Origin of the sequence: Pseudomonas sp. 58(2021), assembly GCF_017491585.1 — a bacterium.
In the GTDB taxonomy this organism is placed as follows: Bacteria; Pseudomonadota; Gammaproteobacteria; order Pseudomonadales; family Pseudomonadaceae; genus Aquipseudomonas; species Aquipseudomonas fluorescens_BT.
The window spans coordinates 277,895-383,938 of the sequence record NZ_JAFGYZ010000002.1 but is presented as its reverse complement, the minus strand read 5'-3'; the positions used below and the strand labels follow the sequence as shown (position 1 = coordinate 383,938).

The following is a 106,044-nucleotide window of genomic DNA, read 5'->3' as shown; positions in this document are numbered from 1 at the left end:
CGCAGAAACTCCACCAACCCTCGCTGCAACCCGCTCAACACCCCCTCGCGGCTGACCAGCGCCAGCTCTGTCGGTGGAAGCGGCGGCAAGTCTGTGCACACCCGATGCTCCGGCAATACCGCTGATGCCGGCAGCACCGAAACCCCAAGCCCTGAGGCGACCGCCGCTTGAATGCCGGTCAGACTGTGGCTGCCGAAGGCTACACGCCATGGGCGTTGCGCCACGTCGAGCAGGCGAATCGCTCGTTGTCGGTACAGGCAGCCTTGGGGAAACAGCGCCAGCGGCAATACACCATTGGAAGAATCGAACTCAGCACCCTTGACCCACACCAGTCGCTCCGGCCAGGTCGCCCAGGCGGGGCCGCTGTCGGGTTCGCGTTTGATCAGGGCGATGTCGATTTCGCCGCTGTCGAGGCGTTGCCTCAGATCGAGGCTCATGCCGCTGACGGTTTCCAGCCGCGCTTGCGGGTGGCTGCGGGTGAAGCCGGCGAGGATCAGCGCCATGCGTCGGGCGTCGAAGTCTTCCGGCATGCCGATGCGCAGGATTTCCAGATCCAGATCGCTGGCAAGGGCTTCGCTGGCCTCGGCGGACAAGGCCAGCAGGCGGCGGGCGTAGTGGATCAGCAGTTCGCCGTGCTCGGTGACGCTGACGTTCAGCCCGGTGCGGTCGCGCAACAGCAAGGCGTGGCCGACCAGGTCCTCAAGTTTGCGCACCTGTTGGCTGACCGTGGATTGGGTGCGGTGGACGCGTTCGGCGGCGCGGGTGAAGCTGCCTTCATCGACCACGCAGACGAAGGTTTTCAGCAGTTCCAGATCCAGCATGGCAGCGGTCTCGATATTTGTTTGGCAACTTAGGGTTGGCTATTTATTTAATTTCACACTATCACCCCGAGTTCATAAGCTGAAGCCCTCACTTGCAGAGGAATGCCCCCATGACGTTGATCAATACACCACGCCCGCAATGGCTGACCTTCGATTGCTACGGCACCTTGATTCAATGGGACGAAGGCCTGCGCGCCGTGGCCGAGCAGATCCTGAGCGAGAAGGGCGAACACCGGGTCGATGCCGGGCGCCTGATCGAGGTCTATGACCGCCACGAACATCGCCTGGAACAGACGCCGCCGCACCGCTCGTTTCGCGAGCTGAGCACCCTCGGCCTGCAACTGGCCCTGGAGGAACTGGGGCTGGCGAGTGCCAGCCAAGACAGCAAGCGCCTGGCCGCCGCGATCCCGCAGATGCCGCCGTTTGCCGAAGTCGTCGAGACCCTCGGGCAGCTCAAGGCCAAGGGCTTCAAGCTGTGCATCGTCTCCAACACCGATGACGACATCATCGCCGGCAACGTCGCTCAACTCGGTGGCCATATCGACCGGGTGATCACCGCGCAACAGGCCGGCGCCTACAAACCGGCGCCGAGGCTGTTCGACTACGCTCATGAGCAATTGGGCGTCAGCCGTGATCAGGTGGTGCACATCTGCGCCAGCCCGATGCTCGACCACACGGCGGCCCGCGACCTGCATTTTCGCTGCGTATGGATCGACCGCAGGACCGGTCGTCAGTTACTGCCGGACTATCGGCCCGACGCGATCCTCAACACGTTGGACGAAGTGCTGCCGCTGTTCGCGTCCCTTGGCTGGGAATAAAGGAGTTTCGCCATGGCCCACACCCTGACTGGCTGCGCCCGACCTGCGCGTTCCGGCTCGTTGAACCTCGACAGCGAAGCGATTACCACCGCCCGCCACGAACTGGCAGCGTGCTTTCAACTGGCGGCGCTGCACGGGCTGGAGGAGGGGATCTGCAATCATTTTTCGGCGATGTTGCCGGGGCACGATGACCTGTTTCTGGTCAATCCCTACGGTTATGCGTTTTCCGAAGTGACGGCGCACAACCTGCTGGTCTGCGACTTCGAAGGGAACGTGGTGGACGGCGAGGGCCAGCCAGAGGCAACGGCGTTCTATATCCATGCACGCCTGCACCAGCGACTGCCAAGGGTGAAGGTTGCGTTCCACACTCACATGCCGAACGCGACGGCGTTGTGCCTGTTGGAGGGGCCGCCGCTGTTGTGGCTGAGTCAGACCGCGCTGAAGTTCTACGGGCGCACGGCGGTGGACGAGCACTACAACGGGTTGGCGCTGGACGAGCGCGAAGGCGACCGGATTGCCGGGGTGATGGGTGATGCCGACATTCTGTTCCTGAAAAATCACGGGGTGATTGTCGCGGCGCCGACCATCGCCGAAGCCTGGGACGATCTGTATTACCTGGAGCGCGCCGCGCAGGTGCAACTATTGGCGATGGCCACGCAACGGGTGCTGGAACCGGTGCCGCACGCGGTTGCGCAACGGGCGTACGCGCAGATGCGCGAAGGCGATCCGCAAAGTGCGCGGGCGCATCTGCGCAGTGCGATGCGGCGTTTGGCCCGTCAGGGCTGATGCGGGCAAAAACGGACAGGCAAAAATAATTTGCGTCGCAGGTCATCCAATTGCCCTGCGCGCCGATAGTAACTGGGTCGGGATCGTCGCGAGGGCACTTGGTTGCCCCGTACAACCCGGTGGGCTACGCTCACAAAAACAAGGGTTTCGGGCTTCTGCCCCTGTCGTACCTGCCCAGGACACGCTTTTGCCTATCCCCATTCACGATCCGAACCAAGCCCCCGGCGGCACCCTCAAGCGTTTGCCCCTGCGCAAGGCGGCGGTATTGTTCATCGTTGCCGTGTGTCTGTGCCTGTCCGGCTTGCTGTATCTGCAGATCGAGCAGTCGCGGCGCCAGGATCTGGCGAATGCTCAAGTGGCATCGGCCAACCTGACCCGGGCGATGGCGCAGCAGGCCGAGGACACCTTTCTGGCGGCGGATCTGGTGATGACCAGTCTGGTCGACTGGATTCAGGAAGACGGCTATGGCGCAGCGCAGAGACCGCGCCTGCAGAGGACTTTCGCGCGCCGGGTGCAGCAGCTGGAACAGTTGGACGGCATGTTTCTGTTCGATCGCGAAGGGCAGTGGGTGATTACTTCGTTCCCGGATCTGCCGCGCGGCAATGGCGTGGCCGATCGCGAGTACTTCAGGTTTCACCAGCAGAACGTCTCGATCGTGGCACACATCGGGCCGGCGATCCGCAGCCGCGAGAACGGCGAGTGGATTATCCCGATCTCGAAACGGGTGAACGACCACGCCGGCCATTTCCAGGGCGTATTGCTGGCCGGGATCAAGATGTCGTACTTCGACAAGTTCTTCAAAAGCTTCAGCCTGGATGACAACGGCACGATGTTCCTCGGCCTGACTGACGGCACGTTGCTCGCCCGTCGGCCATTCGATGAGGCCTTGATCGGCACCTCGATGGCCAAGGGCGAGATCTATCAGAAGCTGTTGCCCAATGCCCCCGCCGGCACCGCGATGATCGATTCGGTGGTTGACGGTGTGACGCGGCTTTACGGTTACCGGCAGCTGGAAAGTTATCCGCTGGTGGTGTCCTCCTCTTCGTCCCGGGACACGATTTTGCAGGGCTGGCATGACCGGGCGTTCCAGTCCAGCGTCATCGTGGCGCTGGTGGTGCTGGGCGTGGGGTTGTTTGGTTGGGTGTTCATCCGTCAGGTGCGCGACGGCGAACGGATCGAGAAAAACCTGCGCAAGGCCCAGCAGGCGCTGGAGGAGATCGCTACCCACGACAGCCTGACCGGGCTGGCCAACCGGCGTCTGTTCGAGCGCTCGCTGGAGGTGGAATTTGCCCGGGGGGCGCGGCAGTCGAGCCCGGTCAGCCTGATCATGCTCGATATCGATTTCTTCAAACGCTACAACGATGCCTACGGCCATGTGGCTGGCGACCATTGCCTGACGCAGGTCGCGCAGGTGGTGAAGAACTGCTGCCAGCGCCAGTCCGATCTGGCGGTGCGCTATGGCGGTGAAGAGTTCGCGGTGTTGCTGCCGGACACTGACATCAACGGCGCGCTGACAATTGCCGGGCAGATCCGCCGCAGCGTCATGGACAAACACATCACCCACAGCGGCTCGCCCACCGGGTATCTCACGGTGAGCCTGGGCTGCTATGCGTTTATTCCGACTGGCAACGACAGCCCGGAACTGTTCATTCAACGGGCGGATGCGGCGCTGTATCAGGCCAAGAACTCCGGTCGCAACCGCGCGGCGGTGTTGTCCATGGACGTTGGCGTTGGCGAATTGATGCGTTCGGATCGCTGATTAAACCGAATCGGTTCAGACACAGGCCATGGCCTTCACCATGACCTGCTCTTGTCCGTTCAGCCGCCCGCACCACTGCCGGGTCCGATGACGAGCGGTCAGAAGTCCACGGTGGCCGACACCTTCAGGGTGCGCGGCGTGCCCTGGGTCAGGTAGCCGCCGTTGGCCGAGGCCCAATAGGCTTCGTTGGCGACGTTCTCCAGGTTGGCCCGCAGGGTGATCTGCTTCTCATCCAGCTTGAAGGCATAGCGGGTGCCCAGGTCGAAACGGTTCCACGCCGGAATGCTTTGAGTATTCGCCGCGTTCAGGTACTGGCCGCCGGTGCGCAACATTCGCGCGCTGAGAGCGGCGCCTTCGAGGCCCGGAATGTCCCAGTCGGCGCCGAGGTTGAACTGGAAGCGCGGCACCCCGACGGCGCGGTGGCCGTCATTCACGCCGTTGCTGCTGCCTTCCAGTTCAGTCTTCATCAGCGTCGCGCCGCTGAGCAGGCGCAGGCCGTCGAGCGGTTCGCCGTACACGTTGAGTTCCACGCCTTTGTTGGTCTGCTGGCCGTCAACCCGGAACATCCCGTCCTGGGTGTAACTCGACGGTTGCTCGATGCGATAGACGCCGAGGCTGGCGCCGTAGCTGCCCATGTCCAGGCGCACACCGGCTTCGACCTGCTTGCTGCGCACCGGGGCGAAGGTTTCGTCGCGGTTGATCGCCGTGGTCGGCGGCGTCGGGCCCTTGGCCAGGCCTTCGATACGGTTGGCGTAGAACGACACGTGTTCCCAGGGCTTGATCACCAGGCCGTAGACCGGGGTGGTGATCGACTCTTCGTAACTCGAGGTGCGAGCGCCGGTGGCCGTGGCCCAACCATCGACTTTCATCTGCTGGCGCCGCACGCCGAGGGTCAGCAGGATGCGGTCATCGACGAAGCCGAGGGTGTCGGAAATCGCCTCGCTGCGCAGGATGTTCTTGCCGGTGATGCGCGGGTCGTTGATGTCGCTGGCGAACGAGGTGGGTGCCGGGCGCGGCTTGTCGGTGACGTTGTACAGGTTGGTGCTGTAGCGCCCGGCCGCGCCGACGGTTTCGAACGCCGAGCGCTGCTCGCCCCAGATGCCCGCCCAGCCGAGGTTCAACTGGTGTGTGACGGGGCCGGTGTCGAAGCGGCCGTTGAGCCCGGCCATGGCGCTCTGGTTGTCTTCGTCGTGGGGCGAATAGAGCATGCCGCCACGGGCGTTGCCGTTGAGGTCGGTGACGGTCAGCGACGAGTACACGCCGTTTTCCCGGGTGTGCTTGGCGCCGCCGGACACATAGGCGGTCCAGTTGTCGTTGAGGTCGTACTCGGCGCGTGCCATGCCGAAGGTGTCTTCGAGCTGCGAGTAGCTCCAGCTCTGGGCATAGCTGGCGTTGGCGTGCGGCACCTTGGGGGCTTTGGTCAGGCTTGAGTCGACATAGACCACCGAGCGGCCCTGGTTGATGACCTGCTTCTGATAGCCGAAATCGGTCGAGACCCGCAGGCGATCGCCGCGATAGTCCAGGCCGAGGCTGAACAGCGACGAGCGCTGGTCTTCTTCATCGACGGCGGTGTCGCCTTCGCGCTGCATCAGGTTGACCCGGGCGCCGAAGCGGTTGTCTTCGCCAAAACGCTGGCCGAGGTCCAGATGCGTGCCGACCCGGCCGTCGGCGCTGTAGTCGAGAGTGACGCTGCGCGTTGGCGTGTCCATGGCGCGTTTGGGTTGCAGGTTGATGCCGCCACCGATGCCGCTGCCGCTTGGGGTCACGCCGTTGACAAAGGCGTTCGGGCCTTTGAACAGTTCCACCCGGTCCAGCGCTTCGACGGCGATGATCTGCCGCGGCAGCACGCCATAGAGGCCGTTATAGGAAATGTCATCGGAGGCCAGCGGCAGGCCGCGGATCATGAACATTTGCGAGAAGTTGCCGAAGCCGTTGGACTGGCGCACCGAGGCATCGTTGAGCAACACATCGCCAATGGTTTGCGCCTGCTGATCGGCCATGGTCCTGGCGGTGTAGCTGGTGACGCTGAAGGGCAGGTCGTTGACCGCTTGATTACCGAGCATGCCGACCTGTGCGCGACGGGCGACCTGTTCGCCACCGTAGGTGTCATCGCTGCTGTCGTGAAGTGCGCTGACGGTGGTGGCGCCGAGTTCCAGCGCACCGTCCGCCGCGACTTTCGGCGCCACGGTGTAACCATTGTGGCCGGTGCTGATCAGTTCGAAGCTGCTGCCTTCCAGCAATCGGGCGAAACCGCTTTGCGCGGTGTAATTGCCTTGCAGGCCCGGGCTCTGGCGATTGCCCAGTTGTGCCGGGTCGAACGACAACGGCACGCCGACGCTGACCGCAAATTGCGCCAGTACATGGCTGAGCAGGCCGGGGCCGATGCTGACACTTTGGCTGGCGCTTTCGCGGGTGCTGTCGGCGGCCTGGCCGAGGGTCGGCAGCAGCGCGCCGAAGGCCAAGGCAAGACTCAGGTTTAGGGCCTTGAGCGGAAAAGTGGCAGGGCGGGGCGTGGGCAATGCGGTCATTCGGCGATCCTGTCGGGCGCGTGGAATTGAAAGGTCTATCCACTCACCGAACGAGGCGCGAAAAGGTATCAGTGAACATTGAAAATATTTTCCGAAGGCTCAGACGCGGGGCTCCACCGACAGCCAATAGCGGGTCAGGCTGTTGATGTTCAGCGGCAGGGTGTCGCTGAGCAGGCGCAGGCTGGCGTCGGTGTCGCACAGGGAAAACGCCCCGGACACACGCATCGCTGCGACGTCCGGATGACAGCGCAAGACGCCGCGACGATAACGGCTGAGTTCGCCGAGCAATTCGTCCAGACGCATGTTGCTGGCCAGCAGCATGCCCTTGTCCCAGGCCAGGCTGGCGGTGTCGAAGGTTTCAGCGCTGTCGAAGCCGTTCAACTTGAAGCGCTGGCGTTCGCCGGCCTTGATGATCGTATTTTGCTTGAGCAATTGCGGGGTGATTTGGACTTGCCCCTCCAGCACCGACACCAGGCTGCGCGAACCTTCGGTGCGCACGCAGAACCGCGTGCCGAGTGCACGAGCGAGGCCTTGTGGGGTTTGGACAATGAACGGGCGGGCGGCGGCATCGCTGGCAGTGGTGATCAGCACCTCGCCGTTGAGCAGCAGCACCCGGCGCTCGACCGGGCTGTAAGCGATGTTCACGGCGCTGTCGGTGTTGAGCAGCAATTGGGTGCCGTCCGGCAGTTGCAGCGTTTTTTGCTCGCCGACGGCGGTGCGCTGGTCAGCGGTCCATTGCTGCCACGGAACATGTTGCGAGGCGATGCCCACCGGCCCGGCCATCAATAGCAGGCCGAGACGGGTAAGGGTCTGGCGACGGCTGAGGCCTTCTTTGCGCGAAGCCCGTTGCAGGGTCTGGATGGCGACGTTGGCCGGCACGCTGCGCAAGTCCCCCAGCAGCGCTTCGGCCCGTTGCCACGCGATGGCGTGTTCGGCGCTGCGGTTGCGCCACTGCGCGATGGCCTGATGATCGGACGGCGAGGCGGTACCCGAATGCAATTGCACCAGCCAGTCGGCGGCTTCACCGAGAATCTGCGGGTTGATCATCGACGAACTCATCAGGCGACACTCAGGCAAGCAAGAAACGCGGCGCGCATGTGGCGTTTCACGGTTATCAGCGAAACCTTCAGCCGCGTGGCGATCTGCGCATAGGTCAGGCCTTCGATCTGCGACAGCAGGAAGGTGTCGCGGGTCTGCGCAGGCAGCTCGCGCAGCAACGCTTCTATGCGCCACAGGGTTTCAAGAATCAGATATCGGGTCTCCGGCGACGGCACTTCGGCAGGCGGCAGATGGGCGATGGTTTCCAGGTAGGCGCGCTCCAGGTCCTGGCGCCGCCAGCGGTCGATCACCAGACCTTTGGCGATGTGCGTCAGCAGTGCCCGGGGTTCGCTGCCCAGAGGCTTGAGCACCTGACGGCTGAGCAGGCGCAAAAACGTATCGTGAGCCAGGTCGGCCGCATCGCAGCGATTACCCAGCTTGCGTTGCAGCCAGCCTTGCAGCCACCCGTGGTGTTCGCTGTAGAGCGTCTGGACTTGCTGATTCAATGGCGGATCGAGAGACGACATGAGCGGCAGATACTCGTTGCGGGCATCCGATGCCTGGCTGCAATTAGAGTGCAATTAAGAATTGATCGCATTCTAGTGGCACCGAACGAGCGCTGGCAATTGCCCCTTTGCACTTTCTTTTCTGGCGCCAGAAAGGAGTGGCCTACACGTCTTCCGGGAGATTGGCTATTTGTTTGGCCCGGCCCCGGGACTAACGTAGCCACACATTCACTTGCCCCGGAGAACCACCATGAAACCTCGTGCCGATTTCTATACCGCTTCCCCAGATGCCCTGAAAGCGATGATCGCCCTGGAAACCGCCGTCTCGAAACTGCCGCTGGAAAAGACCCTGATCGAACTGGTCAAACTGCGCGCTTCGCAAATCAACGGCTGTGCGTTCTGCATCGACATGCACACCGCTGACGCGATCAAGGGCGGCGAAACCCCACGCCGGTTGTTCGCCGTGACCGCCTGGCGTGAAGCGCCGTTCTTCACCGACCGCGAACGCGCTGCGCTGCTGTGGACCGAGTCCTTGACCCAACTGAGCCTGACCCATGCCCCGGACGAAGATTACGAAGCGGTCGCTGCCCAGTTCTCGCCAAAAGAAATGGTCGACCTGACCGTGGCGATCAGCACCATCAACAGCTGGAACCGTCTGGCCGTGGGCTTTCGCAAAATCCCGCAAGCCTGATCGCTCAATGTGCATCGGCACTCGGCGCGGCCGGTGGTTGCACCTTGCGCATCAAGGGCACCATCGCCGTGGCAATGCCGAAGCACACCATGATCATCAGGAACGTGTCGCCGTAGGTCTGTGTCTGTGCCTCGCGGTAGGTCAGCAGCCATAGCTGACGCAGGCTGGCGGTAAGGCCTGCATCGCCGCTCTGACCCAGTGCGGCGAAGTTGCCGCCGACCTGGGCCAGCCACTGATTCACTGCTTCGTTGCTACTGTTCAGATGCTCGGCCAACCGCGTGAAGTGCAGGTTGGTGCGGTCGTTGAGAATGGTCGCGCACGCCGCAATCCCGATTGCACCGCCCAGATTACGCATCAGGTTGAACAGGCCCGAGGCGTGCTTAAGCCGCGCTGGCGCCAGACCACCCAACGTCAATGTCACCGCCGGCGGCACCGCCAGTTGCTGGGCAATCCCGCGCAGGGCTTGCGGCAACATCAATTGCCCGGCACCCCAGTCGTGGGTGATCGGACTGAATTCCCACATCGACAAAGCGAACAACGCCAGGCCCGCCATCATGATCCAGCGCAGATCGAGGCGATTGGCCAGAAAGGCGTACAGCGGAATCGCCATGATCTGGAATACCCCGGTAGAGAAAACCGCCAGACCAATGTCCAGCGCGCCGTAACCACGCACCCGGCCGAGAAACAGTGGCGTCAGGTAAATCGTCGCGAACAGGCCGATGCCGGTGACGAAGGAAAAGAAGCAGCCCAGAGCGAAATTGCGATCCTTGAGGGCGCGCAGGTCGACGATCGGATTGGCCACGTGCAGCGTGCGGCCGACAAACGCCACGCCGGCCAGGGCGCTGATCCACGCGGTGGTCAGGATGGTCTGATCGCTGAACCAGTTCCAGCGCGGGCCTTCTTCGAGGGTGTATTCCAGGCAGCCGAGAAACAGCGCCAGCAACACCATGCTCAGATAATCCGCGCCCTTGAGCAGCGACAGTTCCGGCTGATCAATCTTGACCAGCATCGGCACCGCCACGGCAACGAAAATCCCCGGCACCAGGTTGATGTAGAACAGCCAGTGCCAGGACGAAATGTCGGTGATCCAGCCGCCGATCACCGGACCCAATGTCGGTGCCAGCGAAGCCACGGCGCCGATGGTCGCAGCGGCAATCACCCGTTGCTTGCCGGTAAAGAAAAAGAATGCGGTGGTGAACACCAGCGGAATCATCGAGCCGCCGAGAAAGCCTTGCAGTGCGCGAAAGGCGATCATGCTCTGGATGTTCCAGGCCACGCCGCACAACAGGCTGGCGAGGGTGAAACCGACTGCCGAAGCGCAGAACAGCCAGCGCGTGGAAAACACTCTCGACAGCCAGCCCGACAGCGGAATCACGATGATCTCGGCGATCAGGTAACTGGTCTGCACCCACGCCGTTTCATCGGTGCCGGCGGACAACCCGCCGCCAATATCGCGCAGCGAGGCCGAGACGATCTGGATGTCCAGCAGCGCGATGAACATGCCGATGCACATCGTGGCGAAGGCGAACACTTTGGTCGCCGTCGCCATCTCGGCGGCATTGAATGGCTGCGCGGAGGCGGTGAGGGCGGTGCTCATGGCGCGCTGGCCACGGCGGTGGTTTCAGGTTGGGCGCGGGTGTCGACTTCGGCCGTCACCGACAGGCCCGGACGCAGGTGACCGAGTACGCCGTCGGCGGGGTCGAGCAGGATTCGCACCGGCACACGCTGGACGATCTTGGTGAAGTTGCCGGTGGCGTTTTCCGGCGGCAGCACGCTGAACTGCGAACCGGTGGCTGGGGCAAGGCTGTCGAGGCGGCCGTGGAATTCCTGGCCGGACAACACGTCGGCGCGGATGCTCACGCGCTGGCCGGGTTTCATCCGCGCCAGTTGGTCTTCCTTGAAATTGGCATCCACCCACAGACCGCTGGCCGGCACCACCGACAACTGTTGCGAGCCGGCCTGGGCATAAGCGCCGACCCGCGCGCGGCGGTTGCCGATCACGCCGTCGACCGGGGCGCGCAGTTCGGTGTAGCCGAGGTTGAGTTGCGCCAGATCACGCTCGGCCCGGGCTTGCTGGAGGGCGGCGCGGGCCTGCTGTTTCTGGGTTTCGATCACGTTGAGCTGGCGTTGCGCGGCCAGCAGTTCGGCCTGGGCCTTGGCGCTCAAGGCTTGCGCAGTCTTGAAGGTGGCGTCGGCCCGTTGCGCGGCTTCCACCGAAACCGCATTGGTCGTTACCAGACGTTTGTAGCGTGCGTTGTCGTCCCGGGAACGGGCGGTTTCGGCGCTGGCGGCATCGATGCCGGCGCGGGCCTGACCGATTACCGCCTGTTGCAGTTGTTCGGTGGCATCGAGGTTGGCCAGCAGCGCTTCCTCGGCGGCAACGGCGCCTTCAGCCTTGGCCAGATTGGCGCGGTAGTCGCGGGCGTCGAGGCGAATCAGCACGTCGCCGGCCTTCACCTTCTGGTTGTCGCTGACCAGCACTTCCTCGATGTAACCGGCGACCTTCGGCCCGATCACCGTGACGTCGCCGCCAATGTAGGCATCGTCGGTCTCCTCAAGAAACCGCCCGGTGCCCCACCAATGCACGGCGTACAACCCGGCGAACACCAGCGCGGCCAGGCCCGCAGTGGGCAACAGCAGGCGTTTGAACAGGGGAGGTCTGGGGGCGCTGACCGGAACGGCGAGATCGGGTTCTACGGTGGGCATGCTGGTCATGGCGTAATACCTGAGGAAGCGGAATGGCTATTACGACCGTAATATGACGCGAGTAATATTTTGTGGCAATTGATTTTTATCGCCAGTCGTCAGATGGGGGGTGTTGAAAGAAAAGCTGATCATTTGTTTAAGAAATGTAAGCGCTGTAGGAAGCGTCTTGCAATTGCGTAGGAAGGCTCTGAGTATCACTGCTATTGATGGGGTGGCATTAAGCCAGTTGATTGCAAGGATGTTGAGTGCCGTATTCGCTTTGCGCTGTTTCTCGTAGTCGTTTCCTGCCTCGCCCGCTGTTGTCGGCCTTGTTGTTGAGTGTGTGTGCGCCCAGCGTTTTGGCCGCCGAATCGTCGAACCCGGGCCAGGAAGTGCTGCGCCAGCAGCAACAGCAGCAGCGCGATCTGCAACAACTGCAAATCGAACAGCGCAAGCGGCAACTGGAGCGTGGCGCGTTCGGCGCGCCGCCTGCCACTCCGGCCATCCCCGAATCGATCAAACCCGACGAACGCTGCTGGCCCCTGAGCGGCACGCGCATCGGCGGCGTCACGCTGATCGATAAGGACAAACTGAACGCCCGGATCAAGCCGCTGTTGGCGCCGTGCATGGGCGTCGGTCAGATCAACCATCTGCTGGCGACCATCACCGCGCTTTATGTGGAGAAGGGCTACATCGCCAGTCGCCCGTACCTGAGCAGTGCGCTGGCGGCGGGACAGTCGCTGGATATCCTGGTCGACGAAGGCTATATCGAGTCCATCGAACTGGCCGACCAGAGCCTGCCGGTGTCGCTCGGCGGCGCGTTCCCGGGCATGCTCGGCAAGCCCTTGAACCTGCGGGATCTGGAGCAGGGGCTGGATCAGTTGAACCGCCTGCGCTCGCTCGATCTGACCGCCGACATCGCTCCCGGCAGCCAGCCCGGCGCGTCGAAAATCATCTTGCGTTCGCGGACCTCGGGGCAGTCGCGCTGGGCCCTCGGTGCCGGTTTCGACAACCTCGGCAGTGCCAGCACCGGTCGTGACCGTGACACGCTGAGCCTGACCCTCGACAGCCCGCTGGGACTCAACGACCTGTTGAGCGTGAGTGCCAGCGACACCCTCAATCAGGGCGACCGCTATAACCGCAACGCCAGCCTCTATTACGCAATTCCCTATGGCTACTGGACGTTCAGCACCTTCGCCAGCCACGCCGAATATCGTGCGCCGTTCAAACTCAGCGCGGCGACCCTGCACAGCACCGGCATCACCGATCAACTCAGCCTGCGCGCCGACCGGGTGTTGTGGCGCGACCAGAGTCATCAGCTCAGCGCCAACCTGCAGCTGGCGCACAAGGACGTCGACAGCTATCTGCAAAACGTCCGCCTCGGCATTCAGAGCCCGACCCTGACCGTGGCCGAGGCCGGGCTCAATCTGTTCTGGCTCGATCGCGCGGTGTGGAACCTGGATTTCAACTACGCCCAAGGCCTGCGCTGGCTCGGCGCCGACGACGATGCCGATCATCAGGTCAGGAACCTGCCCAAAGCGCAGTTTCGCAAGTACCGCGCCGGCCTCAGCCAATGGCGCAATGGCCAGCTCGGCACGCAAGCCTGGCAATGGCAGAGCCAACTCAATCTGCAATACAGCCCTGACCCGCTGCCGGCGATCGAACAACTGCTCGGCACCGACGATTCCGCCGTGCGCGGTTACCGGGTCAGCAGTGCGTCCGGGGCCAGCGGTGCGATCTGGCGCAACACCTTGCGCCTGCCGCTACGCACCGATTTGCCGGTGCAGCTCACCCCGCGTGTCGGACTCGACCACGGCTGGATCAAGGCCGACCACGGCGCCTCGGTTCAACGCCTGAGCGGCGCCAGCATCGGCCTCAACCTGGGCTGGAAAAACCTGCAAGTGGATGTCGATTACCAACGCAGCCTGAACACTCCGACCGGCCTGCACCGCGAGCCTGAAACCTGGCTGATGCGCGTCGGACTGCAGATATGAACGTCAGTGAACAACAGCCATCGGACCTGAGCGCGACAGCCGTGGCCTTTAACTCAACGCGCAACGTGATGCCGCACTACATGGAGAGTTTTTTATGCCAATGAACACCTTTGCGTTTCACCTTTCCCCACGGGGCAAACTGCGCTGGGCCATCGCCAGCCTGTTCCTGGTCGCTCACCTGCCGGGCGCCATGGCCGGCGGTGTGGTGGTCGCGCCCGGCCCCGGCGGCACCGCGCAATTGCAGACCCAGGGCGGAGTCCCGATCGTCAACATCGTCGCGCCCAACGGCTCGGGCCTGTCGCACAACCAGTTCCTCGACTACAACGTCGACCGTCAGGGCCTGGTGTTGAACAACGCCTTGCAGGCCGGGCAATCGCAGCTCGCCGGGCAACTGGCGGCCAACCCGCAATTGCAGGGCCAGGCCGCGAGCGTGATCCTCAACGAAGTGATCAGCCGCAACCCGTCGGCCATCAACGGCGCCCAGGAAATCTTCGGTCGCGCCGCCGACTACGTACTCGCCAACCCGAACGGCATTTCGGTGAACGGCGGCAGTTTCATCAACACGCCGAACGCCAACCTGGTGGTCGGCCGTCCCGAGCTGAATGACGGCAAGCTGCAAGCCCTGAGCACCCGCGATGCCACCGGTCAGTTGCAGATTCAGAGCGGTGGCCTGCGCAATGGCGAAGGCTCGATCAACCTGATCGCACCGCGCATCGACAGCCAGGGCGCAATCACTGCGCGTGACCAACTGAACCTCACCGTCGGACGCAATCAGGTCGATTACGCCAGCGGCCAGGTGAAAGCCGTGGACCCGGCGGGCGGCACCACCGATCAGCGGATCGACGCCAGCCTTTTCGGCGCGATGCAGGCCGGACGCATCAACATCGTCAGCACCGCTGAAGGCGCGGGCGTGAAGGTCGGCGCGGTGCAAGTCGCCGGGCGCGACGGCGTGCAGATTGGTTCGGCGGGCGACTTAAGCGTCAGCGGTCAGGCGATTCCGGACAGTCTCGATGTGACCCGTGCCGGCATTCGCAGCAGCCAGGGCGACGTCGCCCTGCACAGCGGCAAGGACCTGACGCTGGCCGCCACCGACGTCAGCGGTCGTGATGTGAAGGTCGATGCCAAGCGCAATCTGACCCTGACCACCGTCGAGAGCCGCAAGCTCCAGGAACAACGCGAGAACTGGAACAACAGCACCATCGGCATCACCTGGGAAACCTACGAACGCACCAAGACCGACAGCGATTCGCGCCAGCACGGCAGCCAGATCGTCGCCAGCCGCGACGCGCAACTGTCGTCCGGCAAAGACACCGAACTGAAAGCCGCCAAGGTCGACGCGAAGAACAATCTCAGCGTGCAAAGCGGCGGCGACCTGCGCCTGACCGCCGCCACTGAAAGCCACACCCAGACCGATCAGGGCAAGCATCGCAAGCACCTGTGGAAAGCCGATTGGGACAGCAGCAGCGAAGAGCAGCGCAGCGTCACCAGCCAGTTGAAGGCCGGCAACATTGCCCTGCAAACCGCTGCGCTGCTGCGCTCCGAAGGTGCCGAACTGAACAGCACCGGCGATCTGCGACTGGCCGGCAAACAAGTGGAAGTCACCACCGCGACCCGCACCAACCGCAGCAGCGACAACCGCTATTCCGGTGATCTGGTCGGTGGCGGTTTCTTCGGCAAGACCGGCGACGCCGACAAGGGCCAGACCCAGCATCAGGGCAGCAAGATCAACGCGGCCGGCAAACTGCTGGTCAAGGCGGACGATGTGCGCATCAGCGGCAGCCAGGTGCGTGGCGGCAAGGATGCCAGCGTGATCAGCGACAACGGTTCACTGACCATCGATGGCGTGCAGGACACCTCGCACAGCAACAACCACGACAAGGACAGCAAGTTCTTCGGCATCACCAAGGACGAGTCCCGGCAGAACAGCAAGGACAGCATCACGGTGCGCAGCGAGCTGGCTTCCGACAGCAACCTCAAGCTGAAAAGCGCCAAGGACATCGAAGTCGCCGGCTCCACGGTCAAGGCCGGCGGTTCGCTGACGGCGGATGCGGCCGGTGATGTGAATGTGCATTCGACGCAGAACACCCACGACAGCAGCGACAGCATGCAGACTCGTGGCTTCGACGCCTACGCCAAGGAACAGACGGCGGAGCAATATCGCGCCGGCGTGCATTACGAAGACAAGGCGCAAACCGTCACCGCCAACGACGTCACGCAGCAGGGTTCCAGCCTCAGCGGCGGCACTGTGCAAGTGAAGGCGGGCGGCGATGTGACGCTCAAGGGCGCCGAGGTGAAATCCACCGCCGGCGACACCACCCTGAGCGGCAAGAACGTTTCGTTGCTGGCCGAGCAGGACAGCCACAGCACCTCGACCGAGACCCGTAGCACTGGCGGTGGTTTCTACTACACCGGCGGCCTCGACCGCGCGGGCAGCGGCGTGGACTTCTCGCACAGCACTTCGCAAGACACCACCGGCAAAACCACTGCGCAAACTACCGGTATGCAGAGCAGTGCCAGCCTGAACATCAACGCTGACAAACTCGTCACCGAGGGTGCGCAACTCAAGTCCGGCAACGGCCTGAACGTCGCCGCCAACGAAGTGGACAACCGTGTCGCCAACCACACCGAAAGCAGCACTCACAGCGAGAGCAACTGGTCGGCGGACATCGGTGCCAACGTCGAGTACAAAGACATCGCCCGACCGATTGCCGGTGTGGTGAAAGACGTGCTCGACGGCAAAGTGCCGGACAAGGACGCACTGGCCAATCTCGGCCAGCCGAACGTCGGTATCGACGTGGCGGTCGGTCATGTCAGCGCGGATAAAACCGAGCAGAGCAGCAACGCCGTGGTCAGTCGGTTCGACGGCCAGACCGTGGACGTGAAGGTCGGCGGCACGCTGCACGACCAGGGCACCCAGTACAACGCCAGCGCCGGCAAAGTGAACATCAGCGCTGACAAACTGGTGGCCGATGCGGCGAACAACACCCACAGCAGCACCGAAAAATCAGTGGATGCCAAGGTCGATGTACGCGTCTACACCAAAACCGGTGAAGACGTGAACGTGGCCGGCAGCGGCGCGGGTGGCAGCAGCCAGTCGAGCAAGAACAGCGCCACGGCGGTGGTCGGCGGTTACGCCGGTAGCCAGGGCGTGAATATCAATGTCGGCGGCGACGCACAGTTCGAAGGCAGCCGTTTCGACGGCGGGCAGGGCGGTGTCAGCGTCAAGACCGGCGGTGACCTGGCCCTGAATCAGGCCAACGACCGCCAGAGCAGCGACAGCTCCAGCCTGCGCGGCAACGGCTCGCTGACTGTCGGCACCTTGCCGGGTACCGATGGCACCAACGTCGATCTCGGCGCTGGCTTCCAGCTCGATCACAAAGGCAACCAGACCACCGACAGCCAGGCGCACGTTGCCAGCCTCAGCGGCAATGGCCCGGTGCAACTGAGCAGCGGTGGCAATCAGGTTCAGCAGGGCACGAAGATCGACAGCGCTGGCGCTATCGACCTGAAGGCTGGCGGCAAGCTCGACCTGCAGGCAGCTACCGATTCGCACGTCGCCACCGGCAGCAATCTCGGCGGCGGCCTGAAGGCCGGCGGCAGCAAGACCAGCAGCGAGAAGAGCCGCGATCAGGGCGGTAACCTCAGCGGCAACTTCAACATCGGTCGGGTCAACGAGAACACTCAGACCCTCACCGGTGGCCAGCTCAACAGCCAGAACGGCCTCGCGTTGAGCGGCGATTCGGTGCACCAGCAAGGCACTCAGGTCACTGCGCCAAACGTCACCATCGACGCGCAGAAGGGCGGCTTCGTTCAGGAGTCCGCGCAGTCCACCGACAACCGCAACAACTGGAATGTGGCGTTGAGCGCCGGTGGCAATCTGAGCAAAAGCACACCGACCGCCGCCGATGAAAAAGTCAGCAGCGATCACGGCTTCAATGCCGGGGCCAAAGTCGGCGTGGATTACCTGCAAGGCACCACCCAGCAGAACAGCCAGATCAACGCTGACACGGTGGTGTTGAACAGCGGCGGTGATGCGAGCCTGAACGGTGCGCGGATTGATGCGCGCAATGTCAGCGGCAAAGTGTCGGGTGATCTCTCGGTTGAAAGCCGTCAGGACTCCAGCACTCACGCCAAGGTTGACGTGGATCTGGGCCTGACCGCCAAGAAGACCCCAGCCGACGACAAAGGCAAACTCGCGGGCACCGACTACAAGCCAACGCTGAAAGCCGACGGCGAATACGCGCACAAGGACAACGTGAAACAGGCCTCCGGCATCAGCGGTAGCCAGGGTGTGAATCTCACGGTCGGCGGCGCTACCCAACTGACCGGCGCGCGGATTTCCACGACTGAAGGCAAGGTCGATCTGGGCGGTTCGAAGGTCAGCAGCAGCGACCTGAGCAACCTCGACTACGGCGTAAAAGCCGGTCTGGACCTGCCACACAAAAGCGAAGAAAACGCACCGAAGGTGTCCCTTGAAAACGGCAACCTGAAAGTCGGCCCGGTGACCCTGAGCGGTCATCTGGACAGTCAGCCCCTGCAAGCGGGGATCGACGAAAAAGGTTGATTCACCGTTAGTGAAACCGGCGGGGGCGAGCGTGCTCGCTCCCGTTTCTAAGAGGTACCCCGCTCAAAACGGCAGCCACTGTCGTTTCCCGTCAAGTCGAAAAAAGCATGGTGACGGATTCGATGGCATGGGACTGGGTGAAGAGGCGGAGCGCGTGAGCAGGCTGCTCGGTGACAAGCCGATCCTGCTGATGGGCAATCAGGGCTTGCTGGTCGCGGCACCGAACGTGAATTGCGCGTGGCCCGTGATGAAATGGCGCGCAAGACCTGTCGGCAATGGCTGGATTATCCGGGGTTTGCGGAAAAGCATTTCAACTCGTTGATGGGCATCCTCGACGAAGAGGAACCCGTCTACCGCCAGCAAAATGAGTGCTGCGTTTTCGGATGGTCGATCCAGAACCGCGCGGGTTTGTGCCCAGTGAAATCGAGTTTGGCTGGAAAGAGCAAATTGTTATAGCGAATGGTTCTTGCTGGACTGTCAGTTCTGACAGTGTGCAAACAGCTGCCAAGGGGAGACGATTGGCCTGCGGTGTGTGGTTCCGATTGAACCTGCGCTGACATCAAACCGATCAATTCAGGGAGCTGAAAATGAGCGACATTACTTTTCCAGGCGCAATTAACGGTGTGATCACTTGCCTTTCTGACCCAATGAACGGCATCAGGGTAAAAATTGGACCACTTACCGGTGCGCAAATCGGTGGTGTTTTGAAAATCACATGGCAGGGATACAGTGATCCAAGTGGCACGGTGCCCATCCCCGGCACTCAGACCTCGCGGAATCATTTTATTACCCAGAATGACGTCGACAACGGGTTGGAAAAAACCATCGGTGACTGGCACGCACATATCAAACCCATTCAAACCGGCTCGGCTCGCGTTGGCTACACGATCAATGGCGGTGGTGAGAAAAATGCGTTGGCAGCGGTCCGGTTATTGAACCCAATTGGCCAATCGTGCGACGAGGTCTGAGCGCACAACTGAACGTTCGAGTTTCAACAGTGCCTGCCTGTTGCGGGCATTTTTTTGCCGAAAGCCGGCCCCGGGGAACAGATCCCGCAGCGACAGTGCATTCGGGTCGAGGTTGAAGTAGATGAAGCCGCCGAGTTCTTCGGTGTGTACTTGGGAAATGTTGAACTGTGCCAGCTCGAAACTCTTTATCCACTTGCAACGCGGCGTACCGTGCGGAACGGGTGTGGGGTTGATGTATTGCGACCAGTCGATGGGCGGAATGATCAATCGCCTGCTTCACGCGAGAGCCTTGACAGCCCTGCGATAATGAAACTTCACCGCGATCTGCGCGGTGCACTCGATCATGATGCAGAGGAAGGTTTTCCATGGACAATCAAGCACTCAAGGCCCTGTTCGACCAGCAGTCCGCCGTCTATGACAAACAGTGGAGCGGAATGGCGCCCCTGCGTGATGCCCTGTATTTGCTGCTGAATTCAGTATTCGCGGGCCTGCCGGAGAATGCCCGGATACTCTGCGTCGGCGTGGGCACGGGTGTGGAAATGGCCCATCTGGCGCAGCAGTTTCCCGGCTGGCAATTCACCGCAGTCGACCCTTCGGGCGCCATGCTCGACGTGTGCCGTCAGCGAGCGACAGAGGGCGGTTTTCTCTCCCGCTGCCGTTTTCACGAAGGCTACCTCGATACGCTGACGGATGAATCCGGTTACGACGGTGCGACCTGTTTTCTGGTGTCGCAGTTTTTGCTCGACCCCCAGACCCGTATCGATTTTTTCCATGAGATTGCCCGTCGTCTGGTACCGGGCGGGATTCTGGCGAATGCTGATCTGGCCTCTGACACCGAATCTCCGGCCTACGAAGCATTGCTGCGTCACTGGATGACGCTGATGGCGTCGGCCCAGGTGCCGGCGCAGATGCTTGAGCGAGCGCGTTTGGCCTATGCCCGGGATGTGGCGATTCTGCCAGCGCCGCAGGTCGCCGGTCTGATCGAGTCGGCCGGGTTCGAGGCGCCGGTGCAGTTCTTTCAGGCGGGTTTGATGCACGGGTGGTTCTGTCCGCGCAAGGCAGAGATTGCCGCGGGTTAGAGTGCTGGGTTGATAGGGGGAAACAGCTTCGTCGGCATTCCCGAGGAATCCATTGCCTCGGCTTAATGGGAAGTATTACCATTCGCTCCCCTTTCCTCAGCACACCGCAATGATCCCCATGCTGCCCCGCAGACCCGGCTTTCTCGAGCATTACGAAGAGTTGATCGGCACCTGGACCCGCCGCCTGCGCAATCGCTCGCAGGCCGAGGATCTGGCGCACGACACCTTTGTGCGGGTGCTCGAATCCGATTCGTCGGCGGTGCAGCAGCCCCGGGCGTATTTGCACCAGACGGCGCGCAATATTGCGGTGGACGGCTATCGGCGTGAGGACCGGCGGGGTGCCATGGAGTCGGAGGCGATCGATCTCAGTGAGTCGCCGACCGCCGATCCGGAGCATTACATGCATGCGATCCAGCTGGCCGATTCCATCGAACGGGCGCTCTGCGAATTGCCGGTCAATTGCCGGCGAATCTTCGTCTGGCAGAAGATCGAAGGCCTGACCCAGGCCGAAATCGCCGAGCGCCTGGGCCTGTCCAGGAACATGGTGGAAAAGTATATGATCCGCACCCTGCGGCATCTGCGTGATCGCCTGGACGGGGCGCAATCATGAGCCGCGGCGTCTTTTCATCCCCAGCCAGACAGGACATTCCATGATGGATACTCGTGATTGCGCGTGCGGGCAAACAACGGTGCGTGATGAGGCGGCACGCTGGTTTGTGCGTTTGCAGGAGCCTGCTGTCGACGCTGAACAATATCGCAGCTTCGAAGCCTGGCTGAACGAACATCCCCAGCACCATGACGAATTCCAGTTGCTGCAAGGCCTGTGGACGGCGGCGGATCTGCTGCCGGCGCCGCGGCTCAAGGCCCTGTGCGAAACTCCGCCAGCGCGGCGCGAACGCCGTCCGTTGTTGCGTTATGCCGTAGCGGCCAGCGTGGTCGCGGTGGCGCTCGGGCTCGGTCTGTTCAGTGGCTTGAATCACCCGGCAGGGTACAGCGCCGAATTCGCCACAGCGCCGGGCGAGCGCAAGCATGTGGCATTGCCGGACGGCTCGATGATCGACCTCAACAGCCGCAGCCGCTTGCAGGTGCGTTTCGAGAAGGATCGGCGACTCATCGAGCTGACCGAAGGCGAGGCGATGTTCAGCGTCGAGCACGACACTTCCCGCCCGTTCGTGGTCGAGGCCGGCAGCGGCAAGGTCACGGTCACCGGCACCCGCTTCGATGTGCGCCGCGACGTGACTCAGACCCGGGTCGCGGTGGAGCAGGGGACGGTCAAGGTGCAGGGTCGCCATGCGCCCGATGCCGATTTCATCAGCCTCACTGCCGGCCTCGGCACGCGGATCGATGCCCAGGGCAAAGTGGCACCGGCCTACGCAGTCAATCCGGCAGAGCTGACGGCCTGGCGCAGCGGCAAACTGGTGTTCAACAACGCCAGCCTCAGCGAAGTCGTCGAAGAGGTTTCCCGTTATCGCAACAAGCCGTTGACCGTCGCCAACCCGACGGTGGCCAACCTGCGCCTGACCAGCGTGTTCAAATCCGACAACACCGATGCCTTGCTCAAGGCCTTGCCGAACATCCTTCCGGTGGCCGTGCGAACACTCGCCGACGGCAGTCAGGAAATAATTTCAAAATAAAATTCAGGTTTTTTTCGAGTTCGTCGTCTTCCTGTTCAACTGCAACTGGTTTGCATTAACAGCCGCACACTCTTGCGATCCACAGGACTCCGTTCGACGTGAAAAACTCCACCGCCAAAAACAATAAATCCCCTTGGTTACCGCTGGCGCTCGCGCTGGCGGTCAACGCTGCGATGCCGCTGGCCTTCGCCGCCGACCCCATTCATATCCGCGCGCAGCCACTGGGCCAGGCGCTGAGCGAACTGGGACAGCAAACCTCGCTGCAGGTGTTTTTCAGCCCTGATCTGGTGGCCGGCAAGCAGGCCCCGACGGTCGATGGCAACCTCTCTCCCGAGGACGCGTTGCGCCGGTTGCTGCAAGGCAGCGGTCTGGACTATCAGATCAATGAAGGTTCGGTGACTCTGTCGCCAGCGCCGAGCGTAGCCGCCAACGGCCCGCTGGAACTGGGCGTGACCGACATCAAGATGGTCGGTGACTGGCTCGGCGACGCCGATGCCGCGGTGGTGCAGAACCACCCCGGCGCACGCACGGTGATCCGCCGCGAAGCCATGGTCGAACAGGGCGCGATGAATGTCAGTGACGTCCTCAAGCGTGTGCCGGGTGTGCAGGTGCAGGATTCCAACGGCACCGGCGGCAGTGATATTTCGCTGAACGTCGGCGTGCGTGGCCTGACTTCTCGTCTGTCGCCGCGCTCCACCGTGCTGATCGACGGCGTGCCGGCGGCGTTCGCGCCGTATGGTCAGCCGCAACTGTCGATGGCACCGATTTCCTCCGGCAACCTCGACAGCATCGACGTGGTGCGCGGCGCAGGTTCCGTGCGTTACGGGCCACAGAACGTGGGTGGCGTGATCAACTTTGTGACCCGTGCCATCCCGGAAAACCCCACCGGTGAAATCGGCACCACCCTGGAAACCACGCGCTATGGCGGCTGGAAACATATCGACACCGCGTTCCTCGGTGGCACCGCCGACAACGGGATGGGCGTGGCGCTCTTGTATTCCGGGGTTAACGGAAACGGTTACCGCGAGCGCAACAACGGCAACGACATCGACGACGTGCTGCTCAAGACCCACTGGGCGCCGACCGATCAGGACGACTTCAGCCTCAACTTCCACTACTACGATGCCAGCGCCGACATGCCGGGCGGGCTGACGCAGAAACAGTACGACGACAAACCGTACGACTCGGTGCGCGACTACGACAACTTCAGTGGCCGTCGCAAGGACGTGTCGTTCAAGTGGATCCGCCAGATCGACGAACGCACCCAGGCCGAAGTGCTGACCTATTACACCGACAGCTTCCGTGGCAGCACCATCGCCGCCCGCGACCAGAAAACCCTGAGCTCGTACCCGCGTTCCTACTACACCCTGGGCATCGAACCACGTGTGTCCCGGGTGTTTGATGTGGGCTCGACCACTCAGGAGGTCAGCGTCGGTTATCGCTACCTGAAAGAAGCGATGCACGAGCAGTCGAGCCGCCTGGCGCTGATCAACAATGAGCCGGTGGTCACCAAGACTTCAGACGGCCATGTGTTCCAGGACCGTACCGGCGGCACTGAAGCCAACTCGGTCTACGTCGACAACAAGATTGACGTCGGCAAATGGACCATCACCCCGGGCATTCGCTTCGAGCACATCAACACCGACTGGCACGATCGCGCCGTGCTCGACACCGCCGGCAAACGCGTGCCGGAAAAAAACCGCAGCATCGAGAGCAACGAACCGCTGCCGGCGCTGAGCGTGATGTATCACCTGTCGGATGCGTGGAAGCTGTTCGCCAACTACGAAACCTCCTTCGGCAGCCTGCAGTATTTCCAGCTCGGTCAGGGTGGCTCGGGTGACCAGACGGCCAACGGTCTGGAGCCAGAGAAAGCCAAGACCTACGAAATCGGCACGCGTTACAACGATGACGTGTGGGGCGGTGAAGTGACGCTGTTCTACATCGACTTCGATGACGAGCTGCAATACATCAGCAATGACGTGGGCTGGACCAACCTCGGTGCGACCAAGCACCAGGGCATCGAGGCTTCGGTGCACTACGACATGGCGGCGCTCGATCCGCGCCTCGATGGCCTGACCGCCAACGCCGGTTTCACTTACACCCGCGCTACATACGAAGGCGAGATCCCGGGCTTCAAGGGCCGCGACCTGCCGTTCTACTCGCGTCAGGTGGCAACCGTCGGCCTGCGTTACGACATCAACCGCTGGACCTACAACATCGACGGTTTCGCCCAGTCCAAACAGCGCTCGCCGGGCACCGGCGTGAATGCCGATGGCAGCTTCAACGGCAATTACATCACCGAAGGCACGGCGGACGGTCAGTACGGCGACATCCCGGGCTACATGACCTGGAACGTGCGCGGCGGATATGACTTCGGTGCGCAGCTGTCGAATCTGAAGCTAGGCGCCGGGGTGAAAAACATCTTCGACAAGCAGTACTTCACCCGCTCCAGCGACAACAACTCGGGGATGTATGTCGGCGCGCCGCGGACGTTCTTCGTGCAGGCCAGCGTAGGCTTCTGATCGGCTGAGCAGGCGGCCGGCAACAGCCGCCTGTTCTTCATTCGGTTTGAACGGGCCAGTTGCCGAGCATCACTGATCGGGCAATGCAAAATCAGTAATTGGTGAGGGATTGCCTGCCATGTCTGTGGTCTTGAGGCAGACTTTCTTCGGGCCGTCCTCCACCGAAACCTGAAAGTCCAGAAGCGGTGGCCTGACTAACGTGTAACCGTCACTGTCCTGGCAGTCGACCGCTCCTGGTTCACCACTTTTGTATTGGTAGTGACTGACGTCCAGATCCGGCGTTATCCCGATCGGTTTTACGGTGAACTCATCCTTTGTACTTTCAAGTACACGATAGGTAGGCGGCGTCTTGACGGGTTCTGCCAGAGCCCAGCGGTAATAGATCCTTGCATTGCGGCCGTCCCACCTCTGCGCAGGGCCTGCACTGTGTGGCTGCCCCACCACGCACATGAAATACAGGCCCGGCCCTTCACGTAATTCCTGACTTGAACTGTCTGATCCGTCTCCATGGCTTGGCTGAACCGGACCATAACCGACGTCGAGCGCACAGTCAGCCAGTGTTCGTACGAGTTTCACGCGATAGAACGGTTGATCGCTGGTAAACGATTGCGTCCATTGCACCGGAATGAGCTCGCCATTTGCGTCACGGATCAACCTTGTGTAGACGTCACCAAATGCATGCTCGAAATTGGTCGCGCGACCCAGCTGGCACGCAGAATTTTTCGGGGCGAAACGGGTAGCTGCAAAGCACTGCTCCAATTGCACTGCGCTTGTCGCGTAGTTGGTCTCAGGTAGTTTTATCGAGTCACCGTTTCTGACTTCGCAGGGGGCGTTGCGAGTGCAACGTGAGAGCCCGCTGCCTTGCGTCGTGGTACCGACGATCGCCACGATTTCATTGCTGTACCGATTCAAGACCGGTGAACCTGAGATGCCGGGGCGTACATCCCGACAACGATTGCTGAGCTGCCCGAGCCATGCCCAGCCCGCTTCGAAAACATCCGCACTATGTTCCTGGAGGCAGGCGGCGCGTTGCACATGGCCATCCATGGGCGCGCCCACCACCAGCACATCGCTGTCGACGGCAAGGGGCTGAGTTGCAAGCTTGAGCGGTGTGATGCCATCGCTCATCAATTGGCCCAGGGAGCGGTCGAGTTTGAGAATCGCAATGTCGATGCCGCGCATGGTGCTCCACGCGATTTCTGTAATCGGGTAGGGCTTCTGCCGGTGCTGAGTGTCCTGGAAATAATTGAAAGTCACGACGCCGGAAGCCGGGGCGTTTTCGATGTACCGGTCAGCGTCACCTTTGGCGCAATGTCCCGAAGTCAGGACATAGGCCGGGCCGCTGCGGTCATCGTTTGCGCTTCGGGTGTCAATCAGGCTGCCCGAGCAGTCAGCCCCGTCTTTAACCTGAACACGAGCGATGGCTTGCCAGTGATCGTAACGCCCGGCTGCATTGTTCAGAGGTTGCGCTGGAGAGAGGTTTGCTGCGCCTTCTCCCCAATCCTGAGCGGCCGTTCGGTCAGGCGTAACGCAACCGCTCGTACTGATGAGAAGCGTCAAGGCGATGGACTTTTGCAGGCTGGAACACTTCATGGCTTCAGCACCCGAGAAGATTTCTCTGATGCTGGAGCCTCAGACGGTTGGCGTCTACTGTCAGATCTGACAGTCAACTGCGCCGCTGGTCGTTCTTTGATTCACACCTTCAGCGCTTTGCCGCCAATCGCCACCGCCACCAGCAGCGTCGCCATCAATCCGAAGGCGAAACTCAGGCTGCTGGCATGGGCGACAAACCCGATCACCGCCGGCCCCGCGAGAATCCCCGCATAACCCAGCGTGGTGATCGCCGGCACCGCGATACTTTCCGGCATCACCGTCTGCTTGCCCACTGCGGTGTACAGCACCGGCACGATGTTCGAGCAGCCGGCCCCGACCAGCGCATAGCCGACCAGCGCGGCTTCCCAGCCCGGCGCGAACGTTGCCAGAAACAGTCCTGCCGCTGCCAGCAGGCCGCCAAACAGAATGATCCGGGTCGCGCCCAAGGCGCGGACGATCCGGTCACCGGTCAAGCGACCCGCCGTCATCGTCAGTGCGAATGCTGCGTAGCCCAGGCCTGCATACGCCGTATCGATCCCGCGTTCCTGAGCAAGAAATACCGCACTCCAGTCCAGCGCCGCGCCTTCGGTGAGGAACACGATAAAGCACATCCCGCCGATGAACAGCACGACGCCGTGAGGCACGGCAAACGCCGGCCCCGAGCTTTCACTGCCGTAAGGCAGCATGTGCGGCACAGCTTTGAACAGCGCCGCGATCAGCACCACGACCACCACCAGCATCGCCGCCAATGGCGACAAGCCGAGACCGAGCAGAGCGCTCACGCCCGCTGCGCCGACGATCCCGCCGAGGCTGAACAGACCGTGAAACCCCGACATCATGTTCTTGCCGCTGGCCCGCTCGACGATCACCGCTTGCAGATTCACTGTCGAATCCACCGTGCCCAGTCCGGCACCGAACATGAACAGTGTGGCGATCAACGCGGGTATCGACGACACCGTCGCCAACAACGGCAATGCCGCACAAATCAGCAGCGTCCCGCCGGTGGCCACGCGCCGGCAGCCAAATCGCGTGGCCAGAATCCCCGCCAGCGGCATCGCCAGAATCGAGCCGACGCCCAGGCACAGCAGCAACAACCCCAGCGTGCCTTCATCGAGCCCGGCCCGTGCCTTGGCGTAGGGCACCAGTGGCGCCCACGCAGCGATGCCGAGCCCGGCGATGAAGAAGGCGATGCGCGTGGACATCTGTTCGAGGCGTCCGGGAACGAACGTGTCTTGAGGGGTGAGGCTGGTCATAACGATCCTTGGCAAAAAAAACGTTTCCGCAGCGGGCATCCTTGCACAGCCCTTTCGCTGGAGCGAGCCTGCTCGCCTCTGCATGGCGTTGCGATTTACAGTGACGCTTCTGTCGACAGGAAAAACAAGGGCGGGTTCATGACGCAGTTCTACGACGCACGGGGCAATATCTACGGAGTCGTTTCGCCGCGAGTGCTACGCGACGCGGGAATCGATTTGCCGACCAGCGCCGCGCAGTGCGCGTTGTCGCGCCAGACGTGGAGTACCGCAGCCATCGCGCAGTGTTGCGATTGGCCCGACGGTCAACGTCCCGTCGGCAGCAAGTCCCATCGCAGCGATGGTTTGCTGATCGGCCCGTTTCAGGCCTCGCCACCCTTTGACCTGCTGATCGTCAACACCGACGGCACGCTGGCCGAGCGCAGCGGCAACGGCCTGACGATTTTTTCCCGGGCACTCTTTGAACAAGGGCTGATGCCGCAGGAGGGCGCGACGCTGCGGGTGCATCACGACAAACAGGATGCACAATCGCCAGTGTCGACCTCGGTGAAACCGGCGCAGCTGGCAAGCGTGCAGGGCTTCTGGCTGGACCTCGGCCAGCCCGGTTTCGGCCCGGCGGCCGTCGATGCGCTCGAGGTTGAACCGGTGCCGTTCAACGGTGTGGAGCTCAGCCGTGTTCGGCCGTTGGCACAACTCGATCCCGCCTGGGCCCACAGCCAGTTCGTGCGTATCGGCAATCCGCATTGCGTGACGCTGGTGCAGGATGAAGCCGCATTGCCGAGCAACGCACAGATGCTTGAATCGCCGCTGACGGACTGTCTGACCGCCATCGCCTACGCCATGCCCACCGGCGCCGGTCAGCCGTGCCGTGCCGGGGTCAACCTGCAATGGGCGACGCGCGCCGGCGATCAACGCATTGTGGCGCGGGTGTTCGAACGGGGCGAGGGGCCGACGGCGTCTTCCGGCACCAGCGCCAGTGCGGTGGCCAGCGCGGCATGGCGAGTGGGTTGGGTGTCGGCGGGAGAAGTTCAGGTGGTGATGCCGGGCGGTACGGCGCCGATTTTACTGGAGGAGTGCGATGGCGAGTTGGCGTGCGTGCGTCTGTTCGGTACCGCGCAGCGGACAAAGAGGTGAAGTCCCTTTCATGATCGTCCCCCCGGGAACGATGGATCCCTTGGGGCTTACTGTGAGCCGGATCACAGCGCTTGTCGCCTGTCAGATCTGACAGGTCGGCTCTATCGTTTTGCGATAAAGCCGCCCCGATCCATAACCATGGAATCGTTCATTGGGCCTTGAACAATTTCACGGCGACAACAGCGTCATCGACCACCGTCACATACAGCAGGGCTTTCGGCTGCGTCTCGGGGCTTTGAAAACACTCGACGATCACAGCCTGCGCTGCGCAGGCTTGCAGCGCCAAACGGTCCGCCTGGCGTAACTGGCGTTTCACGGCGGCACTCAGTGGAATCGGTGAATGGCCCGCGCGAACGTCTGCGCAAAATCTTGAAGTGACGTCTCTCGGGGTGGGGGGTGGTGGTGATTCAAGGCCCGCGTCTGCAAACAGATGATTGAGTTGCTCTGCCGCACTGACGGCCCGCGGGAAACCGGCGAAGGCCGAAGCCTGCAGCAGTATTTCAGTCAGTTCACCCGGTGCGAGGCCCGATGCCAGGCCGGTTTTGAGGTGCACGCTCAGCGGAGGCCCGACCATGCCCGAGGCGATAATGGCGGCAAATGACACCGCTTCGCGCAATCGCGGATCAAGGCCGGGGCGCGAGTGTAAATGTCCGTACACCACGCCAACGGCAAGTTCGCGCAGTGCGGGAACGGTATGGAACAAGGTATCGAGCCTGGCCTCGCCATCGGGTACGAGTTCGACAAACGTATGGCGGCCTTCCTGGTAAAGCGTGGCGATGGGATCGGAAGTGGTCTTTTGATTCATGTCGCGTCCTCACGGATCAATGAGGATGGCAGCGGAGCAACAGCGCGCGAACTACGGCATGACAGGCTTCCATCGGAAGAAGTCGGCGCCGTTGCGACGCCGACTTCTACACCTTAGACGAACTCCACCACCGGCATCTGCCGCTTCATCAACACCTTGCCGTTGCGGATTGAATATAGCGGCAGGCCCTGGCTGCGAATCACTTCGTAATCGCTGTCCGCCGACAGGATCAGCAGGTTCGCCGGGCGGCCCTGTTCCAGGCCGTAGCGTTCACCGAGGTGCATGGCCTTGGCGCTGTTGTCGGTGACCAGATCCAGCGCGCTCTGCAGGTTGCGGTAACCGAGCATGTGGCAGATGTGCAGGCCGGCTTCGAGCACCCGCAGGATGTTGCCGTTGCCCAGCGGATACCACGGATCGACGATTGAGTCCTGGCCGAAGCAGACGTTCATGCCGGCTTCGAGCAACTCGTTCACGCGAGTCACGCCACGGCGTTTCGGGAAGTTGTCGAAGCGCCCTTGCAGGTGAATGCTTTCGGTCGGGCAGGAGACAAAACTGATCCCCGAATGCCCGAGCAGGCGGAACAGTTTGGCGCAGTAGGCGTTGTCGTAGGAGCCCATCGCGGTGGTGTGGCTAGCGGTCACGAGGGCGCCCATGTCGCGGCTGCGGGCCTCTTCGGCCAGCACCTCGAGGAAGCGCGAATGCGGGTCGTCGGTTTCGTCGCAGTGCACGTCCACCAGGCAACCGGTGCGTTCGGCCAGGTCCATCAGGAACTTCACCGAGCTGACGCCCTGATCGCGGGTGTATTCGAAATGCGGGATCCCGCCGACTACATCGGCGCCCATGCGGATCGCTTCTTCCATCAACTCGCGACCGTTGCGGAACGACTCGATGCCTTCCTGGGGGAACGCGACGATTTGCAGGTCGATCAGGTGTCGGCTTTCTTCGCGCACTTCGAGCATGGCCTTGAGCGCGGTGAGTTGCGGATCGGTGACATCGACGTGGGTGCGCACGTGCTGGATGCCGTGGGCGGCCAACGTCTGAATGGTTTTCTTGGCCCGGGTCTTGGTGTCTTCCTGGGTGATGGTGACCTTGCGCTCGCCCCAGCATTCGATGCCCTCGAACAGCGTGCCGCTCATGTTCCAGCGCGGCTCGCCGGCGGTCAGGGTGGCGTCGAGGTGAATGTGCGGCTCGACAAAGGGCGGCACCACCAGATTGCCGCCGGCGTCGAGGTCGTCGGGCCCCAGGGTCGGCGCTTCGGTCTGGCGCGCGATGCTGCGGATCAGGCCGTCTTCGAGGTGCAATTCGTGCAGACCTTCCTGGTTGCGCAGTCGGGCGTTGATGATGTGCATCGGGCGAATCCTTTTATAGATCTTGTAGAGGGGCGGCCGCGTTGCGGGCGCCGAGCAGGCCGGTCACTGCGATATACGTTAACGCGGCAACGGCGATGCCGACCAGCGGCGCGACCCACGGCGAGCCGAACGCCGCGACGGTTCCGGCCGCGTAAGCCGCGAGCCCCGGCCAGTTGAACGCCGGTAACCGTGCGTCGGCCAGACGCGGATAGCGCCCGCGCCAGCGGAAGAAAAAGTCCGCCATGATCACCCCGCCAATCGGTGGGATCACCGTGCCGAGCAGGATCAGATAAGGCACCAGCATGTCGTACATGCCCAACAGTGCGAGCGCCGTGCCGATCACGGCACCGGCCAGGGTCACGGTCTTGCGGCGCCCGGTGCGCAGCAGGTTGCAACCGGCGACGGCGAAGTTGTAGATGGTGTTGTCCTGGGTGCTCCAGATGTTCAGCAACAGCATCGCCATCGCCGCCATGGCGAAGCCCTGCAACAGCAATACTTCGACCACGTCGGGCTGTTGGTAGACAATCGCGCCATAGGCGCCGATCAGCACCATCAGGCCGTTGCCGATGAAGAAACCGATCAGGCTGGCCAGCACCGCGACCCGCGCCGAACGCGAAAAACGCGTCCAGTTGGTGGCCTGGGTCGCGCCGCTGACGAAGGTGCCGAACACCAGCGTGATGGCGGTCGACCAGTCCAGCGAACCCGTTGGCACGACGCTGAGCAATCCGTCGAGGCCGCCGACTTTCACGGTGGCGACCCACATCGACAGCATCAGCAGCAACATCATCGCCGGCACCGCGATGTACGACAGAATCTCCAGCCCGCGATAACCGACATACGCCGTGGCGCAGAACACCAGGCCGAACAGCACCATCAGCCCCAGCACCGTGGCTTCGTTCAAGTCGAAATACTTGCCGAGCACCACCGCCGCCGTCGCGGTGCCCCAGGCGTACCAGCCGATCTGGGTGAACCCGAGGATCAGGTCGCTGAGCTTGCTGCCGACTTCGCCAAAACAGAAGCGCCCCATCAGCACCGAATTCAGCCCGCTCTTGAAAGCGATGTAACCGAGACCGGCGGCGTACACGCCGAGCAGCAGGTTGCCGATGACGATGACGGCGAGCATCTCACCGAAGTTGAACGCCACACCGAGCTTGCCGCCGGCGAACATGGTCGCGGTGAAAAAGGTAAACCCCAGCAGCACCATCGCCGTGGAGGCCAGGCCTTTGCGCGCGTGCATCGGGACTTCGCTGAGGGGGTAATCGTTGCCGGGATCGTTTTGCGTCATGGGGGCGTTCCTTGCTGGAAAGGGGGAGGACGCGAAGAGGTTGCAGTGGTCGTGCCAGTCACGGATTGACGGGGTTATGTATAGACGAGGTGGCGGATTTGGCGCGAAAGCGGTGCGCCTGCATCCACCAAAGCACAATGTGGGAGCCAGCCTGCTGGCGAAGCCGGTGTGTCAAACAGCGCAAGCGTTGAATGTGCCGGCCCTATCGCCAGCAGGCTGGCTCCCACGAGTTATGTTTCGGCTCACAGGAACCGCAGCAGTGCAGCAACAATGGCTTCAGGCGCATCTTCCTGCACCAGGTGCCCGGCATTCGGGACCGGATGAAACTGCGATCCCGGAATCATCTTGTGCAACTCGCGTCCGCGTTCGATGGGAATCCACTGATCGTCTTCACCCCAGAGAATCTGCACCGGGCAGCGGATCGTCGGGTACAGCGGCTGCGCTTCCAGCGTGTAGCGCTGGTCCATCTGCGCGATCTGCCGGTAGAACGCCGCTTGCCCCGGTTCGCCGAGCCACGGCTGCACATAGGGCGCCAGTTCAACATCCGGAATGTCGCGATGAATCGCCCCGCGAATGTAGGCTGGCACGATGGCGCGCTGGATGTAATCCGGCAGGCCGCTGAACGCCGCCTCATGCTGGCGCACGTGCTGCACGAACGGCGAACCCCATGGCGTCAGCGCCACCGGATCGATCAGGGTCAGGCTGCGGTAGTCCTTGCCATTGAGCAGATGCGCACGCAGGGCGGTGGCGCCGCCGAAGTCGTGGGCAGCCACGTCCGGGCGTTGCAGGCCCCAGTGATCCAACAGTTGCGCGAGCAATTCGTTTTGCACGCCGAGGGAGACATCGGCGTCCGGTTGCTCGGATCGTCCGTAGCCCAGCAGGTCGAAGTAATGCACCCGATGCGTGGCGAAAAAGTGCGGCGCGATGCGGTGCCACACGTAGGAAGAGAAGGGCGTGCCGTGCACGAACACCAGCGGCGGGCCGTCGCCGCGCACTCCGTGGCGAATCTGTCGCCCGTTGAATTCAAAGACCTGATCCAGCAGCCAGTCCGTCATGGGCCTGTCCTCTTGGCGGGTTCGAGCCAAAAAGCATAGGCGTAAAAAAACCACCGGTCTCGGTGGCTTTTTTGTCGCGGGATTCACTCGCCGCGATAGATGCAACCGCTGGTGCAGGTCTCGTGGATGCGGATCGCACTGAGTTCCGGCAGCAGGGGTTTCAATTCATTCCAGATGAATTTGGCCAGCACTTCGCTGGTCGGGTTTTCGAGGCCCGGAATGTCGTTCAGGTAGTTGTGGTCCAGACGCTCGTACAGTGGCTTGAAAATCGCCTTGATCTCGGAGAAATCACGGATCCAGCCCGTGTGCGGATCGAGGTCGCCGCTCAGATGAATCGCCACTTTGAACGAGTGACCGTGCAGGCGTCCGCACTTGTGGCCGTCCGGTACGTGGGGCAGGCGGTGGGCGGATTCGAACGTAAATTCCTTGAAGATTTCCACAGTGATTTCAGCTCTGTTCAGATGGCGTTCGCCGCAGCGAATTCGGGCAGGCGGCGAGTTTACCAGCTTGTCCGGGGCTGTGCTGACTAAAGGGTCAGCAAGCGCTCGGCGAGGCGACCATTGGCAGTCAGTTCGAGAAACTCGTCGCCCAATCGGCGGCTCTCATCCATTGCCGCCCGCCAGTATTTCTGCCGGCTCGGTGCATCGCCCATGAAGCGCTTGAAGTCGTTGCGGTCGGGGAGTTTGCCGTAGGGCAGGCGCGCCAGGTATTCCTTCGACGGCGCGAGCAACAGCACGTCCTGCAAACGTTCGGTCGAGGCTTTGCGCCACGGCAGGGTCTTGTCGAACCAGCCCGGGATCACCCGGTCGGTGAAGTGCGGATAGAGCACGATGCCGTCGCCGCTGTAGGGCAGGTCGAGGTGATAGTCCAGCAGGCCGCCGTCGCGGAATGTGCCGGCGCCGGCGCCCGGCAGGTCGCGCACGCCTTCCATGACCATCGGGATCGAGCCGGAAGCCAGCAGCGCCTGACGCAGATTGCCGGCATTGAGGGCGACGAAGCGCGACGGGAAATCGTTCAGCGCATGCACCGGCGGCGCCAGGCGCGGGTCGTGGATGATCAGCCTTTCGAAGTGCCGCGAAAGCCGTGCGCGACCCCGCAGGTTGTCGGCGATCACCGAACCCAGTGCCAATCCGAGCCGGGCACGATGGTCGTCGGCCAGCCCGCCGTGGCTTTTGACCACCATGATGTTCAAGCGGTAATGGGCGTTGTCGAGCAGTACCGCATCGCGCCCCTCGAGCAGGTCATCGAGCATGCGCTGCGAACTGCGGCTGACGTCGCTGATGGTCACGCCTTTGTTGAAGTTCTGCTCGGTGTACAGATGACCGAGGCGGCGAATGCCTTCAGCGGCGTCCGGCAGACAGGCGCTGGCGAAGCGCCAGGAGCCCACCGACGCACCGATCAGCGAACGTTCACGGGGAGCCGCCGGTAGCCACTCGCCGAACAACGCCAGATCCAGCCCCTGAATCCCCAGCGCCTTCGGCCCGCCAGCCGCACCGGGCAGCGTGCCGACGTCGGCAGCATTCAGACCTTGGGCGCGAATGCGTGCCATCGCCCGTGGGCCGGCCTTGAGGGTCAGGGAAGGGAACTTGATGTGGATGGCTGTCATACCGGTCTCGATCGTTAGCAAGCGAAAGATTATAAGCACATGTTGCCGGCCCTGCTGAAGCTGGCCCAGTGATGGCCATTCAGTTTCAGTTAAGTTCGCACCGTTATGGTGCTGTCCGTAGCGGCACTGAAAACACGGAGACCCCATGAAAACCCTGACTGCTCTGAGCCTCGCCTCGTTCATCGGTCTGGGCGCAAGCCTGGCTCACGCTCGGGATCTTGGCCCGGATGAAGCCCAACGTTTGCACGACGCTGGTACTATCGTGCCCTTCGAGCAGCTCAATGCCTCGGCGCTGGCCCGGCATCCGGGCTCCACCATTACCGACGCCGAACTGAAAGAGAAGTACGGCAAGTACCTTTACCAGGTCGATCTGCGGGACCCGCAGGGGGTGGAGTGGGATGTGGAACTGGACGCGGTCAGCGGGCAAGTGCTCAAGGATCATCAGGATACGTAATGAAGGTGAATGCTCGCGCCACCGGTCGAACCGCGTTGGCGCTTTTGATTTTCTGCTCAGTGGCCGGGGCTCGTGATCTCGATCAGGACGAAGCCCTGCGCCTGCGCCAGCAGGGGGTGATTCTGCCGCTGGAGCAAGTGCTGCATAACGCGCTGGATCGCTACCCCGGCGCGAAACTGCTGGAAGTCGAGCTGGAAGAAAAGCACGACGTCTACATTTACGAAGTCGAGTTGCTGACCGTCGACGGGGTGGCCCGCGAACTCCATCTCGAAGCCGCCACCGGCCGTTTACTGAAAGACAAGGAAGATTGATCGATGCGTTTGCTTCTGGTGGAAGACCACGTCCCTCTGGCCGATGAACTGATCGCCGGCCTGCAACGCCAGGGTTATGCCGTGGACTGGCTGGCGGACGGGCGCGACGCGGTCTATCAAGGTCGTAGCGAGCCGTACGACCTGATCGTTCTCGACCTCGGTCTGCCGGGCGTGCCCGGCCTTGAAGTGCTGGCGCAATGGCGCGCCAGCGGGCTGGCAACGCCGGTGCTGATCCTTACGGCCCGGGATTCCTGGGCCGAGCGCATCGAAGGCCTGAAGGCCGGCGCCGATGATTACCTGACCAAACCCTTTCACCCGGAAGAACTGCACTTGCGCATCCAGTCGCTGCTGCGCCGCTCCAAGGGGCAGGCCAACCAGCCGACGCTCAAGGCGGCAGGGCTGCACCTGGACGAGGGCCGACAGTGTGTCGTGCGTGACGGCGCCGATATTCAACTGACCGCCGCCGAGTTCCGCCTGCTGCGCTATTTCATGCTGCACCCGGAGCAGATCCTTTCCAAAAGCCACCTCGCCGAACACCTCTACGACGGCGAGACCGAACGCGATTCCAACGTGCTTGAAGTCCACGTCAACCACCTGCGGCGCAAGCTTGGCAAAAGCGTGATCGAAACCCGGCGCGGCCAGGGTTATCTGTTCGGCGGGCAGGCTTCGTGAGATCGATCCAGCGCCGCTTGAGTCTTGGCCTGATCAGCGTGATGGTGGTTGTCGGCGTGATACTGGCGCAAACCAGCCTGTGGTTGTTCGAAGTGGGTTTGCAGCGCTACCTCGAAGCCGGCCTGCGCAATGACAGTGAGAGCCTGCTGGTGGCGCTGGTGCGTGGCCCGCAAGGCCTGCAACTGGATGAGCGACACCTGTCGCCGGCCTACCAACGGCCATTTTCCGGCCATTATTTCCGTATCGACTTTGCCGACAGTCACTGGCGTTCGCGTTCGCTGTGGGATCAGGACCTGCCGCTGCTGCCGCAGCCGGGCCTGCACAGCAACCTGCAACTGGGGCCGGACGGGCAGCAACTGCTGGTGCTGCGCTCGGATTACCGACGGCTCGGCCAGTCGATCTCCATCAGCGTGGCCCAGGATTACACCCCGGTGCGCGAGAGCTTCCAGCGCATGCGCCAGATCGGTCTGGGCCTTGGTTTGGCCGGGTTGCTGCTGATCCTGATCCTGCAACGACTGACCGTGCATCGCGCCTTGCGTCCACTGGAAAAGGCTCGCGAACAGATCGCCCAATTGCAGCAGGGCCAGCGCTCGCAGCTTGATGAGCAGGTGCCGGCGGAGCTGGAGCCGCTGGTGGCGCAGATCAATCATCTGCTGGCCCACACCGAAGACAGCCTCAAGCGCTCGCGCAATGCCTTGGGCAATCTGGGGCATGCGCTGAAAACCCCGCTGGCGGTGCTGCTGAGTCTGGCGTCGAACGAAAAGCTCGATGCCCATCCCGAGTTGCGCAAGATCCTCAAGGAACAACTGGAGCAGGTTCAGCAACGGCTGAATCGCGAGCTCAACCGTGCGCGGCTTTCCGGCGATGCGCTGCCGGGGGCGCTGTTCGATTGCGATACGGAACTGCCGGGGTTGTTGGCGACGTTGAACATGATCCACGGCGAACATCTGGCGCTGAGCTACGTTGCGCCATCGGGACTGCAATTGCCGTGGGATCGTGAAGACCTGCTGGAACTGCTCGGCAACCTGCTGGACAACGCCTGCAAATGGGCGGATGCCGAGGTGCGACTGAGCGTGGTCGAAACCGCCGAAGGTTTCGCATTGAGCGTGGAAGACGACGGGCCGGGGATTCCCGAGGCGCAGCGGGCTCAGGTGTTCAGCCGGGGCACGCGGCTGGATGAACAGACCGACGGGCATGGCTTGGGGCTGGGGATTGTGCGGGATATTGTCGAGACGTGGGGCGGGGTGCTGGTGTTGGGCGAAAGCGAGTGGGGTGGGTTGAAGGTGGAGATTCAGTTGCCTCGGCGATGAGCCCGCCCCCACAAGGCTGTGGTGAGCGGGCTTGAGCGTTAGACCCGGAACTGATCCATCAAACTCTGCTGCTGATTCGCCAGGCTATTGAGCGACTGACTCACCCGCGCCGATTCATTCGCCTGCCCCGACAGCGACTCCGTTACATCACGAATCGTCGCCACGTTGTTGTTGATCTCTTCGGCCACTGCGCTCTGTTCCTCGGCGGCGCTGGCAATCTGCAGGTTCATGTCGCTGATCACCGTTACCGCATCGCCGATCTGGCGCAGCGCGGTCACGGCCTGACCGACCTGTTCGACGCTGCCCTGGGCCTGGCGATGGCTGTTGCCCATCGAACCGACCACGTCCTGGGTGCCGCTTTGCAGCTGCTCGATCACCTGGCGGGTTTCTTCCACCGATTCCTGAGTGCGGCGGGCGAGGTTGCGGACCTCGTCGGCGACCACCGCAAAGCCACGACCGGCCTCACCGGCGCGGGCGGCTTCGATGGCGGCGTTCAGAGCCAGCAGGTTGGTCTGCTCGGCGATGGCGCGGATGGTTTCCAGCACTGCGCCGATTTTCTCGCTGTTGGCGGCCAGGCCTTCGACTTGCACCATCGCTGCACTCATGTCGGCGGCGAGGTGGTCGATGCTGGTGGTGGTGCGGTCGATCACGGTCAGGCCCTGGCGGGTGGCGCGGTCGGCATCCTTGGCGGCTTCGGCGGCTTGTGCGGCGCTGCGGGCCACGTCCTGGGCGGTGGCGCTCATTTCGTGGGACGCGGTGGCCACCTGATCGACCTGACGGTATTGCTGTTCCATGCCGGCGCTGGTCTGGGTGGCGATGGCCGAGGACTGGTCGGCGGTGTTGCGCGCATCCTGCACCGAGCGTTTCACCTCGGCGATGATCGGTTGCAACTTGTCGAGGAAACGGTTGAACCAGCCGGCCAGTTGGCCGAGCTCGTCCTTCTTGTCGTAGGCCAGACGACGGGTCAGGTCGCCTTCGCCGCTGGCGATGTCTTCCAGCATGTGGGCCACACCGAGGATCGGTCTGGTCACGCTGCGCGCCATCAGCCACACCAGCAGCAGGCCGACCAGCGCGGCGAGCACGCCCAGGCTCAGTTCGATCAGGGTGCCCGAGGTGTTGCTGGCATCCAGTTGTTGCTTGAGTGCTTCGGCGCGACTCACCAGCACTTTCTCCGGCACATCGAGCAGCACGCCCCACGACGGGCCGCCGGGAATCGGCTGGAACGGCGACAGCACTTTCAGTTGCGCGTTGCTGTGCAGGCTGCTGACGGTGTGGCTCGAAGCGAGCAGACGCAGCAGCTCGGCGCCGCTGGCGGTGTCCACCGCGTCGAGGCGCTGACTGAGTTTGCCAGCGTCCGGGCTGTAACCGGCGAGCAGGCCGGCGGGGCTGACGATGCTCACGGCGGTCTGGCCGTCGTAGAGCTTTTTGCTGGCGCTCTGGCTGATCGCTTGCAGGCTGTTGAGGTTGATGTCCACCGACAGCGAGGCGATGACTTTGCCGTTGACCATCAGCGGGAACACGATGCTGGTCATCAGCACCTTTTGCCCGTCGATCACATAGAAGTAGGGTTCGATCACGCACGGCTTGAGCGTGGTGCGCGGGCAGGTAAACCAGGCGTTGGCAGCCTGGCCGCTGGGCCCGGTGCTGGTGTCGGCCATGTCGCTTTCCGGCAGGGCCATCGAGGTGACTTTGCCCGGCGTCGGCTGCGACCAGTACAGGGCGAAGCGGCCCTTGTCGTTGCTGCCTAATTCATTTTGCCCGGCGAATAGTTCGTCCTTGCCGTCCAGTGCGTTGGCTTCGAACACCAGCGACAGGCCGAGCAGTTCCGGGTTGGCCTGCAACGCGGATTTCACCTGACGGGTCATGTCTTCGCGCAAGTCGAAGGCATCAAGGAAGCGCTTCTCGGCCTGTTCGCGCAGGAACAGCACCTGACGCGAGAAGCCGTGGCCATATTGATAGGCGTCCATGAACTGCTGGCGAATGCCCGCTGCCTGAACTTCACCCTGGGATTCGATGCGAGCCTGGGCCGATTCGGTGAGCATTTCCATGCTCGAAGCTTTCACCAGTTCGGAACTGTGCTCCATGCGATACAGCGAAAGACCCACCAACAGGGTCACGATACCGGCCAGGCAGAGCCCGGCGAGCAGGGTGATTTTCCATTGGATGGAAAGTTGTCTGAGCGACATGGAAACGTCCTTATTCGATAAATATCTGAGACTTTGCACTGTAACGGCCGCGTTTCGGCTTTCTTTATGGCGCAAATGCAATATGGCGAATTGACGCATGTTGTGGCGGATATGCCCTGTTCAGCGGTTTGATCATGGAAAGTTACACAGTGTTACGACCAGTCGCTTTGACACTGCGCCCGCGCTGCGGCACAGTGCGCGCCCTTCTAATAAGACCCTCTATGCAAATCCGCTGGCGACCCTCGTGGCTTGCCGGCCGGACTCATTCTGTCTGGCGGTGAATGGCTTTACCGTCGTGTTTTCGAGGTAGTGAAATGAATGCAGTGATTGCTGCGGTCGGCGTCATGCTGATCCTCAGCCTGTCCCGGGTGCATGTGGTGATCGCGTTGATCGTCGGTGCGCTGGTCGGTGGCCTGACCGGTGGTCTGGGCATCGACGCCACGCTCAAGGCTTTCAACAGTGGCCTGGGTGGCGGGGCGACGGTGGCGTTGTCCTACGCGTTGCTCGGCGCTTTCGCCGTGGCGATTGCCAAGTCCGGTCTGGCCCATGCGCTGGCCGACAAGGCCCTGGCGATGGTCGACCGTCAGCATGCGACCGGTGGCGGCAGCGTCAAATGGCTGCTGATCGGTCTGCTGTGGGTGGTGGCGATTGCTTCGCAGAACATCCTGCCGATTCACATTGCGTTCATTCCATTGCTGGTGCCGCCGCTTTTATATGTGCTGACCAAGCTGCAACTGGATCGTCGGCTGATCGCCTGCGTCATGACCTTCGGCCTGATCACGCCGTACATGTTCCTGCCAGTGGGCTTCGGCAATATTTTCCTCAACGAGATCCTGCTGGCCAACGTTGCCCGCAGTGGCGTTGACATCAGCGGCATCAACGTCACCCATGCCATGGGCATTCCGGCGCTGGGCATGCTGGTGGGGCTGGGCATTGCTTTTATCAGTTATCGCAAGAAGCGCGTCTATGACCTGGGGAAAATCGAGCAGGTCGAGCAGGTGGCGGTGCAGTACAACCCGCGAAGCCTGGTGATCGCCGGTGTCGCCATTGCCGCAGCCTTCATTATTCAGTTGCTGCTGGACTCGATGATTATCGGGGCGCTGGCCGGTTTCCTGATCTTCTCGGCGTCGGGCATCGTCAAATGGCGCGAGACGGATGACCTGTTCACCGAGGGCATGAAGATGATGGCGATGATCGGTTTCATCATGATCGCCGCCTCCGGTTTCGCCGAAGTGATGAAGGCCACCGGCGAGGTGCAGACGCTGGTCGAGTCCTCGGCGTCGTGGATCAATCACAGCAAGGGCATCGGTGCCTTGCTGATGCTGCTGGTCGGTCTTCTGGTGACCATGGGCATCGGCTCGTCGTTTTCCACGGTGCCGATCCTGGCGGCGATTTTCGTGCCGCTGTGCGTGCAACTGGGCTTCAGTCCGATTGCCATTGTCTGCATCGTCGGGACGGCCGGCGCGTTGGGCGATGCCGGTTCGCCCGCGTCTGACTCGACCCTGGGCCCGACCTCCGGCCTGAACATCGACGGTCAGCACCATCATATCTGGGACACCGTGGTCCCGACCTTCCTGCACTACAACCTGCCGTTGCTGGCGTTTGGCTGGGTGGCCGCGATGGTCCTGTAACACTACAAATCCCCCTGTGGGAGCCAGCCTGCTGGCGATGACGCCGGATCAGTCAGCACATTGGGCGGCTGATACATCGCTATCGCCAGCAGGCTGGCTCCCACAAGGTGCGGGTTAATCCGCAGCTCAACTTTTGCTTTCGCGTGCCGTTAACGCCTTTAACCACGCCAATAAAACCAAAAGAGTGAGCCCCCATGCGCCTGAGTCTCAAGGCTAAAGTCCTGTCCCTTGCCGTCCTTCCGGTCTTGCTCTTTGCGCTGGTCATCAGCCTGACCACGCTGTTCATCCTTCAGGAGCAGGCGCACAAGGAAGTCGAACAGACCCGCGAACGCCTGCTCGGTGACGCCAAGGCCACGCTGGCCAGCTATGTCGCCGTGGCCATGACCACCATCAAACCGCTCTACGACGCCGCCGCCCCCGGTGACACCGACGCACGGGCGCAAGTCATCAAACTGCTGTCGGGCATCAAGTACGGCAAGGACGGCTACTTCTTCGGCTACGACTCCGAGACCGTGCGCCTGTTCAAGTCCACCGATCCCGAAGGCGTGGGCAAAAGCTTCAAGGACAACCGCGACCCGAACGGCGTCTACGTCAACCGCGACCTGGTGAAAGTGGCGAAGGACGGCACTCATTACCTGCAATACAGCTCGCCGCTGCCAGGCAATGCGCAAGTGTTGGTGCCGAAACTCGGCTACACCGAATACCTGGCGAAGTGGGACATGGCGGTTGGTACGTCGGTCAACCTCGACGGCATCGAGGCGCAAGTGGCGCTGGTGCAGGCCCAGGTTCAGGAACGCATGCAAGGCGTGGTGCTGAGCATCGTTGGTGTGGCGGTGGTGGTGCTGCTGGTGATCGCGGCAGCGGGGCTGCTGCTGGCCAACACCATTCTGCGCCCCCTGACCCTGATGAAAGCCAACCTCGATGACATCGCGGCCGGCGAGGGCGACCTGACCCGGCGCCTGAGCATCACCAGCCAGGACGAACTCGGCGAACTGGCCGGCTCGTTCAACCGTTTCGTCGACAAGATCCACGGCCTGGTGCGGCAAATTACCGAGATGACCACACAACTGACCGGGCTGGTGACGCAGGTCTCGGATCAGGCTCACCGTTCCGATCAGGCCATGGAGCGTCAGCGCCATGAGACCGATCAGGTCGCCACGGCGATCAACGAGATGTCCGCTGCCGCCCAGGAAGTCGCCAAGAGCGCACAGAACGCCGCCGTCGCCGCACAGCAGACCGACGAAGAAGGCCAGACCGCCAAGCGTGTGGTGGCCGGCAGCATCAAGCAGATTCATGCGCTGGTGGACGACATCCGCAGCAGTGGCGTGTCCCTCGATAGCCTGCAGCAGGATGTGTCGTCGATTGTTGGCGTGCTCGGGGTGATCCGCTCGATTGCCGAGCAGACCAACCTGCTGGCGCTCAACGCCGCAATTGAAGCGGCCCGGGCCGGCGAGGCCGGGCGCGGGTTTGCGGTGGTGGCGGACGAGGTGCGGGCGCTGGCGTCGCGCACGCAGATCAGCACTCAGGAAATTCAGGGGATGATTGATCGCTTGCAGGCGGGGACGCAGTCGGCGGTGGAAGCGATGCGCCGTTCCAGCGAAGCGGGTGACGGTACATCGGCGCAGGCCAACCAGGCGGGGGAGTCGCTGGATGCGATGGCGGATCTGATTGCGACCATCAACTCGATGAACGCGCAGATTGCCAGTGCTGCCGAAGAGCAGACGGCGGTGGCCGAAGAGATCAACCGCAGCGTGCATCAGATTGCGGTGGCGGTGGATAACGTGGCGGATGAGACACAGTTGGGGGCGCAGACTTCGCGCAGTCTCGCGGAGTTGGGGCAGCGGCTTGGGAAGTTGGTTGGGCAGTTCCGGATCTGACCCCCAAAGGCCCCCTCACCCTAACCCTCTCCCGGAGGGAGAGGGGACTGACCGCAGTGTCTTGCGTCATACATCGACCTGAAAAATCGTGTCGATTATGGATTCACAGCCGATCGCTCATGTCGGCGTATCTCTCGAATTTCCCCCGTTCGGTTCCCTCTCCCTCCGGGAGAGGGCTAGGGTGAGGGGGCTTTTGATCTTCAGGGACGATCCCAATAAGGAACCTCCCCAAAACACTCAACAAAGAAATCAATCACCGTCCGCACCTTCACCGACAACCGCCGGCTCCCCGGCCACAGCACCGCAATCTGCTGCGGCTCCACACTGTTCGACACCTGATACTCCCCCAGCACCGGCACCAGCGTGCCTTCGCGCACGGCTTCACCAATCAGCCATGACGGAAACATCACCAGCCCCAGGCCTTGTTCGGCGGCCTGGGTGAGGGTGTCGGCGTGGTTGCCAGTGATTGGACCTTTGACCGAATAGGGTGTCCATTCGCCCTGATCCTGCCGGAAGAACCAGCGCTGCTGGCCGGCCGCACCCTTGTAGGCCAGGCACTGGTGGTGGGCGAGGTCAGCGGGCTGCTGTGGCGTACCGAAACGCTGGAGATACGCCGGGCTGGCTGCGACCTGAAAGCGATGTGGCGCGAGGATCCGCGCCTGCATGCTCGAGTCGTGCAACGGGCCGATGCGAAACAGCAGGTCGGCGCCTTCCTGCAGCGGGTCGATGTAGTGGTCGGTTTGCTGGATGTCCAGTTGCAGCTTCGGATAGCGCTCGCACAAGCGGCCCAGCCATGGCGTCAGATGGCGCTGGCCGAACACCACCGGGGCGTTGATCCGCACCAGTCCGGTCGGTTCGCTTTGCTGTTCCTGCAGCGCCTGCTCGGCTTCCTCCAGTTGCACCAGCACCAGCCGCGCGTGGTGGCCGAGCATGCGCCCGGCCTCGGTCGGCGTGACCGCACGGGTGTGGCGGTAGAGCAATTGCTGGTTCAGCGCCTGCTCCATCAACTGGATCTGCCGGGAAATCGAGGAGGGCGCCACGCCCTCGCGGCGGGCGACTTCGGAAAAACTGCCGTGATCGAGCACCGCCACAAACAGCCTGAGTGCCTTGAATCCCAGTTCGTTAAGCCCGTGCATTGTGTGTCCTGCTGTGCGAGTTGCGCAAAAGTGTTGTCCGGATGCTCCCATTTATCGCACAGCTGCACCAGCCGATAATCCGCGCCATCGTTTACTTGTACGGGTTTGGGTTATGCAGACGTTGGATGAGGTCAGTGTGGCGGCGCCGGTGAGCAAGCCGGGGTTGCGCCTGTTGTTGCTGCCGCTGGTGATTCTGGCCGGCATGGGCTTGTCGGTGGAGGCCGGGTTGCTTGGGCCGTTGGGTGAGCAGGTCGGTCACTTGTGGGCGACCTTGAGCATCTTCGGGGTCGGTTCGGCGATTCTGTTTTTGCTGTTGCTGTTTGCGGGACCACAGAAGGGCCCGGCACTGACCGATCTGCCGCGCTGGCAGTTGATCGGCGGATTTCTGGGGCCGATGTATGTGGTGGTGCTGACCCTGGCCACACCGCATATCGGGATTGCCATGACGATGATTGCGATTCTGTCGGGGCAGGTTGGCAAGAGTGTGCTGATCGACCATTTCGGCTGGTTCGGGGCTACGCGCAAGAAGGTCAACGGCGAACGCTGGCTGGCGTTGGGGTTGATTGTGGCGGCACTGGTTTTGATTGCGCGGGGTTGATGCGATGAGTCTGGTTATTTTGTTGGCGGTGGTGGTGTTGGCCGGTGCGGTGTTGAGTGTGCAGGCGGCGATCAATGGGCGTCTGGGTGAAACCGTTGGGGTGTTGCGCAGTAGTTTGTTGACGTTCGTGGTGGGGGCGGTTTCTACGGGGTTGTTGATTTTGTTTTTTGAGCCTGCTCAGGCGGTGAGTCTGCTTGAGGTGCCGAAGTGGCAGCTCAGTGGCGCTTTGTTTGGTGTGGTTTACATGATGGTGATGGTGGGGGCGGTGCCTCGGGTGGGGACTGCTGTGGCGACGGTGGCGGTGATTGTCGGGCAGTTGGGGATGGGGATGTTGATTGATAATTTTGGGTGGTTGGGGAATCCCGCTATTGAGTTGTCTTCGAGTCGGGTTTGGGCGATGGTTTGTTTGGGGCTGGCGCTGGTTTTCATGTATCGCAGTAGCGTGCGTCAGGCTGTTTGAACTTGGCGGCCTTTGGGCCGACCAGGCTCTTGTTCGTTTTGCGTGTATATCCGTTTCTTCGGGGGTTGCGGCTGGCGGTTTCGCTCTTACAGCGAGTCACTTTGGCAAACGCCCCAAAGTAACCAAAGGTCTTGGGCCCTGACGTACGGCCCTCGCTGTGGCTCGGGTTCCTTCGCTCCGGGATTGATCCGGGGGCATCGCCTGCGGTTTGCTTCGCTGCACCTCCTCTCGATGCATGCGGCTGCGCCGCACGGTCGCTGCGCTCCCACCCCCGGATCAATCCCTCCACTCAGCCTGCCGATGGGCCTTGAGATCAAAAGCTTTACTCGAGCTAACGCTCATTGTGGTGAGTGGTGGGGTGAGAGGTGAGAGTTGAGTGGTTTGGTTGTTGGGTTGTTTTCACCTTCTACACTGGTAGCACGGCTTGTTCCTTCAGCCTCAGACAACCACCACCAAAGGAGTCTGTTCCATGGCCGATAGAAAATGCGATTGCCCGGGATGTAGCTGCAAGATCAAGGAAGGTGAGCATTCCTATGTGGCGCACGGCAAGCACTATTGCTGTGAGGCCTGCGCTCATCACCACAAGGGCGGTGAGGAGTGCTCTGGCAAGGGTTGCCATTGCGCGCACCCGAAATAACGCACTGCATGAAAAAGTGGAGCCTAGTCAGGCTCCACTTCCAGTTTCAGGCTGTCGTCGTCCAGGCGTTCGGTGTGGCGGACGTTGCCTTGCAGGCGGCGGCCTTCGACGTTGACGACGATGGTCTTGGCCTTTTCAAGGTCTTCCGGCAAGGGGGCCGGGACGCGCAGGGCGAAGCGGTAGGGATCGTTTTCGACCGGTTCCAGGCCAACCGGGCAGTCGACGCTTTTGGTGATGCGGCCGAAGAGGGTGTCCAGGCCGTAGTCCAGGTGCGCCGGGCTGTTGATGGTTGTCATGTGTGTTCCCCCGAAATAGTCCCCACCTGCGCCAAAGCTTAGCTTGCCGGTCGCCAGGTGACGTTTTCCACGCCGAATTTTTCCGCCATCGGCTTGCTGGTCTTTTGCACTTTCTCCCGGCCGAAACGCGGGATGCGACCCACCCCTGCGTCGCAGCTTGCCCAGTGCCACGCCTCGGTGTTGTCCATTTTGTCCGAGCGGATAATGAACGACTTTGGCGTGCCGTGAAGGGTGTAATCGATGACGTACAGTTTTGCGTTGTTCATAAAGCCCATCTTCCTCCCTGTGGTAATAGAAGGATCGCTGGGCTGCGGGAAAATTCACTCGGATTGTCCGACGGTATCTATCAATGGCGAGCGAGGGGGCGCACTGGTTACCATGGCGCTCTCGTCAATCCCGATGAATGTTCGCCATGGCCCTCGCTGCGCCCCCCGATCTGAGTGATACCGATGTGCCGGTGCAGCCGCTGGCGCGTACGTATCCGCGTGGGTTGTTCATCGAGCCCCATGAGCACGTCTGGGGGCAGTTGCTGTATGCGATGAGCGGGGTGATGTGGGTCGAGACGCCGCACGAGGCGTTGGTGGTGCCGCCGCAGCGGGCGGTGTGGTTGCCGCCGGGCGTACCCCACGGGATTCGCGTGGTGTCGGATTTGCAGATGCGCAATATCTACCTGCGCCCGGCGCTGGCGGCGACGCTGGATGAGACGGTGCAGGTGATCGAGGTCGGTGGGCTGCTGCGCGAGTTGATTGTCGGGCTGGTAACGCAGGGCGACAGCGGTGATGCCGAGTATTACGAGGCGCTGGTCGGGCTGGCGTTGCTGGAACTGAAACGCGCAAGGCGTTCACAGTTGAAGATTCCGCTGCCGGACGATGCCGACCGGCGGCTGATGAGTCTGTGCCAGGCGGTGATGGCGGCGCCGTCGCTGGACATTCCCTTTGAGCAGCACGCCGAAAACGCCGGGGCCAGTGTGCGTACCCTCGCACGTCTGTTCAAGGAAGGCCTGGGCATGGGCTTCGCCGAGTGGCGGCGTCAGGTGCAATTGGCGACGGCGGTGGCGGAGTTGATTCAGGGCGTGCCGGTCAGCGCGATAGCCCGTGAGCTGGGTTATTCGCCGAGCAGTTTCAGCGACATGTTCCGTCGTGAACTGGGCGTGGCGCCTTCGCAGTTCAGTGCCGGTCAGCTTCCAGGCTGATTTGGCCGAAATTCAGAAGTCCTTGGCCGGTATCGGTCTTAGCCTTTCTCTAGACTTTGCCCATTCTCTTTATGTGGCGGAGTGATCCCATGAACTACCTGATTTCCCTGGGCATCGGGCTGGGCGTCGGCCTGTTGTATGGCGCGCTGGATTTCCGTTCCCCGGCACCACCGGCCATCGCGCTGGTCGGCCTGTTGGGCATGCTGGCGGGCGAGCAGTTGTGGCCGTTGGGCCGGCAACTTGTCAGCGGCTGGTTGTCCTGAGAATCCCTTTTCATTCGGTGGAGATATCCATGAAAGCACTGCAATTCGATAAGACCGGCGATCTTTCCTCCCTGCGCTTCGTCGAGGTGCCGACGCCGGTGCCGGGCGCCGGCGAGGTGCTGGTGCAGATCAAGGCTGCGGGCCTCAATCCCAGCGACGTGAAGAACGTGCTCGGGCGTTTTCCGTACACCACGCTGCCGCGTATTCCCGGTCGGGACTTTGCCGGGGTGGTGGTCGAAGGTCCGCAGGCGCTGATCGGTCAGGAGGTCTGGGGCACCGGGCGCGAGCTGGGCTTTTTCGCCGATGGCTCCCATGCGCAGTTCGTCAAACTGCCGGCCAACGGCGTGGCGCACAAACCTTCGCATTTGAGTTTCACCCAGGCCGCGAGCCTCGGGGTGCCCTACACCACGGCGTGGGATGCGCTGGAACGCAGTCTGGTCAGCGCTGAAACCCGTTTGCTGGTGATCGGCGGCGGGGCGGTGGCGACGGCGGCACTGGCGCTGGCCAAAGTGCGCGGCGCGCAGTTGCTGGCAGCGGCGCGGCGGCCGGAGCAGGTCAAGGATTTGCAGGCGCAGGGTTATCAGACAATTCAGCTGGATAAACCCGAGGATCTGGGCGCGCAGGTCAACGCGGTGTATCGCGGCGGCGCCGATGTGATTTTCGACACCACCGGCTTCTGGCTGCCGGCCTCGGTCGCGGCGCTGGCGACCTTCGGGCGGATCGCGATCATCGCTGCGCCGGTGGACGGGCATGTTCAACTACCAGCGCTGGCCCTGTATCGCAAGGGCGGCTCCGTGGTCGGCATCAACTCGTTGCTGTACGGCGTTGAAGCCTGCGCGGCGATGCTCGAGCAGTTCGGCCGGTTCTTCGACGAAGACCTGCTGCCGCTGCCGCAAGGGCTTGTCGAAGCGCCGCTGGCCGAAGGGCTGGCGCGGTATGCCGATGTGAATCAGGGCAGTGGCGACAAATTTATTCTTATTCCCTGACGGTCTCTGTTCTTCATGACATCCCAAAACCGTGGGAGCGAGTTCGCTCCCACGGTTTTTTTGGGTCTCAGGATTGCGGGACGCCGTTCTCCCATGCCGACCAGTTTTTCAGGATGTCCTGCACCAGCGGATGACCCGCGCGGTAGAGGTTTTCCAGTGCCGGCACGAATCCGCCCTGATCGGCGTACTTGAGCAGGTTGTCCACTTCGCTGCCGCCCGGCGCCGGGCGGTCGAAGTCGGAGCCGGCGCGCACCACGGCCAGGCGCTGCACGTCCACCAGACCCTCGCGGCTGGCGCGCAGCAAGGCTTCGTAGGTGGAGTTGTCTTCCTGTTGGGTGGTGCAGTATTCGCCCTTGTTATCGGTCAGCAGTTTGGTCCACACCTCGGCGCGTTCGCTCAGGCGCGTGCCGGAGAACCAGGTGTTGCCCGCCAGCGTGTCGCACCGGGTGACCACGGGGGGCTGATTGGCCGGTGCTGCCGGGTATTTCTGGCGCCACGCGGCCGATTCCTTGCTCTCGCTCAGTTCGACCTTGTGGCTCAGGGCGAAGGCCTTGGCCTGCAGTTTCGGGTTGAGTTCGAAGACTTCGGTCTTGTAGTCCAGCGGCGGTTTTTCGTTCGGGCCTTTCGTGTTGATGCCGAGATAACCGGTCGGCCAGTTCGATGGCGCATCGCGCGAATCCAGCTCCCACTGGGTGCCGAACTCCACCAGGTAATGGGCCCAGGCGGCGGTGCCGATAGTCCCGTGTTTGGGGCTGATGCCGGCAATCCCGGCAATCAGGAAGTAGCTTTTGCGCAGGTCGAATTTCGGCGACAGCGCCAGTGCCAGGGTCGAGGCGGCGGCGTTGCTCTGGCCCATGCCGGTGGTCATCAGGCACACCTGCTGCGTGTTGCAGCGAATGGTCGGGTATTCGGCCGACAGGCCCGGCACGCGGATTTCCTGCTTGAGCTCGAGGCGATCGATCCAGTGCTGCGCCTCCGGGGCGAACATGGTGATCAGCACCACTTTCGGTTGAATCGGCGCCTCGCCCGACCATGCGTTGGAAGAGAGCAGGGCCGCAGCGGCCAGTGATACACGCGTCATTGCTTTCATGATGGCTCCTGGATTCAGAACTGATAACCAATGCCGGCGTAGTAACCCCAGCCATTGGAACGTGCGCGGAAATTGCCGTCGCCAAAATTCAGCTCGCTGCCGTCCTCCCAGTTGCCGCCGTTGTGGAAGTAGCGGCCAACCAGGGTGAAACGCAGGTGGGTGAACGAGTACAGCAACACATTGGTCGCCACCGTGGCATTGGCGGTGCGCGCCGGGTTGTCCTTGTGCAGGTCCGAACCGAAATCGAAGTTGGTGAAGCCGATGTAGGTCAGCGAGGCGCCGTTGCTGAATTTGTCGATCGGCACGATGTACTTCAGCTGCGCGCGGTAGCCGTCCCACGAATATTCGTTGCTGGCACCGTAGTTTTCCCACTGGTAGCGCCCGTACAGGTTGGCCGACAGGTTGACCCGCGAGTGGGTGTCGATGTCGGTACCCAAACCGCTGTACAGCGTGTTGGCGCGGTTTTCCTTGCGGCTGCCGTGGTCGTAGATCCAGTCGAACGCCACGTACCATTCCTTGAACGGCCCGATGGCCAGGCTGCGGCCGGCGAGGTAGTCGATGGAGATGCGCGGTTCGTGCTCCATGAACACCGGCGAGCCGTGATCCCACACGCCTTTGTCGTGGCTGTTGCCGATGTTGAAGATCTTCGGAATGTCGATGTAGCCGTACAACTCGAACGGACCCTTGCGCCCGAAGTACTCGTATTCCAGGTAAATATCATCGGCCGGTTGCGGGCCGAAGCTGATGTCCTTGCTGCCGATCAGCATCAGGTCCTGGTTGTACCAGTCCGACAGGTACGCGCCTTTTTTCGGCGGGCTGGCCTCGGGGCTGAGGGCTTCGCCCTGGGCGGATTCCTCAGGCAGGGCAGGCTGCGCCAGCGTGGTCTGACTGAGAACTCCGGTAACGCCGGTCAGTAGCAGGGAAACAGCAAAGGTGCGCACACCGCGACGGCGGTGGCAGGAAGAAACGTGCATTCAAAGTCCTTTTTGCGGATCAAGGCCCGGAGCGGCGGGCCTGTACGGGTGTGTTACGAAAGTGGCGGCATTGACGCTTCGCAAACGTTTGCACAAGCCGTACCAATTATCAAAGTTGAAAACTGAAAAAGTTCGCAATGGCTTTGATTTTTGAAAGTGGGGTATCGCTTGGATTCGGATGGGAAACTGTTGCTGAATGTTAGAGATCTGCTTGATTAGTCTGTCGAATCTGCTTACTTTCGCACGCCTCGAAGGACGAAATTGACCACATAGGGAGTTGTTTGTGGAAGCAAGGTTTGGTGTTGGCCTCGGATCACGTATTTCCCCCCTTTCTCTTGCTGTTCACCTGAGCGTCGTCGGACTCCTGTTTGGCGGTTTCAGCGCACCGGCGTTCGCCAGTTGCGCAACCGTCGGCTCGTCCGTGACGTGCACCGGTGTGCCGACCTTGCCGCTGCTCCTCAACACCTACGCCAGTGCTGCCAACGGTCTGACGGTAAATGTCGATGCTGGCGCAGCGATGAATGCCGTTCCGGGAGGCTCCGCGATAGCCCTGACGGGAAGCAACGTCACGCTGAACAACTCCGGCACCATCGACCCGGCGTACACCGGCCCCATGTCGCAATTGAGCGGTGCTCTGTTGCTGGGGGCGAGTGGCGCGCCAGGCGTGATCAACGTGCTCAACAATGCCGGCGGTATCCTCCGTGGCACCGGCATGGTGCAGGGGCCGAACCTGACTGATCTCGGTGGCCTGGCGATCAATGTCGTCAACCCGGCGGGCGGCGTCACCCGAATTATCAATAACGGCACCATTACCTCAACCGGAGTCCAGCCCGGCATTCCTCTGGCCGATACTCCCGTGGTCGCGGTACACGGTGGTGGTTCCCAGGTGAACATGGTCAACGGCGCCACAGGCCAGATTACCGGGCGGGTGGCGTTCGAATCGTCGGCGGGTGGCAACGCATTCACCAACGCCGGCAGCATCAATGGCAGTGTTTCGCTGGGTGCGAACAGTCACAACACCTTCACTGCGGTGACCGGCTCCAGCGTTGGAATCGGTGATGGCGTGCAGAGTGGTGCCGGGCTCGGCGGCATGGCAGGCGTCAATCTGACCTTTGCCCCCACCGGGCAGATCGACGGCGGCGCAGGTGGCACCAACAACCTGATTCTGCAGAACACGGCCGGTGTCGGCGGCGGCACCAGCGGTGTCGGCACGGCATCGAGCGCCACCTACGTCAACTTCGACAACCTGACCGTCAACAGCGGCAACTGGACCTTGGAGGCGGCATTGGTCAGCGGCAGCACCACCCTCAATGGCGGTATTGCCCGGTTCAATGACAACGCCACGTTCGGTAACGGTGTCCTGACTTCCAACGGCGGAACTATCGAGGCCGGCAATGCCGGGTTGACACTGACCAACGAGATCAGCCTCGGGGCCGACGGCCTGACCGTGCAGGGCAGCAACGACATAACCTTGAGCGGGATGATATCCGGCAGCGGTGGTCTGACCAAGACCGGCTCTGGCAATCTGACGCTCGGGGCTCTGTACAACATCTTCAAAGGTCCTTTGAATATCGTTTCCGGCAACGTCTACACGCATGACGGCGGCGCGGTCGGCAGCTATCCCATCGTCAACCTCAGTGCCGGCACCAATCTCTACGTTGACCACAATCTCTCTCTCGGTGGGCTGAATGGCGCCGGTAACGTGTACGTGTCGGGCTACGGCAGCCTTTACGTGGGCAATGACGTCAGCAATACCTTTGACGGCGAGATCCATACGTCTCGCTTGATCAAAGATGGCACCGGTACCCTGACGCTCACCGGTAACAACGACTTTCATAATGGTTCAAGCATTGTCGATGGCGGTACCTTGAACGTCGGCGGATTGCTGAACAGCTCGGTTGACGTCAAAAGCGGCGCCACCCTGACCGGCAGTGGTTCGATTCAGCAACAGGTGCACATCGACGACGGCGGACACCTGGCATTGTCCTCAGGCACCACGATGTCCGTAGGCCGACTGATCCTCGATTCCGACAGTAATGTCGATGTGCGCCTTGCAACTCCATCGAGCACGCCGGTGTTGAACATCGGCGGCAACCTGACCCTCGACGGCAACCTCAATGTCAGAGACGCCGGTGGTTTCGGCGTCGGTGTCTATCGCTTGTTCAACTACACCGGCACGCTGACCGACAATGGCCTGACCGTGACCGACGTACCCTTGGGTTACCGTCTCGGCGACATGGTGGTGCAGGCGCTGAGTAACCAGATCAATCTGGTGGTCGCGGCACCGAACAGCAACCTGCGCTTCTGGGACGGCAGCCAGACCATCGCCAATGGAACGGTGGACGGTGGCAGTGGCACGTGGAGCGCCGGCGGCACGAACTGGACCCGTTCCAACGGCGCGCTGAATCAGTCCTGGGGTGACGATTTCGGCATCTTTCAGGGCGCGGCCGGCACGGTGTCCGTCAATGGCACACAACGGTTCGCCGGTCTGCAATTTCTCACCGATGGCTACAACCTGGTGAACGGCACAGCGGGGCAACTGACCGCTGTCAACGGCTTCAGTGGCACTACGGTGATGCGGGTCGATCCGGGGGTGACCGCAACGATTGGTGTGAACATCAACGGCAGTGGCATTCTCAATAAAGTCGACAGCGGTACGCTGGTACTCAACGGCGACAACAGTTATTCCGGTGGAACCCGACTGGATGGCGGCACGCTGGTGGTCGGCAGCAACACGGCGCTGGGCAGCGGCGCACTGGTCGCCAATGCGGACACGCAACTGGAGAGCAACAAGGCCGTCGCGCTGGACAACGCGATCACTCTCAACAGCAACCTCACAGTGGGCGGCAATCACGACCTTGCGCTCAACGGCGTTATCAGTGGCACAGGCGGGCTGACCAAGAATGGCGCCTCCGTCCTGACGCTCGCCGACAATAACAACTTCCTTGGGCCGGTGACGTTGAATGCCGGTGGCCTGCTTCTGGCCTCGAACACGGCGCTGGGTTCCGGCGCCCTGAAAGTGGCGAATGACGCCACGCTGGAAACGACGGGTGGCTTGAATATCGGCAATACGATGTACCTCACAGGCGACCTGCACCTGCTTGGCAATAACGATCTGACGTTGAGCGGTATGATCCTTGGCGAGGGTGGCCTGATCAAGGACGGTACAGGCAACCTGACGTTGATCGGAAGTAACAGCTCCTTCCGTGGAACGGTGTTGAATGGCGGGACACTGACTCTGCAAGACTATCGCTCTACGGGCCCAGGGCCTATCGTTGTCAACGGCGCATCGGTTCTCACCGCTATTGATCGGGTCGAGCTTACCAACCGCCTGGTGCTCAACGCTGACCTGACGCTCCCCGGCGACGTACCGACATCCCTGCGCGACGTCAGCGGCAGCGGTCGGCTGATCAAAAACGGTTCGTCCAGCCTGCACATCGTTGAGGCCAGAAACTGGACCGGTGGCCTCACGTTGAATGGCGGCTCGCTGAGCGCATTTTCCGGTGCTTTGGGCACTGGCAAGCTGATCGTAGGCGGTGATTCGAGTCTTGAATCGGGTAATCCGACGACTTTTGACAACGACATCGACCTCAACGCCAACCTGACGGTGACTCGCAGTCAATATCTGACCTACGGTATGGTCTTCAACGGAGTGATTGCCGGCACCGGCACGTTGACCCATCTGAGCAAAGTTGATCTGAAACTGACGGGCGCCAACACGTTCAGTGGTCTTCTGGATTTCCGGGCCGGCAGCCTGACAACCGTCGGCGACTCGGCACTGGGCAACGGCGCCAGTCTCAACCTTGAAGCGCCTGCGACGCTCAATCTGGGTGGCTCGGCGAATCTGGCCAGACTGACCGGCTCCGGCACTGCATTGATCGGCGCTGGCCACACCTTGAGCATCGGCAGCAACGACGCCAGCAGCGCCTTCAACGGTCGCCTCGGCGGAGCCGGTGCGCTGGCCAAACGCGGTACCGGGACCTTCCTGTTGACCGGCGATCAGCCGTTCAACGGCGCGGTCTCGGTGGATCAAGGCATGCTGCAGGTCGGCAGCCGCGCGGCGCGGGGCTCCCTGGGCGGGCAGGTGAGCGTGGCCAATGGCGCAATCTTGAGCGGTAACGGCAGTGTCGGTTCGGTGGTCAACCACGGTGTGCTGGTTTCGGGTGCCGAGGCCGGCACCCTGAGCGTGGCCGGCAACCTGACCAACGCCGCCGACGGCGTGTTGGCCCTGACCGTCAGTTCTCCGACCGCTACACCTCTGGCCGTTGGTGGTACAGCGGCGCTGGGTGGAAGCCTGCAAGTGAACAGCCTGACGCCGTTCACCGGCAACACGGTGTATTCGCTGATCACTGCCGGCGGTGGAGTGACTGGCACCTTTAGCGCGGCCGATCTGCCGCAGTACACGTTCCTCAATACAGCGCTGGTGTATGACGCCAACGCAGTGAATCTGGTGGTCAGCCGTAACGACACCTCGTTCGCTGACGCTGCGACCACTGGCAACCAGCGCAACACCGCCTCGGCGTTGACGCGCAATGGTCCGGCGGGCGCGGCGTTGCAGAACGAAATCGCCAACCTCAACGTGGCAGGTGCACGGCAGGCCTTCGACAATCTGTCCGGGGAGATCCATGCGAGCACCGCCAGTGCGGTTCTCGAGGATTCGCGCTTCCTGCGTGAAGCGGTCAATGACCGTATGCGCCAGCCAACCTGCAGCGCTGCGGATGATCCACGCCGCACGCTGGCCCCGAGCGATACCCAATTGAGCAGCAACGGCTGTCACGGTGAAATGGTCGGCTGGGCCCGTGCCATTGGCGCATGGGGCGATATGGGCGGCGACAGCAACACGGCCAGTGTCGATCGTAGCCTCAGCGGTTTCATGCTCGGCACCGACAAGCAACTGGACGAGCAATGGCGCGCCGGTATGGCGGCCGGCTACACCCGCAGCAATCTCAATGCCCATGATCGAAACTCCGATGCCAAGGTCGACAGCTACCACCTGGCGACTTACCTGAATTCGCAGTTCGATGCCCTGGCAGTGCGACTTGGCGCCGCCTACAGCTGGCACCGTCTCGACACCAAACGTGAAGTCAACGTCGGCAGTTACAATGACCGCTTGAAGGCTCGCTACGATGCCCGCAGTGCCCAGGTGTTCGGTGAAGTGGGTTACGCCATCAATGCGGCAGGTGTGGCCATCGAACCGTTCGCCGGTCTGGCTTACGTCAACTACGACAGCGACACCGCCAGGGAAAAAGGTGGAATGGGGCGGCTGAAGGGCGATGCCGATCAGGACATCACCTATTCAACCCTCGGTGTGCGTATCGGCAAGTTGGTGACACTGGCCAACGGCAGTCAACTGACCCCGCGAGCGGCCATCGGCTGGCGGCATGCCTATGGCGATACCCAGCCTGATGCCGACCTGACCTTCATCGACGGCGGCGCTTCGTTCAGCACCCAGGGCGCGCCGATTGCCAGAGACAGCGCGCTGCTCGAGGCCGGTGTGGACTTCCAGATCACCCCGACCGGCAAACTCGGCATTGGCTACTCGGGCCAGGTGTCCAGCGACAGCCACGACAGCGCGATGAGCATCAGCTTCAGCCAAAGCTTCTGATCGTTGTCGAAGCACTCAGACCGCCCGCCAGGGCGGTTTTTTGTTTCCGGGGTCAGAACGCGAAAGCGTTGAAGATCCCTGTGTCTGGCGCCTGAAAAAGCCCCCAACCCCTTGCTCAGAACGGCTGGAAGTATCCACGCAGGGCCTTATCGCACAAAAGTATTAACACTATTTAACCGGTGCCCCATCGCAGGGCATCAACTAGCGTGTGTCTGGAATAGACGGTTTATCTGATGACCGTCATACGCTTGATACGTGTGCGGTATCTCGCCGCCGTTGCACGCCTTCAAGGACGAAATCGGCCACGAAAGGAGTAGCCCGTGGAATCAAGGTTTGGTGTCGCCCTCGTTTCGCGCTTTTCCCCACTGTCCCTTGCCGTGCATCTGAGTGTCGCCGGGCTACTGTTCGGTGGTGTCAGCGAGCAGGCGTTCGCCACCTGCTCGGCGGCAGGCTCCACGATTACCTGTTCGGGTGTTCCGACGCTGCCGCTGTTTCTCAACGACTACAGCAGTGCGACCAGCGGGCTGACGGTCAACGTCAGCTCCGGGGCGCAGATGAACGCGACCCTGGGCGGCAAGGTGATCAACCTGACCGGGGCCAACATCAACCTGAACAACTCCGGCACCCTCGATCCTGCCTTGCTGGGCCTGGTTTCTATCCTCAGTGGCGGTGCGTTCATCGGCACCGGCGCGACCAGCACGGTAAGCATCGTCAACAACACCACCGGGATCATTCGCGGCACCGGCATGTTGCTCGGCCTCAACCTGACCAGCATCGACGGTCTGGGGATTGGCGTGAACAACTCCGTGTCGGGCACTACGACCATCACCAACGACGGCACGATTACCTCGACCGGGCTGTCGGTCGGCGGCATCACCCTGGCCGATACGCCAGTGGTCGGGGTGTATGGCGGTTCGCAAGTCAACATGACCAACAGTGCCAGCGGCACGATCAACGGCCGGATCGCGTTCGAGACGTCGGTGGCGGGCAACACCTTCACCAACGCCGGTAACATCACTGGCGGCGTGTCGATGGGGGCGGGCAGTACCAACACCTTCTACGCGATCACCGGTTCCAGCGTTAACGTCGGCGACGGTGTGCAAGTGTCCGTCGGCCTCGGTGGCCTGATCGGCATCAACCTGACCTTCGCTCCGACCGGGACGATCGATGGCGGCGCGGCCGGTACCAACACGCTGATCCTGCAAAACCCGATCGGCCTCGGCGGCGGCACCACCGGGACCGGCACGGCGTCCAGCGCGACGTACGTCAACTTCAACAACCTGACCCTCAACAGCGGCACCTGGACCTTGCAAGGGCCGTTGGTCAGTGGTGCGACCACGCTCAATGGCGGTGTCGCGCAGTTCAACGACAACGCGGCATTCGGCAGTGGCGTGCTGACGTCCAACGGCGGGATCCTCCAGGCCAGCAACGCCGGTTTGTCACTGGCCAACCAGATCAACCTGGGCGCCAGCGGCCTCACTCTGCAGGGCATCAACGGCACCACCCTGAACGGCGTGATTTCCGGTACTGGCGGCTTGACCAAGATTGGCAGCGGTCAGCTCAACCTCAACGGCATCAACACTTACACCGGCAACACCGTGCTCAACGGCGGCACAGTGCTTGTGGGTAACAACTCGGCATTCAGCACTGGCGGCATTACGGTCGGCGGCGCTTCGAGCATCTCGGCAACGACGCCGATTTCGCTGGCCAACGCGATCACGCTCAACAGCACCCTGACCGCGACCGGCACCGGTGCGCTGACCCTGGGCGGGGTGATCAGCGGCGCCAGCAACCTGACCAAAACCGGCAGCGGCAGCCTGACCCTCAACGGCATCAACACCTACACCGGGACCACCAGCCTCAGTGCCGGCACCTTGCGCGTCGGCAACAACAACGCCCTGGGCAGCGGTGTACTCAACACCAGCAACGGCACCAGCCTCGACAGCACCGGCAACGTGACCCTGGCCAACAACGTCGGTATCACCGGTACGTTGAACGTGCTCGGCAGCAATGCCCTGACCCTGGCCGGCGTCGTGTCCGGCACCGGGGCGATCACCAAGAGCGGCAGCGCCAGCCTGACCCTGACCGGCAACAACACCAACAGCGGCGCCACCGCGCTCAACGGCGGCAGTTTGCTCGTCGGCAGCAACACCGCCCTCGGCACGGGCGCACTGAATGCGGCGGCCGGCACCACGCTGGATGCGACCACGGCGGTGACTTTGGCCAACGCCGTGGCGCTGGCGGCGGATCTGACCATCGGCGGTACTCAGGCGCTGGGCCTGAGCGGCGTCATCAGTGGCGCCGGCAACCTGGTCAAGAACGGCACCGCGAACCTGACCCTCAGCGGCAACAACACCTTCTCCGGCGGCACGGTACTGAATGCCGGGACGCTGATCGTCGGCTCCAACGCTGCGCTCGGTACCGGCGCACTGACCACGGCAGCGGGCACCACCCTCGACGCCAGCACCAGCGTGGTGCTGAGCAACGCCGTCGCCCTCGGCGGCGATCTGAACATCGCCGGCAACGCCAACCTGACCCTTGGCGGTGTTGTCAGCGGCAGCGGCGGGTTGACCAAGAATGGCGTGGCGAACCTGATTCTCAACGGCGCCAACACCTTCAGCGGTGGCACCACCCTGAACGCCGGCACCCTGACCGTCGGCAATGCCGCCGCGCTGGGCAGCGGCGACCTGACCGTCGCCAATGCCGCGACTCTCGACAGCAACACCTCGGTCATCCTGAACAACAACGTTGCACTCAACGGCAACCTGGCCATCGGCGGCAGCAACGGCATGATTCTGGGTGGCGTGCTCAGCGGCGCCAGTCAGTTGATCAAGAACGGCACGGCCAACCTGACCCTCAACGGTGCCAACACCTTCACCGGCGGCACCGCGCTCAACGACGGCAGCCTGACCGTCGGCAACGGCGCGGCACTCGGCACCGGCACGCTGACCGTAGGCGGGGCGGGCGCAACGCTCAACAGTAGCGCCAACGTGACACTGAACAACGCGATTGCGCTGAATGCCAACCTTACCGTCGGCGGCGCCAACCCGTTAACCCTCGGCGGAGTGATCAGCGGTGGTAGCAGCCTGATCAAGACAGGTGCCTCTACCCTGACTCTCAACGGTAACAACACCTACAGCGGCGCTACATCGCTAAACGCCGGGACGCTGATCGTCGGCTCCAACACCGCCCTCGGCAGCGGCGTACTCAACGCCGCCAACGGCACCACGCTGGATGCCGGCACCGCGACCAGCCTGGCCAACAACGTCAACCTCGGCGGCAACGTGACGGTCGGTGGCAGCAACGCGCTGACCCTTACCGGCGTGGTTGCCGGGGTTGGCGGCCTGATCAAGAGCGGCCCGGCCGACCTGATCCTCAACGGCGCCAATACCTACTTCGGCAACACCGCACTCAACGTCGGCAAGTTGATTGTCGGCAGCAACACCGCGATCGGCAGCGGCGCATTGAACGCAGCGGCCGGCACCACGCTGGACACCAACACCGCCGTAACCCTGGGCAACCAGGTCAACCTGGCCGGTGCGATGAACATCGGCGGCAGCGCGGATCTGACCCTCACCGGGACCGTCGCCGGAGCCGGCAGCCTGGTGAAAAACGGTGCGGAAAATCTGAACCTCAACGGCACCAACACCTACGTCGGTGGCACCACGCTAAACGCCGGTACAGTGACCGTCGGCAACAGCTCCGCACTGGGCACCGGTGCCTTGACCGTCGGCGGTGCGGCAACGCTCGACAGCAGTTCGCCGCTGGTCAGCCTGGCCAACGCGGTGGTGCTCAATGCGGCGCTGAGCGTCGGCGGTACCCAGGACCTGACCCTGGGTGGCGTGGTCAGCGGCGCAGGCCAGTTGATCAAGAACGGCGCGGCCAACCTGACCGTTAACGGCACCAACACCTACAGCGGTGGCACCACTCTCAATGCCGGTACGCTGACACTGAGCTCGGCCGCTGCCTTGGGCAGTGGCGGTCTGACCGTCGGTGGTGCGTCGACGCTGGACACCAGCAGCGGCATGAGCGTCGGCAACAACATCACCCTCAACGCCGGCCTGACCCTGGCCGGCAGCAACACCCTGAACCTCAGCGGTGTGATCGATGGTGCAGGCAGCCTGACCAAGGACGGCTTTGGCGACCTGACGCTCAGCGGCAACAACACCTTCACCGGTGCGCTGAACATCGCCTCCGGCAGCGTCACCACCGTGAGCAGCGGGGCACTCGGCAACACCTCCGGCGCCAATATCAGCGCCGGTGCCAATCTCTATCTCAACAGCAGCACCAGCCTCAACGGGCTGAGCGGCAGCGGCAGTGTGCAGATCGCTGGCGGCAACACCCTGACGGTGGGTGGCGTGAGCAGCACCAGCACGTTCGACGGCGACCTCGGTGGCAGCGGTGCGCTGACCAAAGTCGGTACCGGCACGTTGAATCTGACCGGCAGCAGCGGCCTCACCGGCAACACCAACGTCAACGCCGGTACGTTGAATCTCACCGGATCGCTGGCCAGCACCCAGCTCAACATCAACAACGGCGCGACCCTCACGGGTACCGGTTCGGCGCTTGGCGTCATCACCGTCAACAGCGGCGGTCATCTGGCGTTGTCTTCGGGCAATACCTTGTCCGCCTCGTCATTGATTCTCACCGTTAACAGCAATGTTGACGCTAGCCTCGCCACGCCATCGACCACGTCGCTGATGAACGTCGGCGGCAACCTGACCCTCGACGGCAATCTCAACGTCACCGATGCCGGCGGTTTCGGTGTCGGTGTCTATCGCTTGTTCAACTACATCGGCGCATTGACCGACAACGGCCTGACCGTGGCCGGTGTACCGGTGGGTTACGGCCTCGGCGACATCCTGGTGCAGACCCTGGGTAATCAGGTGAATCTGGTCGTGTCGGCGCCGAACACCAACCTGCGCTTCTGGGACGGCAGCCAGACGATCCCCAACGGCACAGTGGATGGCGGCAGCGGCACCTGGAATGCCGGTGGGACCAACTGGACCAATTCCAACGGCACGTTGAACCAGACCTGGGCCGGCGACTTCGCAGTGTTCCAGGGCACGGCCGGCACCGTTTCGGTCAACGGCACGCAACTGTTCACCGGGATGCAGTTCCTCACCGATGGCTACAACGTGGTGAATGGTTCCTCGGGGCTGTTGACCGCGGTCAACGGCACAGGCGGCACCACCGCGATGCGGGTCGATCCGGGCGTGACCGCCACGGTCGGGGTGAACATCGACGGCAGCGGTATCCTCAACAAACTCGACGCCGGCACCCTGGTGCTCAACGGCGCCAACAGCTACACCGGTGGCACGCAACTGGACGGCGGCACCCTGGTGGTCGGCAGCAACACCGCACTGGGCACTGGCGCGTTGATCGCCAACGCCGGCACGCAACTGGACAGCAACACCGCCGTGACCCTGGCCAACGCGGCCACGCTGAATGGCAACCTCACCGTGCTCGGCAGCAATGCGCTGACCCTCAACGGTGTCATTTCCGGCACTGGCGGCTTGATCAAGAACGGCTCGGCCAGCCTGACCCTCGGCGGCAACAACGCCTTCCTCGGCCCGGTGGCGTTGAACGCGGGCGGTCTGGTTCTGGCGTCGAACAGCGCGCTGGGTTCGGCCACCCTGAACGCGGCGAACGGCACCACCCTGGATGCCAGCGGCGCTTTCACGGCGGGGAATGCGATCAATCTGGCGGGCAACCTCGGCATCGTCGGCAGCAACGATCTGACACTGAGCGGGGCCATCAATGGCGCCGGCAGCCTGACCAAAAACGGCGCGGCCAACCTGATCCTGAGCGGTGCCAACAACTTCCTCGGCGGCGTTACCCTCAATGCCGGCACCCTGACCGCCGGCAGCAACGGCGCTCTGGGCCTGGGCAACCTGACCGTGGCCGGTGCGTCCTCGCTGGACAGCAACACGTCGGCGTCGCTCGGCAACAACGTAGTGCTCAACGCCAATCTGACCAACACCGGCAGCAGCGACGTAGCGCTCGGCGGCGTGGTCAGCGGCACCGGCGGTCTGATCAAGAACGGCGCGTCCAACCTGACCCTCAACGGCATCAACACCTACAGCGGCGGCACCACGCTGAACGCCGGTACCGTGACCCTCGGCACCTCGTCGGGCCTGGGCTCCGGCGCGGTGACCGTGGCGGGCGCTTCGACCCTCGACACCACGGCGCCACTGGTGCTGGCCAACAACATCAACGTCAATGCCAACCTGAGCGTGGCCGGCAACAACAACCTGACGTTGGGCGGCGTGATTGCGGGGGCGGGCACCTTGACCAAGAACGGTCTGGCCGACCTGACGCTGTCCGGCAACAACAGCTTCAGCGGCACATTCGACGTGCAGTCCGGCAGCCTGACCACCCTGGGCAACTCGGCGCTGGGCAGCAACGCCGGGGTCAATCTCGGCAATGCCGCGACGCTGAACCTCGGCGGTTCGGGCAGCCTCGCCAGCCTGACCGGCAGCGGTACCGCACTGATCGGTGGCGGAAACACACTGAGCATCGGCGGCAACAACGCCAGCAGCATTTTCGGTGGTGTGCTCACCGGCACCGGCGAGTTGAGCAAACTCGGCACCGGCACGCTGACCCTGACCGGCCTCAACAGCCTGACCGGTAACACCACGGTCAACGCCGGGACCTTGAACGTCAGCGGCTCGCTGGACAGTGCCAGTGTGCTGGTCAACAGCGGCGGCACCCTGACCGGCGGCGGCTCGCTCGGCGGGGCCGTGACCGTGGCGGACGGCGGTCATCTGGCGGGCGCCACCGGCAGCACGCTTTCGGTGAATTCGCTGGTGTTCAACGCCAACGCCAACTTCGATGTCGGCCTCGGCACACCGGTCTCCGGTGGCGGCAACGCGCTGGTCAACGTCGGCGGCAACCTGACCCTGGACGGTACCCTCAACGTCAGCGACATCGGCGGTTTCGGCAGCGGCGTGTACCGGTTGATCAACTACACCGGTGGCCTGACCGACAACGGCATGCTGATCGGCACCGTGCCGGGCAGCGTCACCCCGGGCGACCTGACCCTGCAAACCGCGCTGGCCAACCAGATCAACCTGCTGGTCACCGCACCGGGCGTCACCGTGCAGTTCTGGGATGGTAACCAACTGGTCGCCAACGGTTCGGTCGATGGCGGCAGCGGCACCTGGGGCACCGGCACCACCAACTGGACCGACGTCAACGGCACCACCAATCAGGCCTGGACCAACAACTTCGCGGTGTTCCAGGGCACAGCGGGCACCGTGACGGTGAACGGCGCGCAAACCATCACTGGCATGCAGTTCGTCACCGATGGCTACAGCCTGCAGAACGGCACGGCCGGTTCGCTGAATCTGGTCAACGGATCGCTGGGCAATGCCACCGTGCGGGTCGATCCGAACGTCACCGCGACGGTGGGCGTGGCGCTCAACGGTGCCGGCACACTGGGCAAATACGACACCGGCACCCTGGTGCTCAACGCCGCCAACGGCTACACCGGCGGCACCGCACTCAATGGCGGCAAGATCGTGGTCGGCAACAACGCCGCCCTCGGCACTGGCGTGTTGACCGCTGCCAACGGCACCGCGCTGGACAGCAACACCGCCGTCAGCCTGGCTAACGCGGTGGTGCTCGACGGCGGACTCACCGTCGCCGGCTCCAATGCATTGACCCTCGGTGGGGTGGTCAGCGGCAGCGGCAGTCTGATCAAGACCGGCGCATCAAGCCTGACCCTCAACGGCAGCAACACCTATACCGGTGGCACCCAGCTCTCCGGCGGTACGCTGGTGCTGGGCAACAACAGTGCGATCAGCAGCGGCGCGCTGAATGTGTCGGGTAACGGAACGCTCGACAGCACCTCTGCGCTGCAACTGGCCAACACCATCAACCTGGGGGCGCAACTGACCCTGGCCGGCAACCAGAACACCACGCTGATCGGTGCGATCACCGGCAGCGGCAGTCTGGTGAAAAACGGCAGTGGTGACCTGCTGCTCAGCGGTGCCAACACCTACAGCGGCGGCACTACGTTGAACGGCGGCAACACCCGTGGCGACACCAGCAGCCTGCAGGGCGCCATCGTCAACAACGCGGCGCTGACCTTCGAGCAGAACAGCGATGGCAGCTACACCGGCAATCTGACGGGCGCCGGCACCCTCAACAAAACCGGCGCCGGCGCCTTGCTGCTGACCGGCAACAACACCTTCACCGGCAACACCGCGGTGCAGGCTGGTGCGCTGAACGTCAACGGTGTGCTCAACAGTGCCAACGTCAACGTGGCCAGCGGGGCGGCCATCGGCGGCAGCGGCGTGATCGGCGGCGCCGTGCAACTGGCCAACGGTGCGACGCTGACCGGCGGCGGCATTGCAACGCCGTTGTCCGTCGGTTCGCTGGCGTTGTCGTCGGGGACCAACCTGGATTTCAGCCTTGGCTCGGCCGCCAGCTCCACCACCGTGGTCAACGTCGCCGGCAACCTGACCCTCGACGGTACGTTGAACATCAGCAATGCCGGCGGCTTCGGCACCGGTGTCTACCAGCTGTTTACCTACGGCGGCAGCCTGACCAACAACGGCCTCGTCTTCGGCAGCCTGCCGGTTTCAGCGTCAAACCTGACCCTGCAAACCGCCTTGGCCAATCAGATCAATCTGCTGGTGCAGGGTACGCCGGGTGAGGTGCAGTTCTGGAACGGTGGCAAAACCAATCCGGATGGCAGCATCGGTGGTGGCAGCGGCGTATGGGGACCCGGCACCAACTGGACCGACGCGACCGGCACTCAGGCGCAAGGCTCCAGTGGACAGTTCGCGGTGTTCGGCGGGCAGGGCGGTACGGTCACCGTGCAAGGCAATCAGAACTTCACCGGGCTGCAGTTCCTCGTCAACGGCTACAGCCTGGTGCCGGATGCCGGCGACACGCTGACGCCGGTCAATGGCGCGGGCGGTACACCGGCGCCGATCCGCGTCAATGCCGGTGCCAGCGCGCAAATCGATGTGCCGTTGATCGGCGCTGGTGGTATCGAGAAACTCGACGCCGGCACGTTGATTCTCACCGGTGCCAACACCTACAGCGGTGGCACCACCGTCAGCGGCGGTACGCTGATCGGTAACAGCACCAGCCTGCAAGGCAACATCCTCGACAACGCGGCGCTGGTGTTCCAGCAGAATGCCGATGGCAAGTTCAACGGTCGCCTCAGCGGTACCGGTGCGCTGGCCAAACGCGGTACCGGAACCTTGCTGTTGACCGGCGATCAGCCGTTCAGTGGCACTGTCTCGGTGGATCAAGGCGTGCTGCAGGTCGGCAGCCGTGCGGCGCGGGCTTCTCTGGGCGGGCAAGTGACCGTGGCCAACGGCGCCGGTTTGAGCGGTAACGGCAGCGTCGGTTCGGTGGTCAACCACGGGGTAGTGGCCTCCGGTGGTGGTGACGGAAACCTGAGCGTGGCCGGCAACCTGATCAACGCCGCCGATGGCGTGTTGGCTCTGACCGTCAGTTCGCCGACCGCTACGCCACTGACCGTCGGTGGTACAGCCAACCTGAGCGGTGGCCTGCAAGTGAACAGCCTGGCGCCGTTCACCGGCAACACCGTGTATTCGCTGATCACTGCCGGCGGTGGAGTGACTGGCACCTTCAGCGCGGCCGATCTGCCGCAGTACGCGTTCCTCTCCTCAACGCTGGTGTACAGCCCTGATGCGGTAAACCTGCTGGTCAGTCGCAACGGCAACTCGTTCACCGACGTCGCCGCCACCGGTAACCAGCGCAGCACCGCCTCGGCGTTGACGCGCAACGGCCCGGCGGGCGCGGCACTGCAGAACGAAATCGTCAACCTCAGTGTGGCGGGTGCGCGGCAGGCCTTCGACAACCTGTCCGGGGAAATCCACGCCAGCACCGCCAGCGCGGTCCTGGAGGATTCACGCTTTGTGCGCGAAGCGGTCAATGACCGTATGCGTCAACCTACCTGCGGTGCTGCGGATGATCCGCGTCGCACGCTGGCGCCGAGCGACACGCAACTGAGCAGCAACGGCTGTCACGGTGAAATGGTCGGCTGGGCCCGCGCCATCGGTGCCTGGGGTGACATGGGCGGCGACAGCAACACGGCGAAAGTCGATCGCAGCCTCGGCGGTTTCATGCTCGGCACCGACAAGCAACTCGACGATCAATGGCGCGCCGGGATGGCGGCGGGCTACACCCGCAGCAACCTCAACGCGCATGACCGCAACTCCGATGCCAAAGTCGACAGCTACCACCTGGCGGCCTACCTGAGCTCGCAGTTCGATGCCCTGGCCGTGCGCCTCGGTGCGGCCTACAGCTGGCACAGCATCGAGACCAAGCGCGACGTCAGCGTCGGCAGCTACAACGACCGCCTGAAGGCTGATTACGATGCCCGCAGTGCCCAGGTGTTCGGTGAAGTGGGTTATGCGATCAATGCAGCAGGCGTGGCCATCGAGCCCTTCGCCGGCCTGGCCTACGTCAACTACGACAGCGACACCGCCAAGGAAAAAGGCGGAGTGGGGCGCCTGAAGGGCGATGCCGATCAGGACATCACCTACTCGACCCTCGGTGTGCGCATCGGCAAGTTGGTGACCTTGGCCAATGGCAGCCAACTCACTCCACGGGCAGCGATCGGCTGGCGGCATGCCTACGGCGACACCAAGCCTGACGCCGACCTGACCTTCATCGACGGAGGCGCGTCGTTCAGCACCCAAGGCGTGCCGATTGCCAAGGACAGTGCGCTGCTCGAAGCCGGCGTGGACTTCCAGATCAGCCCGACCGGCAAGCTCGGTATCGGCTATTCGGGCCAGGTGTCCAGCGACAACAACGACAGCGCGATGACCATCAGCTTCAGCCAAAGCTTCTGATCATGGTCGAAGCACTTTAGCCGCCCGCAAGGGCGGTTTTTTTTGCTCGACAATCGCCTCTGTTAGAATCCGCCCCATTCCCTGCCAGAGGTTGCCCCATGAGCGAACCCATCCGTCTGACCCAATACAGCCACGGTGCCGGTTGCGGCTGCAAGATTTCGCCGCAGGTGCTGGAAGTGATCCTTGCCGGCAGCGGCGCACAGAACCTCGACCCGAAACTGTGGGTCGGCAACGCCTCGCGCGATGACGCGGCGGTGTATGAAATCGATGCCGAGCGCGGTGTGGTGTCGACCACCGATTTTTTCATGCCGATTGTCGACGACCCGTTCGACTTCGGCCGAATCGCCGCGACTAACGCGATCAGTGATATCTACGCCATGGGCGGTGACCCGTTGATGGCCATTGCCATTCTTGGCTGGCCGGTGAACGTGCTGGCGCCGGAAGTGGCGCGGGAAGTGATTCGAGGTGGTCGCGCGGTGTGCGACGCGGCGGGTATTCCATTGGCCGGTGGCCATTCGATCGATGCGCCGGAGCCGATTTTCGGCCTCGCCGTCACCGGCCTGGTCGAAAAGCGCTTCATGAAGCGCAACGACACCGCCACCGCCGGTTGCCTGCTGTACCTGACCAAACCGCTGGGCATCGGCATCCTCACCACCGCAGAAAAGAAGGGCAAGTTGCGTAACGCCGACATCGGCGTGGCCCGGGACTGGATGTGCACGCTGAACAAACCCGGCAGCCGCTTCGGCAAACTGGCCGGCGTCACTGCGATGACCGACGTCACCGGTTTCGGCCTGCTCGGGCATCTGGTGGAAATGGCCGACGGCAGCCACCTCACCGCGCGTATCGCCTATGACCGCGTGCCGCGCCTGGCCAGTGTCGAGTATTACCTCGAACAAGGCTGCGTACCCGGCGGCACCTTGCGCAATTTCGACAGTTATTCAAGCAAGCTCGGACGCGTGCAGGAACTGCACAAGCGCGTGCTGTGCGATCCGCAGACCAGCGGCGGCCTGCTGTTGGCCGTAACCCCGGACGGCAACGCCGAATTCCTCGCCGTGGCCGCAGAGCTGGGCCTGAATCTGGCGCCGATCGGTGAACTGGTCGAGCGACAGACCCACGCAGTCGAGGTGATTTGATGCTCCGCGACTGCAACGATTACCGCGACATTTTCCTCAACGACCGGCCGCTGATGGATGCCCGCGCGCCGGTGGAGTTTCACAAGGGGGCGTTCCCCGGGGCGGTCAATCTGCCGCTGATGAATGACCTGGAGCGGCAAAAGGTCGGCACCTGCTACAAACAGCATGGTCAGCAGGCGGCCATCGAACTGGGCCACCGTCTGGTGTCCGGCGCGGTGAAGGCCGAACGCATCGAGGCCTGGGCCGAATTCGCCCGGGCCCATCCCGACGGCTATCTCTATTGCTTTCGTGGTGGCCTGCGCTCGCAGATCACCCAGCAGTGGCTCAAGAGCGAGGCCGGGATCGACTATCCGCGAGTCGGCGGCGGCTACAAGGCACTGCGCAACTTCCTGATCGACACCCTCGAACAAGCGGTGACCCAATGTGATTTTGTGCTGCTGGGCGGCATGACCGGCACCGGCAAGACCGAACTGCTGGTACAGCTGGATAATGGTCTGGATCTTGAGGGGCACGCCAATCATCGCGGTTCCAGTTTCGGCAAGCGCGCCACCGGGCAACCGTCGAACATCGATTTCGAGAACCGACTGGCCATCGACATCCTCAAGAAGCGTGACGCCGGTATCGGCCAGTTTGTGCTCGAAGACGAGAGCCGGGTGGTGGGCAGTTGCGCGTTGCCGCTGCCGTTGTATCAGGGCATGCAGCATTACCCGATGGTCTGGCTGGAGGACCGCTTCGAGGACCGTGTGCAGCGCATCCTGCGTGATTACGTGGTGGACCTGTCGGCCGAGTTTTCGACGGTGCATGGCGAGCAGGGTTTTGCGCTGTTCTCTGAACGCTTGCTCGAAAGCCTGAACAATGTGCAGAAACGCTTGGGCGGTGAACGCCATCGACGGATGCTGCTGTTGATGGAGGACGCACTGGCCGAGCAGGGGCGCAGCGGCTCGGTGGATTTGCACCGGGGCTGGATCGAAGGGTTGCTGCGCGAGTATTACGACCCGATGTATGTGTTTCAGCGCGAGAAGAAGGGGGCGCGAATCGAGTTTGCGGGGGAGCAGAAAGCAGTCATTGAATATCTGCACGATCGCGTGAATCAGAAGGCTTGATGCGCTATTCAGCGGCCTCTTCGCGGGCAAGCCCCCGCTCCCACACTGGAAATCCGCTGAACCCGTCATTTGAGTTCGGCGCAAGCTTGAATGTGGGAGCGGGCTTGCTCGCGAAAAGGTTAAGGCTGGCAGCGCAAAACTCAGGTCGGGCAAGTGACCTTGCCGTTATCCAGCCCCTGCTTGTAGCTGTGGCTCTGCAGGCTGGCCTTGCCGTTGTGCCAGGTGAGGGTCAGCACATACAGCGAGTCATAGTCACCGGATGCCCAGTCTTCGGTGATGGTCTGTTTCTCGCCCACGGCCTTGCCCGCGACCTTGTTGATCAGCTCCGGCAGATAGCCGTGGGACCACGCGGTGTAGATGATCGAGTTGTGGTACTTGTCGGCGATCAGTTCCCGGGCCAGGTCGTTGGTGTCGTTGGCCGAAAACTCGATGTTCACCGGCAGGCCGAGTTTGATGGCGGCGGGGCTGATGGTCATCAGGGGGCGGATGTAGCTGTAGGAATTGTCCAGCTCGCCTTCCTCGACATTGCGCGTGGGGTTGGCGGCGAATACGTAGTCGGCCTTGCCGAATTTTTCCGGTAGCAGGGTCGACAGCTCGATGGCCCGGTTCAGGCCCTGGCAGTTGAGCTGGCCGAGGCCGCCGTCGGGCTTTTCACCGTGGCGCAGGAAGATCAGGGTCTGGGTGCCATCCACCGGTTGCGCGCGGCTTTCGCTGGACTCAAGGGACAGGAACAGTGCGCTCATCGCCAGCAGCGAGGGCAGGGCCACATAGGCGCGATGTTTGAAGCGTTTGGCGACTTTCATCAAGTTCGTCATGAGATCCGGATTCTTCAGCTGTTCGGTTAAGGCTGACAAACCTCTACACCGCGGGCTGCCGGGGCCGGGTGTTTTTCCCTGTCTTGATTGGCTTTCTTGGAGCCCCCGCAGGCCCTTTGGTTCGATCCGCTTGCCGGGGCGCACTCTAATGGCATCGCCCAAAGGCTTGAGGGAAGGTTAGCGACAGGATGTTGCGGAATTAAGTAAGCGTGGCGTTCACGGCAAAAAAGAACCCGAGCCAGAGCCGAAAACGTGGATTATGCTCGGGGCTTTCATTTTTTGACTGGATGCTACCCATGACCGATCTGTCCGCGTTCCCGATCACCCAGAAGTGGCCGGCGCAGTACCCCGACTGGATTCAGCTCTATTCCCTGCCGACCCCCAACGGCGTCAAGGTCTCGATCATGCTCGAAGAGATCGGTCTGCCCTACGAGCCGCACCGCGTGGGCTTCGACACCAACGACCAGTTGTCCCCGGAATTTCTGTCGCTGAACCCGAACAACAAGATTCCGGCGATTCTCGACCCCCATGGCCCCGAGGACAAACCGCTGCCCTTGTTCGAGTCCGGCGCGATCCTGATTTACCTCGCTGACAAAAGCGGTCAGTTGCTGGCCCAGGAAGGCGCACTGCGCTACGAAACCATTCAGTGGCTGATGTTCCAGATGGGCGGCATCGGCCCGATGTTCGGCCAGCTCGGTTTCTTCAACAAATTCGCCGGCAAGGATTACGAAGACAAACGTCCCCGTGACCGTTACGTCGACGAAAGCAAACGCCTGCTCAAAGTCCTCGACGGCCGCCTCGAGGGACGCGACTGGATCATGGGCGAGCGCTACACCATCGCCGACATCGCTACCTTCCCGTGGGTGCGCAACCTGATCGGTTTCTATGAGGCGGGCGATCTGGTGGGCATCAAGGACTTCCCGAACGTTACCCGGGTGCTGGAGCGTTTTCTGGCGCGGCCGGCGGTGGTGCGTGGTCTGACCATTCCTTCCTGACCCTGTGTCTGCCGGGTGCGCAGATTGTTGCGTCCCCGGTAATGCACTCTTGATTGATCCAGGTTTGTACCTCATCCCCCGCAAGGCATAAGCTTCGCCCCCTACGACTTTCGTCTCATCTGCCCGTTTTTCAGGAAAGGCCCCATGTCCAGTCAGTTCCCCGAAGCACGTCCACGCCGTCTGCGTCGCAATGCGAGCCTGCGCAGCCTGTTCCAGGAAACCGAGTTTTCCCTCAACGATCTGGTGCTGCCGATTTTCGTCGAGGAAGAAATCGATGACTTCGTGCCGATCAAGAGCATGCCCGGCGTGATGCGTATTCCGGAGCGCAAACTGGCCAGCGAGATCGAGCGTTACGCCCGTGCCGGGATCAAGTCGGTGATGACCTTCGGCGTGTCCCATCACCTGGACGCCAACGGCAGCGACACCTGGCGCGAAAACGGGCTGGTGTCGCGCATGTCGCGGATCGCCAAGGACGCGGTGCCGGACATGATCGTAATGTCCGATACTTGCTTCTGCGAATACACCGATCACGGCCATTGCGGTGTGATGCACAATCATGAAGTCGACAACGACCAGACCCTGATCAATCTCGGCAAACAAGCCGTGGCGGCGGCCCGTGCCGGCGCCGATGTGATTGCGCCGTCGGCGGCAATGGACGGCCAGGTGCGGGCAATTCGCCGGGCGCTGGACGACGCCGGGTTCACGCAAATCCCGATCATGGCCTACTCGACCAAATTCGCCTCGGCACTCTACGGCCCGTTCCGCGAGGCCGGCGGCAGCGCGCTGAAAGGCGATCGCAAAAGCTATCAGATGAACCCGATGAACCGCCGCGAAGCCCTGCGCGAATCGTTGCTCGACGAGCAGGAAGGTGCCGATGCGCTGATGGTCAAACCGGCCGGCGCCTACCTGGACATCATCCGCGACATCCGCGAAGCCTCGAACCTGCCGCTGGCGGCGTATCAGGTCAGCGGCGAGTACGCGATGATCAAGTTCGGCGCCCAGGCTGGAGCCATCGACGAGGATCGCGTGGTGCGCGAAAGCCTTGGCGCGATCAAACGCGCCGGTGCGGATCTGATCTTCACCTACTTTGCGATGGACCTGGCACTGGCCGGGATCTGATCCGTCAGGGGCAATTGAAAAACGGCCGGATCCCGTGATCACGAAAGTACCGTTCGATCACCTTCGGATCCGCGCTGTTGTTGGCAATCGCCACGTAGGTATCCGGGCGCAGCAGGTAAAAGCCGTTGCGCCCCAGGCCCGCCGTTTCAAACGCCGGGCGCCAGTCGAACACGTGCAGCGGCAAGTGGTGTTCATTGCACCAGGCGATCATCTCGTCGCTGGTGTCGCCGTACACATGCACCTGCCAACACGGGTTGCGCAACGGTTCGTAATTGTCTCCCTCGCCATCATGGGCCCACGGCAAGCGGTCGCCGCCGTGGACGTGCCCGGCCACTCCCTCGCTCAACGCCATGCCCCGATAATTGACGGTGATTTGCGAGACGGTGCGAAACAGGAATTCGCGACTGGTTTCGAATGACGCCATTTTCGGGATCAGGAACGGCGCCAGCCGTGTGCGCAACAGATCGGCCATGCGGCCTTCGGCGGTGACGAAGCTGAAGACCTTGTCGGTGGTCGACACCAGTCGCCGGGCGAAGGCGATGCGTTCGGTTTCGTAGCTGTCGAGCAGCTTCGCCGTGGCGCCGCCGCTGAGCACTGCCGCCAGTTTCCACGCCAGATTGATCGCATCGCCGATGCCGGTGTTCATGCCCTGACCGCCGGCCGGGCTGTGTACGTGCGCCGCATCGCCGAGCAGAAACGCCCGGCCCTGGCGAAAGTGGTCTGCCACTCGATGATGCACACGGTAGGTGGAGAACCAGTTGACGTCCTCGATGTGCACGTTCAGATGTTCGATGGCGCGGCTGCTGACATCGGAAAATTCCAGGGTTTCGGCGCGATCCGCACGTTCGTCGCGCACGGTGCCGATCAGCCGTGCGCGACCTTCGCCGGCCAGCGGGAACACCGCGAGAAAGTCCGCCTCATCCAGATCCAGATGCAACTCGCCGTTGAGCGCCGGGCCGCTGGCCTGCACGTCGGCGACATAGAAAATCTGCTGATAGGTGCCACCGGGGAAGCCGGTGTCGAGGGTCTTGCGCACCACCGAACGGGCGCCGTCACATCCAGCCAGGTAACAGGCCTGGCAGATCTCCTGTTCGCCATCCGGCAGACGCAAATGGGCGGTGAGACCGTCGCCGTTTTCCGTGAAGCTTTCGAGGGTGGTATTGCGCTCGACGAACACGTCGTAGTCTTCGAGGCGGTCGATCAGCAGTCGCTCGTGTTCGTCCTGCGGATAGATTTTCAGAAAGGCATAGGGCGTCAGGCCTTCGCCGATCCGGTTGAGCGGCAACTGTGCCACGGGTTTGCCCTTGACCCAGAAATTCGCCGCTGCCACCCGATGCCCGTTGCGCACCACCGCTTCGGCGAGATCCAGTTGCCGGTACAACTCCAGCGTGCGCGCCTGCACCGCCAGCGCACGCGAGGTGGTGCCCGGCGCCGAGGTCTTGTCGATGATGCGCACGCGCACGCCCAGTTTGCTCAGCCACAGGGCCAGTACCAGTCCGGTGGGACCCGCGCCGATGATCAGAACGTCACTGCGGTTCATGGTCTGTCCTCCTCGCGTGCCCTTTGCCACTGAGTGTGCAGCACCAAGTATGGATCAGCGGGCGGGCACGGCCAGTTCGCCTGCCAAACGGGGGGAGGGAACAGTGTCGCCGGCCCGCAGTCCTATCCTGCACCCTGCGATAGAGCGTAGGGTTAACCCGGCTCAACGGACTGGATGAAGCGTTATGCACACCCCTCGATTATTCGTCAGCCTCGCCGCGCTGCTGATACTGGCCGGTTGCGCCGGGCAGCGCAGCCAGGAACCGGCGCCGCGCGCACCGGCCGAGGTCAAGGCGCAGATCGTGCGCCTGCTGCCGGCGAAAACCGCCGACCGCCAGGGCTGGGCCACGGACATCTACACCGCGTTCGCCGCCCAGGGCATCAGCCCGACCACGCAAAACCTGTGTTCGGTGCTGGCCGTCGCCGAGCAGGAATCCACTTTCCAGGTCGATCCGCCGGTGCCCGGACTGGGCAAGATCGCCCGTGACGAAATCGACCGCCGCGCCGCCAAGGTGCATATCCCGAGCCTGTTGGTCAGCGGTGCCTTGCAGGTGCGCTCGCCGAACGGCAAGACCTACAGCGATCGCCTGAGCGCCGCCCGCAGCGAAAAGGAATTGAGCGCGATCTTCGACGACTTCATCGGCTCGGTGCCGATGGGCCGCACGCTGTTCAGCGGTTTCAACCCGGTGCACACCGGCGGGCCGATGCAGGTCAGCATCGAATTCGCCGAACAGCATGCCAAAGACTATCCGTACCCGGTGGACGGGACGATTCGTCGCGAGGTGTTCAGTCGTCGGGGCGGCATGTACTTCGGCATCGCCCATCTGCTGGGTTATCCGGTGAGTTATCGCGAGCCGCTGTACCGTTTTGCGGACTTCAATGCCGGGTGGTACGCCAGTCGCAACGCAGCGTTTCAGAATGCAGTCAGTCGGGCCTCGGGCGTTCCGCTGGCGCTGGATGGCGACCTGATTCGCTATGACTCGATCATGCCGGGCACCACCGAGCTGGCGGTACGCAGACTTGGCAAATCACTGGGCATGCGTAATCCACAGATCCGCGATCAACTGGAGAAGGGCAATACGCTGGGGTTCGAGGAGACCAGGCTCTATCAGCGGGTCTTCGAACTGGCGGATAAGGCAGAAGGCAAATCATTGCCCCGGGCGGTGCTGCCGGGGATTGTCCTGCAAAGCCCGAAGATCACTCGCAAACTGACCACTGCGTGGTTCGCCAAACGGGTCGATGAGCGCTATCGGCGCTGCATGGCCAGGGACTGACGTTAAAAAACCCGGCTGACGGGAGCCGGGTTTTTTCCGGGTTGCTGCGATGAAGCCCTTCATTCAGGCAACGCGGCGTTCGATCAGACGATCCGAACCGCCTTCGGCCACACGACGTTCCAGCAGACGATCGGAGCCACCTTCGGCCACACGACGTTCCAGCAGACGATCGGAGCCACCTTCGGCCACACGACGTTCCAGCAGACGATCGGAGCCACCTTCGGCCACACGACGTTCCAGCAGACGATCAGAGCCACCTTCGGCCACACGGCGTTCTTGCAGGCGATCGGAGCCGCCTTCGGCAACACGGCGTTCTTGCAGGCGATCCGAGCCGCCTTCGGCGACGCGCTGTTCGATCAACCGATCCGAACCGCCTTCAGCGATCATGGTGTGGGCCGGTTTGGCGGCAAATGCGTTGAAGGCCAGAACCGAAAGGGCAATGCTGAGGATGACTTGGCGTTTCATGATTTTGTGCTCCGGGGGTTTTGTTTGTTGGGTATGGAGCCGATGTTACGCCCGGGATTTTTTAAGAGAACTTCATTGACGTGATGGTGAACATCGACGTCGATGATGGTTTGTCACAGCACCTTCACCGCGCGGCCAATCGCCTGGATCGGCCCGGTGGGTTTGCCGATCGGCGAGCCGTTGGCGCCTTCCAGCGTCAGCTCGAACAACTGGTTCGGTTGCAGCGGCGGCAGCTTGTCCAGCGGGATCGACAGCGCCTGGCCCGGTTTGACCAGCCCCAGCGACACCGGACCCTGCCAGCCGTCGGCCTTGGTCCAGAATTCCAGCGCCTTATCCGTCGGCACCTCGACCACGCCCAGCGGAATCAACTGAATCTCCCGTGGACTGCTGGCCTGGATCACCCAGCCCGGCGCCTTGTCCTGCGGGGCGACCAGCACCACCAGAAAGCTTGGTTTCGGCGTGGTCTGGGTCAACAGGATCGAGCCCAATAACAAGGTTGCAGCCAGTCCGGCAGCGCTCAAGCCGCGCCACAGCGACAGGCGGTTCCACCATGAAATCTCTGGCGCCCTCTTATGGGTAAGTTGCCCGACACTGCGTTCGATGCGTTGCCACAGCTGCGACGAGGGTTGATGCGCCGGGGCGAGGTCGGTCAGCTCCAGCAGACGTCGCTCCCAGGCGTCCACGGCCGCTTGCAGCTCGGGATCGTTGGGCAAGCGCCGTTGCAGTTCGGCGCGCGCTTCGGCCGAAAGAGTGCCGAGCACGTATTCGCTGGCCAGTTCATCGCGTTCCTGCGCCGATTCGGTGGTCATCCCATGCACTCCCGCAACGCATTGAGGCTGCGTTTGATCCAGGCTTTGACGGTGCCCAGCGGCGTGTCGAGGCGCTGGGCGATCTGCGCGTGGCTGTAACCGTCGACGTAGGCGTGAAGGATGCAGCGGCGGCGTTGCGGTTCCAGTTGATGCAGGCAGCGGTGGATGCGGGTCGATTGCGCCAGTGCGTCGAAACCGTCATCACTCGCCGGAAATTCGTTGCTGTCGTTGAGCGGCGTTTCCCGGTCGTGGTTGCGCAACACATTCAGCGCCAGATGACGGGTCACGCTGAACATCCAGCCCCGGGCCGAACCGCGCGCCGGATCGAAACCCGCCGCGCCGGCCCAGATCTTGATGAATGCGTCGTGAACGATGTCTTCGGCCAGCGCCGTGTCGCGCACCAGACGTCGGGCCACACCGAGCAGCCGCGGACTTTCCTGCACATACAATTCGCGCAGGGCCCCGCGCTCGCCGCGGGCACAGGCGGCGAGGCGGGCTTCGTAATCGAACGCGGTTTCGGGCAAGGGCATGTCCTGCAATCTAGCAAGCATCGGCCAAACGTCCAGCCGAGTTCAGTTCGCGGCCCAGAAAATGTAGTCGGCCTGGTACTTCACCACTTCCTGTTTGCCCTTGTTCGCCGCCGTGCATTCGCTGCCCGGCGCCACGCCGCCCTTGAGCGCGACGCGCTGGATGTAGCTCACGCCGCTCATCGCGCCTTTGCCCTCGGCGGGGTTGGCCTTGACCAGCTGATAGGGCAGGTTGCCCGGACTCGATGGCGCTACGGCCAGTTGCGTGCCGGTGACTTTCGAACCGTCCTGAGCCTGCCAGGTGGCGGGCGGGCCGAAGTAGGTGCCGACCTGTTTGCCGCTGCGATCGTTGAGCACTGCTTTCGGGCCGACGAACACCCACTCGGTCTGGCCGGCGACATTGGCCTTGTCACGGCATTCGTAGGTGATCTCGCCGATCCCGGTGGTTTCCATCGCGATCTTGTGGCCGTCCGGCACCTTGATCGCGTCGGGATAACTGCTTTGGGCAAAGCTTGTCGAGGCGACGGCGAGCAAACCGGTGAAGCCGATCAGTTGGGTGATGTTCATCAGTGTTTCTCCGAAAAAGGGTAAACCGCTGACAGCCGAAAGAGGGCTGTTACAGGGACTACCCGTGACGGAGGCGTTTGGATGCAGTGGCCGGAAAATAAATCTGAAAGCACTGAAGGTCAGATTGCTGTAACCCGCTCACCCCCGGTTTTTGCCAATGCCAGGCCGGAGGCTTTCAGGAGTTCCTGGGTATAGGCATGCTGCGGCGCCGCAAAAATCTGGCGCGACGATCCCTGTTCCACCACCTTGCCGTCCTTGATCACCATCAAATCGTGCGCCAGCGCATGCACCACCGCCAAGTCATGGCTGATGAACAGGTACGTCAGCCCGTGGCGGATCTGCAACTGCCGCAGCAATTCCACTATCTGTTTCTGCACCGTGCGGTCCAGCGCCGAGGTCGGTTCGTCGAGCAGAATCAGCGCCGGTTCCAGCACCAGCGCCCGGGCGATGGAAATGCGCTGGCGCTGGCCGCCAGAGAACTCGTGGGGATAGCGATGGCGGCTCTGCGGGTCGAGGCCGACTTCCTCCAGCACGCGGATCACCGCCGCCTCGCGTTCTTCGGGCGTGCCGATGCCGTGGGTCAGCAGGCCTTCGGCGATGATCTGTTGCACCGACATCCGTGGGCTGAGACTGCCGAACGGGTCCTGGAACACCACCTGAATCTGCCGGCGCAACGGGCGCATCAAACGCTGATTGAGCAGGCTCAACTGCTTGTTGCCAAAACGAATATCGCCCTCGGATTCCACCAGCCGCAGAATCGCCTGGCCCAGCGTCGATTTGCCCGAGCCGGACTCGCCGACAATCCCCAGAGTCTTGCCCCGCTGCAGACGGAAACTCACGCCGTCCACGGCCTTGATGTATTCCTGAGTGCGGCTGAACAACGCCTTGGGCAGCGGGAACCAGACTTTCAGGTCATCCACCTCCAGCAAGTTGTGATCGTAGCGACTCGGCACCGGCGCGCCCGACGGTTCGGCCTCGATCAGCAGGCGGCTGTAAGGATGCTGCGGGGTGCGGAACAGCGTTGCGCAATCGGCCTGTTCGACGATTTCCCCGTGGCGCATCACGCACACCCGTTGGGCGATGCGCCGCACCAGGTTGAGGTCATGGCTGATCAGCAGCAGCGACATGCCGAGGCGTTGCTGCAACTCGATCAACAGCTCGAGAATCTTCTGTTGCACGGTCACGTCCAGCGCCGTGGTCGGTTCGTCGGCGATCAGCAATTCCGGTTCGTTGGCCAGCGCCATGGCGATCATCACTCGCTGTCGCTGGCCGCCGGAGAGCTGGTGCGGATAGGCCTTCAAACGCTGCAACGGTTGGCGAATGCCCACCAGTTCCAGCAACTCCAGCGTGCGCTGGCGCGCGGCGCGTCCCTTGAGCCCCTTGTGGATCTCCAGCACTTCGCTGATCTGTTTTTCCACCGTGTGCAGCGGGTTCAGCGAGGTCATCGGCTCCTGGAAAATCATCGCGATGCGGTTGCCGCGCAAGCCGCGCAGCTGCTGTTCGCTGGCGTGCAGCAAGTCCACGCCGTTGTAGCAGATGCTGCCCGTGCTGCTGACGGTTTTGCCCGGCAGCAAACGCAGGATCGAGTGCGCCGTCACCGACTTGCCCGAGCCGGATTCGCCGACCAGTGCCAGGCACTCGCCACGGCGGATGTCGAGGTTCACGCCGTGCACCACTTCGTGCCCGGCGAAGGCGACGCGCAGGTCGCGGATTTCAATCAGGTTGTCGGTCATTTCAGCTCCGGGGATCAGGATCGCGGATCGAACGCGTCACGGCAGGCTTCGCCGATGAACACCAGCAAGGACAGAATCAGCGCCAGGGCAAAAAACGCCGTCAGCCCCAGCCACGGCGCTTGCAGATTGCGCTTGGCCTGGCCGATCAGTTCGCCCAGCGACGCGGTGCCGGCGGGCATGCCGAAGCCGAGAAAATCCAGCGCGGTGAGGGTGGCGATGGCGCCGGTCAGGATGAACGGCAGGTAGGTGAGGGTGGAGGTCATGGCGTTGGGCAGAATGTGCCGGCGCATCAGCTCGCTGTCCGTCAGGCCCAGGGCCCGCGCGGCCTTGACGTACTCCAGGCTGCGCCCGCGCAGGAACTCGGCGCGCACCACGTCCACCAGTGCCAGCCAGGAAAACAGCGCCATGATCCCCAGCAGCCACCAGAAACTCGGCGAGACGAACCCGGACAAAATAATCAGCAGGTACAGCACCGGCAGTCCCGACCAGATCTCCAGCACCCGCTGCCCGAGCAAGTCGACCCAGCCGCCGTAATAGCCCTGCAACGCCCCGGCGACGATACCGACCAACGCACTGACGGCGGTGAGGATCAGCGCAAACAGGATCGAAACCCGGGTGCCGAAAATCACCCGCGCCAATACGTCCCGCGCCTGATCGTCGGTGCCCAGCCAGTTGCTGGAGGACGGCGGGCTCGGCGCCGGCTCCGTGAGCTCGTAATTGACCGTGTCGTAGCTGAACGGGATCGGCGGGAACAGCATCCAGCCGCCCTGATCCTCAATCAGTTTGTGTACGTAACTGCTGGCGTAATCCGGCTGGAACGGCAGTTCGCCGCCGAAATCGGTTTCCAGGTAGTCGCTGAGGATCGGGAAGTAGAAGGCGTTGTGGTAGCGAATCACCAGCGGCTTGTCGTTGGCGATCAGTTCGCCGCCGAGGCAGATCAGGCACAGCCCGATGAACAGCCACAGCGACCAGCGCCCGCGACGGTTGGCCTTGAATTGCGCGATGCGCCGCCGGCCCAGAGGGGAGAGTGTGAACATCAGGCAGTCCTCGCCGAGAAGTCGATGCGCGGGTCGAGCAGGGTGTAGCAGAGGTCGCCGATCAGCTTGATCAACAGGCCGAACAGGGTGAACAGGAACAACGTGCCGAACACCACCGGGTAGTCCCGCGACACCGCCGCTTCGTAGCTCATGCGCCCGAGGCCGTCGAGGTTGAAGAGGGTTTCGATCAGCAGCGAGCCGGCGAAAAACACCTCGATCAACGCCGACGGCACACCGGCCACCACCAGCAGCATCGCGTTGCGAAACACATGGCCGTAGAGCACGCGTCTTTCGGTCAGGCCCTTGGCGCGTGCGGTGATCACGTACTGACGGCTGATCTCGTTGAGGAAGCTGTTTTTGGTCAGGATCGTCAGCGTCGCAAAACCGCCGATCACCAACGCCGTCACTGGCAGCACCAGGTGCCAGAGGTAGTCGCCGGCCTTGCCCCACAGGCTCAGGCTGTCGAAGTTGTCCGAGACCAGCCCCTGTACCGGAAACCAGTTGACGTAGCTGCCCCCGGCGAACACCACGATCAACAGGATCGCGAACAGAAACGCTGGCATCGCGTAGCCGACGATGATTGCCGTGCTGCTCCAGACATCGAATGCGCTGCCGTTGCGGATTGCCTTGCGAATGCCCAGCGGGATCGAAATCAGGTAGGTGATCAAGGTCGCCCACAGGCCGAGGGACAGCGACACCGGCAGCTTCTGCACGATCAGGTCCGTCACCTTCGCACCGCGAAAGAAGCTGCTGCCCAGGTCCAGTTGCGCGTAGTTCTTGAGCATCAGCCACAGGCGTTCATGCATCGGTTTGTCGAAGCCGTAGTGATGCTTGATCTCCTCGATCAGCGCCGGATCCAGACCACGGCTGCTGCGCCCGGCACCGCCGATCGCGGTCACCTCGCTGGCGCCGCCCATGCTGTGCCCGCCGAAGCCTTGCAGGCGGGCGATGGCCTGTTCCACCGGGCCGCCGGGCGCGGCCTGCACGATGACGAAGTTGACCACCAGAATGCACAGCAGCGTCGGAATGATCAGCAACAGACGTCGACTCAGATAACGCCACATGTCACTGGCCCCCCGCGAGCTGGCGCAAGGCGCTCATCTGCTGATTGGTCAGCGGCTTGGCCGAGACCTCCCACCAGGTATCGAGGCCTTCGCTGTAAATCGGCTGCACCGCAGGCCTGCCGAAGCGGTTCTGAAACACCGTCGGCGTGCCTTTGGAGTAGTAGTTGGGAATCATGTAGTCACCCCATTGCAGCACCCGGTCGAGGGCGCGGGCGTAACGCACCATGGCGTCGCGGGTATTGGCCTGCACCAGGCCGTCGATCAGCCGGTCCACCGCCGGGTCCGCCAGCACCATCGAATTGGAGCTGCCGACCTGGGTCGCGCTCTGCGAGGCATACAGGCTGTACAACTCGCGGCCCGGCGAGACGATCGGATCGCCGCTGCGGGGGAAACTGGTAACGATCATGTCGTAGTCCCGGGCGTTGAGCCGGTTGATGTATTGCGCCGAATCGATGCGCCGCAGATTCAGGGTGATGCCGATCTGCGCCAGGGTGCGTTTGTACGGCAGCAACATGCGGTCGAAACCGCCCTGGCCGTCGAGGAAGGTGAATTCGAGTGGCTCGCCGGCAGCGTTCACCAGCCGATTGTTTTTCGGCGTCCACCCGGCCTCGGCCAACAGCTTCAGGGCCTGCAACTGCTTGTCGCGGATGTAGCCGCTACCATCGGTTTTCGGCGCCTGATAGACCTGGGTGAACACCTCGTCCGGAATCTGTCCGCGCAGCGGTTCGAGGATCGCCAGCTCCCTGGCGTCGGGCAGGGCGGTGGCGGCCATTTCACTCTTCGGCCAGTAGCTGTTCTGGCGCACGTAGAAGCCGCGCATCATCTGCTTGTTGGTCCACTCGAAATCCCACAGCAGGCTCAGTGCCTGCCGCACGCGGCGATCCTTGAACAGCGGGTTCTGCAGGTTGAACACAAACCCCTGGGCGCTGGTCGGTTTGTCCGGGGCGAGAATCGCCTGTTGCAGGCGTCCGTCGCGCAGTGCCGGGCTGTCGTAGCCGACCACGTAGCCGGATGAGGAAAACTCGCGGTTGTAGTCGAACGCCCCGGCCTGCAGCAGCTGCCGGGCGACGTCGGTGTCGCCGTAGAAATTCACGGTCAGGCTGTCAAAGTTGTACATCCCGCGACTGACCGGCAGGTCCTTGCCCCACCAATTCGGATCGCGCTGGAAACCGATGCTGCGCCCCGCATCGACCTTGCTCACCCGGTACGGGCCGCTGCCCAACGGGGGTTCGAAGCCGCCGCCGTTGGCAAAGTCGCGGGTCTTCCACCAGTGCTCGGGCACCGGTCGCAGCGACGCCAGATCCAGCGCGAGGGTGCGGTTGAGGTTGTTCTTGAAGGTGAAGCGAATCTGCCGCGGGCCTTCGATCAGCACATCCTGCACGTCGGCGTACTGCTGGCGATAACTCAGGCTGCCCTTGGTCATCAACAGCTCGAAGGTGTAGCGCACGTCCTCGGCGGTGATCGGCGTGCCGTCGGCGAAACGCGCCTCGGGATTCAGGTTGAAACGCACCCACAGACCGCCTGGGTCACGCTCCATGGATTGCGCCACCAGACCGTAGACGGTGTAGGGCTCGTCCAGCGAGCGGAACGCCAGCGGCGAATACACCCAGTCGTTGACCTGGACCACGGAAATGCCCTGATCGGCATACGGGGTGATGTAGTTGTACTGACCGATCTCCATCGATGCGCGGCTGAGCGAGCCGCCCTTGGGGGCGTCGGGATTGACGAAATCGAAGTGCTGGAAACCGGCGGGGTATTTCGGCGCCTCGCCGTACACCGTCATTGCGTAGCTGCCGCCGGCCAGCGCAGATGCCGCGTTGCACAGCAGCGCGCTGCCGAGCAGCAGGCCGGCCATGTTGCGCATGAATGTCATGAAGTCGTTCCTCTGAGCCGGAAAAACCCGAAGCGGCGGTTGGCCGCTGCGGGATGCGAATTCGCAAGGGGAAGGGGCCGGCCGGAGTCTTGCGCGGCCCCGACCGGTACTCAGAAGTGGTACGTCATGCGCGCAAACAGCGTGCGGCCCAGCGGGTCGGTGTAACGTGGGTCATAGCCGCTCTGGAAGTTGTAGGCCTGGTTGGAGAACGGCGGATCGCGGTCGAACAGGTTCTTCACCCCGGCGTCCACGTCCAGCACCTTGTCGAAGGTGTAGCCGGCCGACAGGTCCCACACCGAATACGACGCGACCCGTGCGTTGGTTTCGCGGTCGTAGTCGTTGTAGCCGGTGGTAAAGCGGTTGGTCAGCGCTGCACGGGCGGCGCCGAAGGTCCAGGAACCGGTCAGGTTGTGTTTCCAGCGGGCAATCACCCCGTCGCCCTTGAAGTCGCCGACCTTGTCGGTGAACGGGCCCTTGATGGTGCTCTGGAAGTCGTACTCGTCGACATAGGTGCCTTGCAGGCCCAGGCCGAACTGGCCGTAAGGCGTGTTCGGGAAGCGATAGTCCAGCGACACATCGACGCCGTTGGTTTCGACGATGCCGAGGTTGGCGTTGCCGGTGACGATGTAATTGAGCGTACCGTCGGCGTTGCGCACGAAGCGGTCAGGGTAGCTGCCGGCCTGATCGAACACGGTGGATTCCGGGAACGGCTGGATCTGGTTGGAGATGTGAATCCACCAGAAATCCAGGCCCACGGACAGGTTGCTGACCGGCTGATAAACGAAGCCCAGCGTCACGTTGCGCGCTTTCTCCGGGGCCAGGTCTTCGTTGCCGCCGATCTGGTTGAGGAACTGCTGACCGCAATCGCGTCCGCCGTTGCCGCCCGGTTGCACCACGCCGCCGGTACACAGCACCGGGTCGTTGTAGTAGCCCTGGGTGTAGGTGATGCTGCGCGGCGAATACAGCTCATACAGCGACGGCGCGCGGAAACCTTCGCTGTAGGCGCCGCGCACCACCAGCTCCTTGAGTGGCTGATAACGGAACGAATATTTCGGGTTGGTGGTGCTGCCGAAGTCGCTGTATTTGTCGTGACGCACGGCGGCCGACAATTCCAGGCTGTCGAGCACCGGCACGTTGATTTCCGCGTAGGCGGCTTTCACGCTGCGGTCGCCCTCGACGCTGCCGGCGGGGTCGATGCCCAGGCTCTGAATGTCACCGGCAAAGGCTTCGAAGTCCTGGTGGAATTTCTCTTTGCGGTACTCGCCGCCCAGGGCCAGGCCGGATGGACCGGCACCGAACCAGTCACCGATCTCGCGGCTGATCCGCCCGTCGAAACCGGCGACCCGACCGACCGCCGTGGAATAGGCGCCGTGGTACATGGCCTGATCGATGTACTGCTGACCGGCGCTGGTCTGCGGACCGAACGGGTTGAGCAGGCCGCTGGCCAGACCGTTGATCATTGCCTGATCGCTGACATAGCCGCTGGTGACGCTGGAGACAATCTTGTTCTGGTTGTACGAGGCGCCGACGTTGTAGTCCCAGCCGCCGACCAGACCGTCGAAACTCAGCAAAAAGCGCTGGCTGGTGTTCTGGTCTTTCGATTCACGCGGGCCGGCGGCGGTTTCGCGCCAGTTCACGTCCACCGGTTGCGTCGGGTCGAGGGCGAAGCCGGTGGGTGCCGGGGTGATGCCGTTGCCGGGGTAGTAGGGCGAGGACGAATCCAGGCTCAGGCCGGTCAATGGCGCCGGGCCGACGGCGGTGGCGTTGTTGTTGCGTGACCAGAAATATTCGAGGTTGATGTTGTGGTCGTCGGCCAGTTTGCCGGTGGTCTTGCCGAAGAACGAAGTCTTCTCGGTCTGTGGCACCAGGTCGATGAATTCCCGGGTACTGAAGCGGCAGAGGCCGTCGCGGGCCACCAGGTTGGGACCGTTGCAATTGCTGTTGGCCAGCGGGTTGGTGGCGTTGCCGTTCTGGCTGTAGTTGCCGGGGAACGCGGTGCCGGAGGTCTGGTCCAGGCCACGGCCGGGCACGTAGTCGCGGGCGAAGGAGCGGTCGTTGGCGTCGAGGTTCTGCTGCTTGTTGTAGTTGAACACGCCAAGCACGTTGAAGCGGTCCTGTTCCAGGTCGCCGTAGCCCCAGCTGGCGCTCATGTCCTTGGTCGCACCGCCGCCGCTGTGGGTCGGGGTTTCGCCACCAAGGGTGAGCTGGCCGTCGGTCATGGATTTTTTGGTGATGAAGTTGATCACGCCACCGATGGCGTCGGTGCCGTAGAGGGCCGAGGCGCCGTCGCGCAGCACTTCCACGCGCTCGATCGCGGCAAACGGGATCATGTTCAGATCCACCGCGCCGCCGGCCGAGTTGGTGCCCGACAGGGCGTTGTTGGCCAGCCGGCGACCGTTGAGCAGCACCAGCGTCTTGTTCGCGCCGATGCCGCGCATGTCGGCAAACGATGCGCCGCCGGTGGCCGCGCCGACCGAGCCTGCGCTGTTGTTGATCGACTGGCTGCCGGTGATGCGCTGCACCAGTTCGGCGGTGGTGGTCACGCCCTGTTTGCGCAGTTCATCGGCCTTGAGCACGGTAATCGGCACCGCCGTTTCCGCATCGACCCGGCGAATCGCCGAACCGGTCACTTCGACCCGTTGCAGTTGCGTGGTCGGCGCAACCACCGCAGCGGCGGCCGGGACGCCGTTGTCGTCCTCGGCGGCCTGAACCCCGGCGCCCATCCCCATGGCCACCAGGTACAACGGAACGAAACGGTGGCGGGAAATCGTTGCCACCAAGGGTTTGAGCGTGAAGCGTGGAGTGTTCATCAGCATGGTTGTTTCCGACTTTGTTAGACGTTTATCGAAATGGCCTTGTGAGCCCTCTTTGCACGGAGCACGGTGGTGCCGCGCCGCGAAAACCACTTTCTTCAAGCAAGCCGATCCCCTCCGAAGACGCGCTGCGTTTTTCGGTCGGCCGATTGCGACGGGATTCAACGAACGGTGCCGGGCGCGTCCCTCACTGCGCGCCCGGCACCGCCGTCAGCGGGTGGTCATCACCGATATCTTGGTGATGCCCGAGCGCTCGATGGACGCCATGGCTTTGGCCACCTGGCCGTAATTCACGGCGGAGTCGGCCTGCAGCTGCACGCGGACGTCGGCATCTTTGGCCTTGACCTCCTTGAGGCTGGCCTCCAGTGATTCCGGTGCCAGCTCGGTCTTGGCCAGGAAGAACTTGCCGTCCTGATCGACGCTGACCACCACCGGATCCTTCTTTTCGGCGGGGGCGACGGCGTCGGTTTTTGGCAGGTTGACCTTGATCGCGTTGGTCATCAGCGGCGCGGTGACGATGAACACCACCAGCAGCACGAGCATCACGTCCACCAGCGGCGTGACGTTCATTTCGCTGAGCACTTCATCGCTGTCTTGAGTGGAAAAGGACATCAGCTGGCCTCCCGCACGGCGGCCGTGGATTTGGCGATGGCCTGGCGGCTGATGGAAAACGCGCTGCGCGAGGCGAGGGCGTCGAAGTCGTGGGCGAAGTCATCCATGTCGGCGGAGGCCAGTTTCAGGCGTCGCAGGAAGAAGTTGTAAATCAGCACCGCCGGTACCGCGACGGCAATCCCCACACCGGTGGCGATCAGCGCGTGGCCGATGGGCCCGGCCACGGTTTCCAGGCTGGCCGAACCGCTGGCGCCGATGCTTTGCAGGGCTTCCATGATTCCCCACACGGTGCCGAACAGGCCAATGAACGGCGCGGTGCTGCCGATACTGGCGAGGATCGCCTGGCCGTTTTCCAGCGAGCGACGTTCCTTCTGGATCTGCTGGCGCAGGTTGCGTTCCAGTCGGTCGGAACGGTTGATGGTGTGCGCCAGTTGCTGGGTGGTGCGCGGGGACTCTTCCACCAGCAAGGCTTCGAAACCGCTGCTGGCGATCCGCGCCAGCGAGCCTGGATATTGACTGGCGTGTTCGGCGGCGGTCAGCAGATCCGGCGCGCCCCAGAAGGCTTTGCTGAACTGCTTGTTCTGGGTTTTCTGGCGCAGGTATTGCGCCGACTTGACCAGCAGGATCGCCCAGCTGACCACGGAAAACAGCACCAGCCCCCAGAGCACGCCGGGGACAATCATCGAAGACAGAGAATCGTTCATGGCTACACCTCGCTTGCGTTAATCGGTTGTGAGTTCGGTTGTCGCGCCGTCATTGCGGCAATTTGAAATCGATGGTCTGGGTGGCGAAGCCGTCGATCGGTGTGTCGCCGCGCTTGGCCGGAATGAACTTCCAGGCCTTCACCGCCGCGACCGCCGCGTCATCCAGTTGCGGCTTGCCGCTGGACTTGGTCACGGTCACCGAGCCGGCGCGACCGTTGGCCAGCACCTGAATCCGCAGCACCACGCTGCCTTCCCAGTTGCGCCGCAGGGCCAGCGACGGGTATTCCGGCGGCGGGTTGCCGAGGCTGGCGAGGCCGGAAATCGCCGCCGACTCTTTCACCGGGCCCGGTGCCGCCGCAGGTGCCGGCGGCGCGCTCGGGGTGGCCGGAGCGGCAGGCGCTGCCGGTTGCGCAGGGGCGGGCGGCGCTTTCGGCGGCTCGGCCTTTTTCACCGGTTTGGGTTTCTCGACCGGTTTCGGTTTTTCGATCGGCTTGGGTTTCTCCACCGGTTTGGGCGGCGGCTTGACCGCGTCCTCGTCTTCCACCGGTTGTTCCGGTTCGGGAGGGGGCGGCGGTGGGGGCGGCGGCTCCGGTGTCGGCGGTGCCGGAGGTGTCGGGCTGGTCAGCTCGACGGTCATTTCCGGGATTTCCGGTGGCGTGGGCAGCGGTTCGGCCCGCGCCTGCTGGAAAAACCACCAGGCGCCGCCGTGTATCAGCGCCGACACTGCCACCAGCAACAGCATCTGCTGTTTGTTCAGGCCGCCGGGCTGAGAAGTGTTGGCCTTGTAGACGGGCCGACCCGCTCCCGACGCAAGCGCTGCGTTCGGTACTGGCCCCGGCGGCGTTCTGTGCTTTACCGCATCGTTCATTAAAGCTCCCTCGGGTGGATGAAGGGCAATAAGGTGCCGTTCGAACAACAAGGCGTTGTTCGAGTGAGTGGTCGCAACTTTCATACAGGTGTGCAGAAGCCGATAGTTGAACTATCTATTGAACAGGGCTTGTGCAGCTTGTTGCTTCAGTAATGCCGACTTCGATGGTTCATTGATCCGGTCCGTGGCTGTTCTTTTATAAGTGGGTGTGCAATTGAGTGGCTAACATCATTCTTGCCCTCATGGTTGATGCAATAGCAACCGCTGTGCCAAAGAGTGAACAATTGTGTAGCGGTTATTTCACGGATGATACGTATGTCGCATTTATATAAGTTTCATCAAGCATGCCGGTTTTCATGGGCGCACAACCTCCCGAAGGCCCTCTTTGCAGGACTTTTTTCAGGGCGAGACAGGCCGGGCGCGGTATCGCGCTGTTCAGCGAGATAGAGCGGCTGTTCTCGTGTCGGCCAGGACGCGTGATGGTGCGTGGCGGACTGAATTGGTGCGGGTCAGTGTTTTAGCGGGTCACAGGCGATGTTCCTTGTTCTTGTTTAAGTAAAGTCGGTCGCTCCACAGGAACGGTGTATCGGCTGCAAGTGCAGTTTTGGTGCGCTTCGGACATTAACTTCGAACGGCGAAAGTTGTAGCGGTGTGCTGTCTGGAAGTTATTGTCGAACAATGTTTTCCTGCATTCATTAAAGCAGTGCGCACGCAATGACTTCTTGCGTGCTATTTAAAAAATAAATAGTGCAGACGTTCAGGTAATAAAAGGCATGCACGCACTGTTCGCAGGACGAACACGGCGCAGGTACAGGGGCACGGAGAGAAGAGTGTGGCGCAGCAGATGAAGATTCACGCGGTGAACTCCTTGTTGCCAGCTCGGATACGCGAACTTTTGGTTCGGTATCGCACCTTACAAGAACGCGGATAGCGTTCGCTGATTGCTCTTGGTGCGGGATGGGCACCGCCAGCGCTGTTTTGCGAGATCAGGGATTCGCAAGCTGCCGATGAATGCGCAATCCGTGCCAAATTCGATACAAGAGCTATAAATAGGGCCAGGGCAGGATGCCTTTCGCAGTGGAGGAGGGGATATGTATCAGCTCTACGGACATCGCAATTCAGGGGCGGCGGCCATCGAGGCAGCACTCGAACTGTGCCAGGTGGCTTACCGCTTCATCGATATCGAGGCCGGTGCGGAAGCGGCGCAGGAGCTGGCGCGGCTCAATCCGCTCAAACAGATCCCGACCCTGCAACTGCCGGACGGCAGTGCAATCACCGAAAGTGCGGCGATCCTGATTCATCTGGGGCTGAGTTTTCCGCAATCCGGCCTGTTGCCCGCCGCGGGCGCTGACCGTGACCAAGCGATTCGCGGCCTGGTGTACATCGTCAGCAATTGCTATGCGGCCATCGGCATCATTGATTACCCCGAGCGCTGGCTGGTGATGCCGGACGAGGCCTCGCGGCAGAATCTGATGACGGGTGCGCGGGAACGATTGCACTGGACCTGGGAGGTGTTTGCCGACCAGTTCTCCGCCGAGCTGTACCTGGACGATGAAACACCGGGGGCGCTGGATGTATTGGCAGCGGTGGTCACGCGCTGGGCCGGTGCCCGCGAACACCTGCGTCAGGCACGGCCCGGTTTCCATGCGTGGCTGCAACGCATTGACCGACACCCGGTGCTGGCACCGGTCTTTGCGCGGCATTGGCCCGGCTGATCACTCCCCGCGAATGTACTGCTCCAGCTGTTTGATCAGCTCGGCCTGTTCGGCAATCGCTTCCTTGACCAGGTCGCCGATCGACAGCAGGCCCAGCAGTTTGCCGTTTTCCACCACCGGCAAGTGGCGCAGACGCTTGTCGGACATGATGCTCAGGCAGGTATCGACGGTCTGATGGGTATCCACCGTGATCACGTTCGCCACCATGATGTCGCGTACCGGCGTGCCTACCGAGGAGCGCCCGTGTAGCACCAGCTTGCGTGCGTAATCGCGCTCGCTGATGATGCCCACCACTTTTTCGTCCTCGACCACGAGCAAGGCGCCGACGTTTTTCTCGGCCATCTTCATCAGCGCTTCGAGCACCATGTGATCGGGCTTGATCTGATGCACTTCCTGATTTTTCTGATCTTTGAGCTTGAGCAGCTGGGCGACGGTTTTCATGGCGGTTACTCAGGTGTTGTCGTTGTTCTCCAAGCATCGTAGACCGTGGCGCGCAGAGCAAGGCCGCAAAACGGCAGATAACACGCAAAAAACGTCATTTGACGGGTTTTTTCATTGCCAGACCTGTGCCACCGGTTGTGGCAATGCCGCGTAGAATGCCTTTCTGAATCAATTCTTGAGGTCGCAGTGGTGGATTTACAGCAGGGCTTCGTCCTGACCCGGCATTGGCGCGACACCCCGGCCGGCACCGAAGTCGAGTTCTGGCTGGCGACCGAAGCCGGGCCACGCCGTGTGCGCCTGCCGCATCAGCCGTCGGTGGCGTTCATCCCGGCGGCGCAGCGTGAGCAGGCCGAGCGGGTGCTGGCGGATGAAAAGAACGTCGAACTGCGCCCCCTGGCCCTCCAGGATTTCGAACATCGCCCGGTGCTCGGGCTGTATTGCCAGCAACACGGTCAGTTGATGCGTCTGGAAACGGCGCTCAACCGTCACAGTGTCGATGTCTTCGAAGCCGATGTGCGACCGCCCGAGCGCTACCTGATGGAGCGTTTCATCACCGCGCCGGTGTGGTTCAGCGGCACGCCCGATGCCGACGGCGTGCTGCTCGACGCCCACCTCAAGCCTGCGCCCGACTATCGACCGCAACTGCGACTGGTCTCGCTGGACATCGAAACCACCGAGCAGGGCGAGTTGTATTCCATTGCGCTGGAAGGCTGCGGTGAACGTCAGGTGTACATGCTCGGCACGCCAAACGGCGATGACAGCCTTGTCGATTTCGACCTTGAGTACTGCGAATCGCGCACCTTGATCCTGAAGAAGCTCAACGAATGGTTCGCCCGCCATGACCCTGACGCGATCATCGGCTGGAACCTCGTGCAGTTCGATCTGCGCATCCTCCACGAACACGCCCGACGCCTCGGCGTGCCGCTCAAGCTCGGGCGCGGCGGTGAGGAAATGCAGTGGCGCGAACACGGCAGCCGCAATCATTACTTCGCGGCAGCGGCAGGAAGGCTGATCATCGATGGCATCGAATCCCTGCGTTCGGCGACCTGGAGCTTCCCCTCGTTCAGCCTGGAAAACGTCGCCCAGACCTTGCTCGGCGAGGGCAAGTCCATCGACAACCCGTACCAGCGCATGGACGAAATCAACCGTATGTTCGCCGAGGACAAACCGGCGCTGGCCAAGTACAACCTCAAGGACTGCGAACTGGTCACGCGGATTTTCGCCAAGACCGAGTTGCTGAAGTTTCTACTGGAGCGTGCCAGCGTCACCGGTCTGCCGGCGGATCGCAGCGGCGGTTCGGTGGCGGCGTTCACTCATTTGTACATGCCGTTGATGCACCGTCAGGGTTTTGTGGCGCCGAACCTTGGCACCAATCCACCGCAGGCCAGCCCCGGCGGGTTTGTCATGGACTCGCAGCCGGGGCTGTATGAGTCGGTGCTGGTGCTCGACTACAAGAGCCTTTATCCGTCGATCATTCGCACCTTCCTGATTGATCCGGTGGGGTTGATTGAAGGCTTGCAGCATCCTGACGACAGCGACTCGGTGCCGGGCTTTCGCGGTGCGCGGTTTTCCCGCACGCGGCATTGCCTGCCGTCCATCGTCGCCCGGGTCGCCGAGGGTCGCGAGACTGCCAAGCGCGAACACAATGCGCCGTTGTCCCAGGCGCTGAAGATCATCATGAACGCCTTTTACGGCGTGCTCGGTTCCAGCGGTTGCCGGTTCTTCGATACGCGGCTGGCATCGTCGATCACCCTGCGTGGCCACGAAATCATGCTGCGCACCCGTCAGCTGATCGAGGCCCAGGGCCACGCGGTGATCTATGGCGACACCGACTCGACGTTCGTCTGGCTGCGTCGCCCCCACGGTCAGGAAGAGGCGGCGACCATCGGCCGGGCGCTGGTTGCGCACGTCAACGACTGGTGGCGCGAGCATGTACGCGAGCAGTACGGGCTGGAAAGCGCCCTCGAATTGCAGTTCGAAACCCACTACAAACGCTTCCTGATGCCGACCATTCGCGGCGCCGAGGAGGGCAGCAAAAAGCGCTACGCCGGCTTGGTGACCCGCCCCGACGGCAGCGAAGAAATGGTCTACAAAGGCCTGGAAACCGTGCGCACCGACTGGTCGCTGCTGGCCCGGCAATTCCAGCAGGAACTGTACGAACGGATCTTCCAGCGCAAGCCGTATCAGGATTACGTGCGCGAGTACGTGCGCAAGACCCTGGCCGGCGAGTTCGACGAGCGACTGGTCTACCGCAAGCGCCTGCGCCGCACTCTCGACGACTATGAGCGTAACGTTCCGCCGCATGTGCGTGCGGCGCGTCTGGCGGACGATTACAACGCGCAGCATGGCCGCCCGCGGCAATACCAGAACGGCGGCTGGATCAGCTACGTCATCACCCTGGCCGGGCCCGAACCGCTGGAAGTGCGTCGCGCCGCCATCGACTACGACCACTACATCACCCGCCAGCTGCAACCGGTGGCGGATGCGATCCTGCCGTTTGTCGACGACGATTTCTCAACCCTGATCGGGGGGCAACTGGGCCTGTTTTGAGTCCAGCAGTTGCAGGGTCCATTCGTCTTGAATGCCGTGGAAGTAACGCTCCAGCGCCTGATGCCAGAGGCTGTCGTCGTCGGCGAACTGGGCGAACAGGGTCATCGATGAGTGGAATTTCAGGTCGTCCGGATGGCCGAAAATCTCGGCAATCGAACGCTGCTGCACGTTCAGCACCAGCTGCGTGCAGGTCCGCAGACGGGCGCCGAGCAACGGGTGGTCGAGGTAGGCTCGGGTTTCCGGGGCCGAGTTGATCGCGAACCGCCGCGACATCTCGCTGCCACCCAGCCCGGCGAACTGCGGGAATACGAACCACATCCAGTGGCTGCGCTGCGGCCCTCGCCGAGTTCGCGCTGGACCCGATCAAACACCGGGTCCTGGGCGAGCACGAAGCGTTGCAGATCGTACGGGTCTTCCTGATCAGTGCTTCTCATGGCGAAGCCCTCTGTCAGTCGGCGGTGGCTCAGACCATGGCCAGCCGCTGCTTGCGTTGTGGCGCGTGAAACGCCTGGTCCAGCGCCGCCAGATCCCCAGCCTCGAGTTGCAGCTGCGCCGCTTGTGCATTGAGCTGCACGTGTTCCGGGCGCACGGCCTTGGGAATCGCAATCACCCCATCCTGACGCAGAATCCACGCCAGCGAAACCTGTGCCGGGGTCACGCCGTGACGAGCGGCAATCTGTTTCAGCACCGGCTCGACAAGCATCGCCCCGCCCTGGCCGATCGGGCAGTACGCCATCAGCGGCATGCGCTGCTGTTGGCACCACGGCAGCAGGTCGAATTCGATGCCGCGTTCTTCCAGGTTGTACAGCACCTGATTGGTCGCGCAGGCGGAATTCGACAGTTCCTCAAGATCGCCGACGTCGAAGTTTGACACGCCCCAGCGGCCGATCTTGCCGTCCTCGCGCAGGCGCTCGAAGGCCTCGACGGTTTCTTCCAGCGGATACTGGCCGCGCCAATGCAGCAGATAGAGATCGATGTAATCGGTGTCGAGTCGGCGCAGACTGCGCTCGCAGGCCTGGGGAATGCCTTTGCGGCTGGCGTTGTGCGGGTAGACCTTGCTCACCAGGAACACTTGATCGCGCAGGCCGGCAATGGCTTCGCCGACCACGCTTTCGGCACCGCCCTCGGCGTACATTTCGGCGGTGTCGATCAGGGTCATGCCCAGTTCGATGCCGCTGCGCAGGGCCGCGACTTCACGCTTGTGCGCCGAGCGGTCTTCGCCCATGCGCCAGGTGCCCTGGCCAATCACCGGCACCTGCACGCCAGCCAATTCGAGGGTACGCATTCCAACCTCCTATCTGAAAACGGTCGATACCTAGAGTGGGCAGCAGGATAGCCCACGGGTTCCAAATGAGGTGTGTCGGCTAGTGAGCGGGAGTTTGGGAAGTGCGCAAGAAGTTGCGCAGTTATACGTAATAAAACCATGGTCAAAAACGCTACAGTCCTTGCCGATCAAGGTCTCCAGCCAAGTGCGCAAGAAGTTGCACAGCACTGCGCAACTTCTTGCGCACTTTTCGACGGAATCAGTGGGAATTTTCGCCGCATCTGCGAAGAAAACTTACCAAACCCCCGGTTTATAAGGGTTTGAAAAAGTTGGCATGCTAATTGATGGCCGTTGGCCGCCTCTTGGGTGATATCACCTATCGGCGCACCCAATGATTCAGCAAGGAGAGCATCCCATGGCAACACCCGCGTACATGTCGGTTACCGGCGAAAAACAAGGCCTGATCACTGCCGGCGCCTTCACCGCCGACTCCGTTGGCAACACCTATCAGGAAGGCCACGAAGACCAGGTCATGGTTCAGGCGTTCACCCACGACGTGATCATCCCGCGTGACCCGCAATCCGGTCAGCCAACCGGTCAGCGCGTGCACAAGCCAGTTGTGATCACCAAGGTCTACGACAAGGCTTCGCCGCTGCTGCAAGCAGCTCTGACTTCCGGCGAGCGCATGAGCGAAATCGTCATCCAGTGGTACCGCACCTCGGCGCAAGGCACCCAGGAGCACTACTACACCACCAAACTGGAAGACGCGATCATCGTCGCCATCAACAACAAAATGCACAACTGCCAGGACCCGGCGAACGCCCACTTCACTCATCTGGAAGAAGTGCAGTTCACCTACCGCAAAATCACCTGGACCCACGAAGTCTCCGGTACTTCGGGTTCCGATGACTGGCGTGCTCCGGTCGTTTAATCGCGACTGATGGTTGTATCGCCTCGGCCGGTTTCGCCGGTCGAGGCACCTTCACTACTCAAAGAATTTTTGCCGCCCGATCCTTATCGATCTGGCGGCATCGCAGCACTGTGCGAGGGACAAGGGAATGTTCTCACCGGCCAACCAGCCCCATTTCAATCTGACCATCGATGGCGCGGACAGCGACTTTCAGGTGCTGTCGTTCACCGGTCGAGAAGCCCTCAACACACCCTTCGAATTCGAGCTGGAACTGGTCAGTGAAAAGGCCTCGATCAACCTCGAAAGCCTGCTGCACAAACTGGCGTTTCTGCAGCTGTCGCCGAGCGGCACCGGGATTCACGGGCTGATCTACAGCATCGCCCAGGGCGAGGCGGGCAAGCGCCTGACCCGCTACAGGATCTCGCTGCGCCCGCAGCTTTCCTACCTCGCACACCGCTTCAATCAGCGCATCTTCCAGCAGATGACGGTGCAGCAGATCATCAGTCAGGTGCTGGAAGAACACGGCATTCTGGCCAGCGACTACCACTTCCAGCTGAGCGCGGTGTATCCCGAGCGCGTCTACTGCACGCAGTACGATGAGAGCGACCTGCATTTCGTCCAGCGCCTGTGCGAGGAGGAGGGGATTCACTACCACTTCCAGCACACGTCCAGCGGCCACAAACTGACCTTCGGCGATGACCAGACGGTGTTCCCGAAACTCGCGCCGGTGGCCTATCAGCAGGACTCCGGGCTGGTGGCGGACCAGCCGGTGGTCAAGCGTTTCGGCCTGCGCCTGGCCACCCGCACCAGCCGCACCACGCGGCGCGATTACGACTTCGTCAAACCGAAGATCGAGCTGGAGAGCGACGCCAAGAGCAGCGCCCAGCCGGACCTGGAAGACTACGATTACCCGGGCCGTTTCGTGGACCGTGAGCGTGGCAAGCACCTGGCCAACCGCAACCTCGAACGCCATCGCAGCGACTATCGCCTGGCCGAGGGCAACAGCGACCAGCCGATTCTGGTCACCGGGCATTTTCTGGCCCTGACCGACCACGCCAACCCGACGTGGAACGACCTGTGGCTGCTCACGGAAATCTTCCACGAAGGCAAACAGCCGCAAGTGCTGGAAGAGTCGGTGACCAGCGACACCACCGACCACAAGGACGACTTCCATCAGGGCTATCGCAACCGTTTCAACGCGATCCCGTGGGACGTGCCGTACCGCCCGCCGCTGGATCACCCGAAACCCAAAGTCCTCGGTTCGCAAAGCGCCGTGGTCACCGGTCCCGAAGGCGAAGAAATTTTCTGCGACCAGTACGGCCGGGTGAAGGTGCAGTTCTTCTGGGACCGCGATGGCCAGCACGACGACAAGACCACCTGCTGGATGCGCGTGGCCTCCAGCTGGGCGGCGGAAACCTTTGGCTCGATCAACATTCCGCGGGTCGGCATGGAAGTGCTGATCACCTTCCTCGAAGGCGATCCCGACCAGCCGCTGATCACCGGTTGCCTGTACCACGGCGCCAACCTGCCGCCGTACAAGTTGCCGGACTTCAAGACCCTGGCCACGGTCAAGAGCAAGGAATACAAGGGCAGCCGCGCCAACGAACTGCGCATCGACGACACCACCAGCGAGATCAGCATCGCGCTGCGCAGCGATCACGGCGCGAGCGCGATCAACCTGGGTTACCTGACCCATCCGCGTCCAAGCGGCGGTCAGCCTCGGGGTGAAGGTTTTGAGTTAAGAACCGACCGCCACGGCGCCGTGCGTGCTGGCGCCGGTCTGTTGATCACCACCGAACCGCGCCCGAACGAATCCAAACACCACAAGGACCTGCCGGAAACCGCCGAGCGCCTGGCCACCGCCAGCGATCAACAGGACGGTTTCGCCACGCAGGCCAAGGAACTTCAAGCCCAGGAAGCCGGCGATCAGGACGACGTGGCCAAGGCCTTGCACGCGCAGCATCAGGGCGTGCTTGGCTCGGGACCGGCGAACCTCACCGCCAATGAATTTCCCGAGTTCACCGAGCCGCATCTGGTGTTGGCGAGCCCGGCCGGCATTGCCCTGACCACACCGCGCTCCAGCCACATCGCCACCGGCGAACACCTGGCGCTGAGCAGCACCGGCCACACCAGTTTTTCCATCGGCAAACGCCTGCTGGCCAGCGCCAGTCGCGGCATGCGCCTGTTCGTGCAGAGCATGGGCTGGCGTCTGGTGGCGGCGTCCGGCGACATCGACGTCAAGGCGCTCAAGGACAGCATCAACCTGCTGGCCAAACTCAACATCACCGCCAACGCCGACCGCATCACCATCACCGCCAAGACCGAACTGGTGATCCAGGGCGGCGGCAGCGCCACGACCTACAACGCCGGCGGCATCACCCACGCCACCAGCGGCCCGTACACCGCCCACGCGGCGAACTTCGCCTACACCGGGGCGAAATCCCTCGCCGGGGTGTTCCCGGAACCACCGAAACCGGGCAAGGGCAACCTCGAATTGTTCAACCAGTACGCCGGTCGCCAGGGCATCAAGGACGGCGATTACGAAGTCATCGATGCCTTGGGCAAGAGCATCAAGGGCAAGCTCGACGCCAAAGGTTTTGCCAGCGTCGCCGGCGCCGCACCGGGGCCAGCGCGGGTGCTGTTCGGCAAGGACCCGGCGGACACCTGGAGCGAAGGCAGCTACATCGGCAAGCCGGAATGGCCGTTGAATCCACCGGGGGCCGAAGACATTCCGAGCCAGGTGCAGGCGATGGTGGCGCAGGTGCTGCCAAGCAAGAACTGGGACATGTTGGAGAAGGGCAAGGAATTGGCACAGACAGGGATGGGAGCGGTGCAGACCGCACAAGGTGCGATGCAAACGGCGCAGCAGGTGAAAGGTGTGATGCAGGGCGGGGTGGCCGGACTGCCGAAACTGGCGAGTGCGGCGATGCCGAGTGCATCGGGGATCCTCGGGGCGGCGAGCAAGGCTGGCAAGTTGCCGAGTCTGCCGGCGCCGACGCTTCCAAAAACTTCCTTGAAAACCCCGGGCCTGCTGGCGGGTGAGATGCTGTCATGACCACTGAAAATGCTGTTGTAAAACGTGAACCTCAGGTTGCCATTGTTCCCCTGAATGCCATCGACATTCAGGATGTCGCCAGCGGTGCGGCGACCTTCGATGCCTGGCTTCAATCCGCCAGCGGCGGGGTGGTCACCCTCGACCGGATCAAGAACGTTGCCGGTTCCTTGCCGGTGGTCGGCAACATCATGGCGCTGGTCGATGCGCTGGGTGACATCGTCACGCTGTCGAACGCCAAGCAGCGCGACTTGCTCGCGTGGGCCAGCCTTGGCATCAACCTGATCGGTGTATTGCCGTTGCCACCAGCGATGGCAGCTGCACGGATGACCCTTCGTCCGACTCTGTTTCTGGTGCGCCAGGAGATGAGGGCCAGCAGCAAGTTGTTACTCAGCACTTCCGTGATCGAGGTGCTGGTCGGTCACCTGAACGCCTCGATAATCGGCACGCTGGATGATTTTGTTGAACAGGCCAAAGGCAAGTTGCCCGGTATTTTGGCGGACGCTGGCAAGCTGGGCGAAGACGTCGTTAACGAAATTGCCAAAGGCATCGAAGCGGTGGCGTTTGGCAATCTGGATGCCAAAGGTGATCTGAATGCAGCCAGCGCCCAGGCAAGCGCGGCGGCCGACCAATTCAAGAATGATCCGCTGGCATCTTTCAGCAATATTTTTGGGGCTGCCAACAGCGCGCTGAAGTCAGCAGGCAAAGGCCTGGCCAACAGCGTGGCGCAAAATCTCGTCCCTGATGACCTTAAAAAAACCGTTTCCGACGAAACCAAAAAACTGCGGGCGATGGGCCCGGAACTACGCACCCAATTGAGCAAGCTGGACGACGAGTCCGTTCAGAACTCCATCGGTTGGTTGCTGTTGATCCTTTCCAGCGCCGTGACGTTGTGGCGCAAGCGCAATGCCCATGGCCAGAACGCCGCCGTCCACCCGGAGAAGACCGGACAGGCGAAGCGTACGGCATCTGAGGGGCAGTTGGCCGCCCACGGCCAACAGGCACCGGCGAAAGGCGCGCCCAATCCAAAGAAAGGTCCCTGCGAATGCGCCACGGACTTCAGCATCAATTTCGCCTTGGGTTCGGAAAGTCTCAGCCATACCGATTTCAGCCTGCCCGGACCCTTTCCGATCGAGTGGACCCGCACTTACAACTCACGCCTCGACGCCTACGATCAGAGCGATCTCGGTGCGCGCTGGATCAACGAGTTCACCACACGTTTCGACTGCGTGGACGATGGCCTGACCTTCTACGGCGCCGACGGCCGCGATCACAGCTATCCGTTGCCCAAAGTCGGTCTGTTCCACTACGACGCCATCGAAAACATCACCCTCGTTCGTGCCAGCGAAGATCAGTTGCTGGTGTGTCACGGTTTCGAACGCAAGGAAACCTACGTCCGCCGTGGCCAGCGTTATGTACTGACCAACATTTCGCTGCGCAACGGCGCCGGGATCATGCTGCATTACGAGCATCGTCACGGCGAACAGTCGGTGCTTTCGGACCTGATCACCTATCAGGAAAACGACTTCACCAAAGTCCACCTGCACCTCGGCACGATGATCGACGATCACGGCCGGTTTATCGGCCTCTGGCAAATCGTTGACGGCGAACCGTTGCGACAACTTTGCGCCTACCAGTACGACACCTATGGCGACCTGGTTCAGGCTCAGGACGAGAACGGTGCAGTCTGGTCGTATCAGTTCCAGCATCACCTGATCACTCGCTACACCGACCGCACCGGGCGCGGCATGAACCTGCAGTGGGACGGTTCAAGCGCCAAGGCCAAAGCCATCCGCGAATGGGCGGACGACGGCAGCTTCGACACGCGCCTGGAGTGGGACGAAAACATCCGTCTGACCTACGTCACCGACGCCCTTGGCAACGAGACCTGGCACTACTACGACATCCTTGGCTACACCTACCGCATCCGTTACGCGGATGAGCGTTCGGAATGGTTCTTCCGCGACGAGGCCAAGAACATCGTTCGCCGCGTGAATGCCGACGGCAGCACCGATCGCTACAGCTACGATGAACGCAGCAACCTGCTCGAACACATCCGTGCCGATCACACGGTGATTCATTACGCCTACGACGATCAGGATTTGCTGATCAAGATCAGCGACGCCGAGGGTGGTCAGTGGCAACGCGCCTATGACGAACAAGGCAACCTGGTCGAAGCGCTCGATCCGCTGGGCAACAAAACCGAATACGCCTACAACAAATCCGGTCAGCCCACGGCGATCAAGGACGCCAACGGCAACGAAAAGACGTTGGACTACAACGACGCCGGGCAACTGGTCGAGTACGTCGACTGCTCAGGCAAGACCAGCACCTGGGAATACAACGAACTGGGGCAGATGATCTGCTTCACCGACGCCGCCGGTAACGCCACCGAATACGAATACAAGGCTGGCCAACTGGTGCTGATCAAGCACCCGGACAAGACTGAAGAGCGCTTCGAACGCGACGCCGAAGGCCGGCTGTTGACGCATGTCGACGGTCTCGATCGCTGCACCACCTGGAGCTATAGCGCGGCCGGTTTGATCGCCGAACGTGTCGATGCCGCCGAGCAAACCCTGCGCTATCGCTGGGACCGTCTCGGACGGCTAACGGCCCTGGAAAACGAAAACGAACAACGCGCTCACTTCCACTACGACCCGGTCGGTCGTCTGCTCGAAGAGCGCGGTTTCGATGGGCGCTGCACGCGTTATGAGTACGACCCACTCACCGGCCGCCTCGCCCAATCGATCAATGGCCAACGCATCATTTCGGTGAGCTTCGACCCGATGGGCCGCCTGACCGAGCGTCGCGCCACTCTGGGTGACCAATCGCAAAGCGAAACCTTTGCCTATGACGGCAACGGCAATATGGTGCTGGCCGACAACGCCGACAGCCGTCTGCAATGGTTCCACGACCCGGCCGGCAATCTGCTGCGCGAACACCAACATTACCTCGGACTGGAAAAGCCCACCGTCGCGATCTGGCAGCACGAGTACGACGTGCTCAACCAGCGTGTCGCCACCGTACGCCCCGACGGCCACCGCGTCAGTTGGCTCACTTACGGCAGCGGCCACCTGCTGGGCATGCGTCTGGATGAGCATGAACTGATCGGTTACGAACGCGACGACCTGCACCGCGAAATCGCCCGCCATCAAGGCAATCACCTGCTGCAAACTCAAAGCTGGGACCCGGCCGGACGCTTGCAGGAGCAACTGCTGGGGCGCAGCGATGACAAAAGCACTCTGCTCAAGCGCGAATACAAATACGACGCTGCCGGCCAACTGACTGACATCAACGACAGTCGTCGCGGCCCGCTCGCCTATCGTTACGATCCGGTCGGCCGACTGCTCAGCGCTGTGACGCGTCAAGGCGTTGAAACGTTCGCCTTCGACCCGGCCGGTAACCTGCTGGATGACAAGACCGCCGAAATCCGTCGTCCACTGGATCTGACGCCGCCGCGCAGAAAACTGGTCTACAACCTGCTGCGCGAATACGCCGGCACCCAATACGACTACGACGAACGCGGCAACCAGTTCCAGCGCTGGCACAACGGCCAACGCAGCGATATGCGTTGGGACCTGTTTGATCGACTGGTACATTTCGAAGATCCGCGCCTGTCCGTTGAATTCGCTTACGACGCACTGGGGCGCCGCCTGCACAAAAACTCCCGCGCGCACTACAAACAGCGCCCGGAAGCCGGTTCCCTCTGGAACAGAAACGAGCACGCCCGCAAACAGCGTGAACTGGGCTGCGGTTTTACGCTTTACGGTTGGGACGGCGACAATCTTGCGTGGGAAAGCAGTCTGGCGCAGGGCGATGGCGAGCCGGGACGCACGGTGCATTACGTCTTTGAACCGGGCACTTTTGTCCCGATCGCTCAAGCTGTGCGCCATGCGCCGATCAAGCTCATGGGGCAGCCGGATTACATCGGTGAATACAGCCTTGATGAAGACCCGGTGTGGAATCACAAGGCAATGGCATTGCCTTTTGATGCGCTGGCCTGGTACCAGTGCGATCACCTGGGAACACCGCAGGAACTGACGGATTCCCAAGGCAACATGGCTTGGACCGCGCAGTACAAGGCGTGGGGGCAGGTGACGGAGCAGCGCTCGGACTGGGCGCGGCAGCATGGCGTGATGAACCCGATCAGGTTCCAGGGGCAGTATCACGATCATGAGACGGGGCTGCATTACAACCGGTATCGGTACTATGATCCGGGGGTTGGGCGGTTCATAAGCAAAGATCCAATAAGTTATACCGGAGGCATTAACCTTTATGCCTATGCAGCGAATCCGGTTGAGTGGGTGGATCCATTGGGCCTTTGGGGCTCAAATCCGATAACAAAATATCGTCACAATGAGAACGGATCGCTGAAGAGCGTAACCGCGAAAATTCGACCGGAAGATTTGGGAACTGGGACAAATACCAACGCCAGTTCAAGGGGGTTTGCGCGTAACTTGGGCTGTAATACGGACGACGCTGGCCATGCCATCGGAAATCGACTGGGTGGAAGCGGTGGTAAGGGGAACATTTTTCCTCAAGCCCCTAGTGTTAACCGTGGTGAGTTCCGTGACTTTGAGGGAGATATTGCCGAAGCTGTTAAAGGCGGTAGTAACGTAATAGTACGTGTCACCCCTCAGTACGATGAAGGTGCCACTCGACCTCATTCTGTTTTGTACCAGGCGAGAGTTGACGGGAATACTGAAAGTCGGCTATTCCACAACCCTTGTTCGTGCGATTGTTGATAGGAGCGTTTTATGTCACCTAGTGAGCGATTACAAAATTTTCTTTCGCAGATGCATGAGTGGGAGGTGGGATTTCATGCCGAGAAGCGAAGCGACGCATATAAGACGGATTCGGGGTATCGGAATAAGGCGAATGAAGCAGCAAAATCAAGGTTGGAAGCGATATTCTCTGAAAATCTGAGTGTGAAAGCTTCAATTGCCCTTGGATCAGCAAGGCTCGATACATTAGGCACTGGACAGCCTCCGGAGTATGAACAGACCATTTTGACTGATACCGAAGAACAGCTAGATACGGTAACGAATATTCAGGCAGTCCGAAAAAAAGGGCTGAAACAACGTTATAGATACACCGTGATCGTTGAACGTGATGAACCAAAAATTGATGGGGTTAGCGTTTGGCGCGCTAGCAGTGAGACATGGGAACGTCGTCATGCGATTTAGCCCTAAACCGGTATCTGAAGAAAATTACCTGTGCACGAGTTGATGTAAGTTAGTGTTTGGGGAAAATAGAATATTCGGTTAGGGAGAGAACTAGCAAGGCAGATATTTATGTAGTTGAACGATTTTTTAATAAAGTTGACGGATTTATTTTTTTGCATCACTTATGCATTATATAAATCCGTCACCTTTAACACGGGGGACTCAATCTTTATGCTTATGCTCCTAACCCGACAGGCTGGATCGATCCGTTCGGGTTAACTCCATCGTGCTCTCGACGTACTCAGTTACCAGGAGACCAAACATTTCCTTCAAAGAGAGCGGCACGAAGGGCTGCGATGCGTTCGAAAAATATTCCTACGTCTCAAAGTTATAACTCTAGAACTATCAAGGATCCAGAGGGTACACGTAAAGGCATTCACCCTGGTGAGAGATATAAATTTGAAACCCTCACCACTGGCGGTCAGAAAGCGGGGGGTGAAACACCAATAGGTTCCGTAAAAATACACGACGCCGGGCACGAGTTTAAGGATAATGACACCTATGAACTCCCCCGCTACCACGGTGTCAGCGGAGAGCATTATTTATATGAGAATCAAAAGTCTAAAGGATGCCCACAATGAAAGCTGTAGTTGATGCCGGGTCTGTTCTTGCTTCGAAATCTGCAGGATTTCGCTTTGATAATTCATGCGACTCGATATGGTATCTGGCTACAGGCTATGATTATGGATTGATTTTTGATTACTTGGCTCCCATTTTTTTTCAGCATAGTATATATGCGGTGCTTGCTGCCGAGCTCGATTCCAGTAGCAGTATCGCGAAGAAACTAGGCCAGCATAAAAGAGCGTTTGGGAAGCTTGGCTTGGCCGCAGCGAACAAAAGAAGACACTTGGAGTTAGACTTGGATCTTGAGGGGAAACATTATTTTTGTGACCTCTCTGCCCTCTCTAGCAGCGAAGAAATAAAAAACCTTTTGGCTGCCACATACAAAGGGTGGAATGCATTAATATTTTTATCAGAGATAGGGCTGAATGAAAGTGATAAAAAAGAAATTCTCGGTGTAATCTCTGAGATGTATAGAGCCTCAGGAACAGATTTCTCTGAGGCCTCCTCATTAGAGTTATTTCATAAAATAACGGCAATGCTATTTTCAAAAAAGTGTACTGTCGTCATGCTAGGTGAAGATCTCTCTGATACTCGAGCAATACTAATCTCAGGCCATCCGGAACAGATAATCGAATTTTCAGAGCTCGCAAACACTTTGGTTCGAACCGACTCCAATCGGACTCCAACACAGTTAACACGGAATTTCACAATAAAAACCCCTTTCGCGAGAAGGCGTATGTTTGAGATGTAAATAACAATCGAATAAAGGGGGCGGATTTATTTTTGCAATGAGTTATGACTGCAAGCTGGTGTTCGACGACACCACATCAGCCAGCAAAGTAATGAAAAAAGTAGGGGGCAGCGGCGCATGCGTTCGCGTGCAACAGCCTGATGACCTCTACCTGAAAGATCAGTCTCTCAACAGCAGCGCTGATTATGACGCTCGATTGATCTATGGAAGTGAGAGCGCTCTGTGGCTTCAGGTCAATTTCAAGTCATTGAGCCTTTACCAAACCATGCTCTCGGCGTTGGGCGGCAGCGACTATAGATGTCTTGAAGATGGTGATGACGATAAAAAGGTACCGCTCAAGGAAGCATTTCGCATCAAGGGCAATGTTTGAAGAGCGGTTGAAGGCCTGCATCGTGCGTCAGTGCAAATAGACAGGCCATGGTCAAAGGAGTGACAACATGAAAGACGCCATTCGCTTGGGCGACTCCACCACTCACGGTGGCAAGGTCCTCGAAGCGTTCTCCCGGACCGACCTCAACGGTAAGCCGATTGCCGGGGTTGGTCACAAGGTCAGTTGCCCCCTGTGCAAGGGGATTTTCCCGATTGCCGAGGGCAGCAGCACCTACACCGTGGACGGTACACCAATCGCGCTCGACGGCATGAAAACCCCCTGTGGGGCGGCGCTGATTGTCAGCGGCCCAAAAGGGGCCGTAGTCAGCTGAGTCTCTAAATTTCGTTTAGGTTCACTTCAACGTCGCGTGTTTTACGTTTGAGATTTTTAACCAGGCTCAAACCAACGAACAGGCTTTCTGAGTACGAGTCCCTGCCCAGTGATTAAAAGTAGTCTGTCCCCTTTGAAAAAAAACTTGTTGTCATGGATAAGACCAGAACCTATCCGAATGGAGATGAGGAATTTCATGGCCACGTCCGCTGTTGGTGTGACTTGCACAATGATCAACAGTCAGCACTCAAAAAAGCCGGCATGGTAACTGGTAGGGGAAAAATTAAAAGGTGATAACCATGAGCAAAGAACACAGCAAAAAAGAGCTTGAAATCATGTTGCGATCTAATGATAGTGACGTGGTGATAGATGCCCTTCTTTATCTATGTTTCAACATAAACGATCCAGAGTGGATTCAGGCCAAATGCATTGAAGCAATAGAGGGTGCAGGGAATGACGACATCAAGGGGTTGGCTATAACTTGCATAGGGCATGTTGCACGCATCCACTCAGATATTGATAGGTCGTTGGTTGTCCCAATTTTACGTAGCAGACTCACAGACGACACTTTATCCGGTAGAGCCCAAGATGCTCTTGATGATATTGATATGTATGTCAAGTAGATCGGCGCAAGAGCACTTTGAAACAAGCGATGGGGCTGTTCATATTTGGATCGAGCAAGGTGCGTCCATTTAGATCAAGGCAAAAATAGTGCAGAACGATCCTGTTGAGTTGTCCGAATCGGAGGCATTAGAAATTGCGGACGTACTCCGAGATTTTGCAAGCCGTATTCAAGGTCTGCAACGACTGCACTATATAAATCTTTCTCCTTT

The 106,044-nt window shown here is 61.9% G+C and carries 80 protein-coding genes and 1 pseudogene; 43 read left to right on the top strand and 38 right to left on the bottom strand.

The features are described from left to right. On the bottom strand, positions 1–821 hold an 821-nt coding region (locus J5M72_RS03795; protein ID WP_207864074.1), incomplete at its 3' end, for a LysR substrate-binding domain-containing protein. Positions 822–931: 110 nt separating this feature from the next. Here J5M72_RS03795 and J5M72_RS03790 point away from each other — a divergent pair. The 3 genes from J5M72_RS03790 to J5M72_RS03780 all read left to right on the top strand — a co-directional run bounded on the left by J5M72_RS03790 (position 932) and on the right by J5M72_RS03780 (position 4,184). Continuing rightward, positions 932–1,639, top strand: coding sequence for a haloacid dehalogenase type II (locus tag J5M72_RS03790; RefSeq protein WP_207864072.1), 708 nt, complete (start codon positions 932–934; stop codon positions 1,637–1,639). A gap of 12 nt (positions 1,640–1,651) precedes the next feature. Next, positions 1,652–2,425, top strand: coding sequence for an aldolase (locus J5M72_RS03785; protein ID WP_169431113.1), 774 nt, complete (start codon positions 1,652–1,654; stop codon positions 2,423–2,425). Positions 2,426–2,612: 187 nt separating this feature from the next. Continuing rightward, entirely contained in the window at positions 2,613–4,184 is a 1,572-nt protein-coding gene (locus J5M72_RS03780) for a GGDEF domain-containing protein (RefSeq protein WP_169431112.1), read from the top strand. Between the two features lie 98 nt (positions 4,185–4,282). On the opposite strand, the gene J5M72_RS03775 is transcribed toward J5M72_RS03780, so the two are convergent. The 3 genes from J5M72_RS03775 to J5M72_RS03765 all read right to left on the bottom strand — a co-directional run bounded on the left by J5M72_RS03775 (position 4,283) and on the right by J5M72_RS03765 (position 8,277). Further along, positions 4,283–6,712 carry a TonB-dependent receptor gene (locus tag J5M72_RS03775; protein ID WP_207864067.1) on the bottom strand — a complete coding sequence of 810 codons (2,430 nt, stop codon included), beginning with the start codon at positions 6,710–6,712 and terminating at the stop codon, positions 4,283–4,285. Between the two features lie 99 nt (positions 6,713–6,811). Next, entirely contained in the window at positions 6,812–7,771 is a 960-nt protein-coding gene (locus tag J5M72_RS03770) for a FecR domain-containing protein (protein ID WP_207864065.1), read from the bottom strand. Continuing rightward, on the bottom strand, positions 7,771–8,277 hold the full coding sequence (locus tag J5M72_RS03765) for a sigma-70 family RNA polymerase sigma factor (RefSeq protein WP_207864063.1): 507 nt from the start codon (positions 8,275–8,277) through the stop codon (positions 7,771–7,773). Before J5M72_RS03765 ends, J5M72_RS03770 begins: the two co-directional genes overlap by 1 nt. Positions 8,278–8,506: 229 nt before the next feature. Between J5M72_RS03765 and J5M72_RS03760 the strand changes: the two genes are divergently transcribed. After that, on the top strand, positions 8,507–8,947 hold the full coding sequence (locus tag J5M72_RS03760; RefSeq protein WP_169431108.1) for a carboxymuconolactone decarboxylase family protein: 441 nt from the start codon (positions 8,507–8,509) through the stop codon (positions 8,945–8,947). A gap of 4 nt (positions 8,948–8,951) precedes the next feature. Here J5M72_RS03760 and J5M72_RS03755 read toward each other — a convergent pair whose 3' ends face one another. Together J5M72_RS03755 and J5M72_RS03750 are read right to left on the bottom strand one after the other, a co-directional pair. After that, positions 8,952–10,544 carry a DHA2 family efflux MFS transporter permease subunit gene (locus J5M72_RS03755; RefSeq protein WP_207864062.1) on the bottom strand — a complete coding sequence of 531 codons (1,593 nt, stop codon included), beginning with the start codon at positions 10,542–10,544 and terminating at the stop codon, positions 8,952–8,954. Beyond that, complete coding sequence (locus J5M72_RS03750) at positions 10,541–11,662, bottom strand: HlyD family secretion protein (RefSeq protein WP_207864061.1); 1,122 nt, start codon at positions 11,660–11,662, stop codon at positions 10,541–10,543. Before J5M72_RS03750 ends, J5M72_RS03755 begins: the two co-directional genes overlap by 4 nt. Positions 11,663–11,898: 236 nt before the next feature. On the opposite strand from J5M72_RS03750, the gene J5M72_RS03745 reads away from it, so the two are divergent. The 4 genes from J5M72_RS03745 to J5M72_RS03730 all read left to right on the top strand — a co-directional run bounded on the left by J5M72_RS03745 (position 11,899) and on the right by J5M72_RS03730 (position 19,158). Next, complete coding sequence (locus J5M72_RS03745; protein ID WP_207864060.1) at positions 11,899–13,626, top strand: ShlB/FhaC/HecB family hemolysin secretion/activation protein; 1,728 nt, start codon at positions 11,899–11,901, stop codon at positions 13,624–13,626. Between the two features lie 94 nt (positions 13,627–13,720). Beyond that, the gene (locus J5M72_RS03740; RefSeq protein WP_207864059.1) at positions 13,721–18,190 is read left to right on the top strand and encodes a hemagglutinin repeat-containing protein; all 4,470 of its coding nucleotides are present in this window, start codon (positions 13,721–13,723) and stop codon (positions 18,188–18,190) included. 127 nt (positions 18,191–18,317) lie between these two features. After that, entirely contained in the window at positions 18,318–18,512 is a 195-nt protein-coding gene (locus J5M72_RS03735; protein ID WP_243433181.1) for a hypothetical protein, read from the top strand. A gap of 265 nt (positions 18,513–18,777) precedes the next feature. Continuing rightward, positions 18,778–19,158, top strand: coding sequence for a hypothetical protein (locus J5M72_RS03730; protein ID WP_169431103.1), 381 nt, complete (start codon positions 18,778–18,780; stop codon positions 19,156–19,158). Here the strand turns inward: J5M72_RS03730 and J5M72_RS28860 are convergent. Continuing rightward, positions 19,120–19,425 (bottom strand): hypothetical protein, encoded by a 306-nt coding sequence (locus tag J5M72_RS28860; RefSeq protein WP_243433180.1) that lies wholly within the window; start codon positions 19,423–19,425, stop codon positions 19,120–19,122. The two genes, J5M72_RS03730 and J5M72_RS28860, sit on opposite strands and share 39 nt — an antisense overlap. Before the next feature lie 98 nt (positions 19,426–19,523). On the opposite strand from J5M72_RS28860, the gene J5M72_RS03720 reads away from it, so the two are divergent. The 4 genes from J5M72_RS03720 to J5M72_RS03705 all read left to right on the top strand — a co-directional run bounded on the left by J5M72_RS03720 (position 19,524) and on the right by J5M72_RS03705 (position 24,393). Continuing rightward, positions 19,524–20,237, top strand: a complete 714-nt coding sequence (locus tag J5M72_RS03720) for a class I SAM-dependent methyltransferase (RefSeq protein WP_207864058.1) — start codon at positions 19,524–19,526, stop codon at positions 20,235–20,237. 109 nt (positions 20,238–20,346) lie between these two features. Continuing rightward, positions 20,347–20,847, top strand: a complete 501-nt coding sequence (locus J5M72_RS03715) for a sigma-70 family RNA polymerase sigma factor (RefSeq protein ID WP_207864057.1) — start codon at positions 20,347–20,349, stop codon at positions 20,845–20,847. A 40-nt stretch (positions 20,848–20,887) separates the two neighbouring features. Next, complete coding sequence (locus tag J5M72_RS03710; protein WP_207864056.1) at positions 20,888–21,871, top strand: FecR family protein; 984 nt, start codon at positions 20,888–20,890, stop codon at positions 21,869–21,871. Positions 21,872–21,969: 98 nt separating this feature from the next. Further along, complete coding sequence (locus J5M72_RS03705) at positions 21,970–24,393, top strand: TonB-dependent receptor (RefSeq protein ID WP_207864055.1); 2,424 nt, start codon at positions 21,970–21,972, stop codon at positions 24,391–24,393. A 69-nt stretch (positions 24,394–24,462) separates the two neighbouring features. On the opposite strand, the gene J5M72_RS03700 is transcribed toward J5M72_RS03705, so the two are convergent. Next, the gene (locus tag J5M72_RS03700) at positions 24,463–25,986 is read right to left on the bottom strand and encodes a serine protease (RefSeq protein ID WP_207864054.1); all 1,524 of its coding nucleotides are present in this window, start codon (positions 25,984–25,986) and stop codon (positions 24,463–24,465) included. A gap of 101 nt (positions 25,987–26,087) precedes the next feature. After that, positions 26,088–27,239 (bottom strand): MFS transporter, encoded by a 1,152-nt coding sequence (locus J5M72_RS03695; RefSeq protein WP_169431097.1) that lies wholly within the window; start codon positions 27,237–27,239, stop codon positions 26,088–26,090. A gap of 138 nt (positions 27,240–27,377) precedes the next feature. Between J5M72_RS03695 and J5M72_RS03690 the strand changes: the two genes are divergently transcribed. Then, complete coding sequence (locus J5M72_RS03690) at positions 27,378–28,370, top strand: diaminopimelate epimerase (protein WP_207864053.1); 993 nt, start codon at positions 27,378–27,380, stop codon at positions 28,368–28,370. A 148-nt stretch (positions 28,371–28,518) separates the two neighbouring features. Here the strand turns inward: J5M72_RS03690 and J5M72_RS03685 are convergent, their stop codons facing one another. The 6 genes from J5M72_RS03685 to J5M72_RS03660 form a co-directional block, all read right to left on the bottom strand. Next, the gene (locus J5M72_RS03685) at positions 28,519–29,175 is read right to left on the bottom strand and encodes a carboxymuconolactone decarboxylase family protein (protein WP_207864052.1); all 657 of its coding nucleotides are present in this window, start codon (positions 29,173–29,175) and stop codon (positions 28,519–28,521) included. Between the two features lie 113 nt (positions 29,176–29,288). Beyond that, on the bottom strand, positions 29,289–30,524 hold the full coding sequence (codA, locus tag J5M72_RS03680) for a cytosine deaminase (RefSeq protein WP_127798933.1): 1,236 nt from the start codon (positions 30,522–30,524) through the stop codon (positions 29,289–29,291). Positions 30,525–30,537: 13 nt separating this feature from the next. After that, entirely contained in the window at positions 30,538–31,809 is a 1,272-nt protein-coding gene (gene codB, locus J5M72_RS03675; protein ID WP_011335109.1) for a cytosine permease, read from the bottom strand. A gap of 242 nt (positions 31,810–32,051) precedes the next feature. Continuing rightward, positions 32,052–32,864 carry an alpha/beta hydrolase gene (locus J5M72_RS03670; RefSeq protein WP_207864051.1) on the bottom strand — a complete coding sequence of 271 codons (813 nt, stop codon included), beginning with the start codon at positions 32,862–32,864 and terminating at the stop codon, positions 32,052–32,054. 83 nt (positions 32,865–32,947) lie between these two features. Next, positions 32,948–33,304, bottom strand: coding sequence for a 6-carboxytetrahydropterin synthase QueD (gene queD / locus J5M72_RS03665; RefSeq protein WP_007955941.1), 357 nt, complete (start codon positions 33,302–33,304; stop codon positions 32,948–32,950). Positions 33,305–33,390: 86 nt separating this feature from the next. Next, a complete protein-coding gene (locus J5M72_RS03660) occupies positions 33,391–34,470 on the bottom strand; it encodes a patatin-like phospholipase family protein (RefSeq protein WP_169431092.1) in 1,080 nt (359 codons plus the stop codon). A 145-nt stretch (positions 34,471–34,615) separates the two neighbouring features. Here J5M72_RS03660 and J5M72_RS03655 point away from each other — a divergent pair, with 145 nt between their 5' ends. From J5M72_RS03655 to J5M72_RS03640, 4 genes are read left to right on the top strand one after another with little or no spacing between them, the layout of a single operon-like run. Further along, complete coding sequence (locus J5M72_RS03655) at positions 34,616–34,924, top strand: PepSY domain-containing protein (RefSeq protein WP_207864050.1); 309 nt, start codon at positions 34,616–34,618, stop codon at positions 34,922–34,924. Beyond that, a complete protein-coding gene (locus tag J5M72_RS03650; protein WP_169431090.1) occupies positions 34,924–35,235 on the top strand; it encodes a PepSY domain-containing protein in 312 nt (103 codons plus the stop codon). The genes J5M72_RS03655 and J5M72_RS03650 overlap by 1 nt, the downstream gene beginning before the upstream one ends. Positions 35,236–35,238: 3 nt before the next feature. Beyond that, positions 35,239–35,907: a response regulator transcription factor gene (locus J5M72_RS03645; protein WP_169431089.1), complete on the top strand. Its 669-nt coding sequence runs from the start codon at positions 35,239–35,241 to the stop codon at positions 35,905–35,907. After that, positions 35,904–37,217, top strand: coding sequence for a sensor histidine kinase (locus J5M72_RS03640; RefSeq protein WP_207864049.1), 1,314 nt, complete (start codon positions 35,904–35,906; stop codon positions 37,215–37,217). Before J5M72_RS03645 ends, J5M72_RS03640 begins: the two co-directional genes overlap by 4 nt. A gap of 38 nt (positions 37,218–37,255) precedes the next feature. Here the strand turns inward: J5M72_RS03640 and J5M72_RS03635 are convergent, their stop codons facing one another. Next, positions 37,256–39,403, bottom strand: coding sequence for a methyl-accepting chemotaxis protein (locus J5M72_RS03635; protein ID WP_207864048.1), 2,148 nt, complete (start codon positions 39,401–39,403; stop codon positions 37,256–37,258). A gap of 314 nt (positions 39,404–39,717) precedes the next feature. On the opposite strand from J5M72_RS03635, the gene J5M72_RS03630 reads away from it, so the two are divergent. Both J5M72_RS03630 and J5M72_RS03625 read left to right on the top strand, forming a co-directional pair. Continuing rightward, positions 39,718–41,034 carry a Na+/H+ antiporter NhaC family protein gene (locus J5M72_RS03630; protein ID WP_169431086.1) on the top strand — a complete coding sequence of 439 codons (1,317 nt, stop codon included), beginning with the start codon at positions 39,718–39,720 and terminating at the stop codon, positions 41,032–41,034. Positions 41,035–41,228: 194 nt separating this feature from the next. Continuing rightward, complete coding sequence (locus tag J5M72_RS03625; protein WP_207864047.1) at positions 41,229–42,911, top strand: methyl-accepting chemotaxis protein; 1,683 nt, start codon at positions 41,229–41,231, stop codon at positions 42,909–42,911. A gap of 200 nt (positions 42,912–43,111) precedes the next feature. On the opposite strand, the gene J5M72_RS03620 is transcribed toward J5M72_RS03625, so the two are convergent. Beyond that, positions 43,112–44,047, bottom strand: a complete 936-nt coding sequence (locus J5M72_RS03620; protein WP_207864046.1) for a LysR family transcriptional regulator — start codon at positions 44,045–44,047, stop codon at positions 43,112–43,114. Between the two features lie 112 nt (positions 44,048–44,159). On the opposite strand from J5M72_RS03620, the gene J5M72_RS03615 reads away from it, so the two are divergent. The 3 genes from J5M72_RS03615 (at position 44,160) to J5M72_RS03605 (ending at position 45,742) form a co-directional block, all read left to right on the top strand. After that, positions 44,160–44,645, top strand: coding sequence for a DMT family transporter (locus tag J5M72_RS03615; protein WP_169431083.1), 486 nt, complete (start codon positions 44,160–44,162; stop codon positions 44,643–44,645). 4 nt (positions 44,646–44,649) lie between these two features. Then, positions 44,650–45,105, top strand: a complete 456-nt coding sequence (locus J5M72_RS03610; protein ID WP_169431082.1) for a DMT family transporter — start codon at positions 44,650–44,652, stop codon at positions 45,103–45,105. Positions 45,106–45,574: 469 nt separating this feature from the next. Further along, entirely contained in the window at positions 45,575–45,742 is a 168-nt protein-coding gene (locus J5M72_RS03605) for a metallothionein (RefSeq protein ID WP_085686659.1), read from the top strand. A 23-nt stretch (positions 45,743–45,765) separates the two neighbouring features. On the opposite strand, the gene J5M72_RS03600 is transcribed toward J5M72_RS03605, so the two are convergent. Both J5M72_RS03600 and J5M72_RS03595 read right to left on the bottom strand, forming a co-directional pair. Further along, positions 45,766–46,038, bottom strand: a complete 273-nt coding sequence (locus J5M72_RS03600; RefSeq protein WP_085745874.1) for a hypothetical protein — start codon at positions 46,036–46,038, stop codon at positions 45,766–45,768. A gap of 38 nt (positions 46,039–46,076) precedes the next feature. After that, positions 46,077–46,304, bottom strand: coding sequence for a DUF6555 family protein (locus tag J5M72_RS03595; RefSeq protein ID WP_064597962.1), 228 nt, complete (start codon positions 46,302–46,304; stop codon positions 46,077–46,079). Positions 46,305–46,450: 146 nt separating this feature from the next. Here J5M72_RS03595 and J5M72_RS03590 point away from each other — a divergent pair, with 146 nt between their 5' ends. The 3 genes from J5M72_RS03590 (at position 46,451) to J5M72_RS03580 (ending at position 48,479) form a co-directional block, all read left to right on the top strand. Next, complete coding sequence (locus J5M72_RS03590; RefSeq protein WP_207864045.1) at positions 46,451–47,230, top strand: helix-turn-helix transcriptional regulator; 780 nt, start codon at positions 46,451–46,453, stop codon at positions 47,228–47,230. A gap of 89 nt (positions 47,231–47,319) precedes the next feature. Next, positions 47,320–47,493: a DUF1427 family protein gene (locus J5M72_RS03585; RefSeq protein WP_085712525.1), complete on the top strand. Its 174-nt coding sequence runs from the start codon at positions 47,320–47,322 to the stop codon at positions 47,491–47,493. Between the two features lie 29 nt (positions 47,494–47,522). After that, complete coding sequence (locus J5M72_RS03580; RefSeq protein WP_207864044.1) at positions 47,523–48,479, top strand: zinc-binding alcohol dehydrogenase family protein; 957 nt, start codon at positions 47,523–47,525, stop codon at positions 48,477–48,479. A 67-nt stretch (positions 48,480–48,546) separates the two neighbouring features. Here the strand turns inward: J5M72_RS03580 and J5M72_RS03575 are convergent, their stop codons facing one another. Beyond that, the gene (locus J5M72_RS03575) at positions 48,547–49,569 is read right to left on the bottom strand and encodes a purine nucleoside permease (protein WP_207864043.1); all 1,023 of its coding nucleotides are present in this window, start codon (positions 49,567–49,569) and stop codon (positions 48,547–48,549) included. A 14-nt stretch (positions 49,570–49,583) separates the two neighbouring features. Further along, positions 49,584–50,543 carry a nucleoside-specific channel-forming protein Tsx gene (locus J5M72_RS03570; protein ID WP_169431077.1) on the bottom strand — a complete coding sequence of 320 codons (960 nt, stop codon included), beginning with the start codon at positions 50,541–50,543 and terminating at the stop codon, positions 49,584–49,586. Positions 50,544–50,826: 283 nt separating this feature from the next. On the opposite strand from J5M72_RS03570, the gene J5M72_RS03565 reads away from it, so the two are divergent. From J5M72_RS03565 to mnmH, 4 genes are all read left to right on the top strand, one after another. After that, positions 50,827–56,148, top strand: coding sequence for an autotransporter domain-containing protein (locus J5M72_RS03565; protein ID WP_207864042.1), 5,322 nt, complete (start codon positions 50,827–50,829; stop codon positions 56,146–56,148). A gap of 320 nt (positions 56,149–56,468) precedes the next feature. Then, positions 56,469–66,989 (top strand): autotransporter-associated beta strand repeat-containing protein, encoded by a 10,521-nt coding sequence (locus J5M72_RS03560; RefSeq protein WP_207864041.1) that lies wholly within the window; start codon positions 56,469–56,471, stop codon positions 66,987–66,989. Positions 66,990–67,087: 98 nt separating this feature from the next. Further along, positions 67,088–68,122, top strand: coding sequence for a selenide, water dikinase SelD (gene selD, locus J5M72_RS03555; protein WP_207864040.1), 1,035 nt, complete (start codon positions 67,088–67,090; stop codon positions 68,120–68,122). Continuing rightward, positions 68,122–69,225 (top strand): tRNA 2-selenouridine(34) synthase MnmH, encoded by a 1,104-nt coding sequence (gene mnmH / locus J5M72_RS03550; protein ID WP_207864039.1) that lies wholly within the window; start codon positions 68,122–68,124, stop codon positions 69,223–69,225. Before selD ends, mnmH begins: the two co-directional genes overlap by 1 nt. 140 nt (positions 69,226–69,365) lie before the next feature. Here mnmH and J5M72_RS03545 read toward each other — a convergent pair whose 3' ends face one another. After that, positions 69,366–70,040 carry a histidine phosphatase family protein gene (locus J5M72_RS03545; protein WP_207864038.1) on the bottom strand — a complete coding sequence of 225 codons (675 nt, stop codon included), beginning with the start codon at positions 70,038–70,040 and terminating at the stop codon, positions 69,366–69,368. A 296-nt stretch (positions 70,041–70,336) separates the two neighbouring features. Between J5M72_RS03545 and J5M72_RS03540 the strand changes: the two genes are divergently transcribed. Then, positions 70,337–71,035: a glutathione binding-like protein gene (locus tag J5M72_RS03540; RefSeq protein WP_207864037.1), complete on the top strand. Its 699-nt coding sequence runs from the start codon at positions 70,337–70,339 to the stop codon at positions 71,033–71,035. 144 nt (positions 71,036–71,179) lie between these two features. Continuing rightward, entirely contained in the window at positions 71,180–72,154 is a 975-nt protein-coding gene (gene hemB / locus J5M72_RS03535) for a porphobilinogen synthase (RefSeq protein WP_207864036.1), read from the top strand. Positions 72,155–72,158: 4 nt separating this feature from the next. Here the strand turns inward: hemB and J5M72_RS03530 are convergent, their stop codons facing one another. Continuing rightward, positions 72,159–73,694 (bottom strand): FAD-dependent oxidoreductase, encoded by a 1,536-nt coding sequence (locus J5M72_RS03530; protein WP_207864035.1) that lies wholly within the window; start codon positions 73,692–73,694, stop codon positions 72,159–72,161. Between the two features lie 184 nt (positions 73,695–73,878). Between J5M72_RS03530 and J5M72_RS03525 the strand changes: the two genes are divergently transcribed. Continuing rightward, positions 73,879–74,967 carry a DUF1615 domain-containing protein gene (locus J5M72_RS03525; protein WP_207864034.1) on the top strand — a complete coding sequence of 363 codons (1,089 nt, stop codon included), beginning with the start codon at positions 73,879–73,881 and terminating at the stop codon, positions 74,965–74,967. 63 nt (positions 74,968–75,030) lie between these two features. Here the strand turns inward: J5M72_RS03525 and J5M72_RS03520 are convergent, their stop codons facing one another. From J5M72_RS03520 to J5M72_RS03465, 12 genes are all read right to left on the bottom strand, one after another. Next, positions 75,031–75,432, bottom strand: a complete 402-nt coding sequence (locus tag J5M72_RS03520) for a hypothetical protein (RefSeq protein ID WP_207864033.1) — start codon at positions 75,430–75,432, stop codon at positions 75,031–75,033. A gap of 113 nt (positions 75,433–75,545) precedes the next feature. Beyond that, positions 75,546–76,241 (bottom strand): anti-sigma factor, encoded by a 696-nt coding sequence (locus J5M72_RS03515; protein ID WP_207864032.1) that lies wholly within the window; start codon positions 76,239–76,241, stop codon positions 75,546–75,548. Beyond that, positions 76,238–76,771 carry a sigma-70 family RNA polymerase sigma factor gene (locus tag J5M72_RS03510; protein ID WP_169431062.1) on the bottom strand — a complete coding sequence of 178 codons (534 nt, stop codon included), beginning with the start codon at positions 76,769–76,771 and terminating at the stop codon, positions 76,238–76,240. Before J5M72_RS03510 ends, J5M72_RS03515 begins: the two co-directional genes overlap by 4 nt. A 42-nt stretch (positions 76,772–76,813) precedes the next feature. After that, positions 76,814–77,335, bottom strand: coding sequence for a DUF3455 domain-containing protein (locus tag J5M72_RS03505; protein ID WP_207864031.1), 522 nt, complete (start codon positions 77,333–77,335; stop codon positions 76,814–76,816). A 119-nt stretch (positions 77,336–77,454) separates the two neighbouring features. Then, the gene (locus J5M72_RS03500) at positions 77,455–79,068 is read right to left on the bottom strand and encodes an ABC transporter ATP-binding protein (protein ID WP_207864030.1); all 1,614 of its coding nucleotides are present in this window, start codon (positions 79,066–79,068) and stop codon (positions 77,455–77,457) included. 14 nt (positions 79,069–79,082) lie between these two features. Beyond that, positions 79,083–80,105 (bottom strand): ABC transporter permease, encoded by a 1,023-nt coding sequence (locus tag J5M72_RS03495; protein WP_207864029.1) that lies wholly within the window; start codon positions 80,103–80,105, stop codon positions 79,083–79,085. Beyond that, positions 80,105–81,169, bottom strand: a complete 1,065-nt coding sequence (yejB, locus tag J5M72_RS03490; protein ID WP_207864028.1) for a microcin C ABC transporter permease YejB — start codon at positions 81,167–81,169, stop codon at positions 80,105–80,107. Before yejB ends, J5M72_RS03495 begins: the two co-directional genes overlap by 1 nt. 1 nt (position 81,170) lies before the next feature. Further along, positions 81,171–83,042, bottom strand: a complete 1,872-nt coding sequence (locus tag J5M72_RS03485) for an extracellular solute-binding protein (RefSeq protein WP_207864027.1) — start codon at positions 83,040–83,042, stop codon at positions 81,171–81,173. Positions 83,043–83,152: 110 nt separating this feature from the next. Beyond that, complete coding sequence (locus J5M72_RS03480) at positions 83,153–85,858, bottom strand: TonB-dependent receptor (protein ID WP_169431056.1); 2,706 nt, start codon at positions 85,856–85,858, stop codon at positions 83,153–83,155. 207 nt (positions 85,859–86,065) lie between these two features. Beyond that, complete coding sequence (locus tag J5M72_RS03475; protein WP_011335072.1) at positions 86,066–86,467, bottom strand: biopolymer transporter ExbD; 402 nt, start codon at positions 86,465–86,467, stop codon at positions 86,066–86,068. Further along, a complete protein-coding gene (locus tag J5M72_RS03470) occupies positions 86,467–87,171 on the bottom strand; it encodes a MotA/TolQ/ExbB proton channel family protein (protein WP_085608298.1) in 705 nt (234 codons plus the stop codon). Before J5M72_RS03470 ends, J5M72_RS03475 begins: the two co-directional genes overlap by 1 nt. A gap of 49 nt (positions 87,172–87,220) precedes the next feature. Continuing rightward, the gene (locus J5M72_RS03465) at positions 87,221–88,039 is read right to left on the bottom strand and encodes a TonB family protein (protein WP_207864026.1); all 819 of its coding nucleotides are present in this window, start codon (positions 88,037–88,039) and stop codon (positions 87,221–87,223) included. Positions 88,040–89,130: 1,091 nt separating this feature from the next. Here J5M72_RS03465 and J5M72_RS03460 point away from each other — a divergent pair. Continuing rightward, the gene (locus J5M72_RS03460) at positions 89,131–89,754 is read left to right on the top strand and encodes a glutathione S-transferase N-terminal domain-containing protein (protein ID WP_207864025.1); all 624 of its coding nucleotides are present in this window, start codon (positions 89,131–89,133) and stop codon (positions 89,752–89,754) included. Here J5M72_RS03460 and J5M72_RS03455 read toward each other — a convergent pair whose 3' ends face one another. Next, positions 89,755–90,195, bottom strand: coding sequence for a CBS domain-containing protein (locus tag J5M72_RS03455; RefSeq protein ID WP_085712511.1), 441 nt, complete (start codon positions 90,193–90,195; stop codon positions 89,755–89,757). A gap of 189 nt (positions 90,196–90,384) precedes the next feature. Here J5M72_RS03455 and J5M72_RS03450 point away from each other — a divergent pair, with 189 nt between their 5' ends. Continuing rightward, positions 90,385–92,745 carry a DNA polymerase II gene (locus J5M72_RS03450; RefSeq protein ID WP_207864024.1) on the top strand — a complete coding sequence of 787 codons (2,361 nt, stop codon included), beginning with the start codon at positions 90,385–90,387 and terminating at the stop codon, positions 92,743–92,745. Here J5M72_RS03450 and J5M72_RS03445 read toward each other — a convergent pair. Continuing rightward, positions 92,710–93,179: pseudogene (locus tag J5M72_RS03445) on the bottom strand (DUF1810 domain-containing protein). The gene J5M72_RS03450 and the pseudogene J5M72_RS03445 overlap by 36 nt on opposite strands. A gap of 29 nt (positions 93,180–93,208) precedes the next feature. Beyond that, on the bottom strand, positions 93,209–94,030 hold the full coding sequence (locus J5M72_RS03440; RefSeq protein WP_169431051.1) for an aldo/keto reductase: 822 nt from the start codon (positions 94,028–94,030) through the stop codon (positions 93,209–93,211). A 394-nt stretch (positions 94,031–94,424) separates the two neighbouring features. Between J5M72_RS03440 and J5M72_RS03435 the strand changes: the two genes are divergently transcribed. From J5M72_RS03435 to J5M72_RS03395, 9 genes are all read left to right on the top strand, one after another. Next, positions 94,425–94,940 (top strand): Hcp family type VI secretion system effector, encoded by a 516-nt coding sequence (locus tag J5M72_RS03435; RefSeq protein WP_169430015.1) that lies wholly within the window; start codon positions 94,425–94,427, stop codon positions 94,938–94,940. A gap of 127 nt (positions 94,941–95,067) precedes the next feature. Beyond that, positions 95,068–97,974: a type VI secretion system tip protein TssI/VgrG gene (gene tssI, locus J5M72_RS03430; RefSeq protein ID WP_207864023.1), complete on the top strand. Its 2,907-nt coding sequence runs from the start codon at positions 95,068–95,070 to the stop codon at positions 97,972–97,974. Continuing rightward, the gene (locus J5M72_RS03425) at positions 97,971–102,716 is read left to right on the top strand and encodes an RHS repeat-associated core domain-containing protein (RefSeq protein WP_207864022.1); all 4,746 of its coding nucleotides are present in this window, start codon (positions 97,971–97,973) and stop codon (positions 102,714–102,716) included. The genes tssI and J5M72_RS03425 overlap by 4 nt, the downstream gene beginning before the upstream one ends. Positions 102,717–102,728: 12 nt before the next feature. After that, positions 102,729–103,157 (top strand): NTF2 fold immunity protein, encoded by a 429-nt coding sequence (locus J5M72_RS03420; protein ID WP_207864021.1) that lies wholly within the window; start codon positions 102,729–102,731, stop codon positions 103,155–103,157. 335 nt (positions 103,158–103,492) lie between these two features. After that, complete coding sequence (locus J5M72_RS03415) at positions 103,493–103,777, top strand: hypothetical protein (protein ID WP_207864020.1); 285 nt, start codon at positions 103,493–103,495, stop codon at positions 103,775–103,777. Then, entirely contained in the window at positions 103,774–104,511 is a 738-nt protein-coding gene (locus J5M72_RS03410; RefSeq protein ID WP_207864019.1) for a hypothetical protein, read from the top strand. The genes J5M72_RS03415 and J5M72_RS03410 overlap by 4 nt, the downstream gene beginning before the upstream one ends. Positions 104,512–104,548: 37 nt before the next feature. Continuing rightward, complete coding sequence (locus tag J5M72_RS03405) at positions 104,549–104,881, top strand: hypothetical protein (RefSeq protein WP_207864018.1); 333 nt, start codon at positions 104,549–104,551, stop codon at positions 104,879–104,881. A gap of 67 nt (positions 104,882–104,948) precedes the next feature. Further along, positions 104,949–105,212 carry a PAAR domain-containing protein gene (locus tag J5M72_RS03400; protein ID WP_207864017.1) on the top strand — a complete coding sequence of 88 codons (264 nt, stop codon included), beginning with the start codon at positions 104,949–104,951 and terminating at the stop codon, positions 105,210–105,212. Positions 105,213–105,510: 298 nt separating this feature from the next. Beyond that, positions 105,511–105,834, top strand: a complete 324-nt coding sequence (locus J5M72_RS03395) for a hypothetical protein (protein ID WP_207864016.1) — start codon at positions 105,511–105,513, stop codon at positions 105,832–105,834. Positions 105,835–106,044 lie beyond the last annotated feature (210 nt).

Bases quoted from the DNA above. Each gene is read 5' to 3' on its own strand.
- J5M72_RS03585 (WP_085712525.1), top strand. From the start codon at position 47,320: ATGAACTACCTGATTTCCCTGGGCATCGGGCTGGGCGTCGGCCTGTTG.
- J5M72_RS03545 (WP_207864038.1), bottom strand. From the start codon at position 70,040: ATGACGAACTTGATGAAAGTCGCCAAACGCTTCAAACATCGCGCCTAT.
- J5M72_RS03740 (WP_207864059.1), top strand. From the start codon at position 13,721: ATGCCAATGAACACCTTTGCGTTTCACCTTTCCCCACGGGGCAAACTG.
- codA (WP_127798933.1), bottom strand. From the start codon at position 30,524: ATGCACATCATCAACGCCCGACTGCGCAACCAGGAAGGTCTGCACGAA.
- mnmH (WP_207864039.1), top strand. From the start codon at position 68,122: ATGCTCCGCGACTGCAACGATTACCGCGACATTTTCCTCAACGACCGG.
- J5M72_RS03770 (WP_207864065.1), bottom strand. From the start codon at position 7,771: ATGAGTTCGTCGATGATCAACCCGCAGATTCTCGGTGAAGCCGCCGAC.
- J5M72_RS03630 (WP_169431086.1), top strand. From the start codon at position 39,718: ATGAATGCAGTGATTGCTGCGGTCGGCGTCATGCTGATCCTCAGCCTG.
- J5M72_RS03425 (WP_207864022.1), top strand. From the start codon at position 97,971: ATGACCACTGAAAATGCTGTTGTAAAACGTGAACCTCAGGTTGCCATT.
- J5M72_RS03660 (WP_169431092.1), bottom strand. From the start codon at position 34,470: ATGACAGCCATCCACATCAAGTTCCCTTCCCTGACCCTCAAGGCCGGC.
- J5M72_RS03420 (WP_207864021.1), top strand. From the start codon at position 102,729: ATGTCACCTAGTGAGCGATTACAAAATTTTCTTTCGCAGATGCATGAG.
- J5M72_RS03755 (WP_207864062.1), bottom strand. From the start codon at position 10,544: ATGAGCACCGCCCTCACCGCCTCCGCGCAGCCATTCAATGCCGCCGAG.
- J5M72_RS03710 (WP_207864056.1), top strand. From the start codon at position 20,888: ATGATGGATACTCGTGATTGCGCGTGCGGGCAAACAACGGTGCGTGAT.
- J5M72_RS03495 (WP_207864029.1), bottom strand. From the start codon at position 80,105: ATGTTCACACTCTCCCCTCTGGGCCGGCGGCGCATCGCGCAATTCAAG.
- J5M72_RS03460 (WP_207864025.1), top strand. From the start codon at position 89,131: ATGTATCAGCTCTACGGACATCGCAATTCAGGGGCGGCGGCCATCGAG.
- J5M72_RS03765 (WP_207864063.1), bottom strand. From the start codon at position 8,277: ATGTCGTCTCTCGATCCGCCATTGAATCAGCAAGTCCAGACGCTCTAC.
- J5M72_RS03750 (WP_207864061.1), bottom strand. From the start codon at position 11,662: ATGACCAGCATGCCCACCGTAGAACCCGATCTCGCCGTTCCGGTCAGC.
- J5M72_RS03695 (WP_169431097.1), bottom strand. From the start codon at position 27,239: ATGACCAGCCTCACCCCTCAAGACACGTTCGTTCCCGGACGCCTCGAA.
- J5M72_RS03470 (WP_085608298.1), bottom strand. From the start codon at position 87,171: ATGAACGATTCTCTGTCTTCGATGATTGTCCCCGGCGTGCTCTGGGGG.
- J5M72_RS03465 (WP_207864026.1), bottom strand. From the start codon at position 88,039: ATGAACGATGCGGTAAAGCACAGAACGCCGCCGGGGCCAGTACCGAAC.
- J5M72_RS03635 (WP_207864048.1), bottom strand. From the start codon at position 39,403: ATGTCGCTCAGACAACTTTCCATCCAATGGAAAATCACCCTGCTCGCC.
- J5M72_RS03395 (WP_207864016.1), top strand. From the start codon at position 105,511: ATGAGCAAAGAACACAGCAAAAAAGAGCTTGAAATCATGTTGCGATCT.
- J5M72_RS03655 (WP_207864050.1), top strand. From the start codon at position 34,616: ATGAAAACCCTGACTGCTCTGAGCCTCGCCTCGTTCATCGGTCTGGGC.
- J5M72_RS03600 (WP_085745874.1), bottom strand. From the start codon at position 46,038: ATGACAACCATCAACAGCCCGGCGCACCTGGACTACGGCCTGGACACC.
- J5M72_RS03540 (WP_207864037.1), top strand. From the start codon at position 70,337: ATGACCGATCTGTCCGCGTTCCCGATCACCCAGAAGTGGCCGGCGCAG.
- J5M72_RS03515 (WP_207864032.1), bottom strand. From the start codon at position 76,241: ATGACCACCGAATCGGCGCAGGAACGCGATGAACTGGCCAGCGAATAC.
- J5M72_RS03590 (WP_207864045.1), top strand. From the start codon at position 46,451: ATGGCCCTCGCTGCGCCCCCCGATCTGAGTGATACCGATGTGCCGGTG.
- J5M72_RS03625 (WP_207864047.1), top strand. From the start codon at position 41,229: ATGCGCCTGAGTCTCAAGGCTAAAGTCCTGTCCCTTGCCGTCCTTCCG.
- J5M72_RS03720 (WP_207864058.1), top strand. From the start codon at position 19,524: ATGGACAATCAAGCACTCAAGGCCCTGTTCGACCAGCAGTCCGCCGTC.
- J5M72_RS03775 (WP_207864067.1), bottom strand. From the start codon at position 6,712: ATGACCGCATTGCCCACGCCCCGCCCTGCCACTTTTCCGCTCAAGGCC.
- J5M72_RS03610 (WP_169431082.1), top strand. From the start codon at position 44,650: ATGAGTCTGGTTATTTTGTTGGCGGTGGTGGTGTTGGCCGGTGCGGTG.
- J5M72_RS03530 (WP_207864035.1), bottom strand. From the start codon at position 73,694: ATGAACCGCAGTGACGTTCTGATCATCGGCGCGGGTCCCACCGGACTG.
- J5M72_RS03505 (WP_207864031.1), bottom strand. From the start codon at position 77,335: ATGAACATCACCCAACTGATCGGCTTCACCGGTTTGCTCGCCGTCGCC.
- J5M72_RS03405 (WP_207864018.1), top strand. From the start codon at position 104,549: ATGAGTTATGACTGCAAGCTGGTGTTCGACGACACCACATCAGCCAGC.
- J5M72_RS03615 (WP_169431083.1), top strand. From the start codon at position 44,160: ATGCAGACGTTGGATGAGGTCAGTGTGGCGGCGCCGGTGAGCAAGCCG.
- J5M72_RS03400 (WP_207864017.1), top strand. From the start codon at position 104,949: ATGAAAGACGCCATTCGCTTGGGCGACTCCACCACTCACGGTGGCAAG.
- yejB (WP_207864028.1), bottom strand. From the start codon at position 81,169: ATGTGGCGTTATCTGAGTCGACGTCTGTTGCTGATCATTCCGACGCTG.
- J5M72_RS03520 (WP_207864033.1), bottom strand. From the start codon at position 75,432: ATGAAACGCCAAGTCATCCTCAGCATTGCCCTTTCGGTTCTGGCCTTC.
- J5M72_RS03415 (WP_207864020.1), top strand. From the start codon at position 103,493: ATGCGTTCGAAAAATATTCCTACGTCTCAAAGTTATAACTCTAGAACT.
- J5M72_RS03605 (WP_085686659.1), top strand. From the start codon at position 45,575: ATGGCCGATAGAAAATGCGATTGCCCGGGATGTAGCTGCAAGATCAAG.
- J5M72_RS03735 (WP_243433181.1), top strand. From the start codon at position 18,318: ATGGGACTGGGTGAAGAGGCGGAGCGCGTGAGCAGGCTGCTCGGTGAC.
- J5M72_RS03410 (WP_207864019.1), top strand. From the start codon at position 103,774: ATGAAAGCTGTAGTTGATGCCGGGTCTGTTCTTGCTTCGAAATCTGCA.
- selD (WP_207864040.1), top strand. From the start codon at position 67,088: ATGAGCGAACCCATCCGTCTGACCCAATACAGCCACGGTGCCGGTTGC.
- J5M72_RS03690 (WP_207864053.1), top strand. From the start codon at position 27,378: ATGACGCAGTTCTACGACGCACGGGGCAATATCTACGGAGTCGTTTCG.
- J5M72_RS03525 (WP_207864034.1), top strand. From the start codon at position 73,879: ATGCACACCCCTCGATTATTCGTCAGCCTCGCCGCGCTGCTGATACTG.
- J5M72_RS03670 (WP_207864051.1), bottom strand. From the start codon at position 32,864: ATGACGGACTGGCTGCTGGATCAGGTCTTTGAATTCAACGGGCGACAG.
- J5M72_RS03510 (WP_169431062.1), bottom strand. From the start codon at position 76,771: ATGCCCTTGCCCGAAACCGCGTTCGATTACGAAGCCCGCCTCGCCGCC.
- J5M72_RS03500 (WP_207864030.1), bottom strand. From the start codon at position 79,068: ATGACCGACAACCTGATTGAAATCCGCGACCTGCGCGTCGCCTTCGCC.
- J5M72_RS03790 (WP_207864072.1), top strand. From the start codon at position 932: ATGACGTTGATCAATACACCACGCCCGCAATGGCTGACCTTCGATTGC.
- J5M72_RS03715 (WP_207864057.1), top strand. From the start codon at position 20,347: ATGATCCCCATGCTGCCCCGCAGACCCGGCTTTCTCGAGCATTACGAA.
- J5M72_RS03760 (WP_169431108.1), top strand. From the start codon at position 8,507: ATGAAACCTCGTGCCGATTTCTATACCGCTTCCCCAGATGCCCTGAAA.
- J5M72_RS03595 (WP_064597962.1), bottom strand. From the start codon at position 46,304: ATGAACAACGCAAAACTGTACGTCATCGATTACACCCTTCACGGCACG.
- J5M72_RS03485 (WP_207864027.1), bottom strand. From the start codon at position 83,042: ATGACATTCATGCGCAACATGGCCGGCCTGCTGCTCGGCAGCGCGCTG.
- J5M72_RS03645 (WP_169431089.1), top strand. From the start codon at position 35,239: ATGCGTTTGCTTCTGGTGGAAGACCACGTCCCTCTGGCCGATGAACTG.
- tssI (WP_207864023.1), top strand. From the start codon at position 95,068: ATGTTCTCACCGGCCAACCAGCCCCATTTCAATCTGACCATCGATGGC.
- J5M72_RS03785 (WP_169431113.1), top strand. From the start codon at position 1,652: ATGGCCCACACCCTGACTGGCTGCGCCCGACCTGCGCGTTCCGGCTCG.
- J5M72_RS03580 (WP_207864044.1), top strand. From the start codon at position 47,523: ATGAAAGCACTGCAATTCGATAAGACCGGCGATCTTTCCTCCCTGCGC.
- codB (WP_011335109.1), bottom strand. From the start codon at position 31,809: ATGACGCAAAACGATCCCGGCAACGATTACCCCCTCAGCGAAGTCCCG.
- J5M72_RS03730 (WP_169431103.1), top strand. From the start codon at position 18,778: ATGAGCGACATTACTTTTCCAGGCGCAATTAACGGTGTGATCACTTGC.
- J5M72_RS03435 (WP_169430015.1), top strand. From the start codon at position 94,425: ATGGCAACACCCGCGTACATGTCGGTTACCGGCGAAAAACAAGGCCTG.
- J5M72_RS03440 (WP_169431051.1), bottom strand. From the start codon at position 94,030: ATGCGTACCCTCGAATTGGCTGGCGTGCAGGTGCCGGTGATTGGCCAG.
- J5M72_RS03575 (WP_207864043.1), bottom strand. From the start codon at position 49,569: ATGAAAGCAATGACGCGTGTATCACTGGCCGCTGCGGCCCTGCTCTCT.
- J5M72_RS03685 (WP_207864052.1), bottom strand. From the start codon at position 29,175: ATGAATCAAAAGACCACTTCCGATCCCATCGCCACGCTTTACCAGGAA.
- J5M72_RS03480 (WP_169431056.1), bottom strand. From the start codon at position 85,858: ATGCTGATGAACACTCCACGCTTCACGCTCAAACCCTTGGTGGCAACG.
- J5M72_RS03570 (WP_169431077.1), bottom strand. From the start codon at position 50,543: ATGCACGTTTCTTCCTGCCACCGCCGTCGCGGTGTGCGCACCTTTGCT.
- J5M72_RS03650 (WP_169431090.1), top strand. From the start codon at position 34,924: ATGAAGGTGAATGCTCGCGCCACCGGTCGAACCGCGTTGGCGCTTTTG.
- J5M72_RS03620 (WP_207864046.1), bottom strand. From the start codon at position 44,047: ATGCACGGGCTTAACGAACTGGGATTCAAGGCACTCAGGCTGTTTGTG.
- hemB (WP_207864036.1), top strand. From the start codon at position 71,180: ATGTCCAGTCAGTTCCCCGAAGCACGTCCACGCCGTCTGCGTCGCAAT.
- J5M72_RS03455 (WP_085712511.1), bottom strand. From the start codon at position 90,195: ATGAAAACCGTCGCCCAGCTGCTCAAGCTCAAAGATCAGAAAAATCAG.
- J5M72_RS03700 (WP_207864054.1), bottom strand. From the start codon at position 25,986: ATGAAGTGTTCCAGCCTGCAAAAGTCCATCGCCTTGACGCTTCTCATC.
- J5M72_RS03475 (WP_011335072.1), bottom strand. From the start codon at position 86,467: ATGTCCTTTTCCACTCAAGACAGCGATGAAGTGCTCAGCGAAATGAAC.